The sequence below is a fragment of the Candidatus Brocadia sinica JPN1 genome (assembly GCF_000949635.1).
Lineage (GTDB): Bacteria > Planctomycetota > Brocadiia > Brocadiales > Brocadiaceae > Brocadia > Brocadia sinica.
On sequence record NZ_BAFN01000001.1, the window covers coordinates 2,363,877 to 2,479,219 of the forward strand.

A 115,343-nucleotide genomic window follows, 5' to 3' on the forward strand; every position below is an offset into this window, starting at 1 on the left:
CAGGGGAATTGCCTTGTGCCCCTTTGAGGTTTTTCTTGAGTTCCACTCCGGATTTTCCCCAACAGTAGCCAGGAGGGTTAAACACTTTGTCTCCGGTAAAAAAGAGTCGTTCTTTAATAAACCCCAGGAAAAAATCCGAAGTTCATCATCGAGCTCTTCATAGGGATGGGTTTTGAAAAAGCGAACCAAAGAACATACCTGATTGCCACTTTCCCCATCGATCAGGTTGTCGTACAAATGGTGAACAATTCTGTTGGCTGTTTCTTCCATGCTTTTGGCGCCTTTTCCTATATTGCGCAGGATTTTCCCGAATTCAGTCATATCACGAATAGTAAAATTTACTAAGTCATAGGTCGTAGACTTTTCTTCTTGAGTATTCATACTTTTCTCACCCATGCATCATAACAATTTAGTTTTTTGAAAAAAAATATCACTACATTGTATCAGTGTAGAAGCAATTTTCAAAAAAATTAAACTAATACAAGACATCCTAGCAAACAAAATACCCCTTAATTTGGCGTTTCCTTTAAAGAGTAAAGCAATGGTGAAAGCTAATTTATCTATTTTACAAAGGATATATAATTGATAATTTCGCTTAAACTTACAAAAATGTCCACTTCAGAGAATTTAGGCGTTATTTTTGCGCAAATGTTTGCCACATAATAGGAAATTATGCCTTATTGTGTAAGTTTTAAACAATTTTGTATAACATTTGTATAAAAAAAGAACAATATAAATTGAAAAAGGGACAAATAAAGTATCAGGTGGTTATCGTCTTCATGTTGGGCGTTTATCTTTATTACCTTGTATATCGGTTTCGCTATACGATCAATCCGAATGCGTTGTTTTTTTCTCTGCTTTTTTTTTATGCCGATGTTCATGGCTTCATTTCTCTTTCCCTTTTTGCCTTTCAGTTGTGGGGGCAAAGAGCGAGAAAACCTCGTCCACCGCTTCCCGGTTTATCGGTAGACATATACATTCCTACGTACAATGAAGACGTCTCTATTGTTAAGAAGACAGCGCTTGGCTGTATGAACATAAGGTATCCTCATAAAACGTATATCCTGGATGATGGGAATCGCCCTGAGTTAGCTCAGAATGCAGCCGAATGGGGTTGTGGATATATTACCAGAAAGGAAAGGTCGCATGCAAAAGCAGGGAATCTGAACCATGCGCTTTCACTTACCGGAGGGGATTTTGTGGTTATATTTGATACCGACTGTGTCCCTCAGCCAGATTTTCTGGATAAGACGCTCGGATACTTTCATGACCCAAAGGTTGCCTTCGTCCAAACGCCGCATAATTATTATAACGTCGACTCGTTTCAGTTCAGAGTCAACATGAAAAGGGAAAGATATTGGAATGAACAGAATCTTTTTTACCGGTTGATTATGCCGGGGAGAGATTATTGGAATTCGGCCTTTTTTGCGGGAACCGCTGCTATATTCCGGAAAAAACCCCTGGAAGATATCGGGGGATTTGCCACAGGAAGCATTACAGAAGATCTTCATACGACAATTTGCCTCTATTCCCGTGGCTGGAGTGGTGTCTATCATAACGAGATCCTCTCGAACGAACTTGCAGCCAAAGACCTGAAGAACTACCACGTCCAGCAACTTCGCTGGGCCGAGGGAAATATCGGTATGTTTTTAAAGTGTAATCCACTCATTATAAGGGGATTAACCATTCCTCAAAGGATCTGTTTTTTTTCAACGATCTTCGGCTGGCTTTTTGGATTTCCAAAATGTATCTACCTTGTTATACCACCGGTTGCGGCTTTTACTGGAATGAATCCCATACGGTCATTTGATTTCTCTTTTATATGGAGATGTGTATTTTTTCTTTGTGTACTTGTATTCGGTTTCGAATTTGTGACCCGCGGATATGGCAAAATTATATACTGTGAGTGTTTCAATACAACGAATTTTTTTGTTGTCATAAAGGCTGCATTTCGGAGTCTTTTTGGGCTTTTTGGCTTAAAATCTATTTTCAAGGTGACGGGGAAAGGCGGCCATGAATCTGCCAGCATCTCCGACATTATCCCTCAATTGATAATTTGCCTCTTTTGCTTTGCCGGGGCCGCGTGGGGAGGTTTAACGCTGTATTACGGTATATCTGCTGCTTTTATGGGTGTTGGGGCAGTCATTTTCTGGAATTGTGTGAATGGATTTTTTGCCGTGTCCGTAATCGAAAAAGTGACGAAACCACACCATAAGCGTAATAATTTTAGATTCATGGGCACAGTGCCGGTGCGATATTCCGTTGGTGAAGGCGTTGGTTCTGTGCATGGTCTGGGGGTTACGAAAGATATTAATGAAGACGGTATTTCCCTGGTTACCTTTGTTCCGTTGCCGATTGGTAAAAAAATCACTCTTTATATCTACTTAAACCAAAGAATTTTACCGTGCAGGGCAAGTATCCTTTATGTGGCAAGCGCCGATCTTATTCAGGAGAAAGCGTTTGTTCATGGCGTTAAATTCGAGGAATTAAGCGATGAAGACAAAGACATCATCAGTCTCTATTGCTTTAACACCATCCTGCCCAGGTTTCAACATCGGTTTGGTAAAAAACCTTCCACCTTGGTGAAACTCATTTTCAAATTTTATAATCAAGAACGATTCAGGCGACACGTTCGGAGAAAGATACCGCTTCCCCTTGTTGTTCAAACCAAGAGGAATACTTCTCTTGCCGCAGTCACCAATGATATCAGCGCGTCAGGACTCTCTTTCATCAGTTATCTTCCATTAGAAATAGGAGAAATCCTGAACATGGAGGTTATTACACCGTCGAAAACGTTGATTGTCAGGGGAGAGGTAAGGCAGGTGCGCGAAATTACGATTGGACATTCTTATTTTATTGGCGTTAAATTTATCGAATTTTTGCAATTAAGAAAACAGATCCGCAGGAAGATAACTCTCCCTCTTGTAATTCAAAACGAGCGAAATGGTTCCCTTGCTGCTGTAACCAATGATATGAGTGTCTCCGGACTCTCTTTCACCAGTTATGCTCCGTTAGAATTGGGAACCATACTGGATATAGAGGTCTTTACCCCATTGGGAACATTGATTCTTAAAGGGGAGGTGCGACATACGAGAGAAGTTGATAGGGGGTACTCTTATATTATAGGTGTCAAGTTTGTCGAAGTTCTTAATTGCTCAGAGAATGCTCTTTTGCACCGCTACAAAATAGTGTCCCGGTGCAAAAAAGGCTGTCACCTATCTTTTTCAAACAAACGTTCTTAGGTAAATAAGTATGAACTCAATCAATCTGATACGGAATAAATGGTTTCTCTCGATCGTTTTTCCCCTTTTTTTGGGCATAGTCTGGGTTTCCTTTCAAATGGTGTATAAGACGGAACTCATTCTGCGGGAAATATACAAGGATGATAGCCCTCCTGATACAGCAAAGATCATGATGGTCTATAATAAAATGATGAAATCTAAGCCTGGTCGGAAAGAATGTAATTCATATTATTATCTCGTTAAAATTTTATCAAGGGCAGAAAAGAAGAATGAAATGATACATGTCTTAAGAAGGTTAGTAAAAACCGTTCCTGAAGATCGTCATGTAAGGTTTTGGCTTGCACTGGAGCTCCATAATCAAAAAAAATACCGTGAAGCAGAAAAACATTTTGTTATTCTGTTGAAGAAAGAATCTAAAGATAAGGCATTTCCCTTTCGAAAAACATGAATACCAGACTAATTCTGAATGAAAGAAAAAATGGCTATGAAACCAAGCCAACGAAAATATCAGATTGTTATTGTGATAACGTTGGGTGTATATCTTTATTACCTTGTATACCGATTTCGTTACACCATTAACCCAGACTCGTTTGTTCTCTCAATCGGTTTCTTTTATGCAGAGGTTCATGGTTTTATCGCGCTGTTTTTTTATTTTTTTCAGATATGGAAAATCACGGAGAGAAAGGCGTCTTTGCCAACTTCAGGGTTAACTGTCGATGTGTACATTCCAACGTACAACGAAGATATTTTTGTTTTGAAAAAAACGGCGCTTGGTTGTATTAACATAAAGTATCCACATAAGACCTATATCCTGGATGATGGGAATCGTCCTGAATTAGCAAAGAGAGCGGCAGAATGGGGATGCGGATATATTGCCAGAAAGGAAAGGATGCATGCAAAGGCAGGGAATTTAAACAACGCATTCCAACTAACGCAGGGTGAGTTTGTGGCAATATTTGACGCAGATTTCGTACCCCAAACGGATTTTTTAGATAAAACACTTGGTTACTTTCGGGATCAAAAAGTTGCCTTTGTCCAGACACCGCATAACTATTATAATATTGATTCCTTTCAATTCAGGATAAATAAGAAAAAAGAGAAGTCATGGAATGAGCAGGATATCTTTTACCGGCTGATGATGCCCGGGAGAGATTACTGGAATTCTACTTTTTTTGCAGGAACTGCTGCCGTGCTCCGGAAAAAAGCCCTGGAAGACATCGGAGGATTTGCTACGGGAACTATTACCGAAGACCTTCAGACTTCAATCCTTCTCTATGCGCATGGTTGGAAGGGAGTGTATCATAATGAAGTTTTGTCGAATGGACTCGCCGCCAAAGATTTTAAAAATTACCATATTCAGTTACTACGCTGGGCGGAAGGGAATATCGGTCTTTTCTTTCGAAATAATCCTTTCGTTGTTAGGGGATTGACGATTCCCCAGAAAATTTGTTTCTTTGCGGTAATTTTTGGCTGGCTGATTGGGTTTCCGAAACTTATCTATTTTGTTATGCCGTCAGTCATGATCCTGACAGGAGGATATCCTATTGGGTCATTTGACTTCCCCTTTATATGGCGGTACGTGATGTTCCTTGCCGTAATTATAGGGGGATTCAAATTTGCCAGTCGCGGATATGGAAAAATCAGATATGCTGAAAGCTATGTGATGATGAATTTCTTCATCCTTATTAAAGCCGCTTTCAAAAATATTTTTCGGATGAAATCGATTTTCAAAGTAACGGGAAAGAGCGGTCGTGAATCGATCGGTGTGTTGAATGTAGTTCCGCAATTATTGATGTGTTTTCTATGCCTTGCCGGAATTACGTGGGGAGGTTTGAAATGGTATTATGGAATATCGTCGGACTTTATAGGCATTGGTGTAGCCATTTTTTGGAGTATCGTTAATGGATTTTTAGCCTTGTCGACCATTGAGCTTGTAACAAGGCCATATCAGAAGCGCAGAGATTTCAGATTCCTTGGTGCAGTGCCTGTACAATATTCAATTGACGAAGATCTTGGTACGATACACGGTGTGGGAGTTACGAAAGATATTAATGAATATGGTATTGCCCTGGTCGCATTTTCACCGTTGCCGGTTGACAAAAAAATCACTCTTTCCCTGCATTTAAACCAGAGAATATTGCATTGCAAAGCGGACGTGCTTTATGTTACTCCTGCAAACGGCATTCGGGATACTACATTTGTTTACGGAATTAAATTTGATGGGTTAAGCGAAGAAGAAAAGAGTATCATAATCCAGTATTGCTTTACTACAACCCTTCCCAGATTTCTCCATAAATTCAGCAAACGACCCTCTTTCGTTTCGAAAATGTTTTTCAAATATTATAATCAAGAGCGGTTCAGAAAGCATGTTCGCAGGAGAGTCGATCTGCCTCTCATTGTCCGGAATAACGGGAATCCTTCTTTTATAGCCGTTACAAATGATATTAGCATGTCCGGGCTCTCTTTTATCAGCCATGTTCCCTTCGAATTGGGTGAAATACTGAAAATCGAGGTTTTCACACCATTTGGGACGTTGGTTGCAGATGGTGAAATACGACGAACAAAGGATATTGCGTCTGGACAATCATATTTCATAGGCGTTAAATTTACTCAATTTTATGAAAATTTGAAGAGTGATTTTACAAATCAACATGGTACATCAAGGCGCATGGCGAAGGAAATAATTTCGGCGTATGAAGATTTAACGGGGTAGTTTAATTTTTATGTCTTTGGTATGTAATTTGGTTGTATGAAGAAATAGCAAATAAAAAGAGGGGCTGAGGTGTTGCTGTTTTTGGCATAACTTGGTACACCTCATAGTACGAACCAGGTAATTTGGGGGTAGAGAGTATGCAAAAAAATAAAAAACTTGATAAATCACTCCATGATTCTGAAGAAAAATATCGGAAACTCTTTGATGCTTTTCATGAAGCCATTTTTATTGTAGATACAAAGTCAGGAACAATCATCGATACAAATAAAAGGACTGAATATTTGTTCGGTTATACCCGAAAAGAAATTATTGGTATGAATGAAACAGATATTTACCGTAAGAGCGAATTGCCTCCTTACTTCGGTAACACCGAAGAAACCTCAAATGAAGGAGAATGCGCTGGTCATGATACCTACATTGAACACAAAAATGGATTTAGAATACCTGTCGAAATAAATGTTCGTTTTGCCATGTTGTATGACAGGGAGGTTAAATATGTCTTTTTGAGGAATATTGCAGAACGTAAAATATATGAAACAAAAATCAAGCAGTGGGCACTGCAGCAAGAAGTTGTTGCATTCATAGGCCAAAAAGCTTTGGGGGAATATGACGTCTCTACTTTATTGAATGTGATAATTAAAAAAACTTCTCAAACCCTTGATGTGGAGTATGGCAAAATATTAGAACTCCTTCCGGATGGAAAGGGGCTACTATTACGTGCAGGAGTCGGGTGGAAGAAAGGATTAATTGGCAAAGCAATTGTTGGTACAGGATTTAACTCGCAGGCTGGTTACACCCTGATTTCCAAAGAACCAGTGATTGTCGAAGACCTTCGAACGGAAACGCGATTCAGTGGTCCGTCATTGCTTCATGAACACGGGGTAATTAGTGGCATGAGTGCCGTTATTTATGGTAAGGATAAACCATTTGGAGTTATTGGCGTACATACGACCAGAATACGGGAATTTGATATAAATGAAACCAACTTTTTACAATCAATAGCGAATATAATCGCTTCTATCATTGAGCAAAAGCGACAGGACGAGCAAGTTCGCCTGTTGTTTCATGCCGTAGAACAGAGCCCGGCTTCTATTGTTATTACCGATACGAAAGGCAATATTGAATATGTTAATAAAAAATTTACGACGATAACCAAATACACTTCTGAAGAGGCTATAGGAAAGAATCCCAGGATACTAAAATCAGATAAAAAAAACCCTGAAGAATACAAAGAACTTTGGGAAACTATTACATCTGGCAAAGAATGGGCCGGAGAATTTGTTAACAAGAAAAAGGATGGGCAAACGTTTTGGGAGTATGCTTTCATTTCACCAATAAAGAATCAGGATGGAGTGATTACGCATTTTGTTGCAATTAAAGAAGACATTACCGAGCGTAAAAAAGCAGAGGAAGAGCTACAGGAGTATAGTAATTTTAATAAAAGTCTTATTGATTCCCTTCCCTTTGGCATGAATGTTGTGGACGAAGAAGGTAATATCCTCTATGTGAGCGAAAAATTTGAAACCCTTCTGGGTAAAAAGCTAATAGGAGAAAAATGTTGGAATATTTACCGTGACAACAAAAAGCAGTGCGAGAATTGCTGCCTGAAAGAAGGCATGAGAACAAAAGAAACAGAAACTATTGAATTAGAAGGTATCTTAGGTGGGAAAGTATTTCAGATAACTCATGTTGGCTTAGTATATAAAGGTAAAAAGGCGGTTTTGGAGATTTTCAATGATATTACCGGTCTAAAGCGAGCCGAGGAGGAACTGCAGCTACGACATAAAGAGTTATTACAATACTATGAAGAACTTGAAATACAAAAAAAGAATGTTGAAGAAAAGAATAATGAGTTGGAAAATGCAAAGAAGTTGGCGGATGAGGCCAGCCGTGCCAAGGGTGAATTTCTTGCCAACATGAGTCACGAGATACGCACGCCAATGAACGGTATCATAGGTATGACTGATCTGTTGCTAGATACGAAATTGACTCAGGAACAGCATGATTATGCAGAGACGATTCGCAATTGTGCCAATTCCTTGCTGTCCATTATCAATGATATCCTGGATTTTTCCAAGATAGAGTCTGGCAAACTGGAGATGGAGAACATCGATTTTGATCTACGTATTGCTGTGGAAGGTGCCATCGACATCCTGGTCATAGGGGCAGAGAAGAAAGGTCTGGAATTTTCTTATTTTATCGATCCGGAAGTTCCTTCGCTTTTGCGTGGAGACCCTGGCCGATTGCGGCAAGTGTTAATTAACCTTGGTAATAACGCCATAAAATTTACGAAAGACGGCGAGGTAGCCGTCAGCGTGACCCTGGACAAAGAAACTGATTCGCAGGTAACCTTGCGGTTTGCTGTTAGAGACACCGGCATCGGCATTCCTGCCGATCGTATGAAGCGTTTGTTCCAGTCATTTTCCCAGGTAGATTCTTCTACCACCAGGATGTACGGCGGTACCGGGCTGGGGTTGGCGATTTCCAAACAGCTTGCTGGGATGATGGGTGGTCAAATAGGTGTGGAAAGCGAAGAGGGTAAGGGATCAACGTTCTGGTTTACGGCAATACTGGAAAAACAACCTTCTGTCCGGCAACGGATGCCATATGAACCTGGCGTTATCGAAAACATGCGTGTGCTGGTTGTTGATGACAATCATACGAACCGACGTATCTTTAGGGCATATCTCGAATCGTGGCGTTGCAGGGTTGAAGAGGCAGCCTCGGCTGAGGAGGCGATGAAAAAGCTTCATGTGGCTGTCAACGAAGGTAATCCGTTTCAGATTGCCTTGCTTGACCGTTGTATGCCGAAGGTGGATGGAGAATCACTTTGCAAGGAAATCAAGGCAGATCAGCAACTCAAAGGCCTGATCCTGTTGATACTGACTTCAATTGGCATGCGTGGCGATGCTGAGTATTTTAAAAGGCTGGGATTTGCGGCGTATCTGCTCAAACCGGTAAAACAGTCACAGTTGCTTGAATGTCTCAGAATTATTACTGGGAAAACTGCGAGTGTCGGGAAAGATACTCCAAGTCAGATCGTCACGCGTTATTCCATATCCGAGGATCACAAGCGAAGTCTTCGCATCCTCGTGGCAGAGGACAACGTTGTCAATCAGAAGATTATTTTGCGTATTTTGAAGAAGAAATTCGGATATATGGCTGATGTAGTTATGAATGGGAAGGAGGCCATAGAGTCGCTAGAGAGATCAGATTACAATCTTGTTCTGATGGATTGCCAGATGCCCGAGTTGGACGGTTATGAGGCTACCCATATCATACGTAATGAAAATTCATCTGTTAGGAATCATAATATCCCAATAATAGCCATGACTGCCAGCGCTATGAAGGGTGACCGCGAGAAGTGTCTTGAGGCAGGCATGAACGATTATGTTACCAAACCGGTTAACATGCAGGTACTTGCCGATGCAATCAAGCGGAACCTCCATGATGGTATAGAGCATCAACCCTCGTCGGCTTCGCTTTCAAGGTAAGATGGTTTTAGTACCTTACAAAATATATTTTAACATTTACAGCAAAAATATTTTTGTAGTGGCAAGGCGCGCCTTGCCACTACGGTCTTTTCCGATTCATTCGGGTTAGGGTGGCACGGACAAACTTGTTTGTCCGTGTTAAATGAATGTAAGGAGGAATTTTAGAATGAAAGCAAATTCAAATGATATCGCTGATTGCAGTAGAGAAAAGGGACAAAATAACGAGATCGTCTTTGACAAGGATGAAGCCCTCGGAATAATTGGTGATGAAGAGGAATTTCTCAAAGAACTGGCGGAAATGTTCCTTGATGACTTTCCAGAGCAAATCTCAAAAATAAAGGAGGCGATTAATAGCCACGACAGTAAAGCCCTTGAGAAATCAGCCCATAAACTGAAGGGGGCAGTTGCCAATTTTGGGAAAAATACCGTGTTTAAGGCAGCATTGAGCCTGGAGATGATAGGAAGAGAAAACAGATGGGACGATGTTGAAGAAACATATGGGGCTTTGACACGAGAAGCAGAGCGTCTTGTGTGTACGTTAAAAGAGTTTGTTAAGCCAAAATAATAATGATTGCATTTTAACAATAATTATGCTATGAAGATACAGGCAATTGACAAAGGGCAATAGGCAGTGAAATGAAGGTTTTCGGTGGTATATGAAAATATTAATAGCAGAAGACGAAAATATTGCACGGCACAGGTTAGAGAAGTTTTTGGAAGGCATGGACTATGAGGTTATATCGTGCAAGGATGGTCTTGATGCATGGAATGTCATTCAGTCTGAAAATGCCCCAAACCTTCTAATCCTCGATTGGATGATGCCGGGTATGGATGGTGTAGAGATATGCCGCAAGGTTCGGGAGCAGGGTAGAGAACCCTATACGTACATCCTGTTGCTTACTGTGAAAGACAAGCAGGAGAATATTATCCATGGAATGGAAGCGGGTGCGGACGACTATATCACCAAACCATTCAATCAAAATGAACTCAGGGTGCGCCTGAAAGCTGGAAGGCGTATTGTCGAATTGAATAAAGAGCTTTTTGACACACGCAATGCCTTGCGTAAAAAGGCCACCTATGATGAGCTGACCGGTTTATATAATCGTCACTCTATGGGAGAAATCCTTGAGAAGGAGTATACACGTGCATTAAGATATCAAACCGATTTATCCTGTCTGCTGGTTGATATCGATTATTTTAAAGTTATTAACGATACTTTTGGTCACATTTTCGGTGATTCAATATTACGCAAATTTTCTGCTTGTTTAAAACGAAAAGCAAGAAAACATGACTTTGTTTTTCGATATGGCGGGGAAGAGTTCATGGCACTTCTTCCCAATACAGGTATTGACGGGGCACGGAGTGTAGCTGAAAAAATTCGTTCTGCCTGCGAGTCAAAAACGTATAAGAATGAAAACAATGTAATAATTGCAACCGTGAGCATAGGCGTGGCATCCATGAAACATCATCAACCATCTGAAAGTAAAGAACTTATAGCATTTGCTGACAAGGCTCTTTACCGCGCCAAGTCAGAAGGGAGAAATAGAGTCTGTGTTTACTTGAAAGATTCTTCAATGAAATCTATAGAAGATAAGATTAGCGAAACCAAGGATTTCAGTTACCTGAAAGAAAATATTTCATCTATTTTGGAAAAAACAAAAAAGGCGTCTATCCAATCTTTGTGTCTCATGGTTCAAAATTTAGGAGCCTCTCAATACCAGAAGCACAACCATCAGGTTATACAATACATTGGACTCATAGGGGAAAGGTTTAATCTTCCGCCTTCTATTATAGAGTCTTTTAAAAATGCGGCGTTGCTTCATGACAACTTTAAAATCTTGCAGAAAAAGACGTTGAAAAAGAAAAGCAAAGGGCTGAAAACAAGGGATAAAATAGAGATTGAAAGCCATCCTGATATGATGGCAGAACTGACAGAACTGTTCAACTTTTTTGCCAATGAAAGATCGCTTCTTCAGCATCATCATGAAAATTTTGATGGCTCTGGTTATCCCGTGGGGCTTAAAGGTAATGAAATACCTCTGGGCGCCAGGATATTTGCCGTAGTCGATTCAATGGTTGCCATGTTATCTGAACGGCCTTTTAGGAAAGGCCTTCCACCTGAAAAGGTCATTGAAGAATTCGCTGATAATGCTGGAACGCAGTTTGATCCCAAACTTGTTTTTATGTTATTTGATATCATTGAGAAGCAAGGACTACTCTCTGTGCCAGAAGCAGTTTTAATGAAGGTAAAGGAAAGAGCACAAGAAGCCATGGGAAAATGTTATTCTTAAATCCATAACATTTAGACCCTCACGCATGAAAAAGAGAAGTAGTTAATATGAGTTTTGATAAGATTTCTGTACTTATTTCTAAGATAAATTCTATTCCCACGTTGCCAACCATAGCGTGCCGGGTTATGGAAATTACTGCCGATCCGAACAGCTCGGCAAACGACCTTATGAAAGTTATTATTCCCGATATATCTCTTAGCACGAAGCTACTTAAAATGGCCAACTCCCCTTTTTTTGGCGCCACAAGGGGGGTTACCTCTCTGCAACACGCTATAACAGTTTTGGGTTTTAAAGAGGTGAGAAACCTGGTTATATCCGCAGTTGTATTTGAGAGTTTCATGAAAATTGAGAAAAATGAAAATTATGACATTGGAAAATTTTGGAAGCATTCATTTGTTTGCGGTCTTGCAGCAAAGATTATTGCGGCCGAGCTTAAAAAAACGAGTAATGAATTTTTTGTGGCCGGTCTCCTTCACGATATAGGAAAGCTGGTTATATACATTACTTTACCTAATGAGTTTTTTAAACTGGTTGACACTGCAAAGCATTTGAAATTGAAATTCACGGCCTTTGAGACAGAGAAAGGAATCATTGGAATGACTCATGACGAAGTTGGAATGAGGCTTTTGAAAAAGTGGATGTTTCCGGAAAGTTTACTGACAGCCATTGGGTTTCATCATCGTATTCAGGAAACGGATACAAAATCTCTTTTACCAGTAGTTGTACATATTGCTGATATATTTGCCCATATATATGAAATGCAAACAGTGGTTGAAGAGGATGACCCTCTTAAGACAGAAACACTTTTTCCTGATATTATCAAACTGGCTCAATTGTATGGAATAGAATGGGATGAGTCCGATCTGAACAGGCTTCAACTGGCGTTGGCAGAGGGTATTGAAAAAGAGGCGGTTACATTTAGACTGTTCTTTGGGAATTAATGTAGTTGTCAAGAAATGATAAAAGAAAGTTGCCATTGCGAAGTTTCTTGGAATAACTCAGGTCATGCTCTGCCTGAAATAATCTCAAACAACCCCCTGAATCCCCCTTTATTAACCAGGGGGACTAGAGAAAATCCCTCTTAGAAAAGGGGGCAAGGGGGTTGTAACCGCGCGCAATGACAATTGTAATGTCAACTTATTTAAGACGTTTACTATAGTACCTTCAATAGATTGCATCCTTGCCTTCTATACTGTGAAGAGCCAAAAAGTAGGAAAATGAAAAGAACGTTGATAGCAGTTATCCTGGGAATTTCTATTTTTTTGGGTCTCATGGTATCCCTTCATGCACAAGAAAAGAAAGAGGATGAATCGTTCATTCTTTTAATGGCCGCTAGAAATGCTGCCAAGGGTGGTTTGACCCATAAAGCCATCCAAAGGTACAAGAGGTATCTTAAAGAAAAACCAGAAGAGAGGGCTGTTGAACTGGAATTTGCTGATTATTTACAAGATATCGGACATTATGAAGAGGCAGGGACACATTATGAAAACTTGGTACAAAAGATGGGAACTGTGCCCGATGGGAAGGATAATTTTACAAAAAAACTTTTCCTGAATGCAGCAAGGAATGCAATCCGAAACAAAAATGAAGACCTCGCAATCAGGTATTACCAACACGTACTGCTGCTTGACAAGGATGATGTAAGGGTTGCAGGGGAACTGGCAGATGTTTTTGCCAATTTGGGAAGGATTGAAGAGGCGCTGGCGCTGTGCGAAAAGGTTTTATTAAATGACCCGCAAAACCTTGAAATAGCAACTTTAAAAGTCAACCTTCTCATACATTCAGGAAAATATACCGAGGCAAAAGAAACCCTGAAAAAAATCCCTCATGAAAAAAAGGATACTCTGAAGTTATTGCAGCTGGAAGCAAATGTTGATGCATGGTCAGGAAATTATGCGAGTGCAATCGAAGAATATCAACATCTGGTGAGCAGATTTCCGGAAAATCGTGACATTTGGACACAATACCTTAGGATCTTATCGTGGGCCAAGAAGTGGTCTCTTGTCCTGGATGCTCTGAAAACAGCGGGGGACAAGGTTGAGTTTACCGATGAGATTCGTGCCATCGTAACCGATGCATACCTTTCGTCAGGTGACGAAGAAAAGGCAATCGGGATATGGAATACCATGAACAAAGAATCCGATGCCTGGCGCACAGCTTCTTTGCGGGTTATCGATAATTTTCTTTCCCGTAGAAAATTGGTGGAGGCATCCAGTATCCTTGAAGAAATCTTGCCAGTCAGTAAATCCGCTCCTGAAGTTCACCTCCTGGCAAAATTGGCAATTGTTTATACTTATCGGGAAATGCCAGGCAAGGGATTTGAAATCCTGAATCAATTTCCCGTCTCTCCCCAATCAAAATCCGTTATTGACATTACAAAAGCCGAAATATTGGCTCTTACCGAACGGTATGAGGATGCATTGTCAATACTCTATACACTGGAAGGAACTAAGGAAGTTGGCTTACGTCCACGAATTATAGAGTTGGAATGCTACTACGCTTTAGAGAAAGACGAAATGCTTCTTGAAAAATCATTGCCGGTATTGCAAAAACTGTCTCACGAAGAACAGCTTGATAAGTCTAAGATTTTAACGCTCCGTATTCTTTCTCAAATACGCATGGGACTCTATAAAGAAGCCGAAAAAGAGATTGAATTATTATCAAAGGTAGACGAAAAGGATTTTGGACCGGCAATTTTGACGGTTTTGTTACATGAAGCGAAAAGGGAGCTAGAAGAATATGAGAAGTCAATTCATGCCTTAGGCAGGTTGTTATCGGGGTATTCAGCGGAAACAGAAATGGTCAGACCTCAACTCCTTGATGACGCGCCACGTTCCGCCTGGAAGGCTGCTGATGAGGTCGCCATGCATCACAATCGAGAGGTAACAGCCCAATATGCAAGAGCGGAATTTAAAGCCGGTAATTTTCAGCAATCGTTAATTCTTTTCAAAGAACTGTATGAAAAAAATAATGCCCTGGAATATAAACTTGGGATGGTGGAATGTTACCTGAATCTGAATGAGGAGGTAGAAGCGAACAAGGTATTTGATGAGATTCAAATACCCAGTTTGCCCGAGAAAGAAATAGCACATTACTTTGAGGCATTGGTAAAATTAAAGGGAAACAAACAGATTCTTTATGCTGGGTTGTCTCAATTTTCAAAGGATATTTCACAAAAGACTGATATTAAGGCGATTATGGTAATTGCAAATATTCAATCCGGGGATGACGATGTCGCGCATGGGATGATAAAAAAATATCTTTCCGATCAGCCAGAAAATATTCTTGTCTTCCAAACAGTCATGGAACGGGTTGGATACTTCGACAGGGGCAGACAAAGCAAGAACTATGTATTTGCAAAAGACTGGTTACGTCATGCGGTTGAACAATTTCCCCGTGATATAGGGCTTCGGTATCAATATGCTAAACTCCTGGCTACCCACAATGATTATGATTTAGCAAGCGAACAATTCTCTGTGCTTCAAAAGGACGATTCAGAGGATGTGAGACTCATCCGATGGCTGGCGCAAGTAAATAGCTGGAGATATGAATATGAGGAATCGTTAAAATGGTATAGTTCCTATTTGAAAGAACGGCCTGCTGATTTTAAACGACGTCGCGAAGTTGCCAGGGTATATGGTTGGGCTTTGCGTTTGCGAGAGGCTAATGAAGCTTACAAAAATCTTTGTCTGGATTACCCGGAAGATCCTGAAATATATTGGGAATGGGAGGCAAAGAGGAATAATTGGTTGGGGCGGAAAAGGACTGCAATATCTTTTTACAATAATCTGGTCGAACGCCATCCTGAAGATGCTGAAATGCTCTTTGATTTGGGTCAAATGTACTCCCTGCTCAATGTTAGTTCAAAGGCGGAAAATGCTTACAAAAAATTACTTGTTTATGCACCGGAACATAATCGTGCCTTATTCGCTGAAGAATCAGAACAATGGAGGCGCAGGCAATCAGTAGGGTTGAAACAGTCGTATATCCACCAGAAAGGCAGCGGTGATGATTTTGGAAATTTTGAGATCACCATGTTCAGAACAGATGTTGAATATTCGCCGGCAAGGCTTTCTGAGGCAATGGATCTTTCGGTGGGTGTAGGGACCACAGTTTTTAAATTTACGAAGTACGGGGGTTCAACAGCCGAACATCTTGCCGTAAATCTGAATAAGTATTTTGAAAATGGTATTGCGGCGTATCTGGATGGAGAATTGTCTACCTATTCTGAAAACCACCATGAAACGGCACAGTTTGATACGGGTGTTTGGTATAGAATTTTCGATATTTTTGATGTTACGTTATCAGGAGGCAGAGAGGATATTTTGCAAAATTTTAATACCCTGGCGAACAGCAGGTCGCGTTATTTTACGGGAGTACACCTTGCATGTGATATTTCTCACCGCGCGGATATTTTCAGTCAGGTCAGAAAGCATTGGTATGATGACGGTAACAACGGCACGGAAGATTACACCGCTATAGGTTATAAACTGTCTTTATATCCCAGAATTCTGAAAATTATCATAGATACCTATGGTTACGATGTCCATTCCCGAAAAACCGGATATTGGTCGCCGGACAATTACCGGAAATATATGGCTGGCCTTTCCTGGAGGCACCATCTCGGAAAGGAGCATTATAACGGGGCGCAAAAGCTTTACTATGAAATTGCTATAAAACAGGGTATGGACAATGATAGTGTTGATTTTACCGAGCCAAAGTTTGAGTTTGGATGGGACAATCAGCGCCGCTGGAATGTAGGCCTCGAACTGAAGCCCATGCGATCGGCTGTCTATGATGAAGAGGTCGCGAATATCTATCTCAATGTTCGCTTTTAAAAGCGAAATGGGAAAAAAATATGAATTATAAGAATATATTTTTTGTAATAACCATCCTTTGCTTACCCTTTATTGGTTGTACTGCCATGAAAAGACCCCCTGAAACACAATTACAAACCTGGTGGAGATCATACAAAAAAAACTTTATCCTTCCTGACGGACGTGTACAGCGACCGGAACACGATTTTGATACGGTAAGTGAAGGGCAGGCCTATGCCATGCTTTTTTCCGTCTTCATGAAGGACAAAAATACGTTTGATTTGATCTTTGATTGGACGGAAAAACACCTGAGCAGAAGCCGTAAACACGGTGACAGCCTCCTTGCCTGGTATTGGAAGGATGGTGGCGTAAATGATTGGATGGCGGCTTCGGATGCCGATTGTGATTATGCATTTGCCCTATTGCTGGCTTCAAACCGATGGAGGGAAAATGCCTATCGAGAGAAGGCCGTACAGGTGATTAATGACATTTTGAAGCTTGAGACGGCACGTGGGGCCGATAATCGTATTTTTTTGTTACCCGGTTTATGGGGTACTGAAAAAGATGGATACCTAGTACAAAACCCATCTTATTACAGTCCGGTGGCATTTCGCTTGTTTTCCGAAATAACTCAAGACCGCCGATGGCTGGATTTAACTGAGACTGGTTATTGGATTTTACATCAATCCGGCATTCATCTGGGTAGTGTAAGTGGGTGTGGTTTGGTTCCAGACTGGTGCGTTGTAGATCTTCATGGAAATATTTTAACGATGGAAGGTAAATCAAATGACTACGGATGGGAAGCGGTTAGAATTCCAATGCGAGTAGGACTTGATCTCCTCTGGCACAAGTCTGAAGAAGGGTATAAGGTTTCAGAAAAAATGTTTCATGTCTTACAGAAATACAACTCAGATTCAGGAGAGATAAAGGCTGTATATCGATATACGGGAGAGTCAGCGGTTGAATACGGCGGTTTACCATCAAGCGCAATGGCTTATTTTACGGCACTGGTATTAAATACTAAAGCGGATAAATTTGAAGTCTCATTCAGGAATAAACTGAGCGAGAAATCTTTGATTCTAAACTATTACGGACAAAGTCTGGCATTTTTCCCCCTGGCATTCGAAGATGGAATTTTACAAAAACCGTGATTCTCGGGAGTCGGCATTTTTGACAGTGAAAATTTACAACGTAAATATCTGACCTCTATTTTAACGTTACAAAGCCTTTATTCTTTACATAAACACTTACCGTCATGTCTTTCTCCAGGAACTCGTCCATGAGGGCCATGAACTCCGGAACAGAATTTACCTCTTTTGTGCCGACTTTTGTGATCAAATCACCGGGACTTATACCAGCACGCTCGGCCGGGCTACCTACTTCGACATCGACAACCAAAACGCCGCTCTCACCTTCAAAACCCAGTGATTTTGCAATCGCAGGATTTAAATCATTGACCACCAATCCTAAAGAAAATTTGGTAGGTTCATCTACTTTCCGAATAGCAAGGTAAGTTTTCCCTGCAAGGTCTTCCGGCTGTCGCTCCACTGTAACCTCTAATGCACTTTCTACCCCGTTTCGTACGATCTTTACAATAATCTTTTCATCCACTTTTGCTCGACGAATGGCCTGCTGCAGATCCGTTGTGCCACCGATTTTCTTCCCGCCTATCTCAGAAATAACGTCGCCGGGGGAGATGCCTGCCTTTGATGCAGGGGTATCACTCCATACTTCTAAAACAAATGCCCCTTTTTCTGATAATAAGCCAAAATGATGGATAATTTCTTTTTTATCTTCTAAGCCAAGCGTCATAGCCAACTCATCGTTAATATCATGGGTTCCTACCCCTAAATATCCTCTCACAACACTCCCGGTAGCTACGATATTTTCAACAGTTTCTTTTGCAATACTGGCAGAAATTGCGAATCCTACGCCCTGGAATCCGCCTGACCTGGTAGCAATGGCGGTATTTACCCCAATTAATTCTCCCCTGAGATTGACGAGCGGCCCACCGCTATTACCCGGGTTAATGGCTGCATCGGTTTGGAAAAAATCTTCGTAAATAAAAGGCAGTTCGAACGGGATGACGTGAGTTCTCCCTTTGGCACTGATGATACCCGCAGAAACTGTTTGCTGATATCCGAAGGGGCTACCAATGGCAATAACCCAGTCGCCTACTTGCACATCTTCAGAATTACCAAATTCGAGAGGCAGGAAATCCTCTCCTTCTATTTTAATAACCGCAATGTCTGTGTTCGGATCGACTCCAACAATCTTGGCATTCTTATATTGTTCTCCATCGTGTGTAACCACAGTGATTTCATCTTCAGAAAAACCGCTGATAACATGATTGTTCGTTAAAATGTAACCACGTTCATCGATAATAATTCCCGAACCCAGCCCTTTTTTGGGTAGATTTTCCACGTGCGGGTCATGTTTCGGTGAAAAATTTTGGTAGGGTGGTAATGTCTCTGTTTCTTTGCCATTCTTCGAATGGTCCTTTTTCTCTGTACTGAGACTGACAACCGATGGGCTGACGAGTTGTGCAACTTTTCTGAACGTTTGTATAAGCGGATTGGTGACCTTCTCAAGTTCCAGGAGATCTTTCTTTAATCTGTCAGTTTCAGTCTTCTGACCGGCAAAGATAGAAACACTATAAAAGAAAAAGAAACAGCTTGCCATCCACCAGAAAATGAATATTTTTATACTTTTCATGGTTTGTTTGTTGGAACTTTTAATTTATAAACTAAATATCCGCTTCCTGCAAAAATACATAAATCCATAAAGAAAGTTAAAATAACTACCTTTTTTGCGAGTGCAGGATTTTTTGTTCTATGTACTCTTGCAACAGCGTAAAAAGTCACATATACAATTAAAATATATGCCAGGAATAAGCCTATAATCAAGGGTATTTTCTTTGATGGTTTCATTGATGAGCACAACAAATGTAAGCGTCTCTTTTTATGGAAGCAGTGGAGGCGTGGTCTTCTCTTTTCCCTCCCCTTTCATGTCTAACTTCATTGTTTCCAATCGATTAGACAACTCAATTTCGGCCTTTTCAATGTCGTCTATCCGTTTGTTAATTTTTTCTCCTGTAGTTTTGTGATTAGTTTCCAGACTTTCAATGCGACCATCTAAATTTTTGATCACTATTCCTACATCTTCTGTCTTTTGCTGGATATTCTTACTGTAGGTCTTCAGATCATCCATTTCGTTATGGAGTCCATTCCCATCAAGTACGAGTAATGAAATAGACCTGGACAGATCGTCTATCTTTTTTCCCAATGTCTGAGTTGTTTGGGAAAGCTTAACTATTCTGCGGTCAATATCCCTACACTTCTCCTGAGAAATGGTACTGCACCCGACTAAGAATATCAGTAACAGCCAAGCATAATTTAGTAAGTATCTTCTCATTTTCTATAGTCAAACAATTATAATTTAATTATGTATAAACACAAAAACAAATTTCTTGTCCTTGGGAACTTTTTTTTCATCAAATATGTTATTAATGGCATAATTGTTCTCCTTTTAGCAAGCTGATTTTTCGCTTTCCTCCTTTTCTTCGAAAATCAGCTTGCTATTCCTTTCTCTATAGGTAGATATCCAAAAAAGAACCCACAGGTTCTCTGCGATGGTTCTTTCCTGTATTTACCGGTTTAAACTGCTCTATTGTTCGAATATCTTTACCTGGCGGTTGCCTTTTGCTATCTTCGACTACAGGAATAGATATATTGTTTTTTTTCTGGATCTTTTCCAGATTCGGCAAATTTGTACCCTTGAATATGTTGATATTGGTAGCCCGATTGTTCAATACATCTTTTCTAAAATCAAGACGATTCTTTTCTTTTTGCGTTGTATCCCCTGATAATCTTTTAATTTGTTCGAGAAGTTTGGATGCCGAAGGGTTTACATTATTTACCATAATACTTTCCTTTTGAATGAGATTATGAAATTAATAGCGTATCTATAATATGTTTAACAAGCGATTTTTATACCTAAATTGGGATTCAGTCATAAGAAAATATGAAATTTATTATCATGGTCATTATGGCTTCAGTTTTCTGGGAAATAGTTGTTTTTTAGATAGTATTTTTATAACTATTTTAATATCATAATATTACAATTTTATCAATTTTTGCCCACACGTCTTCATTTCAAGGGAAGTGTGATTGGGCTATGGCATTGCGTTAGAGAAAAGGTATAGATTTATTGTAATTTGTTTAATAAATAATGATCCTTAATTATAGTTCATACAAATGCGTTGTGAAATTCAACTGATAGAAAGGATTTGTTGAGTTGTATTTTTGCGTTTAAAATGATATAATATAGTAGAAAATGAATGGATATAATCTCAAATGAGAAGTAGATTAAATTGTTACCAAAATTGATAATACAGTGATTTTAGATGATTTGAATTCATAAACCTTTAATTAAAAGAGGGGGCGAAAGGATTCGACCGGACAAGTTGAGGTATAGGTGGCGTATTGAGGTTGTCAGGCGGCCTCATTAAAAACCTGGCAAAATGATTTAAATGCCGAATATCCAATGGCAATGGCTGCTTAATTAACAGCCACGTTTCATTAGTCTTACCTGCGAGGTTAATGAAACGACGACTAGCAGGTTAGTTCAGTCTCTTTGGTAGGTGGGGACCGAATGAACCCTTAAACCTAGCTGGTTATCGGAAACCCTGTCTATTGGGGCTCTGGATGACGAGATTTAAAAAATAGACTATGTACGTAGAAGCCTATGTTGAAATGTCTAGGGACGCGGGTTCAATTCCCGCCGCCTCCACCATAACATATTGATATTGCTAGACTTACAAAACCACTTTTTCTGCTGGTGACGGTTTGGTGACGGTTTGATCTTTTAGCGATAGGTTTATGATGTCTGCTTTCAGTCTTCCAACATCGGTATGAATGTAGTATTTTTCGGCCATTTTTGTTGATGAATGCCCTAATAACTTCGCCACGTTAAGAAGTGGTATGCCTTTATTAGCCAACTGAGACGCTACGGAATGCCTTGTTGCATCGTAGAGACGGATTGACTGGCTTAATCCAACTTTCTCCCTTATATCATCCCATATTCTTCTGAGACTATTTTCTGAATAATGCTTACCGGTTTTAGAATTTACAAACACGTAGGCATTAGGAAGATTGTTTTTTATACGGTCTGTGATATATGGAAGCAATTCTGGATGAAGTGGAATTGTAGAATCCTTTGAATTTCTTCCTTTCCTTCTTTCCAGAAACACCCTACCGGAAAAGGTTGATGATATAGTAATCACACCATGTTCTAAATCAATGTCCTTACACTTTAAAGCCCGTGCTTCCGATGGACGGCATCCATGCAACATTAAAAAGGCAAAGATAGGTTTGTGATCATCCGGAACGACCTCAAAGACTTTCTGTTGTAACTCCTGGGTAAGCCAGGTAATCTTTGGTTGTGGCACACCAATAACAGGGAATGACGGAACAACGTCTAGTATTTCAAGGTCAGATTTTAAGTAGTTCAAGAAGGTTTTAAAATTGTCCAGAATGTTTTTAACAGTCTTTTCGCTGAAGTCAAAATTTTTAGCAAGATGTTCCCGGTAGTTTATTACATCTATCTTCCGAAGCTCTCTTGCATCCGTACCGCCAAAGTAATCTTTTGCAATCTGTACAAACCTTCGATAATCCTTTTTATAGCTTGGCGCAATAGAATCAATTTTGAATGTCAGAAACTTATCTAGTAAAGTTGAAACATAAAATTTTTCAAGGTCTTGCTTAACGTATCTTGTGGGATCGAAAGTGCGGTTCTGGATTTCGTAATTGATGTGGCTAAGTAAGCTTGATGCTCTCTGATAAGTATCAATGGCCTGTCCATGTTTATCTGAGAATAAACGAATCCGTTGGCCTTTGTGGAATAGGTCGATGTAAAAACGGTTAGGTACCGTCTTATGTTCTGCACAAATAAACCCAAGTTTTTTAACTTCGGTAAAACTACCCTGACAAACGGGACAATGCCCCTTTGCTCTTATAGCCCCTTTCATGGCATCTTCTCCTTTCTCCTGGAGAAGATACGCTATCAATTCGTTATTTGTCAAGGTCATAAAAAAATATTTTTTATCGCTCGTTGTCCAGCAAACTATTTTTTCTTAACTCAGTGTGAGATAAACACACTTTTGAGCCTTTCGTATCGTTTTGACGTGCCTTAAACCACGTTGAAGACATTCTGAAACGTTTTTAGAAGGCGAAACTATACGATTGTGGCATGCCTTTTAGAAAATTTAAACCGTTCCAAGTGTGAAGTTACGCCCGCCTTTATTTTAGGATTACGTCCAAGTCTGTACGGATGCAAATAACAAAGCCTGTCTTCAAAAAGTAGTTTCCCTGTGCACTCCTTAACCTCTTGTCGTGTCTCAACACAATCAAGGCAATGGGATTTGATACGCTTCAGAGGGGATAAGGTTACGTCTTTTAACCCCACTGCACCATTTACATTCAAGTCTGATTGCTGTCGCTGGTGTCATGGATGCATCGGCCATATCCAGCAACCCCAGTTCATTCCCCGTAGGAGTCTGCGTTAACTTTAATTCTGCCATTCTTTACCCTCCATAAGCTCAATTTGTGCCTTCACTGCAATGGCTTCATTTATCAACAACTTCATTTTGCACATTAATTCAAAATACTTCAGCCATAAAACGGTTAATTGCTCGGTCTTGCTTTCTTCAATTTTTATCATCGTTTTCAACCTCCGGTTGATTAAGATTGTTTGATAAATTTTCCAACGCCTGGCGAAGTTCTTTGCCCAAAATTTCATGCACCCTGGTTTTATCAATCTTGCCCGATGTACTGATTTCGCCGGCCAAGAGAGAAGCCACCCTATCGGGAACAGCAAGGATAGCATCCCTGGTCATCCTGGCCGCTTGAAAGGCTGCCTTCTTTACTTCAGCTGCACTAACAAGCGAACCGCCCAGGCGCTCATAATTGAGTTTAACCGTCTTTGCCCTCCATAACTCTTTTTCAGCACGTGCAGACTCATAATCACTGCTTGTTGCTTTGGAATCTTTTAAAATCTTTTCCCTCCATTGAACGCATTCAGATAAATTGAATGTGTAGCCTTTATGTGTCCGCTCATGCGGAAGGCCTTTGTCCAGCCAATTGCGGACTGACACCTGAGAAATTCCAAATGCCCTAGCTAACTGTTTCAAATTCAACCTTTTTTCCGACATTTTCCACTCCTATAAAAATTGCATTTTTGGGGTCACAATCTGTGAATGTTTCGAGGTCGTCTTGCCCCCGTACAAAAACGCTTTCTGGAAGTACCTTAGCCTTTGCCCCGCAACAACTTACAACACGCTTCCTATTTCATGTGAAGTAATGGCTGCCCGCTATGAAACAGTAACCGGGAGAACGAGCAGCCGTGGAGGACTCCCGTTTTATCTTACGACCTTCCCGCCTACGATCTTTGCCTTGCCCCCCTTTGTGCTTTCATGCATGCCTGATAAGAGCTAAGTGATACAAACTCCGCCCTGATGCTTGAATTCGTTTCCCAGTTATGGAGAATTTCTTGCTCAAAGGTCACGATCTTTGGTTGCCTAGGTATCACGGCTTGTGGATAGCTCCGAGTAAACGGGACACCCGCCCGCAATTGTGCAATGGCATTCATCGCCTCTTGCTGTGTGGGTGTAATCGTTGGAGCTTCGGCCTTGCTTGGTGTCTGTGCTTCAGCTAATTGGGTTTTAGGACGTTCACCCTTGCAACCACCCCTGATAAATTGCAGTGTAGCCCAATGCTCCCGTCTCCAGGGTTCGTTACTGATATCAGCTTCCGTTTTACCCTCAAATTTTCTTTCAAGATAAGACTTTATTTTCGTCAAAGGTTCATGATTCTTAGGATCATCCGGGCAATAATGTTGAAAACTATCTAATCCAACCGGACATCGTTTCGTTTTTTCCATGATTCGTATCCTTTTGAAAAAAAGTGTTTTAGAATTTAAGGAGCATGGGTGCTGGTTGATGGACGGACACCCATGCCCCGGCCTGTGGAGGAATAGGCTTACTGATTCGTTAATTGACATTTTTTAGCCCTCCAAAAAAAAGACTGATAAAGTTAAAACCCATAAAAAAAAGAAAGTTTTAAGAATTAAACGCCTTGTGCGCTTGAACAATTAAATCCGATAGCTCTTTCACCAAATTGGCCTCGACAAAATCACCGCAAAAAACAGCCTCAATCCAGGCCTTTGAAAAACCACGATTGTTGTATAGCCTGAACGTCTGATTGTTAAAATGGCCTTTCACACATCTTGCAACTCCATTACGATAATCAATTCTTCCCTTTTTCCGCTCCCCGGACACGATAGGAATTTTTATCTTCATTGAGTTTTACCTGCTCCCTTTTGGAGTATTTTTATCATGGCTTCAATGAATTTTGGCGAAAAGGTAATGCCTTTCTTCGTTGGCAGATAGTTTCCATCATCGCCCTGGAAGAAAGTTCGCATGTCAACATATTTGTGTCCTCTGTATTCTTTGAGGCCGATTACGATTTTGTCGGTTTCCGACTTAACAATTTCGCCTAATACTGTGTCTAGTTGTTCCATTTTTGCCCTCCAAAAAAAAGTTAAATCATGCACGCACACCCTTTACAATCAGGTAATGCATCGTAAAGTTTTTGATACACAACGTCGTAAGCCTTTTCAGTTTTTAAAATTTCAGGAGCGTAATTTGGCGCAAAATAGCCCACCCGCCTTAAAATGATGGGTTTGTACTCTTTGTACCAGGTTTCGTTTGCACAAAATTTTTCACCTGGCTTAATGGTTTTAATCCCGTGCAATAGGTCATCAAAGTAAGGGTCGATTGCAATAATAGTTTCCCATGTGAGACTTCCCTTTATGGCCGTCTGCCTTGCCTCTCTTTCTTTACAAAAAGAGACAAAATCACTGTCGATAAGTTCCATTCCGTATACCTCCATTAAAATTAATTCGGTCGTCTCCAGCCACTCGTCTGGATAAATTTAATCCCGCCTACTAATTTGAATTCACATTCCATGCGATTTGGGTTAACATCGGGTTTTACCCAATTTTTTGCCTTTACAATCTTCAACCTTCCCGGCGACATACTCAGGTATAGCCGCGCCTTTTCTGCAGAGAAATCGCCGCCCCGCCCAAATTCCTGACCAGCCTTCTTTTGCAGGGCAATTAGCACAAAGCCCGTTTTTAGTCGGTCGAAAATCTCTTTTATATCCCTGGCGATTTCGTAGAAATTTTCGGACTTTTCCACATAGTCAACAATGGTGAGGCCATCAGGCAGGATCAGGTCTTGGAAATTACAAGAACGTTCGATGAACTCAATTTTTTTCCATTCGGATTCAGGGACGCCTAAAGGCAATGTTCGACTTTTTATCTCTTCGCCGCTCATTTCTGAAGTCAAAAAGCGGACTTTCATACGCTCCCTGTTCATGCATGCAAAATTAAGGCAGAGAGCAGTTTTCCCAGCATCAGTCTCTCCAGCGACTACAGCGACAGATTTGGGCAACACGTAGACTTTTTCGTGAATTCCGAACGGCCATACAATTGGAAGAGGATTTATGGAAACACTTGACAAGTCTATAACTTCATAATCTTTTTTAATTTTACGAAAGCAACCGTTTTTTTCCCCGTGACGCTCAATAACGCCTTCCTCGCAAAGGCGTGACAGAATTTTTGACAAATTCTTTTGTTCGTCCCTTGACGACACTTGTAGACATTTGACGACGTCTGACGACAAAAAAACGCCGTTTGACGACAAAATCCACTCTTTTACTTCGTCTGAAAACTTCCCATCCCGCTTTTCTTGCCGTTTTAGTGCACTCTCAATTTTGTCATTTACCCATTTTTCATCAACTTCCTCGCCCCAGCTAAGTATCAGTCTTCTAAGCACTTCGGATGCAAGGTTAATATCAATGCCAGATTTTACTAAACCGTTTGCAACCGCAAAAAGGTCATTATCACGACGCCCGTTTGCAAAAGGTGTCGTCAGATTTGTCGTCACACCCTCTATATATAATGTATTTTTATTTAATGGTGCACTCCCGTGAGGTCGTGCACACTTGCCAGGGGGTTGAGACAGAGTCTCAATTACATTTGAGGGCATAGGCTGTAAGGCATCTCGTGTAAGTCCGGAAACATTTAGCCAACTATATTTTTTACCTTGTGAATTAATAGAGGGGGGAGCAATAATTACGCCGCCATTTGCCCTAACATCAACTTTGGAAAAAACAGCTGTCTTAGTTTGAAGGTCTTCAGGGCATTGGAAATAATAATGGCGCCCCCCTCGTGGACTCACGGCGATTGGACTTTCAAACATTTCGGGAAGTATGAAATCAATCTTTTCACAGGCCTCGGACGAATCGCAATCAATAACACAAATCCCACTAATTTTGCCGGTAACAAGACCAATCATCGCCTTTGAATATTTCGAAAACATCTCTTTGGTTTCCTGCTCAGAAGGCATTCGGGTTTGAAATTCAGCCCATTTCACCAATGGCTTTTTATCGGTCGGACTCATTGGAATTACCGGGAAGCCTTGCTCCAAATACATAAGAGCTGCATCAAGCGTTTTCATTTGTGGGATACCTCAAATAATGCCTTTTTGATTTTTTCAAGGTCGGACTGCCTGAAAACACGATGACCATTGTCTAACGTTAAAAAATCTTCGGCTTTTAATCTTTTGGATTCAAACAGGTAAATTAGTCGATGTCGTGGGATGTTAAGGATTCTCAATACCGCTGAGACACTGAGTAGCCTTTCTGTGTCGTGTGGATGCGAAAGATTTTGCATCGTGTATACCTCTTAAAATTGTTTAGAATAAAAGGCTTTTCTATAGGAGGTATATACGACTTTTGGAGTCGTATAAAATTTTTTGTAGGATTTTTTAAAACTGTGGGATATTATTCAAATTCCCAGAAGGTAGGTTCTTTCGGCTTGTAGGAAAAGGGAGTGCTTTTGTAGTTTAATGCATTCTCTAAATGTTTCCAAACAGGGTTTGATTTAGATTGAATATTTTTCAAAACTCTTGTAATTGCCCGATAAACTGCATCATACTTCTTTTTGTATTGAGGGTTTGAAATTTTATTTGGTGTTTTGAGTTCCTTTTCAATTTGCTCCTTTTCGTACAATAAATTTGCTATATCGATATCGCCTTGGGTTTTTTTGACAATCTCTAATTTATCGGCGATCTCATTTTCTATTGCACCAAGTCTTGATTTTAGTGTTAAAATATATTCTCCATCTCTCTTTTTTTCCTGCGGTGAATATTCACAAACAGTTAAATCTTCCTCAATTGCTTCGGTTGTCTCTTTTTGCCCAGCCCTAATTCCGTTTATCGCCTGATACAGCGCATCCAATGAGAATTCAACGGACTGATTTTTTATTAGATGTCGGATATACTCCAAACCTTTGAGATTTGGAAGCGTAAAATCATATTCCCCCAATTTAATAAACCATGATGCACCTTCTTTTTTGAAAAAATTTCTTTTTGAATAATCAAGGGTTTCTTCTCCAATTTTAGCCAGCGGTTTTATATCCTCAACGGTTTTAGTCAATCCCTCTACAACCCCGAAAGATGCTATTTCTTGCGCCTTTGCTAATAGCTGGACAGCTATTAGCACCTGCTTTAATATACCGGAATCGTCTTCTTTCTCTCGATAATACAAAATATCTTCCAGGATGCTCCAAGCTGTCTCTATTGTCAAAACAGCCAATATTTCTACGTCAGTAATTCTTTCGTCTAGCGATGTGCTCTCACTTCTGGTTATATCAATAGCCTCTTTCCATGCTATATCGGGTGTTGCATCGTATCTATACGGGGAGTACCGATAAAGATATTTTTGCACTGAATAACAGGTTCTTGCGATAGTTCGGGCTGCTTTTAATTTCCAGTCAGGATATTTACTACATTCTTTTGGAGAGACTTCAAGAAGGATTAAAGGGGATATCTTTGGTGAGTTTTCCGGTGGTAGGTCTTCTGCTTCAGGCCATGACGTATCGGTTACGTGGAAAAAGGGATTGATACCCCATAAACTTCTTGCCTCTGTTATTATGCCGATACATCGGCTTGCCGGTGTGTTTGGTGTGTTATCCTCAATCTCTGGCAAATGCCCAAATAAGGGACACCAGGGATTTTTAAATAAATCATCAACATCGTTTCCTATCTGTCATTTCTCCTGAATGACTCTCCAAGATAAAAATTAAGGGAAACCGTTGGAGATACGGCTTTTCGCTGATCAGGCTATCCCTTAATTGCATTTAATGTTGAAATTCAATATGAAAAAATCCAAGCTTTCCCTTAACTGGAAATGCTTTTATTTTGCGTATATTTGCCAGTTCCCATGCGTATAATCCTGGTTCATATCCGCAACAAGCAAGCTTAGCATCTTTTTTCATGAAGGGTCGACAACCTACTATTTCAGCAATAGCTACGGCATGACCAAGTGGCAATTCGCCGATCTTCGGAAATTTGGAAGAGCAAAGGAGTATATCTCCTCGTATTTTCGTCTGCCATGAGCGGATTTCGAGTGTTTTTTTGCCCTCTAAAATCCAGCCGATAAAAGGTTGTTTTATTGAAATTGCTTTCACTGTATCATCCACTCAGGAATGTGACCTTTTTGGGAGCTACCGTATCCCTTTTTTTACCACGTAAACATCAATCGAAACGCTTCCAGTGCCTTCCTATTGCGTTCTATCGCTAATTTTACCGTATCCCTTCGACTTCCAATCCCGGTCGTAGATCGTAATATATCCGTTTTCAATAATCACATGCTCTTTAACGCGCCCCTGGGTGTCGTAAACATCGATTACTCTGCGCTCCTGTCGGAATTCGGTGACGGTTCCACAACCGGCTATCAAAAGACACAGGATTATTGCAAATCTCATGATAAATCCTCAGCTACATAACCGTTACAAAAGACTCAATCTTTATGCACCAGTTCTTTTTCAATTGCCTTTTGGATAAGCCTATTTAATGTCGTACCCATAGACTTAGCCCTTTCTACGGCCATTCTATGAAGCTCCGGGGATATACGAACATTAAAGCCACCTTTGTATGATTTCAAAGGTTCTTTATTCATTTTTTTGCAAAGGTCAAGGTAGTCGTCCACTTCCTCGTGGAATGCTTTTATCAATTCCTCTACACTATGGCCTTCAAAGGTCACTAAGTCGTCTATCCCCTCTATTTTCCCATGAAATACCTTGTCCTCTGCACTAAAACGAACGGAACCTATAAAACCCTTGTATGTTAAAACATCTTTTCCCATTTAAATAACCCCCTTATGTTTAAGTATTCTCTCAATATCGTCCAACTGATACCGCTTAAGCTCAGGTCTCGGATGTGGCTTATGAAGTTTAATAATATGCCCAGTCTCAGGATTCATAAAAGCCACCCTTGACCCCGCCGTCTTGCCTGTACTTATATTCTCATACCCAAAACCAGCCAAAAGCCTTGTAAGCTCATCGTAGGTAAAATCCTTCGGCTTAGACAAGAAACGTTTCAGTAACTTTTCAAACCTACTCATTTACTTATGATAACATTAAAACATTTTAATGCAACTATATTCTAGTTATATTAAATAGCAAAAGGCATTAACCCTGAAAATGAACGAAAGGTATGTTTTCGAGGTAAGAAAAAAGGCCATTAATCCTTGATAGAGTTAACAGCCTTTTTTAATTCTGGTGACGGTCTGGTGACGGTGTTTTTGAGGTTCAAAAAGTCATAAGTAGTTACATATACCACACTTAATTTTTTTTGGCGGCGGGTTCAATTCCCGCCGCCTCCACCAATTAAGTTATTTAAAAGTAATAACTTGCAAATTTTAAGTTGTAAAAAATAACGTTTCCGATGTGTCCCCAAATTCATGTAAGGTAAAGGTTTTTGTTGAAATAAAAATGGTCGTAGTTGGAAAGAGATAATAGGGGTAATGAACTATTCTAAAGGGCAACACTTATGCGATATTGCCCTTTATTTTTGGTAAGTATAAGAAATAGGGGTTCTGTGTCCTTAAGCAGATAGGGGGTATCCCCAGAAGTATCACATCAAACATTCAACATAGGAATCGGCTTCTGCAAACGTGCTTCTCAGATGAAGATTATAGGGATACCTATGGCGATCTCCATGTTCGTGCTGTTTGTACAAACCTTTGAGAATATCATCGGTAACCTGCTATATAAAATTGGGTAGGATGGGTTAAATGAAATGAACCCGTCGGCACAATAATCATGCCGGGGGGGCGCTTCCAGAGTGGGTTAAATGAACTTTTTTTGCTTCAAAAGTGGGTAAGAACTGTTATAAATTGCCATTTTTTGCACGTGTTTTGTCGCTTTTTAGCCCATAAAGTGGGGAATAAATCTCACGAAATAGGGTGAAATTGCCTATTTGACCCAGTCTGTTCGCTTCTCCCAACCCACAAAACTTCTTAATTTTTACCAACAATTCCATTCATCTGTGATAATTTCTTTGCCTATTATTTTTTCTACTTTTTGTATCATCATTCGAAGCTGAAGAATAGAGCATTCAGTATCTCCAATTATGGCAATATAATATCAACTTTTTAATGTCGTTCACTATAGTTGCCTGATGCCTTCAATCGGTAATTGGCAGATCGGTTGAATGAACCTGCTGAATTTCCGGATTCTTTGTCTCTTGACATCATTCATTTGTATATATATTATATGAGTATTAATTGTATGTCTGTTATGGAGGTAATAGATGGGCTTACTAAAAAAATTGAATTTTTTTATAGAAGAAGATGTTCGCAAGGATCTGGATGAATTAGTGCCAGCCGGACAGAAAAGCAAGACAATCAATGAGGCGTTGCGGAAGGAGTTGCTCAGAATACGGCGAGAAAAGGTTACGGAAAAGCTTGTATTGTTAAAATCCAGGGGGCCAAAAGTTTCACAAAAAGAAATCGTTAAGCTTTTGAAGCAGAACAGGAACCGGAAAAGATGAAAATATTTGTGCCGGATGCCTCTATAATCCTGAAATGGGTGCTTGAAGATGGAGAAAGCAACCGTGATAATGCAACGGCGCTTCTTAGGGGATGGGTAGAACAAGAGCACGAGTTTGTCGTTCCGTCTCTTTGGCTTTACGAAGTTGGAAACGTTTTGGGTATAAAAAGATCAAAAGATGCTGAAAAGATAGTGGGAATTCTGCTTGAATATGAGTTTAAGGAAATGAAAATTACAAAAGATGTTACCAGCATTGCATTTGCATTGATGAAAGAATATAGAGGAGCTACCTTTTACGATACAATATACCACGCAGTAGCTATACGGAATAAAGGAGCCATGGTCACTGCAGATAAAACCTATTATGATATGGCAAAGGATAAAGGTTCGATACTATTGCTCTGAACCAACTCATATTAATGAAGGATAACCACCCTGCACTACCCATTCCGACTCTTTAAATTAGAGGAATAATGGGGGATAGACACTATCAATTTGTGTTTTGTTTCTTCGTCTTGCACTCTGGCAAGGCGCTTACTATTCTCTCATCAATCCGGAAAAAATAGCGTAAGGCGATCTTTGTGATATTGAAAAAACATTTTGACGATAATTCCTTCTTTGGGTAATATGGTGAACAAAGTTTGGAACAACTACCATTGCAGTACGCGACAGATTCAAACATTTATCCCTCTTTGTCCTGACATTAAATTTTCCGGTAAAAATGATCCACAAAACTTATAAAGAACAATTACAAACCTGGGACAAGCAGTATCTTTGGCATCCCTTCACCCAGATGCAGGATTACGTCAAAGAAATACCCCTGATCATTGAAGAAGGAAGCGGTGTTTTTCTTAAGGACGTTGATGGAAATGAGTACATTGACGGGATTTCTTCCATGTGGTGCAATCTGCACGGCCACCGCAGGAAGGAAATAGACGATGCGATAAAACGACAACTCGATAAGATTGCGCATACCACACTCCTCGGCCCATCCAATATACCGGCCATTGAACTAGCGAGAAAACTTGCAGAAATCGCACCGAAAGAACTAACGAAGGTTTTTTATTCAGATAACGGTTCCACCGCGAATGAGGTTGCACTCAAGATGGCCTTCCAATACTGGCAGCATAGAGGATTGAAAGATAAAACGCAGTTTGTAGCCTTACAATACGGATATCACGGAGATACCATCGGAACTATGGGTGTTGGCGGTATCGACATATACCATAAGGTCTTCCGACCGCTCTATTTTCAAACTCACTTTGCGCCTTCACCCTATTGTTACCGCTGTCCGCTTGGAAAACAATCCCAAAATTGTTCACTGGCATGTCTTGAAGGATTAGAAAATATCTTGAAAGGCAGTTCCGACCACATTGCTGCTATGATTATGGAACCCCTGGTGCAAGGAGCCGGGGGGATAATCACCCATCCAAAAGGTTATCTGTCAGGTGCGCGTGCCTTGTGCAAAAAATATAACGTGCTTTTTATTTTAGACGAGGTACTTACCGGATTTGGACGGACAGGTGAAATGTTTGCCTGTTTCCATGAAGATATTGTCCCTGATATCATGACGGTGTCCAAAGGCATCAATGGGGGATATATGCCACTGGCCGCCACACTTGCCACCGAAGAAATTTACCATGCCTTTTTAGGAGAATATTCTCAGCTTAAGACATTTTTTCACGGGCATACCTACACAGGAAATCCTTTAGGTTGTGCAGCCGGGCTGGCCAGTCTGGAATTATTTGAGCAGGAGCAGATACTGGAAAATTTAGCGCCAAAGATTCAGTATTTACGTGACGGTCTCAGACGTTTCGGAGCATTAGATCACGCTGGAGATGTCAGACAATGCGGCCTTATCGCAGCTATTGAACTGGTGAAGGACAAATCCACGAAAGAACCCTATCCCTGGGAAGAACGGGTCGGGATTAAGGTATGTATCGAGGCAAGACAACGTGGCTTGCTTCTGCGACCGCTTGGACATATTCTTGTTCTTATGCCGCCCTTAAGTATCAAGATGAACGAATTGGACAGATTTCTCAATATTGTTTACGAATCTATACAACATGCAGTATGAATTTAAAAAGAAAAAGATCACCGTTATGGGATTAGGCTTGTTCGGAGGCGGGGTAGGCGTTGCCCAATTTCTTGCAAAGCAAGGCGCTCACGTTACCATAACTGACCTGAGAAATGCAACGGAACTCGCCCCATCCATAAAACAACTTGAAGGACTTCCTGTTACATACAAACTCGGTGGACACTGCGACGAAGATTTTGTCAATGCGGACATGATTATCGTGAATCCTGCGGTGCCAAAGGAATCAAGATTCATACAAATCGCAAGAGATAATCACGTCCCCCTGGATACAGAAATAAACATCTTTTTTCAATTATGTCAGGCCCCTATCATTGGCATTACCGGAAGCAACGGGAAATCAACTACCACTACCCTTACTGGTAAAGTCTTGCAACAGACACAACGTACGACGTGGGTTGGCGGGAATATCGGGAAATCACTCCTGTTACACCTTGAAGAAATAAAGCCTTCCGACATTGCGGTCATCGAGCTTTCCAGTTTCCAGCTGGAAGAGCTCCGTACTGCAAAAAAAAGTCCAGACATCGGCATCGTAACCAATATATCACCCAATCATTTAGACCGGTACTCAAGTATGGACGATTATATTCAAGCAAAGAAAAGCATCATCTTACACCAAAAACCAGGCGATTATGCGATCCTCAATTATGATGATCCAGAACTGAGAACATGGGAAAAAGAGTGTAAAAGCGCTGTTTTGTGGTACAGCACAAAAGACACGTTAACTGAAGGCGCCTTTGTAAAAAATGATACTATCGTCCTCTCTGTGAAGGGTGAGGCGATAGCAATATCATGCTTATCCAGGATCAGGATACCGGGCATCCATAATCTTCAAAACATTCTTGCTGCCTCCCTGGCAGCCTATCTGACCGGCGCCGGTAAACAATGCGTTGAGGAGGTTGTAACCACCTTTTCTGGATTAGAACACCGTCTGGAATTTGTGAGGGAGATAAACGGCGTACGATATTACAACGATTCTAAGGCCACTACGCCAGAATCGGCCATGGCTGCCATCACGGCATTCCAGACACCGGTAATACTTATTGCCGGTGGATATGACAAAGGCAGTAGTTTCGAGAAATTTGCTGAGACATGTGCAAGACACACCAGGGCTGTTATTCTTATCGGGAAAACAGCAAAGAGAATAAAAGAACTCATCCTGCAGAAAAAGACGCAAAAAGAGACCCCGTCAATACTCACACCAAATACCTTCCAGGAGGCATTTCAGCAGGCACATGTCCTGGCGAAGGCGGGGGATGTTGTATTACTTTCTCCTGCCTGCGCCAGCTACGACATGTTCCTTAACTACGAAGAGCGTGGAAGGCAATTTAAGGACATGGTGCAATCCTTATGAACACAGTAGTCCCGCAGAACAAAAAATAAAATCGAATACAGGATAAGCAACGAAATGACAACAAGACAATCTTTCCAAATTAGTGATTGACAAAAATCGTTCTGAAGCTAATATAGCTCGATATTTTATAGCAGCGTTGTTTATGAATGAATATCATTCGCAGAGTTTAAAAATTTGTTATCGAGGTAAAACTGTTTTGCCAGAAATGTTTGTCCTGTGTCTCAAAATTCTTTTATGGTAAAGGAACATCATGTTATTACAGATTATGTTGTTTTTTGTAGGGCTTGGGGGACTCTATTTTGGGGCTGAATGGCTCGTCAGGGGAGCATCAAGATTTGCCCGTTCCTTCAATATCAAACCTGTGGTCATAGGACTCACGATAGTAGCTTTTGGCACGTCAACTCCGGAACTTGTTACTAGTGTAATGGCGGGTATTAAGCATTTAAGCGATATTGCCATGGGAAATATTATCGGAAGCAACATTGCCAACATAGGTCTTATATTGGGGCTATCGGCGCTCGTTCGACCCCTTAGTATCGATATGAAACTCCTCTATCGTGAAATGCCAATTGTAGTTGGCATCTCCTGGCTTTTATATTTTATGGGATGGGATGGCACGCTCAGCCGTATGGAAGGTGGTATACTTCTTGGCGGTATTTTGGCTTATACCTGTTATGTATATCGTGTAGCCCTGACGGAGTCTGCCTCTATTGAGCAGGAATATGAAGAGTTTGTTGGAACAGCATACGATAGCATCAAAAAGGATATATTCTTAATCGTAATTGGACTCACAGCGCTCATAGCCGGGGCCCACTTCCTGGTTCATTCAGCAATATATATCGCAAGGGTCGTAGGAATCAGTGAGCTTGTTATCGGGCTTACAGTTATTGCAGTGGGAACGTCTCTCCCTGAACTGGCTACTTCAATGATCGCTGCTGTCCGGAAGGAATCCGATATCAGTGTAGGTAACGTGCTGGGTAGCAATATCTTTAACATCCTTGCAGTTCTTGGCATTGCCGCCATAATTCAACCTTTGCAGGTTAATGCAGCTTCCCTGATCGTTGATATACCTGCTATGCTCCTGTTCTGCATATTTCTGATTCCACTGATTACGTGGAAGTTTGTGCTTACCCGTGGACAGGGGCTGCTTTTATTGATTGGGTACGGTATCTATGTACTTTGGTTATTTAAGTAATTCCAGGCTCGTTATGGCAACCCTTTCAGGCTTTATCTGTGTCATGCACCGGTGGTCCTTCGGACATACTTTCAAGTGACAGGCAAGACAATCTACTTCTGCCCGGATCACCTGCCCTATCTCCGCCGGGGTGCCGGTATAGCGTGGATCATTCGGTCCCATCAAGGTAACAACAGGCCTTTTAAAGGCAACAGCGATATGTCTCGGGCCTGAGTCAACGGTAATTAATAAAGCGCATTTTTTTATCAGCGCCTTAAGGACATCCAGAGATATGACCTGACTTGCTAAATTTATCAGTTTGACGTTAGCCGCACGCTCAATATCCAGGGCCAGCTTTGTTTCGTTGGGAGCACAGACTATGACTATATTACAATCAAATTGTTCCCTGATAAGTTCTGCCGTCCAGGCGAAACCTTCTGCAGTCCAGCATTTTGAAGAGCCATATGCCGCCCCGGGATTTAACAGGATGAGTGGGCGGCCATTGTTCAGGTGGTAGTTTTCGAAGATTTCAGCTACACGCCGCTGGCTTTCCTCAGTAATAAATAATTCTAAGTCTTTCGATTGCACTTCACAGCCAACCGCCGTACACAAACGCAGATAATAGTCCCCCATATAGGTTGGGAGGAAACGCCCTTTTTCAGACAACCGATTTACTCCATCGGTAAGCAGCCATGAACGGGCATCCCTTTTATATCCTATGCGCCGTTTCACGCCACCCAGCCAAAACATGAGTGCAGAGCTGAAGGAATTAGGAAATAGAAAACCAAGGTCGTATCCTTTAGCCCGCATTTGCTTTATGAGGGAAATACCGTGTAGACTTCTCAGGCGCTGGTTACCTGTCCCTGTATATTTTGAATGGGAATTTCGATCTAAAATAAGTACTTCGTCAAACCATGGAGCACCTTCGATAAGTTTCAGGACGTAGGATTTAAGGGCTATGGTGATTTCTGCATGGGGAAAGTTTTCCCTGATACAGCGGAAGGCCGGTGTGGCCATAACGACATCACCTACCCAATTGGGCGAACGGATAATGATTTTGCTTATATTTGTTGGTTTTTTCAATTGGACTCCATAGCGGAAAGATAAATATCAAAGTCCATTCCTGACAGGTGCAGGAACACCAGCTGAATTCTACTGGAATACTTCATAAATTGTCAAGGTGCGTGTTATTACCGAAGAGTCACCTTTCATGCTTTTTCTATTGACAGTGGCTTTTTTCACCAATATTATAAAATATCAGGTAACAGTTTACCGGGATCATCTGTCAGCTATCATGGCTTTCCTGATCCCTGCAAACGGTTACATTGAGCAATGAGAATATGTCCGCAACAACATTTGTATGTAAGTTAATTAAGACATCTATCATACTGACCAGATTATGCCGCTTTACGAAATTATTTCACTCATAGGCTTTATCCTCGGTACCATCCTGCATATAGTCCTTTCTATTCTTATTGTTCAGAGAAAACACAAAACGAGGAGTGAACTCATTTTTCTCTTTCTCGTTATCAGTGTGGCTCTGTGGCACTTTGGAAATACTATTTCTCTATCCAGTTTTATCCTGTTCGGCAGGAATATCCAATCCGTAGACCTTGTTGCTGATGCAATTTCTTATGGTGGGATAGGTTTCATGCCCAGCCTGCTGCTGCACACTGCGGTTTTGTTTTTTTTTGAAAGCAAACCTCGCATGAAAAAAGTTTTACAGCGGATCATTGTCACTGCCATTTATCTCCCGGTTATTCCCTTTTTGGTGGTTATAAAAAATTTCATTTTGTCAGAAGACACCCATTTGCTAATAACTGCAGCGCCTTACGTTAAGCCTTTTGTGGTGTGGCTGATAATCTCTTTGTTTATTGCGGCAAATATTTCCCGATGGCTTGCAAAAACGGTGGAAGAAAAAGAAGAGAGAAAGTTTCATCTGGCCATTTACTGGGTAGTGATTTCTATTGCTGCCTTTATTGGATTTACCGTGCTCCTGGAGGGAAATAAGATTGCCTACATTGGAGACTATCTTGTACTGGTTTCCATGCTCTCGTCAATCTTCCCGAGCATAATCTTCTCCTATTACGTCTACCGATATAATTACATGGAATTTGTGCTTCGGCGTAGCGTCTTTTATTCGTTCCTTACCCTTATCCTGATTTGTCTCTATTATTTCGGGATCAAAAAATTGACGAAATCCCTGGAACATCATTATTTTGTAAATTCCAAGATGCTGGAGTCTGTCTTTGTTATAAGCCTGGTGTTCTGGTTTCCAACACTTAAGGAAAGGATACAGAAGCTTTTCAGAAAACTGATATTCTATCGCACCGGCGACAGTGAATATTTATTAAATGAATTGAGCCACGTTATTAGCACTGATCCCCTCGTTAACTTCACGAAACTGCTCCAATATGTAGTTGACTCTATTAAGAAGGCCACTGCGATCAAATCTGCTAACCTCCTTCTTTTCAAGAGTGAACGCGTTCAAATTATTGGGGATAAAAAACATGAACCTATAACCCAGTTACATACACAGCATATAGTACGGTTCTTTGCAAACGGAGAATTTGTTGTACTAAACCGATATGAGGTAAAAGATGTTGCCATTATAAACGAAATGAGACTGCTGGATGCTGTTTTTATCTTCCCGATTTTTGTAAATCGTAAACTTACAGGCATTTTAACCCTTGGACGCGCAAGAAGAGGCCTGCCGATTGCTTCTGACAATCTCGACCAACTGATGATTATTGCCAATGAAATTGGTTCTGCGGTGGAAAAATCAAAAATTATCGAGGAGAAGCTTGCCCTGGAAAGGAAGATGTATGAAAATGAAAAACTGTCCAGCCTTGGTCGTCTCTCTACCAGCGTAGCGCATGAGGTAAAAAACCCACTGAGTTCAATAAAGGCCATTGTTCAGGTCATGCGGGAAGATATAAGGAAAAACGACCCTCTCCAGGAAGATCTCGCTATCATTGTTGATGAAATAGACCGGCTGACAAAGGTTGTTAATCAACTACTCCAATTTGCAAAACCAAGCAGCGAAATAAAAACCAGTGTCAGGATTAGCGATATCATTAATTCTACGCTGGTTGTGTTGAACCACGAGGGAAAACAGAATAAGATTACAACCTTTTGTCAGGTTCCCAATGACCTTCCGGAAATTATTGCCGATGAAGGGGCGTTAAAGGAGGTGTTTTTTAATTTACTTCATAATGCTATCCAGGCGATGCCATCCGGTGGGGAGATACATATTCATGCTCATTATCAGCCTGACAACCACATAATTCGGGTAACGATTGCCGATACCGGACCTGGCATACCACAAGAGTTTTTCCAAAAAATATTCGAGCCTTTTTATACTACGAAACAAACGGGAACAGGATTGGGGCTCTCCATTGTAAAAAAGAAACTGGAAGATATGGAAGCAACCATCCATGCCGAGAGCAACGGGAATGGCGCGTCATTTGTGATTAACTTTCCTTTAAATGAACCTATATTCATGCAGACCTAGGGCTATGATTAAACCGTCAGTATTAATTGTAGATGATGAAAAAGCTGCGCGTTACGGAATGAAGAAGATTCTTCAGAAAGATAACTACACGGTATATGAGGCAAAAGATGGTACCGATGCGCTACAAATTATAAAGAGTATGCATCCTGCATTGGTATTTTTAGACATCAACATGCCACAACTTGATGGTATGAAGACACTGGAAACGATCACCGATATGAAGAATCCGCCTCTTGTGGTTATTGTTACTGCTTATGGTTCCGAAAAGATCGCCGTTACAGCCATGAAAAAAGGTGCTTGCGATTATATTACAAAACCTTATGAAATTGACGAACTCCGGATTATCGCAAAAAATGCCTTCGAACGACTTGCATTACAGGAAGAAAACGCCAGGCTTCGGTTAGAAATCGGCCGACTGGAAGGTATGGGAGAACTCATTGGTCAAAGCGAGGGCATGAAGTATGTCTTTGACAAGATTGAAAAAGTTGTTACGACGGATGTTACGGTACTGATACAGGGTGAAAGCGGCAGCGGCAAAGAGCTTGTGGCCCGGGAAATTCATAAACGCAGTAAACGCAGGAACGAGCCTCTTATTGTTATGAATTGTGCAGCAGTGCCGGAGACGCTGATTGAAAGTGAACTCTTTGGACATGAAAAAGGGGCATTTACAGGTGCGGCAGAAAGGCGATTGGGTAAATTTGAGTTGGCCAATAAGGGAACAATATTTCTTGATGAAATCGGAGACATGAGCGTCAGCACACAGTCAAAACTCCTGCGTGTGTTACAGGAACAAAAGTTTGAACGTTTAGGTGGCGCCGAAACGCTCGCGGTGGACGTACGAATTATCAGCGCTACCCATCGTGACCTAGAAGAAGAAATTGAGGAAGGCAGGTTCCGTGAAGACCTGTACTACAGGATCAATGTGGTAACCATAAAACTCCCTCCCTTAAGAAACAGAAAGGAAGACATTCCTCTGCTGGTGAATAGATTTATTCAATATTTTTCCGAAAAACATCAAAAAAGTATTGTATCAATCTCCAATGAAGCGACAAAGCTTTTGGTATCGTATAATTGGCCAGGGAACGTTCGTCAGCTCAAGAATGTTATTGAGAGCGCCGTGGTACTTTCCAACAATGAAATTCTTGATACCACAGACCTGCCAGAAGAGGTAAGACATCCGGAAAACCATGCGGTAACGTTAAAAAATATTGATTATCGCCTTTCATTCCGTGATGCGAAGAAGATACTGATAGAAAATTTTGAACGTGATTTTATAAAAAAGAAACTGGAGGAGTTTTCGGGAAACATCAGCCGTACTGCTGAGGCGCTTGATATGCATCGTCAAAACCTCCAGCAAAAGATACGCGAACTCCGCATAAATAAAGAAAGGAATTAACATGCGTAAGCTCATTGTATCTCTGGTATGTTTGGTTTTAACGTTGTTTCAGCCAGACGCATTTTCTGCAGAAAAAGAGCAATCCAGCGATATTATTGCCACGGTAAACGGTAAAAATATAACGCAAGAGATGCTGGTTATTCGGCTCAAAAATTTTACAGACACAGCCCCTGAAACACTGAACGCTATCAGACAGGAAATCATTGATCAACTGATTACTGATATATTGCTGGAAGAATTCATTGATAAGCAGGGATTGATTGTTACCCCGGAAGAGATTGAAAGAGAGGTCGTTCAGATAAGAAACAACATCTCCGGCAGTCAGAAGAATGCATTCCAATCATTGGAACAAATTCTCGTATCCATAGGCTCTAATATAGACGAATTCAAAAAAAGTGTAAAATATTCTATTGCCCTCGAAAAATATTTTCGTAACAAGTTTGATGATAAGACCCTGAAGAACTATTTTAAAGAAAACAAGGACATCTTTGGTGGCGGTTCTGTCAAGGTTAGCCACATCCTCATCGACACGAGAAATATGAAAACTCAGGAAGAAATTTCGCATGCGCTGGAACAGATCAAAAATATCAAAAGTGAGATTGACCGGGGAGCCGCTTTTGATGAAATTGCAAAAAAGTATTCTAACTGCCCATCGGCTCAAAATGGAGGGAATTTAGGATTCATTCAAAGAAAGGGTAACTTTGCAAAGTCATTTTTAGACACTGCATTTTCATTAAAGGTAGATCAGGTAAGCGAACCAGTTCAGACCGAATATGGATATCATCTTATAAAAGTCACGGAAAAGAAAGAAGGTACGAATATTCAATTTGAGGACGTCAGGGAAAAAGTACGCATAGAAATGCTGGATGCAGAAATACTCAAGCTGCTTGATCGGCTTCGAAAAGAGGCCAAAATAGTGATGAACCACTAATCTTTATTGCTTTTCTTTGTAAATATAATCAGATATCTCCTTCGAAGTGGTAATTTTTTGTGCAAGTTCGTAGGTGAGATTTTGGATAGCATCGTCAACAGCAGGTCCAAATTTGGGGCCTGAGGTAATCCACCATTCTTGTTCAACCTGAGAAGTAACAACGTCTAAACTTTTGCCTTCCACCGCAACTACTGATTCCCAGATTTTATTCAATTTTGGGTCTAAAAATGATGCAGTGACCGAAAGATTGTGCCGCCCTATGGCTCTCCATACGGAAGGTTCAATATAAAGTTCAATTTCCGAATTTTTTAAATTAACTGATAAAATTCCATCCAATGCCTCTTTACTCTGTACATTATCTATTACTATCACCTGCTTGAATACCATTTTTGCCATTTCCTCGATCTTCGAAGAAAGAGGTTTGCCGATGGGAAAAACAAAATTTGGAAAGACATACGTTGGTGTACCTGCCTCATATTGTTTCAGCGATGCTTCTTGGACGTAATTACGTAAATGGGGTTCGATGTAAAGGCCCATGGTAACGGGCAATGGAGTTATTTGGGAAACCCGTTTGTCAAGTTTTGGCGAGACTCTCACTGGCGGTCTTTCCCCGCTTAAGCACCCCGCAAAGAAGACACAAGAGAGCAAAATGAGCCAAAATTTGTATGGTACAGGTTTCAAGAGATGCATAGAATGACCTGAAAACCCCACTTTATTTAAACTGATATTTTCTTTCTACAAATCTATACGTTACCAACGATATACTAAACATGAGGCCTTTGTCAATATTCTTTTTTTCTCTTCCACTTCATTGGAACATCGCCGCTTTCCCTACCGATTAGCACAACCCCTTTCACTTTTTTTTGTTTATTGTAAATAGGATATGTCTTCAAAAGAAGAGGGGTACTGGTTTTGGGGCTTAGGATCTCACTGGTCATTATTGATCCAGTCTTCAATGTTTGCCATGTTGGGCAATTTTTACAAGCCAATGCAAATTTATGTTCGGTAAAAAAACATTTTTTCCCAATAGGGTATCCCGTAAAATAGTACTTGGCTGCTTTGTTTATTTTGATTAAGTTAAACTCCGCATCGAATACAATTATGGGATCTGTTATTGCATCAAAAATGAGATCGACTCCGCCCCATTTTTTATCATACCTTCTTGCACGATTTGTATGTCCTTTGCCGGCATTCGTGCGAATTTGCGATGGGGTGTTCATATGTGGCGAACCAGATTTTGGATGAGTTTTCTTGTAAACAAACTTTACGCTCTCTTCTAAAACAATTTTAACTTGCTTCTCTGTCATTCTCTAATTAGCCTGATCCAACGAGTCGGAAGAACAATGAAGGACGAGATTTTAGCCTTGCGTTTATTGCAGGAAAACAAACCGAAAGGTTTGCCCTACATCGTACCGGCAAAAATATCTTTCCGGAAAATACCACATTTCGAGAAGTAGCAATTAACATACCGTAAAATATATTAGAGCCCACGTCCTGTAATTAATGTGTGCACAAGTATTGAAAAAAGTACTATATAAGTAAATAATGCGTTAAATAATAATTTGTTTTATACGGAGCGGTGGTATTACAAAATGGCAGGTTTTTGGTGGTTATCAGCCAATACTGATCGTAGGTAATCGGGCTGAACTTCCCTATGGCATTGAAAATACCTGTTTTGGAAGCCTTATGCTTAATACAGGACACGGTGCCTTTTGTATGACCCTTTCAGCAACACTCCCAATCAATATGTGTTCCAGGCCGGTCCTGCCATGTGTGCCCATAACGATTAAATCTATCCGCTTCTCTTTGGCAGTCTTCATTATCTCCATAAATGGAATACCCTTTTCCACGATGGATTCGGCGTGAATAGTTGCCCGTATATCGTGAGGTATCAAATTAAGAAGTTTCACCCTGAGACTCTCTATCTGTTCACCATCCAATAGTAAGTCAATTTGCTTCATTATATCTCCAATATCGCTTATGTGGGTTTCTATAACGTGTATTAAACATAATGAAGCATGTTCTTTGACTGAGAGATCAATTGCATAGCTTAATGCATATAAAGAACATTCTGAAAAATCAATAGGACAAAGTATTTTCTTTAATTTAATCATTTCATGAATAAAAAAGGCAGTTGTTAAGAGAGATAACTAACAACTGCCTTTAAGATATAAAATTGGTTAAAAACTTCGGCACGTTACTTAAATAATTAGTGATGCCCGCTTGGATGAAGCGCTGCAGCACCCAAGTCCAATGAAATGAACCGAATGTCTTTTTCCTCAAGATTGACACTGGTATGAGCACTTGCACCACCATGTTCGTGTACTGAAATTTCGTACATCCCTGGTTTCAACTCGAATACACAGGTGCCATTCTTGCCGGTTGTACACGTGTTGTCGCCTACCTTAATTTCTGCTCCTTCAATTGGTGTACCAATGGCAATTGCGGTAACCCATAATTTTGCAGGTTTAACCTGATACGCGTGAGCACTTGTCATTCCAATTCCTGCGATCATTGCTACACCCACAAACCCTGCAAGTATCTTCTTAAACATAACCCCCAATCTCCTTTCTTGTATTGATTTGATATTAAAGTCTTCTATAAATACCGTAATGCATATTCTCAATCAAGTAATGTTCCCCTTTATGTTCCACCCCCTTTCACCACACGAATTTATTATCCTTTAGCTAATAAATACCGATTCATTATACATGTTAAAATTTCTTCGTCAAGATATATATTTGTAAGGTTTTGTTCCTAGTCCAATGCCTGTCTGCATAGGTCTCTCAACTGGCAAGTTAACCAAAACGGAAGGGCTATTTTTCTCTCAATTGACTCATTTTCACAATAAGTTCTCCTTCGTTATCCTTAAATCCTTTACCGTATAAACCAAGGATGTCATCGTTCATGGTGAGATATAAAAATTCACCATCTTCACTTGGAAGGATATGAATGGATCCGGAAGTACCCATCGTGAACATCCTGCCACAATCACCAATTCTACCCACAAGCATACCAATAGGCTGGCCCGGATATATATAACCTTTCAGTGCCTCGACTGGAATACCATCGCCACTATGCCCATCCGGAAATATCTGTGGATTAAAACTCCACAAATCATTTTCTGCTACTTTCCAATTCAAAGTTGTATTTTCCTGTGCCACGATGTCCGTCATTTCCCATGCTACGTTCGCATGGACTATTACCGTCTCAGCCCTTATTGCAGAAAATGCTGCTACTATAGTGCTCGTGGTGAATAAAGCGCAAATAAGCGCCTTCCATTTTAACTGCATCGGCAATATCCATAACCGAAAAGCTTACAGGAATAAAGACAAAATGGAAATGCAATTTGTACCGCTGTATTCCCATGGTTTACCATCTCTGGTTTCATTTTAATTCCTTGATTACAAACATTCCCTTTGGTGGATTCATCAAGACCGCCTTAACTCTTTCATGCCAAAGTTCTCCAAATTCTTTTATCTCTGCATCAGTTCCCTTGCCCGTTACCGCCAATGGCATCAAATCACCCATTCTGGGATTTGCAGGAAGCATATAATTGCTGTAAGAAATTTCGATTTTTTTGTTATTGTCCATCCTTTCAAATACCACAGTGCACACAGCGTCTTCTTCTGCATTCTCCGTTTCAGCAAAAGACAGCAGATTTTGCCTGTTATATCGACCTCCACCTAACCCCTTAAAACCACTTTCACCTGCGGCGCCGGTAATCAAGGTGACAACTTGTGATATCGGGCCATTTACTTTGTAGTCAACACCTCCCTTAAATGTTACCCTGATTTGCCCACGTACCGGAGTTTCATTACCGTATAAACTTTTCAGAGCCAGTTGGGTTAGTTTATATGCGCCGGAAACCGCCGGACATGAATGGCCGGCAAATTTTACCGCATCCGTATAAGTAAAAACGAAGGCTTCGTTTTTATCCATAGCGCCCAGTGCAATGGCAAGCTGGTCTTTGATTTTGATCGGTTCTACAGCATCAAAAAAAGATTTATTGAATTTTGTTTGTTCCATTGATATCTATTTCTCCTCATAGAAAAATTCGTTTTGCTGGTTACAATCCACTAACACGACAAGGGGCAAACCGCTGTTTGTTTGGCATACATCGCCTTGATCGGGCTAATCTTCGAGTGTAGAAATATCACCTGTGGGCAACCCCAGGTCTCTAGCCTTCAGGAGCCGGCGCATAATCTTACCACTGCGGGTTTTTGGCAAATTGGCGCAAAATTCGATTTCTCTTGGGTACGCATGCGCTGCCAGACGATGTTTTATAAATATTTTTATTTCCTCTTCTAATTCCTTTGAATTCCGAAAACCTTCCCGCAACACCACAAATGCCTTGATAATCTCTCCCCTTTCTGCATCTGGTTTACCAATCACACCTGCCTCTGCTATGGCCCTATGTTCGAGTAAAGCGCTTTCTACCTCGAACGGGCCTACTCTATGGCCTGATGTATTGATTACATCATCGGCCCTTCCTACGAACCAGAAATAGCCATCCTCGTCCTTAAAGGCCGTATCGCCAGTAGTGTACCAGCCATCGATGGAGAAATATTCTCTAAACCGTTTCTCATCTCCCCACACCGCCCTGAGCATCGATGGCCAGCCTGGTTTTAATGCCAAAAGGCCATGCTGTCCTGCAGGTAATTCATTGCCTTTGCCATCAACAATAGCTGCCTTAGTGCCCGGAAACGGCTTGCCCATAGAACCCGGTTTTATCGGTAAACACGGATAATTTGCAATCATAATGGAACCCGTTTCCGTCTGCCACCAGGTATCGTGAATTGGTAAACCGTAAACTTTTAGGCCCCACCGAATTACCTCAGGATTAAGGGGCTCTCCTACACTGCAAATATACCTCAAACTGCTCAAATCATAGTTTTTTACAAGATCATCACCAGCCTTCATCAGCATCCGCAAGGCCGTAGGAGCGGTATACCATACGGTAATTTTATACGTTTGAATAATCTCATACCACTTTGCGGCATCAAAACGACCGTCAAAAACATAAGAAGAGATGCCGTTCAGCCACGGCCCCCATAACCCATACACTGTTCCCGTTACCCAACCGGGGTCTGCCGTACACCAGTAAACATCGTCGTCCCTCAAGTCCAGTACCCACTTGGTGGTAATATAATGCGAAATCATATCATTATGAACATGGGTTATCCCCTTGGATTTTCCTGTTGTGCCCGATGTATACAGGATATAAAAAGGATCTTCCAATTCCATCCATTCCATTTCAAACTTATCGGGGGCATCTTTCATCAATGTGGTATAACACACGTCTCTCTCGTCTAGCTCATGTTCTTCCTTGTTATTGACTAATACGATACGCTCCAACCTTGGTAATTCCCAAAGTACCGTATCGACTCGCTCTTTCAGTTCAGGTGTGGTGATCAATACTTTGGCCTCGCTATTCTGTAAACGGTCACGAACGGCGTCAGGACCAAATGCTGAAAACATTGGCCCGGCAACGGCGCCAAGTTTCGCAATAGCTATCAGACTAACATAGAGTTCCGGTAAACGAGGCAGGAATATGAAGACCCGGTCGCCTTTTTTTACACCGATCGAACGAAGCATATTTGCACACTTATCAGAGAGGTTTTTTAACTCCAGGAATGTATACTTCAGGCAGGTGCCATCGGGCCCCTCCCAGTATAATGCCACCTTATTTTTTCGCCAGGTCTGGGCATGCTTATCAATGGACTCGTAGGCAATGTTTATTTTATTCGTGGGATTATCAGTTAATGATAATTCTTTCTTAACAGTTTCCCACGAAAATTCTTTATAGATCTTTTCATAGTCCACAAGACCAGCTACTACAGGTTTTTTGCTAATTATTTCTCCGTTTTTCATAGATAATTCCCTCAGGCTGCAGGAATTTTGGTTAAAGAGATCATAATCTTATATCACTTATGTTTATAAGTCAATGAGAAAGGTTTTGGCAATGGATTAAGCTGGTTATGAATCATCTGTCTGAATTAACAACCAGTATCATTCTCATTGAATTTGAGAATAAATGACGTTAAAATGACCAATGTGACCACTATATAAAGGAGCAATCGTAATGTTAAAAAAGGGTGTTAAGGAAATAAGGGATCATTTTACGCGGTATCTAAAGAGGGTAAAGCAGGACGAAGAAATTGTGGTTACGGAAAGGGGTAAACCAGTGGCGCTGCTCGTCCCAATACCTGAAGCAACTGGTTTTCAGGAAAAATGAGAATTGGCTGCCATGAAGGGCATTATCCGACTTCCCCAAAAGGAGGGGAAGATACCTATTTATAAAAAGATCAAGCTACCCGGAAAGTCTCTTACAGAGATCGTTTTGGAGGATAAGGAATTGTTTGGGGTAATTGGAGTGGGTATATAAAAATTTGAATTTGTAATTTTTATCATGAATCTAAAATTTAACGATCATTTACTTCCTACACTTCCCATCATGGAAGACCTCCCGTTGGATAAGATTGTTGGGATTACATCAACCATTCCCATTGAAATCGTCTTTGCCGCCGGGTATATACCCATAGATCTGAATAATATTTTTATCTGCGACAGGTATGCTTACAGAATGGTTGAAGACGCCGAATCCTCCGGCCTTCCAAGAAATACCTGTGCCTGGATTAAGGGTATCTATTCGGCTGTCAGAAAATACCACATAAAAAAAATCGTTAGTGTAATCCAGGGTGATTGTAGTAATAACCAGGCACTCATGGAGATATTCCAGTCAGAGGGTATTGAAACCGTCCCTTTTGCCTATCCACATAGTAAAACAGATAAGAGATTTTTGCATGATCAGTTGATGATGCTTGCTGATAATCTGGGAGTAGATTATACAAAGGCAGAAGAGATGAAACAACGTCTGGATGCAATTCGGGCAAAAGTGCATGAAATTGATAGAATCACCTGGGTAGAGAATACAGTAACGGGCGAGGAAAACCACATCTGGACGGTATCCACCAGTGACCTGATGGGGGATTATACCGTCTTTGAGGAACGCGCCATAAGGTTTTTAAAATTGGTGCAGGAGCGTGAACCCGCTCAACATAACCTTCGTATTGGTGTTATTGGTATACCACCGATATGTGAAGACCTCTATCCTTTCCTTTCCTCCATTGGGGCACACGTCGTATTTAACGAGATTCAAAGACAGTTCAGCATGCCATATCCCACAAAAACCCTGGTTGAGCAGTACAGTCAATATACCTATCCTTATGATATTTTTTCGCGTTTGGAGGATATGCAGGAAGCAATTAAGGAAAGGAATATCAAGGGGTTCATTCATTACGTCCAGAGCTTCTGTCATCGGCATATCCATGACAGCATTATTAGGAAACACGTCCAATTGCCGATTCTCACCCTGGATTGCGACCGCCCCGGACCGTTGGATGGGGCCATGAAGACCCGCATCGAGGCATTTGTTGAGATGCTGAAATACCACGAATCGGAAACTCCTGTTGAATCAGGGAGGCGTTGAAATAATCCTGGAATCACTCTTCCGGAATCAATACACTTGCTAACGTATGGTTAATCAGCACTCGCGCGGCAAGCATCCAAGTCAGATTCTGATTGTGACCAAATAGTTATGAAATAACTTCTAATTTCTCTGTTTTTTCGTCAAGTAATCGCATGACTTCCTGGATCGTATCCACCTCAGTTTCTTCAAAGTATACTTCTCCGCATTGGGTGCACACACATACAGGGACCGCATCCAGCATCAGATGGTAACCTTTCCGATCGATATGAAAAGGTGTACTTCCACGCTTCATTTCTCCTTGACAATAGATGCACTTCATAATTCTTTCCTCTTTCTAAAACCCGTATGCCATTGGCGCAGGTCTGGCAGATAGGCCGTTATGATCGCCAAGTAGTCTTCTTTTGGAGAGCAAACGACATGAATCGCTCTACCCGTTTTGTCCACGTTTTTTCTACTTTGCAGTTAACCTGCGAGCAACAAGCGATGGTAAGGAGCGAGTCAAATCGAGGCGTGGTAAAAGAAATGTTCACAACCTGGCATAAAGAAAACCTGGCAATACCCTCAACAGCCAACCAACAAGAAACCACCGCTTTGTGATATAGGCATGTTTTGCCTTCCTTTGAATTATTCCATAAATCTGTCGTGCAGCTTTTTGCGGTGGAGCTACCCAAAAGAGTCCTTCACCTTTGGCCATCGCGGTATCAACAAAGCCAGCCTTTATATCAGTTACGGTAAGGGGAAGACCCGCCTTTAAAGCTCTGATCCTGAGACCTTCCAGGTAGTTTGAGATAAATGACTTTGAGGCATTGTAGGCCGGAGCTTCTCCGCTGCCACGGATTGCAGCTACAGAGGATATGCCAACCAAATGTCCCCGACCAACCTGCTCGAAATGACGGTATGCAATGTTCGCCATGGCTACAAAGCCAGAGACATTGACGTCAATCGTCTTTTTCTCATCCAGCCACTTAAGATCAGAATTAATGAACCCGATGCCAGCGGAAATGATAATGAGATCAACACCTCCCATCTCCTCAATCAAATCCTTGAGGAGATCCATTGCTTTCAGATTATCAGAAACATCGACCTGCTTTGAAAAAGCGGGGTTGAAAAGATGGGTCTTCAGTTCTTCCAGAAGATAAAGGCGCCTTCCAATAAGGCCAACCATATAGCCATTCTGGGAAAGAAATATCGCAAGTTCCTTGCCTATTCCTGAGCTTGCCCCAATCACAATGGCTTTTTTCATAAGAACTGCATCCCCGTGTGTTCCGAAGCTTTTATCTTTGCATTAGATTTCTCAGTTATTACATACTTTTCCATCATTCGGGATATCTCGCATCCAGTATATACCCTAAATTAAGCAAAATTCTATGTCTTTTAGGTGATATAATCAATCTTTTTTTGCTATAAAACTAAATTGCAGTATACTATAAAACCGTTTCTCACATCAAGCGGTATCCCGTAAATTATGGCAAAGCATTGGACAGAACAATATACGTGATACTACTTTTAAAAAATGAGATGTTTCGGTGAGTTCTCTCGCCGAAACAAAAAGCAGACGATTAATTTTTGTTTATAAACTGACAAGTTCTTATTAGAATACTGAAGCTGCCTTACACTATACTTTATGAATCAGACCTTGCGAAATCTATTGTAAGAGGTTTTTAATTTAGCCCTTCGGCAATTTTTCAGAAAGTTAACGTAGAGCGCGTGCCACTTTGCTCTGTATGAAATCCTTTGTATAATGAGGCCTTTCATTTCCATGAATTATCCAAAAGGAGACGTGATGAAGCATACAAAACATAATCGGTATCACAGAAGATGTCTGTTTCCTCTGTTTGCTGGTGTATTATTGTCCTGTCTTGTTTTGATTATCAGTAGAGGGGATGTCTTGGCTGAAGGAAAAGCAACGTCAAAGAATATAACCAAGACTGAGAAAAAATCTATTGATAGGCCGTGGACCTGTCACGAAAATGCCGTAAATAGCGTTGTCTTCAGTCCGGATGCCAAGATGTTGGCCTCGGGCAATGATAATGGGATTGTGATATGGGATTTGATGAGTATGAAATCCGCCGGTAACCCTCTTATTGGCCATAGTGGGGTGGTGTGGAGCGTTGCCTTCAGTCCCGATGGGAAAACGCTGGCGTCGGGTGGTGCAGATGGTACCGTTATCCTGTGGGATATGGCGAGTATGAAGTCCAAAGGTGAGCCGATGACTGGACATGAAGGATGGGTGGAAGGTGTCTCATTCAGCCCGGACGGTAAAATATTGGCCTCATGTGGTGCTGATGGACTCATTATGTTATGGGATATCGCGGGCATGAAAGCAATCGGTGAGCCTTGCATGGGGCACAGCGAACCGGTGGAAAGCATAGCCTTCAGCCCGAATGGTAAGATGTTGGCTTCATGCGGAGTGGATGGAAACGTTATTCTGTGGGATATTGCGAACATGAAACAAATTGACGAACCGCTTACAGGTCATACGATGTGGGTGGAAAGCGTTGCCTTTAGCCCAAATGGCACGTTGCTGGCGTCAGGCAGTGATGACGGAACGATTATCTTGTGGGACGTGGCAGGAAGAAAGCCCATTGATAAACCCTTGACAGGCCATAAGGGAGCAGTGGAGAGCGTTGTATTCAGTCCGGATGGTAAGATGCTGGCCTCATGCAGTATGGACAAGTCCGTTATCCTGTGGAATATAGCAGACAGAAGGCCTATCGGTGAAGCTTTAACTGGGCATACAGAATCAGTGCAGAGCGTTGCCTTTAGCCATGATGGCACGTTAGTAGCATCGGGCAGTGAGGATGGAACCATTATTCTCTGGGATGTGGCAAGTCAGAAGCCAATCGGTATACCCCTGACTATCAGCAAAGAGGATTAAAGGCAAAATTAATACAAATGGATGCTGGAGTTTTATTCATAGTTTCCGATAAAGCTTATCCGAATTTGCTGAATATTTGCCGGAAGTTCCTGTAATTTTTGTAACCAATGGCCCGAACTGCTATCCCCAAAGGTAAATCCATCAAGGTCACGAGAATAAACGAGTCCACCCAGGGCATCGTAACCGAGGACTTCGATGCGAAGTACCAATAACGCGAAAGTGATCTCTCCTGACCTGACATTCCGCCATACCTTTAAAGAAAGGCGACTGGAGTTATCTTTAGTGTTAAATGCTACACGGGCTTTTGCTGTTCCACCTCCAAAAAATTTGTCAAATAGATCGGCTTTCACGTTTTCTATTTCAGGCAAAATCCATAAACCAGAAAACTGAAATTTCAACACTTACAGGCTTATTCCTTAGCAAGCATTGATACAATGGCCTTTTTGCAATCCATGAGGTTGGAGAGAGTCAGGCCGAAGATGCGTTGTCCAAAATTAGGAACCCATGCCCTCAGAGATAGCCGGCAATGTCGTTTCCCACCTTCTGGCGCATGGGATGGATAAATTGCCACGTCGTATCCCGAGGCCTCCCGACAGATATCTTCATGTTCTCGTTGCCAGACTTGCTCATTAACCTCCAAATCCAGTCCAAACCTGATAAAGTGCTCACCCAGCGGTGCCTCACAATATAATTTATCCTCCTCTGGATTATCCCGGAATTGTATAAGAAACACCCCGTTCCAATTTCCATCAAAGGGAAAGTCCTCTGATTCCAGTTTAAAGTCGTGTTTGGCGCAGGCAAAATCCAGTATCTGATTTCTGATGGCCTCTAAATCTGATCTATCTGGTTTTCTTTTTTCCTTCATACAGTTTCCATCCTTTCTCTCATAAATTTGTAAACTTCCCTTTATTTCTACAAAAAGTATGTGTTTTTGTCCATAGAGTAGTTATAATATTTTGGTCTTTGAGTATTGAGCAAAATTTCATAGGCTGAATCATTGTGTAAATTGGGGGTAGAAGGAGCGTATGAAAATTCAATTTGTTGGTGCTGCCAGGACTGTTACCGGGTCATGTTGTCATATCCGGACGAAAGATGCCAATATCCTTGTGGATTGTGGCGCCTTCCAGGGTACCAGGAAGAACGAAAAAAGGAATGTTACACCCTTTCCATTCAAGGCGTCAGAGGTTCAATATCTTTTATTAACCCATGCCCATCTGGACCATTCAGGTCTCATTCCAAAACTTGTCAAAGGCGGCTTTCAAGGCAAGATCTTTACTACAAAAGCAACGGTGGATTTATGCGGTGTTCTGTTGCTTGATTCCGCACACATACAGGAACGTGATGCGGAATGGGAAAATAAGAGACGAATCAGGGCAGGAAAATCCCTGATTAAGCCCGTGTATACCATCCAGGAAGCTGTCGATAGTATTGCCTATTTCCAAGGGGTCAACTACAACGAAACAATAGACCTGGGTAACGGGATTACAGTCAGGTTTCGGGATGCCGGTCACATCTTGGGTTCCGCTATAGTTGAATTATGGGTAACAGAAGATGACAGGGGGAAAAAACTCATTTTCTCCGGTGATATTGGCCAGAAGAATTTACCCTTAGTCAAAGACTTTACTCCTATTGAAGAAGGAGATTTTGTCTTTATGGAGTCTACGTATGGCAACCGAAAACATAAAGGTGTGAATGAAACCATTGATGAATTTGCCAGGGCTGTAACAGAATCCTTAAAAAGGGGCGGCAATGTAATCATTCCTTCCTTTGCTGTAGGCCGGACACAAGATATTCTTTATATCCTGAACCAGTTGTCCAGGGAAGGGAAATTAAACAAACTTAAGGTCTTTGTAGATAGTCCTATGGCGCAGCAGGCTACGCGTATTACCGTAAAACATCCCGAGTGTTTGGATAAAGAGACCTTAGCGCTTATAAAAGAGGAGAATTTTTTCAAAAATACCTCCATTGTGAAGTTTACAGAGTCCATGGCCGACTCTATGGAAATCAATAAGATTAAGAGTGGGGCTGTCATCATATCCGCAAGCGGGATGTGCGAGGCCGGTCGCATTCGTCATCATCTGAAGCATAACCTGTGGCGTCCGGAATGCAGCATCATTTTTGTTGGATTCCAGGCACAGGGCACGTTAGGTCGCATGATCGTGGACGGGGCTAAAAAGGTAAGGATCTTTGGCGAAGAAATTGCCGTGAAGTCCAGGATTTATACCATCGGTGGTCTTTCGGCTCATGCCGATCGGGACGAACTCCTTGACTGGCTCAGTAAATTCAAAAGGAAACCACAGCGTGTTTTTGTAATGCACGGTGAAGAGGATACCTCCATTGGCTTTGCCGAAACCATTCGAAACCAGTTAAACCTTGATGCCTATGTACCCAGCAGTTTGGAAGAGATAGAGATGCTATAAATGCAGAGACGTGTTCAAATTTTTAATCCTTGGTCTTTAATTTTGCAGGGAGCTTCGTAGTCTGAAATGAAGTACTTGGTGTAGGTGTGTCTTACGCGCCAAAGCAATTATTTATTTACCAAAATCCGTACTATCTTTCACACCCATTCCATCTCCGCCCCAATCTGGCGGATAAAGCCCGTTTTTCACATACCGGTGAAACGCCGAATACGGCCAATCCAGCGTTTTCCCAAACATGACCATGCTTTGCCGGATTCCCGGAGATGTGTAGTCAGTATGCCGTCTTTTGTTTTTGCTCTGCGATATTCTGGCATCACCCTTTACGTTCCTTATGGATTGGTGCGTGGAACGGACCCTACTCTTTCTTGTACATTGCAGTCTCGACATTATGAATCAGTTTCCGGCTCATTTCTCTGATTTCATCAGGACTATAAGGAATTGCATTCGTTTCAAAATGAGAAAGGGTTCTGTCAAAAAGGGTGATCAATGTATTGTTTAATACATCCAATGAGGCTGAATTAGTACCCGCATTAAGTGTATCAAGTTTACAAATGAAGGTATTTGGGAGTTGGGATAAGGTAGTTCTGCAAATATTGGTAATAACCTCTGAGAATGCCTCGACCTTTTGGTCTCTTATCGTATAGGGAGCTTCGTAGCCTGTAAATGAAGCCGCGGTAGATCTGTCTGTTCCGCCAACAATCAATTGATAGTCTGACGTTCCTTCGAAGAGGGTCTGCCGGTGATAGAGCAGGTGGGCAGTTACGGCGGGGGTAGTCATGATACCCATTTCTTTCAGGAATTCAAAATTGTTCCGTACGCTTTCCATCGTGGAATTTGGTTCAAACATAATAAAACCGAAGGTGGGTTCAATTCCGTACTCTCGTAACAATTGAATAGCCTTTTTGTTTTCATCAACGGTCGCATGTTTTTTGAATCGCTTCAATGACGCAGGGTCTCCACTCTCCAAACCCAGGAATACATTGGTAAGACCGGCCATCACAAGCCTGGAAAGGGAGTATTCTTCAATATCGTTTGCACGGCACTCAAAACCGAAGTTAATGTCCAGATTGTTGGCAAGGATGAGTTCTGCCAGGGTAATTGTCCGTTCCTTTCCGGGTTTTCCAGGTCCAAAGAAATTGGCATCTGAAAAATAAAAATTCGTTATGGAGTATTCTGTGTATAATTTGAAGATCTCGTCAAAGATATTTTTTGCGCTTCTGCCTCGCCATTGGTTTGTTTGTCCATAAAAGGGATTTAAATAACAAAAGGTGCAATTCCCATAACATCCGCGACTTCCCTGTATGTACGTGACAATTCCCTTTTTCTGATAAAGGTTCATATCCTGCCGGGCAGGGTAAGGAAGTTTGTCCAAATCCTGGACAGGAGGACGCTGATGAAATATGACCTTTCCATTCCTATTCCTGATGGCCAGTCCCGGGATATTCACTTCAACTGAAATATTCTTTTCCGATAAGATGCGCCGCGCAAGATCAAGGATCGTAAATTCTGGTTCGCCAACAGTCACAGAGTCAATAAATGGAAAATCCATAAGGATTTTTTTATAAGCAAAGGTGGGATAATATCCGTAGAGATTGATATATGCGGTTAACCCATCCGATTTGAGAATTGAAAGCATGTCAAAGATTTCCTGTGTCTTTTCCCACAGATACACTGCATGAACACACAAGAGCCGAAAAGATTTTTTTGAAAGGCGCGTAATTGTTTGCCCTATCGACCAATCATAGAGATGGGCATTGATAATTTCGACCGATATCTTGTTTTCTCGTAATATTGAGGCAATATAATCGGTGAATAGACAGGCTGAGAGGGGTGCATTGACTACGTCTTCAAACCGTTTCGGGTTTTTGGGGCGTGGAGGTTCGAGTAATACGATTGACAAAGCAACATATCCTTTGAAGATTTACAATAATTCTTTCGCTCATGAATTTAATAAATACTAATTCACTATAATAATTCAACGGACTGTTTTAAAGAAAAATATTGTGATAATCTAAGAGCAACTCAAGGGGGATGTTAACCATGGAGTGAACAAAGTGAATCTTTACTGAAATACCGTATGGCTTAGAAAGGTGCATGGTATTCGTGTATATAGGTGACAATTGGTGTTTGGAGGTAACGCCTTTCTGCTTTACAAGCTTGTCCTTATAGGTTCTTAGTTGCGCATTGATTTTTCATAATTTCTTAAAATTTGACGCTAGACTTTTGTTAGAAATAAGTATTTCTTTCTCAAGTTTCTTCTTTATCCGTCATTTTAGACTTACCTGGAAATGGCATCCCCTGTAATGCTGTTTTTCCAGTTTTTTAGGCTGCCTTTCGCAACTTCTTTTCCTCGTTTTATCTGCCTTTGGCTGGTTTCCGTTCAAACACTAAGTATACCTTTGCAAGCAGACGTTTATTCGGGATCGGGACGCTCTGTGCACGGTTTGTCGCCAGGTCCGGACAGCGGGGCCTTGGCTCCCCCCTTCGATTCTCCTTCAATAAGTGCTTCTATGCTAGAGTATGGATATATTGTTGGCGCATTATTTATCATCAAGCCGCCGGTATCTGCAGAAGGACCATAGGTGCTGTAAATTTCGCGTCCCAGCATACGTAGCATCACCGTCAATTGCCCGCGATGATGCGCTGAATGGGCTATTCTTCTGGTCATGATCCAGGCTCTCGATCGTTTCATGTCAAAAAATGGCACTATCTTTTCCCACCAGACCTTGTCCGTCCTTTGTAAGGCTGCAAGTCGCTTCCCAGAATCCTCGGCATAGCGCTTTATGAATTCCAAACGGATTTCCTGCTTTGGTAAAGGTGGGGCGCCAACATCGATTTCCAGCATGTTGCGAAACCAAAGATTCTCACTCACGCACTGATGTACCATATGCTCAAGGGCATTTCTTCCCCGCCTGTCGTTGGGACGTGGACGCACACGCATATCCTCGTCTTTCAACATACTCCAGACGCTGAGTGTCTTCATTCGTTCAGTCTCATAGGTATCGATTAAAAACTGGTATTCCATAAAAGTGCCTCCTTATTTATCACAGATAAATAGAGAAACTCAATGCACCGTATCCTCCTAAGGTATATACCCACATATCACAATATGTCGGTCACTTGCTACTTTTACTGATAAATTGTTTAGTTTCGCTTCTTTCAGTTGTTCAAGGACTTCCCTCTCTTCAAAAGCAGCCAGGAGCGAGTTGTAAAAATCCCGTTTAAGCACCTCTGGTTCATTGGCTACATGTGTTTCTACCAGTACACGAGCCTCATCGATGGTTTTTGGCCTTTTTAAATCCATAATGAATACAGGCGCACCTGAAATGGTATATCGTTGAATCACCTGATAAAGCACCTGGGGATTGGGAAGGTGATGGAGCAGGCTATTACTGATAATGATATCATATTTTATACGCGGGAGAACAGCTTCCGGTAACCTTCCATGAATGAGTTCTACACGATCCTGAATATCATGGGCCTCTCTGAGAATCCCCTTCCCGTAATGGATCATGGCCTCTGAACCATCAATACCATGGACAATGCATCTTGGATAGGCACGGGCAAAACGCATGGCTATGTCCCCATAACCACAACCCAAATCAAGAACATAACCATTTATTCCCTTGTGACCAACCATATCCTGAAATAAGGCGATAAATCTGCTGTGGGCATCCTCAAAATCCGCTTCGGCATAAGCACATACTTGCCCCTCTTCTTCCATCAGTTCTGATTCGAGTATCCTTTCCATGAAACAACTCTCTTACTTTGTAAAAAAACCTCTTTCTTTATTGGCCCTGAACTTGATTCAGGTTGAATTTGTTAAAAACAACAATGATGTTTTTGTTATGAAATAACAACAACTCTTGCGTTGGGGCTACACCACGCTAAGAAACGTCCACAAACAGCTTCCCTTCTTCAACTATCACCTTATAAGTCTTGAGGGTCTTTTCTTTGCGAACATTATACCTATCAAAAAGTCCATAACCTAGCTATTATTTTGGGGGAAATTCTTTTGAGTATGCAGATTGGTGTAGTATACAGGAATAGCGTGTGACGGGATGACGCCACGTTATGGCGTTATACTTACCAACGTGAACCCAGTAGTACGTGTGCATACAGTAATTTAGACAATGCGTACTTTAAATTTTAATTTGTCATTTTGTATTTTGATTTTTTATCGTTGATATTTCAAATCTTTCTTTGCGACTTTGCGGTTATAGATTCACACTTATAAGATTACCATATTATCCCGGTGAATGACCTCATCATATAACTTATAACCAAGCACTTTGGCAATATGAGAGGTACTGCATCCTTTAATCTTCTCAATCTCTGCGGAAGAATAATTGGTTAGGCCGCGCGCCACAATCACACCATTTCCCTTTCCACAAATTGAAATAATATCCCCTTTATTAAAGGTACCCTCCACAGACACAATACCTGAGGCAAGTAAACTCTTTCCCTTATCTCTCAAGGCATGCATGGCACCATCGTCAATGTAAATCTTCCCTTTTGGTTTTATGGTGTAGCCTATCCACCGCTTGCGGCTTGCCAGCTTTTCTTCCTTTGGTAAAAACAATGTACCAACGTCCTCACCCTGCACAATCTTTTTTAATATACCGTTTGTTCTCCCGTTGGCAATAATGACGGCTTCTCCTGCATTTGTCACCACAGCTGCAGCCTCTAACTTGGTCTGCATGCCCCCCACGCCTCTTTTGGTTTTTAAATCAAATGCCAATTGCCTTATTTCATCAGAGACATTCTCTACCATAGGGATAACCGCTGCCTTACCCTTCCCCGTTGGATACTTATCATACAGACCATCAACGGAAGAAAGGATAATCAGTAACTCTGCATTCAGGAGGTTCGTTACCAGCGCAGAAAGCGCATCATTATCACCGAACTTGATTTCATCCACGGAAATCGTATCGTTTTCGTTCACCACGGGGATGGCATTGAGTTGAAAGAGTGCATGTATCGTATTGCAGGTATTCAGGTATCTTTGTCGTTCCTCAAAGTCCTCGCGGGTAAGAAGTATCTGCGCAGCATGGTAACCGTGTATTTTAAAACAATCATCATACATACTGATTAATTTGCTTTGACCTACTGCTGCAACCGCCTGCAGATCGGGCAACGTAGCGGGTCTTTTCTCAATTCCAAGCTCCCCCATTCCAGAACCAATAGCCCCTGAACTCACAACGACAACATGGTACCCCATCTTGTTTAATTCTACGGCCTGTCCGGCCAGGTTCTTTATCTGTTCTTTATCCAGATACCCATCATCGGTTGTCAGAACGCCGGTACCTATCTTAACAACGATCTTTTTAACCTTAGAGAGAATTTGATTCCGAATATCTTCTTTGTATTTCATAAAGCAGCAAGGCCTCAACTAAATCCCTCCTATCGTTCGACTGAGCTCACGACGAAGTCAAGGGGGGGCGAAGGGGGGTGTAAAAAACTTGCTAAAAAAGAAAGATTTTATACAGTAATACTATAAACATGATGCCGTCCCATTTCACCGGTTCTCGGGTCTTTGGATAAGCCCTTTGCAGGAAACACATATTGCCATCCCCCTCCCATAGATAAGCTTCGCCATCCGTTAAAAATCACCCGAAAGGGCGTCAATGACTTTCATGGTATCTTCTTTTGTCATAACCGAAGGTCTTGAACTCATTCGGTTTATCGCTCATCGTTTTCTATTGACTAAAACAAATTAAGTCATTATAGTAAGAAAAATTTTATATAGAGTCAAGGAACATTGCGATATACAGAATTTTTCTGCATACTTAAATTGTTGGGCGATAACTTAATGTATGGATGAGAATAATCTCTTTGCGTTTGTCTTGATGCCGTTCGATTCCAGATTCGACGACATCTACAGGTTCGGTATCAAAGAACCTGCGGGACAGATGGGCATTCTTGCTGAACGTGTGGACGAATAGATCTATAGTGAGGGAATACTCGACCGTATATACCGGCAAATAGAACTCGCCGACATTATTATTGCGGACATGACCGGGCAAAATCCAAACGTGTTTTATGAAGTGGGATACGCTCACGCAAAAGAAAAACTATCGCTAATTCCCAATTCCGGTCCCAATTCCAATTCCGGGGACACCATATTTAATTATTGACACTGTTTTTAAAATAGTTAAGATGTGGCTATGTCCAGGATTGCTCGTGTAGTAAAGCGCCAGAAGTACCACATCATATTACTCAGTGAGGAAATCGGCGTTTGCAGACATTTTTCTGCAATGAAGATTATGCGGCATACATAGACTTGATGGCCAGTGGTGTACGCGCTGGGCCGTTAAAGTATGGGCATATTGCCTGATGCCAGATCATGTACACCTGATTACGGTTCCGCCTTCTGAGAAGGCACTTAGTCAGTCGATTGGCGAAGCGCATCGACGCTACATGCGTCGCGTGAACTTCCGGGAAGGTTGGAGAGGACACCCGTGGCAAGGCGTTTTGCCTCTTTTCCCATCGATAAAACCCATCTGTAATTGGCCGCACGCTATGTTGAACCGAATCCTGTGAGAGCAAAGTTAGTTAAGAAACCACAGGGATACCGATGGAGCAGTGCACACGCACACATTTCTGGGCGAGACGATCGGCTTGTGCATTAGTTTCGTCGCTTGAGATGTTTGCAGTTTTATAGCTCGGCTTGAAAACATCCTTGGGAGAATACTCCATAAACAGAAACCTGGCCCAAAGGGGCATCAAAAAAAATAGGAATCTCCAAAATTAAGTATAGTGTCTCCTGAATAATCTTTAGAAATTTCTCCGTTGCGGTTCTCCTTTATCGGCTATGTTTCCTGTGGTGAGGATTCCACTTAAAAAAATCAAATATGCCCTATTGGAGGACGGCTTTAAATCTCTGATTGCGGCGTAGCCGCGCTAGGAATTAGGTCAGATACAGAAACATCTTCGCTGCTTAGCCAGCTTCTCTAAAGCCGCCCTTGTTCTTCTGTTAATTGGATTTATGCTTGAACCATTGTATTTCTCTTCTCTATACATTGTATAAAAATCGTTACTTTTCTGAATGTTTATTTTTCCAATAAGAAAGATTTTTAAAAATGCCTATGAGTTTTTGTGCATTAAAAGTTTAAAATTTCTCGGGACCGTTTAAAAATATTGACAAACAGATGCCCGATAGGTAACATTTGCATTTCTTTTTACACATTAAATTATTATGATTAGGGCGATTGAAATGCAATTCGGAACCGTCTGTATCATTGGACCGGGACTCATTGGTGGCTCCATTGGCCTGGGGTTGAAAAAGAGAAATTTGGCAAAGACCATTATTGGCGTCGGTTACAGGGTTTCTTCCATCGAAAATGCCTTGAGGATGCATGCCATTGACAGTGGAACCTTGGACATTAACGCGGCGGTGAAAGACGCTGATATTGTAATACTTGCCACATCGGTAGACAAAATCATTGATACGGCAAAGAGTGTTATCCCTCTCATGAAATGCAACGCCATCCTCACTGATGTGGGAAGCACAAAAAATCACATTGTTCAACAAATTACTCATCATATGAGAAAAGACATCGCCTTTATTGGTGCGCATCCCATTGCAGGGTCAGAGCAAAGAGGCGTTGAATTTGCTTCGCCAGACCTTTTCGTAGGTTGCAACTGCATCATAATGCCTTCAAACAAAAATTCGACGGAATTGGAAACAATTTCCTCTTTGTGGCAACTTTTGGGAGCTAAAATAATATATTTAGACCCACAACAACACGATGAAATATTAGCATGCGTAAGTCACTTGCCCCACCTGATCGCCTCTTGTTTGGTAAATTCAATTAAACAAGAATACCTCGTTTATGGCGCTAGTGGATTAAGGGATACCACAAGAATTGCATCAGGCGACCCGGAGCTATGGATAAATATCTTTGATCAAAATCGCGAAAATGTTATAAAATCAATTGACCAATTTATGGGTGAGCTTGCTGGGTTTAGAAACGATCTTTTAAAGAAAAACGATACGTTGCTGCTTGACAGGTTAAAAAAGGCAAAGTTGTCACGTGATAGGGTGTTTCACAACAATTCAAAAAACAAGGCATAAACAAATAAATCCTATGTACTCAAGAATTGAAGTATTTTTTAAGGATGAGATTCCTGATCCTTTAGGAAACAATATACGATCAGAGATCGAGGCATTCAATTTCTCTGGAGTTACAAACGTCAGGGTCCGCCAAGTTTATATCATATTTGGGAATGCAGATAAAAACGTTCTGGACGCTATTGCCCAGAAACTCCTGGTGGATGCGATTACACAAGACTATCAGATTTTGGACTTCGGACATCTGATTTCGGATTTTGGACACCATATTGTCGAAATTAGCCGTAAACCTGGCGTCATGGACCCTATCGAGCAATCGGTTTTGAAGGCACTTCGTGACATAGGAATAAACATAGATGGCGTTAAAACCGCTCAAAAGTATCTAATCGATGGGAATATATCAAATGAAGCAATCCGCAGCATAGCAACTAAAGTCCTTGCAAACACAAAGATAGAAGATATCTTTATTTACCCGGAAACACCCAGTTACGATCATGGCAATATTCAGTATTCCTTTAAAAAACAAATCATTCCTTTATTACATGCAGACAATAAACAGTTGGAAGAAATAAGTGCCCGTGGCCAGTTATCCTTAAATTTACAAGAGATGCTATCTATCCAAAAATATTTCAGATCTATTAAACGTGAACCTACCGACGTCGAACTCGAGACAATTGCACAAACATGGTCTGAACACTGCGTCCATAAAACCTTCAAAGGTATTATCGATTTCGGCGGGAAGAAAATCGATAATTTATTAAAAAACACCATTATGAAGGCAACCAGTGAACTGAACAAACCCTGGTGTGTTTCTGTATTTAAAGACAACGCAGGTATCGTACATTTTGACAATAATTATAACATTTGCTTCAAAGTAGAAACCCATAACCACCCCTCCGCCATAGAGCCTTATGGAGGCGCCAACACCGGCGTTGGGGGTGTAATCAGGGACGTAATGGGCACAGGGTTGGGAGGAAAGCCCATCCTTAATACGGATGTATTTTGTTTCGGTATACCGGACACCCCACTGGATAACGTCCCCAAAGGCGCCTTACATCCAAAAAGGATTTTTAAAGGTGTTGTTGCCGGCGTAAGAGATTATGGCAACCGCATGGGCATCCCCACTGCTAACGGCGCTATCTTCTTTGATGAGCGATATATTGGCAATCCCTTGGTCTTTTGCGGAACTGTGGGTCTTATACCCAAGAATAAATGTCAAAAAGATGCCCATCCCAATGACCTCATCGTTGTTGCCGGTGGCAGAACAGGACGAGACGGCATCCACGGAGCCACGTTCTCTTCCGCAGAATTACATGAACAATCTGAACAGATGTCCGGTGGCGCTGTACAGATCGGCAATGCAATAACAGAAAAGGCATTGTTAGACGTGCTTTTACAGGCCCGTGATAAAGGGCTGTACAATTGCATCACCGATTGTGGCGCCGGGGGTTTATCCTCTGCAATTGGAGAAATGGGGCAAGACCTGGGAGCCCTGGTAAATTTAGAAAAGGTGCCCCTTAAATACGAAGGGCTTTCCTACACCGAAATCTGGATTTCAGAGGCGCAGGAACGCATGGTACTCGCCGTTCCACCAGAAAAAGAAAATGATATCCTTGACCTATTTAAGGCAGAAAACGTTGAGGCAACGGTCATCGGAAGATTCACAAACGATAAAATATTGCGCCTGTTTTATAATTTCCATCTGGTTGGCGAAATAGAAATGGATTTTCTCCACAAAGGTATACCAAGACTGGAACGCAAAGCTACATGGCATAGACCTGTCTTTGAGGAACCTGCCCTACCTGAAAAAGAAGATTTTGGAACTGATTTAAAAAAGATACTTTCTTCATGGAATGTCTGTAGCAAAGAATGGGTCATACGCCAATACGACCATGAGGTACAGGGTGGCAGCGTGCTGAAACCCCTTCAAGGTATACATAATGATGGACCAGGTGACGCATGTATTGTTACCCCTGTACTGGGGTCTAAAAAAGGTATTATCGTATCCAATGGCATGAACCCACGATACGGCGACATAGATCCCTACCACATGGCCTCATCCGCCATTGATGAGGCACTCAGGCAGATCATCGCCGTTGGTGGAAGCTTAGAACAGGTCGCGCTCTTGGACAATTTCTGCTGGGGCAACACCAACAAGCACGACCGTCTCGGTAGCCTTGTGAGGGCTGCACAGGCTTGCTATGACATTGCTGTCGCATATGGAACTCCCTTTATCTCCGGAAAAGACAGCCTGAATAACGAATTCGTCACGGATAAAGAAACAATTGTAATACCTCCAACTTTACTCATTTCTGCCATTTCGGTAATGGAAGACGTTCGGAATGCCGTATCAATGGATATCAAAGCGCCTGGCAATCTGGTCTATATTGTAGGACTCACTCGTCCAGAGTTAGGTGGTTCGCATTATTACTACATCCACGGCTATAAAGGAAATAATGTCCCAAAGGTAGACCCTGTCTTAGGGAAAAAGGTTATGAATGCCTTATCACAGGCAACAAAATGCAGGATTGTAATGTCTTGTCATGACTGCTCAGAAGGCGGTCTTGCCGTTGCTGCCGCAGAAATGGCTTTTGCCGGCGGCTATGGCATGTCGCTTAACCTTTCTGGCGTAATCACAGAAGGCCCTATTCATAGAAATGACACCATTCTTTTTTCTGAATCAAACAGCCGCTTTATTGTTGAGGTGCGACCTGAGCATCAGAAGGAATTTGAAATGATTACAAAAGATGTTCCTTGTGGCTTAATCGGAAAGGTTACATCAGAACCCTTTCTCAAAATCCATGGCTTAAACAACAAACTCGTTGTTCGTGAAAACATTTACGACTTGAAAGAGTCGTGGCAATCACCGCTGAGGTGGTAAATAGTTAATTTTCATTTAAAAATATCACTACTCTGTCATTCCGTGCCTGACACGGAATCCAGTGTTATATCCATTAAATCCAGTTTTGTAAGGAGAACTTCGTCGTGAGCGCTTAGTCGAACAATTAAGCGTAAAACGAATCCACATGTTGCCCGCAAAATACCCGAAAGAACACGAAATTATTTTCTGGATGAATTCAAAAACATATCGTTAGTGCTTTTTTTGCGCATTTCATGGTTCTTAAAGGAAGAGTATAGAAAGGGTTGTAAATCAAAATTATGCTTGCTATACTAACTTTATGAAAAACGGGAGAATTAAAAAGTATGCGGAATTAAGTGAAAAATACTTACATGACGCTGAAATCCTCTTGAAGAAGGGTGACCCATCACAGGCATCTGAAAAACTCTGGGGCGCAACGGCCACGATTGTTAAAGCAATTGCTGCACAACGCAAAAAAACGCTGAAAACTCATGAGGGTATAAAGTTCTTCCTGGCCCAGATTGCACGGGAACTCAATGACGAAAGCGTCAACAATGTATCCCTCGTAGCAGAAGGGCTGCATCAAAACTTCTATGAAAACGCAGAACACCCCGACTCCGTAAAAAAAGGCGCAAAGACGATAAAACAATTTGTTACAAGAATGCGCAACCGGTTTAGCCTCAATTAAAATATATGTAACAATTTAGTTTTTTGAATAAAATATGAAGTTTTTATCAAAAATTGAAAGAATAGCAGTACTGCTTTTCATAGCAATTGGTAATACGCTTTTAATCAGTCACATGATAACAGCAGTTTTCAGAATTTTTGGCTTGAGTAGATTGTCGCAATTCCTTTACCTCCTAAACTTCGTTGTTCTATTTTTAATTCTTGGATATTTCTGGAAAAAATGGGCGCACTCAAAATTGGTTATAGTAACCGGGATTTTCATTATGCTGATCGGTCTAAGCTTAATTGCCCTCTCACCAGCGCGACTCCCGTTTCCTGCTAATATTGCAGCATTTCAGTTTTTTATATTATTTGCACCATTTGTATTGATTTCACCCATTTTAGGACCGATCGCTTTAATCTACGCTCATTTCCGGGGATTGTTGAAAGACCAAAGCCAATTACAAATTAGCCAGTCGCAATCATCATTTCGACAAGCACCTGAACCTCCGGAGGTTTTGGCGGCAAACAATCGAAAGATCAAAGATTAGAAACCACATCAGCTTAGCCGTAGGAATTGTAGCTTTATTGATAATTGCTTTGCCAATTTACTTTGTCTTCCACAGCGGACAAAGAGACACTATTTTAAAAGATGATCCGCATGTTGGGCGGATAGTAAGTTTCAATCTTCCTTTGGCATACTCCAGCGATTGCGTTGGTTGCGGTGGATCAGAAAGAGCTTTGAAAATCAATCGCGATTTAGCATGCATTGAGGACATTGATTCGGTGAGTGCTCAGTACTATAAAGACAAATTTTACAATGTGAGTTACGTTCCGTCTGATATGAAGTTTGAAGTAATAGAAGTTATTGATGTCGAAAGTTACGGCATACGGCAGATCGGCGGATCGGGATATAGCCTTGCAGTTTTGAAGGATGAGAATGGGTTGCTTTCCACCGAGTTGCTTAGTTCTATTGATGACGATGGTCCTTGCTGCAATCGGATGACACCGCATTTAGAAAAATTATTCAGGTACATTGAGAAGAATGGCAAGGCAAGGGTACTAGCAACTGTCTATGACTTAAATTCAAATAAGTCTGATACAGTAACCCAGCAATTTGTACTTAATGCTCTCAATACAGCGCCATCAAAATATAGATTTTCTAATCCTGAAGTGATGGCGAGTTCAATTCCAGGGATGTTGGGAATTGCCGTTGATGTAGACGCAGATTCATTGGTATATTTGGTTGCTTCAAGGTTGGATTATAAGATTTGGGAAATTACCGGACTTGACGCCGATTACCTGAGCACACTGACACAATCTGAAATTTCTGGGATGAAGCGATCTCCAATTAATTCGAGATAGGCTGCAGCTTCCAAAAATTTTTTAGCCTCCCACGAGGGCACGGCGGAAGGGGGAGGTGAAGGGTGGAATTCCGCCGCACTGGAGCAAGGCGGATGCGGTCGTTGAGATGAATGTTTATCAGACAATAGCATTATTTCATTCAATCAGGCAAAAATCTGCGATTTTTTTGTAAGAGCAGAAATATTTTACTTGGCGAGAATCTTCTAATGAACCGGCAAAAAAACCTTTATATTAACCTGTTTTATTCTTGCATATTCTATATTCAAGGTCAGACCCCAGAAGATTCCCTTTGAAATCATGAAGAACGGGGCGATGGTCTGCAATTCAGGTCATTTTAACGTAGAGATCGATATCGGTGCTTTAGAATTCATAGCTGCAAAGGTTAACAAATCAGTCCGTAATTTTGTAGACCAATATGTGCTAAAGAACGGAAAGGCTATTTATCTCCTCGGGGAAGGTTGCCTCATTAATCTTGCTGCAGCGGAAGGTCATCCGGCTTGTGTGATGGATATGAGTTTTGCTACCCAGGCGCTGGCTACGGAACATGTCGTAAAAAATAAAGGTAAATTAGTATCCAGAGTCTATGAAGTGCCCAAAGAGATCGATCAGTGGGTTGCCAGTCTGAAGTTAAAATCTATGGGTATTGCTATTGATACGCTTACAAAAGAGCAAGAGAAATATCTTGCCTCCTGGGAGGAAGGTACTTAAGTGGATAGGTCAGAATCAAAGTATTTCAGATTTACGATTTTGGACTTCGTCGTGAGCGCTCAGTCGAACAATCTGGGATTTAAAATCGTAAATCGTAAATCGTAAATCGCAAATCGCAAATTTACCATGGCCATTCTAAAACCGTTTCGGGGGTTACGGTACAATCAGGATATTATTACGGACATTTCGGCCGTTGTGACGCCTCCGTACGATGTAATCTCGCCTCAGGATCAAGAGCGGTATTATCAGATTCATCCCAATAATATCATTCGTTTGGATTTAGGAAAGGACTTTCCCGGTGATACGGCAGAGGTCAACAAGTATACCCGCGCTGCTGACTTTCTCGCGAGCTGGAGGGAAAAGGGCATCCTGAAACAGGAAGACGCCCCGGCGATCTATATTTACGATCAGGAATTTTTGTCTGGCAATAGATGGTTGGTCCGAAGGGGCTTTATTTCATTAGTGAAGCTGGAGCCCTTTGATAAAGGATACATCTATCCTCATGAGCAAACACTCCCTGGTCCAAAGGCAGACCGCCTGAAACTTGCCCAATCGTGCAGGGCCAACCTCAGTTCCATATTTGCCCTTTTTCCGGACGAGAATAATGTGATCGATGGGTATTTGTCAACATTAGCACATACAAAACCTGATATGGATTTCATAGACGATACGGGGGTGAAAAACAGGCTTTGGGTAATCAAGGAAAAGCAGACCATCGACAGGTTGGTTACCCTCATGAAGGAGAAACCGCTTTTCATTGCAGATGGACACCATCGGTATGAAACTGCATTGGTTTATAAAGAACAAATGTACAAAGAAAATGGCAGACCTGGGGATGATTTGCCTTCAAATTATGTGATGATGGTGTGCGTATCGATGAATAATAACGGGCTGAAGATACTGCCGGCCCATCGGCTCGTACGGAATATAAAGGATTATCGCTTTGGCCGGATTCTACAATCAATACAAGAGTCATTTAAGGTCGAACTATTAGGCAAGGGGTGCAGCGTGGAGGATTTTATGTCAAGCCTCAACAACGAGACCAAAGGCCACACTTTTATCATGTATGTCGGTCAGGACGATACCTGTTATAAATTGCGACTGAGCAATGAAAAACTCCTTGATGCGGTATTCGCCAAAGACCATCCTGAATGGAGGCATCTGGACGCGGGTATTCTTCACGGCGTGATTATCAACAAAATACTGGGTATAAATTCCACCGATGTGACCTTGAAAGATTATGTGAAATATGTGAAGGACGAAGCGGAGGCCGTATCGCTCGTGCGCTCTGGTCAGTATCAATTGGCGTTCTTTCTCAAGCCCACGCGCATTGAACAGGTAAGGGAAATTGCCATGGCGCGCAAGGTCATGCCCCCCAAATCGACGTACTTTTATCCTAAGTTAATCACGGGTATTGTGATAAATAGCTTTAATTAGACCTTTATCCAATTTTTACCAAATGGCTGTACATAAAATCTTATTTCTACAACATCGCTTTAGCCAATTACTTTTTAGATAATTCCCGCTCAAAAGAATTAAGCAAGGTATCTCCAGAACCCGCGCCTTACGGCATAATTATTTCAACCAATGCGACGGAATACGGTTGTAAGAACAATGTTTCTTGACATGAACCATTAATTATATTAATTTGCTTCGTTTGTTTTGAACCTTCTAGAGAGATATTGGGATCGTTGTTTATCTTGTCGATCCACATCGGGACATTAATTGCTTGACCAGAAAAACTTGTATGATTACCGGAGAAAAAGAGATTATCATAGGTATTGTGGTACACATTATTGCATTCGATAACATCCTGTTCAAATACAGTGCAGTCTGGAGGATAACTTCCTAGACTCATAATCTGAGAACAGATTGACTCAATTGAGGGACTAATACAGTCTTTAAAAATAGATCCTCTACTTATTTGAAAACAATTTCGAAGTTGCTCTGCAATTATATCTATCTGACTTTGTAGATATCCCTTATATTTTAAGTATGTAACGGCTTCAAACAATGCTTTTTCTTGAGTTTCGCTTTTAGCCTGCATGACCAACTTATCTACTATTCCATTATTTCCGCAAGGGGTGTCTGTTTGTATCTCTTCTGTTTTTTTATTATACCCGCAAGAATTTGAATGATTCTTATCTATGAGATACGTTATCATGAGTGTGTTTCCTGAGAAAGGAATATTTTTAAGATTCAAGGTTATTTTTCTTGGTTTTTTTCTATATTTTAAAGCGCATGGATAGGTTTTTCAAGGAAACGCGTTCTTTAGCATTCGTTTGGAAGGAACATAATTAGAGATCAGTATTCTTACTTTACGACTATCTTTCGTTTGAGATGCAATGGCAGCAAGAAAGCCATCCTTGCTCGTGATATCTGCTTTAAGTCTGTTATTGATCCCGTTTTCTTGTTTGCCTTGCAGGATGGAAAGTGCCTTGAATGCATTATAAACCGATTTGATAATGCCGTCGTTACTCATAATACCAGGACAGCCCGAAAATAACGGATTATGTTCAAAATCGACGAAATTAAAGAAGGCTTGTTTATTAATGCCAGTATCAAGTATCTGAAAGATGGCAAAAATGGCATATGCACTGGTTCGTTCTGTAGTATGGTCTTCTAAATCATTGAGACTTGCGTCATAGTTCCACTCATCAATAATAAGGGGTGTGTTTTCATCGTACCCATACTGTTTCAGCCATTGTTTAATAGAACTTGCCATTTCTCTGTATTCTGCTTTTGTCCCCCAAAAATTATTCCATCCAACATACATATGCCAGGTTATAAAATCGATCGGCAGGTTATTTGTCGCTGCATATTTTATAAACTCCTCGATTACCCCTTTATCCCATATAGAAGCGCCAGGGCCTCCTATCTTTACATGAGGGTCTGCTTCAAGAGCACCTTTAACGCTGTATTTATATAGGGTAAAGTATTCTTCCTGACTTCCGAACCAGAAATCAGTATTAGAAAAGAGATAGCCCTGGTCTGGCTCATTCCATATTTCATACCATAAATCCAGGCCTAATTTATATTTATAATAACCCACGATTCCCTTAACATGTTCTGCCCAAGCATCGTAATCAGTCGGAGGTGTTGCGCCCCAATTTGGTCCACAGACATATTTTCCATCTTTATTTTTTACACATCTTTTACTTAGCCATTTAGGCATACCGTAAATAGTTAGGATAAGATCCACCCCCTGTTTCTTATATGACAATGTTGTATTATTAAAATCATTGAGGCGATCCATATATTTTTCAATATCATTGGACAGATCAGAAACATGATATCTCAGATTCAATCCTGTTCGATAGATACTACCGACGTTTTCGATATCATCTTCGTATTTCTTTCTGAAATAAAATTTATAAAAATCATCCCCCCATTGAGAAAGCTCTATTCCCACTGCTGCAATACCTGGCATTTGGCCGAGGTTCTGTGAAACATCCACAGTTATTTCCGTTGTGTTCGATGCCATTGTTTTTCCTGGAAAGAGAAAGGTCACTCCGACAACTAAAACAACAATTATTAGATATCTTAAAAACAGTTGTATAAATTCGTTTATAAATACAGTAGCCATACTTATATCCTCATTTGTATCCTGGTGATGATCTGAAATTCCTCAACACACGATCTGCCACGCAGAATACGAGGATACACTTACAGATGGCATACAGATGCTCCAGTGGTACGGCTACAAATATCGAACACAATGAAAGTTAAAAATTATTTTACAGGTGTATTTTTGTTGTATTTTGTGCAGGATTTGAGGGAGATGCGATGATTGAGGGGAAAAAAATGCAGATAACTAACACAGGATAGCTACATTCAGAAAGATTTTAGCCACGAAGAGCGCGAAGAAAAATTTTTGAAGCAAAAATTTGCTAAAAAGGTGTTTATATGCGGTGCTACTATTAGGGGATTCATTTTTTACCGCGTCATCATGCCGCTTTTGTGGCACCCTGAAACCATGAAAATATTTCAGATATTTCGGTGAGTCCTCCCACCGAAACGTCACGGCATCGCTTAAGAGGAAATTTTCGAACCAGGGGATGATATGTTACAAAGATATTCACATAGCAGCTAAGAGAAGTCGGAAAGAATTATTATGGTAAATAGTTACCAAAGGCATGAAGAAAGGAATATTTCTCTTCCAGAGTGTCTTTTTCGAAACGAAGTTTCAAGGACAATTACGTTTCCAATAGAGTTTTGAAACGAGCCGGGAAGTAGCCGCAGACTTTTTGCGCGTAACTCGCAACGGATGTTGAATGGAGATTGCACGGTGAGTAAGGTGGATCAAGGTACCATCTCTGGCACCGACCCGCCTGCATCGTTTTGACGTGGTGGATTCGCTACCGCTCAATCTACCCCGACTGTCTCTTTTGTAGATCCGCATAAATTTCTTCTGTCCTGGATGACGGCTTCACTCCCAGCGCCGATAGCAGAACAGAGCGGCAGCGGCGGTATAACTTGACGGCCTCTGCCTCCTGGCCAAGCCGCTGATAACACACCATGAGGTGCTGGTAAAACTCCTCGGCAAGGTTATCCACCGCAAGCCCCTTCCTTGAGTACTTCCAGCGCTTTCCCATAGTTCCCCGCTTCTTCCCAGTACCTGCCCAGACCAATAACGAGACGGTGAAATTTGCTCCGCAAAACTTCACGATACGTTACGGCCCATGAATACGCAGCATCTGTTTGCAAAAAGTGTCCCTTGTATATACCCATCGCCTTTTCTGCCAGAGAAGTGTAAGATGAATTAATTCTGCCCTGAGCTTGTCGAATGGACGAAGCAAACCCATCTTCATGAAAATCCACCTTATCTGAGGGGAAACGACCCCCTGAATCCCCCTTTGTTAAGGGGGGCCATGGCTTAAGCCCCGTTGAATGATTCAGGGATCGTTGGGTGCGCTCCGCTTCATCCAACCTATGGGATTTCCAAAGAGTATCCACCTCTTCCACTATCCGTTCAAATGCCCACGCATCCACCCACCAATAGCGAGGATCCAGGCTTAACCGCCCCTCCTGGCACTGAATCGCCAGGACATTACCTACCATCTGGCGCAGGCGGTGCAGGGTGGTTTCAAACGATATATGCGCCACATCGCCCTCCGCCTCAGGCCAGAGGATATCGTTCAATTGTTCTTCCCTCACGTCCTTCCCGCCCAGGGCTATGAGTGCCTTCAGCATTTCTAAAGGCCTTTTCTGGACCTTTCCTGATGATATTAAAGGCTTTTCATCCTTCTGCAGACTGAATTGCCCGAGGGTAAATACTCTCAACGGCCAGGGCCAGTCATCAATCTCAAGCGGAGGAACATCAGGAACAAGATTGCGTTTGCGGATAAGGTTCCGTACGTAGGCAACTTCGATTCCTGCTTCTAATGCCTTTACACACAGCCGGGGCATGATGTCAAAACGCCAAAGAAAACAACTGATAAAGTTCTGTTCACGTCCCAGCGTCATGGCCTTGCGAAGTATCTCCAGTCCGTATCCACCGTACACCTTAGCAAAAGGGGATCGAAAAAGTTGTGACTCTCCATCAGATTCTTTGCATTCATCATGTGTGGGAGAAAAGGGCAAATGTTTGTTTGTCTCTGCATTGTGCAATTCATCTACCCCCTTAATTCCCAACTCCAGGGCAAAGTACGCCTCCGTCAAAAGACACATATACTCAATATGTTTGCTCTTCATCCAATTGCCGATTTGCCGGGCGAGTGCAAGCTGCATTACTGCCTCAGGGTATTTTCCCATAGCAGCGTAAATCTGGGACATGGTAATCTTTCCAATGGCCATTGGGAAAGGGGCGTTTATTTCAGAATGCATCCGCACTTCCATTTGTACATGTTCTGAGGCAGATATTAAATTTCCCATAATGAGATCTTTTACTGCAATAATATGGTGATAGAAACATATGTCAATTTTACGCGCTGTAGGCAGGTTCGGTTCTATTTGTTCTAATAACCTAATGGCGGTTTTAATATCACCATCATTTAAAGCAGCACATGCCCCGCTTGATAATAGATGGAGGTTCCAAACATGTACACCTGTTCTATAGGTATACTCTATTACCTCAGAAATATGTTGAAGACATAAGCCAGTGGAACCTGTATTCCATTCATAAAATATCATAGCCGCTTTCCCCAAAAGACGGATTAATGGGGGGGCTGTTTGTAAATGTACCTGTTTACAAAGAATATCTACTAAAATGCCTGCATTGGTAAAATCACCTATCCACACGTAATAAACTGTCAGATAAAATCCGCACTGTAAACGCAAATTCATGTTACTACACTTTTGCAAGAGAGAAAATACCCGTTTCGCCCATATTTTGATCTCAGGGTGATCTGGCTGCCTCAGCATCATAGAAATGAACCGGCAGAAAATGACACGTGATTCCACCTCAGAAGAAGGAAATACAGAATTCTTCTGAATGAGGTCTTCAAATACCCGAATGTATGCATCAAGGGAAGAAAAATTTTCAAATTCATGAAAAAAGGTATCTACTGCATATGTCCAGGCCAACCACGCTCCGGTAACGTCACCCTGCACATGAAAATGCTTAAATGCCTTATCAAAATACGTGCGGCCCGCTGCGGGATTGTTATACAAAAAGCGGCACACGCCAAACCAAAAGAGAAGCCAGGGGGTAACCTCTCTTATATCTTCCGGCACACTGGAAATCCATTCTTCCAGGGTCTTGCTTCTGCCCTGTAATATTAGGGATTCAGCATGTTTGAGAATTAATTGCATAAGGCCATCCCACTCCTTTGCTTTGCAGAAGAGGCTGGCGGCATCTTCTATCTGCCCGGATTCTTCCAGTATTATGGCAGCACTTATTTTTACGTTATTGAGTTCCTCTGTGTCAAACGTATCTGAGGCCTTCGTTACAAGATATTCCCGAAAGAGTGAGTGGTATTGGTAAGCAACCTCTGGCTGAGGGTGCGCTACAGTGAAATAATTCTCACGGATTAACCGAGACAGGATATGCCCTGAGGTATGAATACCGGTTAGTTTTTCCGCCATCTGCACCGTTATCATTGGTAAAAACGCCGTCTTGAGGAGAAATATACGGGTCTCTTCACCGGCCTTCTCAAATATCTCATTTGCAAAATAGTCAAAGACCCTCCCGTGTGTCAGTTCGGCCGGAAGTGCACCATCGAAATATCCTGATTTTGCATGTTCCATCATAAGCACCAGACCAGCTACCCATCCTTCCATCCGGGCATATAACAGGTCCACCTTTTCATTTGTCAGCTTTTTCGGCATCTTCATCCGAGTGATCTCTTTGAATTCATCAAGGGTGCACCTGATTTCATCCCATCCGATAATATTACACCGGTTGTTTGCACACAGACGGGCGAAGTGATGCGGTGGGTCAGCCCTGCTTATTACCACAACGTGGATACCATCAGGGATGATGTCGAGCCCCTGCACAATCATGTCATGAAAACTTGCATCAGCGGGTACATCCTGGTAATTGTCAAAGATAATGAAAAAGGGTTGTGGCAGCCTGCCATACAATGTCTCGAAATACCTTCTGATAAAGGTTGAGATATTGGGAAGATATTCAGAGGTTAGCAAGGGCAGAGGACGCTTTCTGGGAACCGCCTTTTTTGCTGCCATGCCCATGTAGTAAAAAAATGTGGCTATATCAGCATCACTCGCATCTGCCTGATACCAGAGAAAGGGAAGCTTATGGGTGTCGAGATAACTTGCTATGAATGTGGTCTTTCCTGAGCCTGCAGGCGCCGATATCCATGTGACGGGATAATCCAACCCGGCATCCATCAAACGAAATAACCTCTTTCGGGGATAAATGCCAGTTATCCTCGGACGACTAATCTTGGATATAGAGGTACTTTCTCTTGTCATGGCAATACCCTAAGTTAGGCTGCCTTTGGCAACAACATTTGGGGGATATCAGAATATCAGGGTCAGACCTTGAAAATAGAATATAAAATCTGGCTAGTCTCTTTTTAAAGTCTTCTTTGTTTTTTCAATTGTTCACTTATCCGCAGGGCAGCTTTTGTTACCACATTTAATTATAGACCTTGTTTCTTAAAATGTAGTGGTTGGGGTAAGCCAACAATGTTATGCATACATTAAACGGCCCTTAGGGACTGGTATTTGAATACCATCTTCTTTTGCCGTTTTTAACCAAAACTCTACTGCTCTTTCTGCATTTTCAAGTGCCTCTTTTTTTGACTTACCATGCGCTATGCACCCTGGTAGTTCTGGTACTTCAACAACATAAATATTGTCTGTTTTATCCCAATAAATAATCATTTCATATTGTGATTCACTCATTGTTTTTCCCTATATTAAATTTATAAGTTGTTAATATTTTCCTTATTTGCCCTGATAAAATTCGTCTTAATAATTTCTCCCCTTTGCCCATTAAAATAGTTAAGATATCCAGAATCGCTTACGCCTGCCTGTGCGTGTCCGCACGCAGACCTACAGAGAAGATTGCCTTTTACCGCAAGTTTGCCTCAAGATTTAATATCTATCCTTTGTTAAATAAAACTATAAAATAGCTACCTCGATTCCCTCTATATCCCTGAAATGTTTTTTATCAAAGGTATATATTGTCTTAATACCTCTTTCCTTAGCAAACTCTATAATCCATGCATCAATAAAATCTATGTTCCTATTTTTGTAAAGTCTTAAGGCGGAAATTACGGTTAATTTATCTGTAACATCAAGTCCCGTTGTATTCACTATAGCCTCAACAAGTTCAAGGATTGTATCTGCTTTCATTTGATAAAAACTCTCTAAAACCCACACAAGTTCTGCAATTACAACAGATGGGACAACAATCCTTACCTCGCCCTTCATAGCTTTGTCTAAAAGGTTATCAACGGCTTCCGCTTTTTTCTGATCGTCATTGATGAGATACCGAACAAGTAAATTGGTATCTATAACAACCTTCTCAGTTCTTTCCACCTTGAATAACCCTCTTTCCCACATACTTTTTGACTTTTTTCCTTACCTCGTCAAAGTTTTCTCCCGTATTTATATTTTTTAATAAACCTTTAAAGTCACGAAGGGTTCTGGCTGGTTTGATTACAATTTTATCGTCTTCCTTTTCAAAGACGATAACATTTCCTTCCTGTACATTTAAAAGTTTCCTCACTTCTTTTGGTAAAGTAATTTGACCTTTCGAGGTAATCTTTGCTGTCAGTATCATAATATGATTCTCCTTACTAAAACATTTATTCTTACAAATATTGTAGAGCTTACAATTTTATTAGTCAAGGAATTTCAGGGAATATCTTGTTATTATTAATTTTATTTTCATAAAAGTTTTGATATTATCAATATTTAAAGCATATTATATTTAGTAATAGCTCACAACAGTGGACACGAAGAACACCAGGTACTACAGGGTAAGGGGGAATCTTGCATAATTTATCTGTTTATCCTCTGGTATCTTAGCGGTATCAAAATGGATATGCTATCCAATGAATGACAAAGAAAGGCGCAACGCCATAATATCAGCCATTTCACATAAAGAATCCCGTCTCGCCAAACTTGACAAAGAACGGCACAAGATACTAGCCGAATTAAAGTCCCTTAATGCCGAACTCTTAATACTTACCAACCATTCCCCTGATATCACAAGCAACGCAACCAATTCTCCACACAAAAATATCAAGCCCTGAGGAAAAGATTGCCTTATTTAGAAGCCTCTTTCGAGGTCGTGTTGACGTCTATCCCCGTTTGTGGATAAGTAGAAAGACTGGCAAGAAAGGGTTTAGCCCGGTCTGTAACAACGAGTGGGTCGATGGGATATGCGAAAAACCAAAGATAAAATGTAATGAGTGCTCACACCGGTCTTTTGCTCATGTAACAGATAGCGTCATCAGGGAACATCTTGAAGGCAAGCATACCATCGGCGTCTACCTGTTACTAAACGATGAGACCTGCTGGTTTCTTGCTATAGACTTTGATAAGGAGTCTTGGGCTAATGATGTCAATGCCTTTATGGAGACATGCAAAAGCCTAAAGATTCCTGCAGCTTTAAAAAGGTCGCGTTCTGGTAAAGGCGCTCATGTTTGGATATTTTTTTCTGCCCCTATATTGGCTTTAAAGGCAAGAAAATTTGGCAGTTATCTCCTGACAGAAACCATGTCGCGTCATCACCAACTGGGAATGGATTCTTACGATCGCCTCTTTCCTAACCAGGATACTTTGCCAAAGGGAGGTTTTGGCAACCTGATAGCCCTTCCTCTTCAAAAGGAGGTTTGCAAAAAAGGCAACACCCTTTTCTTCGGCCAACATTTTCAACCATACGAAGACCAGTGGGCTTTTCTTTCCAGCATTTCAAGAATGCAACCACCAGAGGTAGATGTAATCGTTAATGAAGCCGAACGGAGTGGGCAAGTTATCGGTGTGGGCATTAGTTCAACTGGTGAAGACGAAGAACCATGGACAAAAACACTATACCGAAAACAGTCAGAAAAAACCATTAACTGCCCGTTACCGGAAAGAAACAAGGTTGTCATGTCTAATTTGATATACGTTGAAAAGGAAGGGCTTCCATCACAGTTACTGAACCAGATAAAACGAATCGCAGCTTTTCAGAACGCAGAAGTAGATTTGTCTTTTCACGGACAACTAACCCCATTGCAGCAAGAGGCATCCAATATCCTTATGTACTATGAAATTGGAGTCTTTGTCGCCCCACCGGGAATTGGTAAAACCACGGTCGGAATCTATCTGATCTCAGGAAGAAGAAGGAATACCCTTGTACTTGTACACCGCAGACAACTCATTGAGCAGTGGCGCGCCCAATTAGCAAGTCTTCTTGATATTGACTTAAGAGAGATAGGCATGATTGGCAGTGGAAGGGATAGACAAACTGGTTTCATCGATGTTGCCATGTTTCAGAGCCTAATTCAAAAAGGCGAGGTAAAGAATATCGTCTCACACTATGGTCATATTATTGTGGATGAATGCCATCATGTATCAGCATTTACATTTGAGCAGGTTTTACGGAAAGCCAGAGCACGATTTATCCTTGGACTCACAGCAACTCCCTATCGCAGAGACGGCCACCAGCCTATAATCCTCATGCAGTGCGGACCCATAAGGTATAAAGTAAGTCACACAGAGGAATCTGCCAAACATCCTTTCCAACGGAGGCTTATTTGTCAGCATACCAATTTTACAATGCCTTCACTTGAAGCTGATCTGGATATTCACAATATCTATGCATGGCTCATTGCAGATGAAGAACGCAATCAGATGATTTTGAATGACGTGCTTCACGTACTTGAAGAAGGCCGCTCTCCGATTCTGCTTACCGAAAGAAGAGCGCATCTGGAACTCCTTGTCGAGAAGTTGCGCCCTTTTGTGAAAAACATTATTGTCCTGAAGGGTGGCATGCGGATTAAGAAACGTAATACAATTATGGAAAATCTTGCTTCAATCCCCGATGGAGAAACGCGTCTCCTCCTTGCCACTGGCAGATATGCAGGCGAAGGATTTGATGACGCCCGTCTTGACACCCTTTTTCTCGCCATGCCGGTTTCCTGGAAAGGAACCCTTGTCCAATATGCAGGCCGCATTCATCGTTTATATGATGGAAAGAAGGAAGTGAGAATTTACGACTACATAGACAGCAATGTGCCCATGCTATTGAACATGTTTAAGAAAAGGCTCAAAGGTTACCGGGCTTTAGGATATGAGATAGGCGGAGAAGGGATGGGCTAATTTCCTGAGTTAGCAAAGCATTCTTGACTTCTTTCTAATATTGTTACTCCTTGTTTTCTCAAAGAGGATCTTTTCCAACCCAGCAGGGAGTAATCTTTTTACTGCGAATTAGTTTGCGGAGAGGTGAAAGATCGTGTTTGGACACAAAGGTAAAAGCCTTCCCCTTTCTCCCCATACGGCCGGTACGGCCGGTACGATGGGTATACTGCTCCCCATCTCTCGGAAAATCCCAATTAATCACATGCGAGACATGCGAAAAATCAAGCCCCCTCGCGGCGACATCGCTCGCAATAAGATAGCGGAGCTTCTGACTCCTGAACTTCCTGATAATCGAAGAACGCGTATCCTGGCCAAGTCCTGCATGCATGAAGTCAATATCTCGAAAATCTTTCCGGAGAGAGCGAAACAACGTATCAACCATGTGGCGGGCATTACAAAAAATGAGAGCCTGATTAACATCCTCACCCTCAAGATACTTCATAAATTCTATATGTTTTTGTTTTGGATGGGTATAGGCGAAATAATGCTCAATGCTTTCCGGCGCTACCCGTTCTGTAATAAGGGAAATATGCTGAGGATTACACAAACAGTCGTGTGCGAGTTTTTTGATATCATCAGGCATCGTTGCAGAGAAAAGGAGCGTCTGATGTTTATGCAGGATGCATGACATAATAAATTCAATATCTTCGAGGAACCCTACCTTTAACAGTTCGTCCGCCTCATCAAGGATAGCGCATTTCACCTGCGCGAAAGAAAGTACCCCGTCGTACAAAAGATCAATAAGACGTCCCGGCGTTGCAACCAAAATATGCACCCCCTGTTTAATCCTGGCGATCTGTGTCTGTTTGTCAAAACCACCATACACCGCATAAGGAATCACTGCTGTCTGTGCCGCGATCTTTTGGATCTCCGCCACATACTGCATACACAATTCACGTGTCGGGACGAGCACAAGCCCCTGAATGGCATTAAGGGCGGGATCGACTTTCTGAATAAGGGGGATCGCACAGGCGGCCGTCTTTCCTGATCCTGTCTCGGCGAGAGCACAAAGATCCTGTCCCGTAAAAATTACCGGATACGTAGCCTCCTGAATAGGGGTCATTTCATCATACCCCATCTTCTTAAGCGCTTTGAGGATGTTTGAGGGAAGGTCAATTTCGCTAAATTTCATATGTTTTTATCTTTCTTTTTTAAAGTTTATTCTTTACGTCCTTTGCGCTTCTGCGGTAAGTTGAACTGTTACGAAAATGGTAATGGACGATTTACAAAATTACCTTTCTGCTATAGATATTAGCATAAAACTTCATGGAATGTTAGAAATTTCCCAGGACTTACTGTGGTCTGACCCAAATTACTGGCATTGAATTAACATAGTGGATTCAACAGGTGTTCCAGTCTGTTCAGCTTGATTTCATAGAGACACTCAAGCATATTGCCTAATTCATCTTTTGGAAATCCCTGTTGGACAAACTACAGAATATACGTCTCAGGCAAATCATCATCAGTCGCCCTTTATATTTGCCAAAAGGCATGCGCGTCCGCACAACCGTCAAAAGATACTCTTTATCCGGAAACATATCGTTCAGTTTTTCTTGACAGAGAATACAAACTGATATGCCTTTTGTCAAACTATCCAATCCTGAATTTCTTTTCGTTCTGTCTTCTGCCCACCCTGCATCCTTCCGTTATCTGCTTATTAAGCAAGGCATCTAAAAAACAGTAATAAGCGGTCATGACAAAGCCGTCCATCTTACTAGGGGATATTCTTTGATAACCCTTTCCTTCTCTGGTAAAATGGTTTATGTTATACAACAATCGTTAATCTATCGTTAGTGGGAGAGAAAAAAATGTCTTTAAAAGAAGGAAATATCCATGTCTGAATGGATTCACATAGAGAAAGATCAGAAGCATATTGCCAGGGAAAAGCTGAAAGCACAGGAGATGAGAAAATCCCAGTGGTGGAAGAACAAGATTTCCCAGGGGATATGTTATTACTGCCAAGAAACCTTCCTCCCGGATGAACTTACCATGGATCACATGGTACCGCTAGCGAGGGGAGGCAGAAGTACAAAGGGAAATGTCGTACCATGTTGTAAGGAGTGCAACAATAAGAAAAAATATTTAACCCCGGCAGAAATCGTATTAAACAAATTGAAGGGGCAGGGCACAGCAGAACATTTTGGGAAATGAAACACTGAGCCGCTAAACAGTTAATACAAAATGATCTGCTTTTTTGCAGGAAATCACTTCCTAAAATGCTCTCATGAGTTATCCTTTTCTACGAAATCTTACTCCCGGACACCTGCTGCTTTTATGCCACCAGCCTCCTGTCAGTGCAAACATGGTGTGTCTACCTCTGCCTAATTTACGATTTTTGTTTTATTTCAATCAGGTTGCCGGAAAAATCCTTGAGGAAGTAGACGGTCTTATCCTTATGTCTTCCCATAATAATATTCACGTTGAACCGCCGGGCCTTTTCTGTGACCTCTGAAAAATTATCCAGCATGATACCGAAATGGGTGAAATTGGGGTTGGTGTGATGAAAATCAGATATAAATACCTCGATCTTTATCCCGGTTTTTTCAAAAACGAGCACTTTGACCTCCCGGGAAAGAGAAAACAATTGTTCCGAAAGTTCCGGGGCCAGGAGAATTTCTCGTGTTTTTTCAAGACCTAAAAAATCACGATAAAACTGTAACGCCTGTTCTTCGCTCTTATTTGTGATACCAATGTGATTTAATTCCATGCCATATTTTAATAGTTAATCGTTCAATATGCAAGTATAAGATGTCTTGGAAACTTTTCCCCAAGTAACTCTCTGCGGTATTATCCAACAGTAACATTGAAAAGAGGATATTCCATAAAACCAGTTAAAGCTTTGGCAGTTTCCCACCAGCATACATCTGCTACTTTTTACAAAGTTAGCCCGACTTTCGCAATTCGCACCCCAAAAAGGTCATTTTTGGGTATTTGTCTCCTGGAAACCATTGATTTTACTGGGGTCGATTTCAAAAACGGCTTGTAGTGCCGACCTACCCTCTTGACGACTTCACGGTGGCGTGAGAAAATGTCCGCATGTTTTTACGAGAAAAGACACGGACAAAAGACGGGAAAACCCACCGGTATTGGAGCGTAGTAGAGAACCGTCGGATCAGCGGAGGCAGAGTGGTACAGCGACAAGTGCTCTACCTGGGAGAACTCAATGACAACCAGCGAGCGGGGTGGGTTCGGACGATAGAGGCGGTCGCGGGTGAAAAGCCCACAGCAAGACAAGTGGCATTATTTCCGGACGACCGGGAAGCCTTGCCCATACCGGATTGTGAGACCGTCCAGGTGAGGTTGGACAAAATAGAATTGCGCTGTCCCCGGCAATGGGGAGCAAGTTGGTTGGGATTATATTTGTGGGATATGTTGGAACTGGACATCTTTTGGAGGAGTCGTCTGCCATCAAGCCGGAAGGGGACAAGCTGGCTGAATATGCTCAAGGCGCTTGTCTGTTACCGGCTGATCGATCCGGGAAGCGAATTTCGTTTTCACCGTGAGTGGTATGTGCGTAGCGCAATGGGAGATTTGTTGGGGGAAGATGATTCGCTGGCACAGAAGGATAAGCCATATCGTTGTTTGGATTTGCTGCTTGAGCACCGCGACGAGCTGTTTGGTTTTTTAAAAGGGCAATGGGGCAAGCTGTTTGGTGCGAAGTATGATGTGCTGCTGTATGATTTGACGAGTACGTATTTTGAAAGTGATCCACCGCCGACGGGATCGGGTAGTAAAAAACGTTTTGGGTACAGCCGGGACAAACGTTCGGATTGCGTTCAAGTGGTAGTGGCGTTGGTATTGACGCCGGAAGGTTTTCCCGTGGCCTACGAAGTATATCCCGGCAATACAAGAGACACTGCGACATTAGAGGAGTTTCTGGATCGGATAGAAAAGCAGTATGGGAAATTTCGGCGCACCTGGCTCATGGATAGAGGTATTCCAACGGAGGAGGTGTTGGAAAAGATGCGTGAGCGGGGGATTGATTATTTGGTTGGTACTCCGAAGGGGCATTTGACGCGGGTAGAAAAACAGTTGCTCGAACAGACCTGGATGCAGGCGCGGGAAAGCGTCCGTGTGAAAATTCTTCAGCAAGAGTCGGAGTTTTACGTTTACGTGGAAAGCCAGGACCGGGTGGCCAAGGAACGTTCCATGCGTCGGCGCAGACTCAGACGTTTGTGGGCGGGTTTGCGCGAACTTCGCAATCGAAAGGTCCTCACGCGCGATGATCTGCTCATGCATATTGGCGCGTTAAAGAAAGAAGCCGGACGAGACTTTGGGCTGGTTCGTATCTCTATCCCAAATCCGCAAGAACCGGTGAATGAGAACACTTTCCATTTCAGCCTGGATCGTGAACGCCTGCGGCGAACGTTGCGGCGTGAGGGACGCTATCTGCTTCGTTCAAATATGCAGGCCGCCTCGCCTGAAACCGTCTGGGAATCGTATCTGCTTTTGACCCGTATAGAACAGGCATTCAAGGATTTAAAGGGATCGCTTTCCATCCGCCCCATATGGCACCAATTGGAAAGGAGGATTGAAGCCCATATTTTTGTCTCCTTTTTGGCATTCTGTCTCCACACGACGCTGCGAAATCTTGCGCGGGGACGAGCCGCAGGGCTTACATCCGAAGCAATTTTGGAAAAACTATCGAGCATTCAAATGATTGACGTTCATTTACCGACAACGGATGGTCGCCACATTGTCATGAGCCGCTATACACAGCCGGAAAAGGATGTTGTTCTCCTTTTGGCACAATTGGGATTGACGCTTCCTGAACAACCTCTGCCCAAGATTTATGCATCAGGATAGGTCGGTCTGTAGTGCCGACCTTTTTACATGACCCCTTGATTTTCATGGCTTAGCGGTTTGCCTACCCCTCGAATTGCGAAGGTCGGGTTAGTCCACCGACGTATTCATTTGCCGGCAAACTTACGAGCAGTCCACGCATTCCTATTGAGATGCTGGCAAAAATGTTTAGAGACACGTACGATCAGAGCTATGATCAACGAGTTGCCCGTATCAGGCAAATCTCCGGCATTATCCAAAGTGAGCGGAAGAAGGTCTCGTCAGGAGGTAGTTCGGAATTGATTGATATATTAGTTTCGCGTTTAGAAACAGACCGGTTTCAATTATGAACAGGAGGCTGCTTTAACCATGGCCATCCACGATCTCAGTGGTGCCTCGAGAGCCATTACGGCCGTATTTGTACCGGGGCTCATAACCCTCAATCCGGCAGACCCAGCATGGGCTCAAGCCCAGGAAATGAAGGTTAAGATTAAGAAGTTAAAGGAACAAGAGAAGCCACAGGGGTTCGTTGGTATGTAGTAATTGTTTCTTTAATGAAACTGGAGAAGGCAGTTGAAAAACTGCTTTCCCCAGATAATGAATACCTAACTTGATTGTATAGAATTTCCAGTTTGTTTATGCTGTATTCAGGGTGGCATGGACAAACTTCGATTTTTTCTTAAGGCGCTTAGATTTGATTTTATGAATTCTGGGAATACCATACTTAATTTTGGAGGTTTCCATTTTTCTTTTGCGGCCCTTTTTGTCCGTGTTTATGCCTATGTAATATGTGACCAAGGGTCTTTTCAAGACGAGCAATAAAACCCCAGGGTCGCAAATCTTTAATCTTGCTATTGAAGTCGATTTTAACAGTCTGCTTATGGTCGAATAATGCAGTCAAAGATAATCTGCTATTTCATTTAAAAGCTTACTGGAGTAGCGCTTTTTTTTGCGGCTTTTCTTGAGGTCTTGTTCGTAGTATTTCATAACACCCTTGAGTGAACACAGACTGCCACACATGGTACACGTATCTTCATCCATGGGCGGTCGGCTATTACGAATTTCCTGTGCGCGTTCTTTGGTAATGGCTGTCTCATACTGGGTCTTCCAGTCCAAATCCCTGCGAGCAATGCCCATCTTGAGGTCTAAATTTTTTGCCTTGTCCTTTAGCTTTACCATATCACCTACATGAGCAGCGATACGGGCTGCCATGACACCTTCTCGGACGTCGTCTGGTCCTGGGAGGGCCAGGTGCTCTGGGGGTGTGACATAGCAGATGAAATCGGCTCCGTAACACGACGATAAGGCGGCACCGATGGCCGATGAAATGTGGTCATATCCAGGGGCCACATCGGTGGTAATTGGTCCGAGCATGTAAAATGGGGCATTGTTGCTGAGTCGTTTTTGGATAAGCACGTTGGCCTCAATCTCATCAATGGGTATGTGGCCAGGACCCTCTACAATAATCTGCACACCCTTGCTTTGTGCATATTCGGCAATCTCAGAATTTATAATGAGTTCCTGGATCTGTGCACGGTCGGTGCTGTCGTGGATAGCGCCTGCCCTCAGGCCATTTCCAAGACTCAGGATGACATCGTGCTTTTTCATAATGTCAATGAGTCGATCGATCTGTTCATAGAGTGGATTTTCTTTTTTGTTATGGTTCATCCATGCCGTCAGGAAAGAACCGCCACGACTTACCAGTCCGCCGTAACGGTAGCCTTGTTTTTTAAGCCGTTCTAACGTTATGAGGTTTATCCCACAGTGAATTGCCATAAAGCCAATCCCCTCTTCCGCTTGCTGTTCAATGACATCAAAGAGAAAATCGGCCTCCATGTGGACGACAGAGCCTTTTTTCTTATTGGTTTCAATGGCAGCCTGATAAAGGGGCACAGTGCCTACGGTAAGAGAAATTGAGTCCAAAATCCGTTTTCTGATTTTTGTCAAGTCTCCACCTGTGGAAAGCTCCATCAGGGTATCGGCGCCATATTTTTCGGCGGTTTGCGCCTTTTTTACCTCCATATCGATATCAACGATATCAGGCGAGGTGCCAATACTTGCGTTTACCTTTGTCTTGAGTCCTTTTCCAATACCGACTACACGGGCCTTTCTATTTGGATTTCCATAGATAACGATCTGTCCTTTTGCAATACCCTCGCGGATAAATTCCGGGGAAACATCATCGTATGCAGATGCCTCTTTCATGGCTTCCGTTATAATACCTTCCCGTGCAAGTTCTAACTGTGTTTTCATTATACTTTACTCCAACGATTAATACCTTGCAGATTATTTAAACATTATCACAGTAGCCGCACTCTTTAGATGCATACAGTACGCAGACTAAAGTCTGCGGCTACGCAATCCATAAACTTATAAATTCCATTTACCAGGAGAAGCACAAAGCAACGAAAATCATATTATAATGTCTTTGTCTATTTTATCACTAAAAATTTTTACCAATATCTCTTTGTTATACTTGTTTATATCCAGCCTTTTATCAAAGGAGATTGTGCCCAATATGGGAAGATCGGTGAGTCTTTTTATTTCTTCGGCATTTGTCTTTTTCATGACATCGTCACGGTTTTCAACGGATTCATTGATGACGATTCCTTTGACATCGAGTCCGTGTTGACGCGCATAGGATACTGTTAGTAATGTATGGTTTATCGTGCCAAGGGTGGGCCGGCAAACAACGATTAACGGTAATTCCATTTCGTTGGCCATATCCACAACAAAATAGTATTCGTCGAGGGGTACCAGCAAACCTCCGATACCTTCGACAATGATGTATTCGTGTCTTTCGCATAAGCTGTCGAAGGCAGTGTTTATTTTATCCTTATCTATTTTTGTTTTACTTAACCGTGCTGCTACCGTTGGGGCAAGGGGCTGTTCGAGGCTAACGGGGTTAATTAGTTCGTATTCGTCATCTACTTCTGCCGCACATTTTAAAAAAACGGCATCGTCGGATATCAGATTATTATTTACCCGTTTACAGCCTGTAGCAACTGGTTTCATAACGCCGACATCCAGACCTTTGTTTTTGTACAGGGCGGCCAACCCACCTGCGACAATGGTCTTTCCCACACCTGTGTCCGTCCCGGTGATAAAATATCCTCTTCCCATAATGCCTTCTCCTGTTTCTATTGATAAATTTTTTTGAAAATAATAAAAATTAGCCTTGTTTTATTCGTTACATCAATCTTATCCTGGATTGGGGGTTTTTCAAATTTATTTTTGACAATGAAGACCAAAGATAACAAGACAAATAAATTGAGAATGATTATAATGAATTTGATTAGCATCCTTACAATAAACTATGAAATAAATTACAAGAAAAAAACTACGCTATGGCCTACAAGATCATTACGATTAGAGTTTGTAAATTATGAAGATGCCCCCATGCTCCCTATGGTACTAAAGAAAAAAATCATAATGGGCATAAAATCTTATATTGATTGATAAAAAAACAATAGATGAAGAAGCTTCATCCTTTAGATATCAGTTGGGATGTTTTTGTCATACTGGCATGCATTGCAATCCCTACGGTTTGCTCATGGTTATTTTTTGACGAGTTTCCAGTTCAAGGTGCCAAATCCGATACCATCGATCGACATTCGATTGGTTGGCTCGGCGCTGGTACTATTGGGTATCCGGTTTCATATATTTCTCTCCTTGTCGGTTATCCTGACAGCAAGAAAGAGTATTTGCCATCTTGGTGGGGGGACGCCAAATTCGTATGTTATCCATTCTTTATCAGAAGTAAGTTCGATAAGAACAGGAGTCAGCATAACGGCAACATCACAAAACAAAATACAGGTGCCGGAATACAGAAGTCAGAACGGGGATAAAAGCAGTATTCAGAAGACAGAAGCAAATATACGAACTATTGCCGTATATTTCCTTTCCCTAATTCCATGCCGTCCTTTTTGTTTTCCCTTCTTTTAGGTGTTCAGTGTGGCTGAAAAGAATGAAAAAGCTTGCAATCTTCTCCGTTTTTCTTTAATATTGCCTCAGAGATGAAAAAGGTAATTTCCTATCATCAACGCCAGGTAGTCGATCTCTCCTGGAGAGGAAAGTGATTGTCTGAGGCACGGGTCCATGCAAGAATACCGCTATGGCAGCAAATAGCAGCGAGCCCGTCGATCTTGATGCATTAGAAGTCAAGTTTCGCCAATGGCGGGCTCAGCACAAAACACCGGGCACGGTTATCGCTGCTCACCGAGAAGTCCTGCTGGAACGAGTGGCCCAATCAATGACATTCGAAGGTGAACCGATTACGGTGGCTCGTCTTAAAATCCTGTTAGAGCAATTAGACCAATGGGCGAAGAAGCAGGACAGCTAGGATCAACCCGGTCATTTGAGACGACTGAGGGCGCGCTTACCTATACGGAAGTCTCGGAAAGGCTTGCCGTCTCGCTTGCCCGGATTCTCGCTCGGCTTTTACAAACTCCATCCCACGAGATTAGCATCACGCCCGAGTGGCTCTGCCAGAGACACCGGGAACTCGCTGGGCATCTCTTCCCCGAATGGGCTGGCCGGTTTCGCACAACGGACGTGAAAGTCGGGACACTGGAGCCGCCGGCTTATTACAAAGTGCCGCTTCTCGTGCAGTCTTTCTGCGACGATTTAGCCGAGCGGTTGCGACATGTAGACTATGACAATCTGCCCGAGATAGCGGCGTTTCTCACCTGGGTGGACTGGCGATTTCAGTGGATTCATCCCTTCAAAGATTTCAACGGCCGCGTTGGTCGCTTGGTGCTGGCCGCCCTTCTTTACAAGCTTGCCCTGCCCCCTGTCGAAACCGCACCGACGGACCCTGAGAGGCGTCGTGAATATCTCGAAGCCCTGCGAGCCGGTGATGCGGGAAATCTCGACCCGCTTCAAAAATTATGGATCCGGCGATTCGGAGAAGCGATCTAGCCAAAGCCGTTTATCCGGGAACATACCCTCTTCAGAAATGTTGAGATAAATAGAGCCGGGTATTGCCGGTCTCGTCTATCAAGTCAATCTTCAATTCTATAATTTCATGCCGTTCCTGCCATTTTCACTCATCTCTCTTGATCAATGTAACTGAAAAGAATGAAAATAGCTTGCAATCTTCTTCCTTTTTGCTACAGTATTTTTCTCGTGGGAAAATAGTTAACCTACTAATTGCAATCGGGCACGGATAAACGCTGATTTACACAGATTTATTTTTTAATTTTATAGGGGAATCGTTATGCAAAAAATATATCTATTAGCATCATTCCTTACGATGTCAATCACCATTCTCACAGGTTGTGCGCAGCTTAAGCCTCATAAGAAACCTATCGAGCCCCTTGAAACCTTCGTTCCTCAAAATTTAGGTGCAGAATTTCAGGATGTGGAATATATACCAAAAATTAAAAGTTTTGTAATTATTTTAGATGCATCGGCATCTATGGAGGATGTATATACCGGTGCCGTTAATAAAGGGCATCCCAAATTTGCCGTTGCTAAAGATATTTTGACGAGAATGAATACTACCCTGCCTGAGATCGATATCAACAGCGCCCTGGTAACCTTTGGACATGGATTTTTTAAGCCATTGGACAAGACATTTGTTGTTTATGAACTCACGAAGCATTCACGAGGTCTTCTAGAAAACGCGTTAAACGGGGTAACGATTCCCGAGGGCAGCAGTCCGGCTGGTAATGCCATTAAAGATGCTACGAACCTGTTACTGACGTCAGGCGGTCAAAATGCAGTAATACTTGTCAGTGACGGTGAACAGTTAATCGGAAGTCCCCTGGCAAGGGCACAGGATTTAAAAGAAATATATGGAGACAAGGTATGTCTTTACACCATTTTTGTAGGGAATACTGCCGAAGGAGCAAAAGCGCTCAGAGAGCTTGCACGGGAGGTTCAATGTGGTTTTTCGGTGACTGCTGATGAAATTGCGTCCAGTGACGATATGGCAGACTTTGTCAAAAAGGTATTTTTGACAGCGATACCAAAACAAGTTAGTGATATTGATAGTGATGGTGATGGTGTTTATGACAAGGACGACGAATGCCCGGACACACCGAAAGGGGCCATTGTTGATTCCAGGGGATGCTGGGTGGTAAAAGGGATTACTTTTGATTATAAGAAATGGGCTATTAAAGAAGAGTTTAACTCAAATCTCAGCAACATTGTCGATATTTTGCAAAAAAATCCGGATATGCACATAAGAATAGAAGGACATACGGACAATATCGGCTCAATGGAATACAATATCGATCTTTCCCAAAAAAGAGCCCAGGCGGTAAAGAATTATTTGGTCGGGAAAGGCATTCAAGAATCGCGCGTCTCTACCGTGGGTTTTGGATATAAAAAGCCTATTGCTCCTAATGATACCGAAGAAGGCCGCTCCCTGAACAGAAGGGCCGAAATTGTTCCCATAAAGTAGTTTTTGTAAAAACTATTTTGACATTTTTTAGCAGAAAATCAGTGAAAACTGCAAAATACTAATTGAAACCTGAATTACATCTGATTAATACCTTGCCACCCTGGTCCACCTTAAAATATTTCTGGGCGTTTCCCTGATTGATAGAGATTTCCAGAAAATCTGTGCTTCCAAAGAGGACGAGTGGTTCCCCTGGCTTTACATCCATGTAAGTCTTGCTTAACCCCATGATTTTCTTCTTTCCAAGGGTGGTCTCTATGACATATTTCCGGGCCGTCTCTTTTTCTCCAAACAAAAGATGGAAAAGAAAAGATTGTTTGGCATGCTTTCCCTTCATCGCCTTCTTGCGAGAGTGGAGAATAGGGGAGGTGATCTTGTCTCTGCATGTTATGGACTGGGATTGGTTGATGATGTGCTGCTCTATATGCGATTGCGTAATATTGGTAATAAGATTTCCAAATCGGTCGATGTAAATAACCCGACCCTCCATTTGTCCTGTTTTTTTCTGTTCAGGCTGGGGCAGATCCAGGTGTTCCAGTTGGTTGATTTTGGCATCTAATTGTTGTGGTTTTATGCCTAATGAGAGATGTGCTGCAACAGGCGCAAAGATGTCCCGTCCGTGAAAGGTATTGCCGGGCGATGGTAAGAAAAATTTAGTATTTGTTACACGAATGATGTTTTTCGGTTTCTCTTCAGGAACAATGAAGCTGAGAATACCGTTGTTGGGCACAAGAAAGAGATAGTCCCGTATGGCCACACAGATAATGTCTCTCCGACTTCCAACGCCAGGGTCAACAACTGCTACATGGATAGTTCCTTTAGGAAAGTATTGATACGATGCAGAGAGAAGGTAAGCGCCATTCAATAAGTCATATGGAGGAATAGTATGGCAGATGTCGATAATATTTGCTGAAGGATTGATGCCCCCTATCACACCTTTCATGATACCCACGTATGCGTCCTGATTGCCAAAGTCTGTTAACAGGGTGATTATGTGCGATCGGCGCATCGATAGGCGGTCTCCTGCAAGGTTTGTTTTTCATCTTTTTTCGGACTGACAGAGGTCTGTTCCTCAAAAAAGAACGGACAGTAGGTCCGGCAATATATATACACAAGATTTGAATTATCGTAATGACAAAATATTTTAAATTCAAGATGAAAAATTTATTTTAATTTTCCTTTGCATTCATGCATACTCTCTGGTAGTATTTTGAATATAATGTTTGGTTGTATTATAAAGTCATACGATAATGTTGGTGTTATATTAAGGCTACAAGGTTTACAACCTCGTAGCCTTTTTGTTTTTACAAAGCTAAAAGGTGAGAGGGGGTGATTGAAGAATGGCAAATGGAACAGTGAAGTGGTTCAATGACAAGAAGGGATTTGGCTTTATTTCCCAGGATAACGGTCAGGATGTGTTTGTGCATCAAACATCGATCCAAACTGAGGGTTTTAGAACCCTTGCAGAGGGAGACAAGGTCGAGTTCGAAGTCATGAAGGACCAGAAGGGCTACAAAGCCACAAAAGTCGTCAAATTATAAGTTTATTAAAAAGCACGCTCTTATATTTAAAGGATAATCAATTGCAATAGTTATGGTGTATAAAAATATGGAGTAGCCGTTTAAAGTATCGTTATAATTACGACATGAAAGCCCCAATATCGGTAAAAGGATATTGGGGCTTTTTGTTTGGTGTCCTAGAAAGTCTTCTTGGTAAAGTGTTCCTTATTTTTTAAGCCATCGTGCGGCATCCTTTGCCCAATACGTGAGGATCATGTCAGCGCCGGCACGTTTGATACCTGTCAAAATTTCCAGGGCAACACGTTTTTCATCAATCCAACCCTTTTCTGCCGCTGCCTTCACGACAGAAAATTCACCGCTAACGTTATAGGCTGCAACAGGATAATCGAAATTGTCCTTTATGATCCGGATGATGTCGAGATAGGCCAACGCCGGCTTTACCATTACGATGTCGGCGCCCTCTTCTATATCTAATGAAACCTCACGTAATGCCTCGATAGCATTGTGGGTATCCATTTGATAAGAAGTGCGATCTCCAAATCCTGGCGTGGACTCAGCGGCCTCACGGAAGGGGCCGTAAAACCCAGAAGCATATTTGGCGGAATATGCCATGATGGGGACATGATTAAATCCTTCTTCGTCAAGCGCATCCCGAATTACCCCGACGCGGCCATCCATCATATCACTCGGCGCTACGATGTCAGCGCCTGCCTTTGCATGAGAAACGGACTCTTTTGCCAGGAGTTCTAAGGTCATGTCATTATCCACGTCGAATTGGCCTGTCTTGTCGTCTCTTCTTACAAATCCACAATGTCCGTGGTCGGTATACTCACACATGCAGACGTCTGTAATTACGAGGATGTTTTTTGCCACTTTTTTAATGGCGATGATGGCCTGTTGAATTATGCCTTCATCAGCATAGGCATCGGAACCCATCTCGTCCTTTTTGTCGGGTATTCCAAAGAGGATGATGCCAGGGATTCCCAGCCCTTCCAATTCCTTTACTTCTTCAATAATCTTGTCAATGGACATCTGGTAATTTCCCGGCATGGAGGGTATCGGTTGTTTAATGCCTTTTCCTGGTCGGACAAAGAGGGGCATAATCAGGTCATCTACAGAAAGATGCGTTTCTCTCACTAACCTTCTGATATTTTCATTTTGACGCAATCGGCGTAGCCGCTGTTTTGGAAAGCCCATAGTATTTTCCCTTATAAATTATGATAGTTCACCGCTACCTTTTTATACTGCTAAAAGGAAGTATGAACCGTTACAAAAATTATATTCAATGCACGCCGATATATTACCACAAAAAACAGATTTTTACATATTTTTTATATTTCACCTTATTTTCTCTGCATCCTCGTGTTCCCGACGATAAACCATTACCTTTTATACAGGTATCTCTAAGTTTTGCATTTGAAATGAGATCGTAGAGGAATTTTCGTGGAAGGGGCGTGATTACTGTTTATTAAGTTGTGTAGGGTGGATTAAGGTGCTTGCTTTTTAGCGCCGAATCCACCAACACTATTCCAAGCGAAGGTGGATTCGCCTTCGCTTAATGTTTACTCAACTAATTTGGTTTGTCGTCCTTCTTGTTGAATTAATTTATGGGAAATATTTGTATATATCTTTTCTGTGTAAAAATCTTGTGAGAATAACTTTGCCTTCCACAAACTCGATACCAACTCTAAAATCTCCCGTCCTTATACGATAGTATGTCTCATACCCTTTTAATTTCTCTAGATTTTTAATATCTTTTAAAGTTTTTGCGCTCTTTATTTGACCAATAATTTAGGTTCATTCGTAAAAAAGTTGAAGACAGGAAAATATAAGTAGGGAAGATAGGGTAAAAGATGAGAGTAAAAGGATAGCATCGAATTTCATCCGTATGTAATATGGTTTTATGAGAGATAAGATCATACTACACGAGGAGAAATTCGATGCGGTTAGATACTATCACAGAATTATTACGAATTCCAGGATTTAAAGTAACGCATATGATATCCAGCACGGAAAGCAGTATAGAGTTTTTATTGGAGCAAGAGGAAGAAAGAGCGAGTGTATGTTCAGGTTGCGGTAAAGTGCACAATACGGCAGTGCATAGTGTGGGAAGAATAACAGTAGAAGACCTACCGATGAGTGGTAGGAGGGTATATTTGCACGTACCGAAGAGGAAATCGATGTGCCTTGAAGATGGGAGTATTCGGGTAGAGGAGCACGAGTGGATAAGGGGGAGATTTACGAGGCGTTTTGTGGAACAGGTGTATCGACTGACCTCAATAACGACAAATAAGGAAGCAGGATGGTTTCTTGGAATAGACGATGAGACGGTGTACCGGATAGATAAGGAGATGTTAGAGGAGTTATCACTGGAGAGAATTGAGAAAGTGAAGGCGCCGCGTCATATGAGTGTGGATGAGGTTGCATGGCAGAAGTGGCACAAGTATGTTACCAATGTTGTTGATGTGGAAAAGCGCAAGGTGATTTGGAATCACGATGGACGGGGCAAGACAACGCTGGATAAATTTTATCGTAAGATAGGCAAGGAAGGTTGTAAGAGGATAAAGGCAGTGGCAAGCGATGGAGCAAAGGGTTTTCTTACGTCTACGAAAGAGCATTTGAAGAATGCCTTGATAGTATTGGATCATTTTCATGTAAAGAAGTATCTCAATGAGGCAGTAGATGCGGTAAGGAAGGAAGAACTCAGAAAAGCCAGGCAACAAAACCAGGAAGACTTGAGTCGAATTCTTCATTGCAACAAGAGGTTTATATTGATGCAAAATAAGGTTACAAATAAGCAGAAGGACATTTTAGATAAACTCTCAACGCTCAATGAGAAGGTATATAAGGCAATGCTTTTAAAGGAGCAGTTTCTTTCTCTTTATGTAGCAAGTAATCGAAGGGTAGCATATGCAAATCTGAGGGCGTGGATAGGGACAGCAATAAGGTCTGGGATAGCATCATTTGTAGAGCTAGGATACAAATTTTTCCGGAAGAGGCATTATGTTCTGAACTATTTTGTTTGCAAAATAACGTCCGCTATATCAGAAGGAATCAATAACAAAATAAAGAGGTTCAAGCGCATGGCATACGGTTATCGAGACGTCAAATACTTCTTACTCAAGATTCATCAACATTGCGGACTTCTTGACCCTAAGCTTTCAACTTAAATATGAAAGACACAAAAATATTTTGACAAATTTAGCAAAAAATGAATTACCCTTGAGTAGCGAGCTGAGGGATAATAAAAAGTTCTTTCAATTTAAGCCCAGTAGCAATGACCTGTCGCCCAAGAGTGGTAAGATAATATCTGTACGAGTGAGTAATTTTTTTAATAAGTCCGTGAAGGCGAAGTCGTTTTAAGACGCGGCAAATGGTATGGGTAGTATTTTCCCGGAGCCTGGTTCTTAAATCTTTGTTTCGAAAGCCACGGAGGTTGTATTCGCCGCGGGCGATCGTAAGAAATATGCGGTTGTCATAGTCACTGAAAAAGTTGAATCCCTTATACGTGTGATTCTTTTCAACCACGTTCTTTGAAATTCTGTTAAGATTGAGTATTCCAACTCGTTTATCATCGATGGTTGAGATAAATTCCAGATATCGGTGGTTTACAAGACGGAATACCTCTGATAAGGAAGAAAGGCTATAGATACCCTTCTTTACATGAGCAACCTTCATCTCCCGTGTTCCGTCACGATGTACTACCTCTCGGTAGTGTTCAAATGAAGAGACATTGTTTGTGGTTGTTTCTATTCTCAGGATGGTACCGAATTTATCATACATTTTGAGAGAGGAATCACCCATGGTATGTTTGATCCGTGTGCCCTGGATACGTGTATCAAAACGATTCCCCATTTCGTCTTGATAATTTCCGTGAAGCTTTTTCCCCAGGAATGTGGCAATGTGCTCTGGTTTCACGGTATGAATGGCAGTCCTCGTGAGGGTGTCATACATGTCCTGCAAATACTCTTTCTGGAAGAAAACTATGTCAGTTGCATATTCCAGTTGCATGATAGTCCAGTGATAGTTGAGTTGAAGGGTGTCAATAACAGGGCAGTACTTTTTTGCAAGGTCATCAAGTATCTGGTGTAGACGCTCGACATCGAACTGATTGGCAATTTCTTGTGCCTTTTCGAAATTATCGATATCGACAAAAGTGTTATCCAGAAGTTGATAGTTTATCTTCCGCTTTCTGAGGTGGGTGGCTAAGTAATTATGACCGTTGAAATATATCTGGAGCCGAAAGGGTATCCATGTCGGAACACGAACATAACATAATCCCAGGACATCGTGGATGAAATAGAAGTAGTAATGGAGACATTTACCCGTGCCAGGACGGAGAAAGCTGCGTTTGGCTTCTTTATCGTGCCAGGGTTCGTATGCGGTACAGAGTTCGGGAGCAGAGAAGATATGTACAAGACCGGGATGGTTCCCGCGTTTTTTGATAATCTCTGCAATACGATCTTCTTTGCGAAAGTTTTTCTTTCGAATGTACTCAATCTCCAGGTTATTCTCACGTGCAATTTGTTGAGCGTTTTGAATGAGTGTATCACGGAATGGTTGGGCAAATTGTTTGAAATCGAAGATACGTATCTCCCGTTTGTTAAGAAACGAGGTCATCCCCTGCGCATAACACAAGGGATGTAAACTCCCCTGAATAACAATACGATCGAAGCAAGAGAGAATACCGCGAATATGTTCTGAATGTGTCTCTGTTAAGAGTTTCATGAGATATCTCGCAATAACATTTAAAATACTGTATCAGTACTAACCCGAACGTCTCGGAATGGAATATAATGTAAAAATAGTATACAAACAGGGGAAACGTTACTAAAGTAAAAACTCTTCCGACTCGTTCGGGTTAGGCTATACCCAGATAGGGAAGATATACCTGGATGGAACAAAGATAAAAGGCAATGCCTCAGCAAAGCGGACAAAAGATAAAGCAGGGTTTGAGAAATGGTTGTCAGAAATAACCGGAGAGATAGCCAGCATATTGAAGGAGGCGGAGAACATTGACAATCAGGAAGACGACCGCTGCAAAATAGATCCAGGGCAAGAGGTATTGCAAAAGAGGCTTTCAGACCGCACCCACCTGAAGAGTAAGATCGAAGAGGCATTAGAGATTATGAAGGAAGAGAACCGGGAGAAGATCAATCTCACCGACACGGACGCCAATCACATGAAATCAGGAGGGAGCAAAGACATTCGTCCTGGATACAATTGTCAGGCAGCAGTAACCGAATCAGGGATTATCGTAGCAGGGGAAGCAGTAACAGAGGCGAATGACCGGAACCAGATGAAACCGGTAATAGAGCAGACAGAGTTGAACACGCAGGAAAAAGTTAAAGAAGTAGCGGCAGATTGTGGATACGGGAGCTATGCAAATTATGAGTATTTAGAGCAAAGAGAAATAGATGGATATGTACCTGACAGTAATTTTCAGCAATACAAGTCAGGAGAATACGAAAAAGAGGAGAACCGGTATCACTACAGTAATTTTAAATATGATTCGGCAAGTGATAGTTATGTATGTCCGGTTTTACAAAGGATGAGAGAGAAGCTGGTGTCTGATCATGGGAAACGAAAATATTTTATGCGTCAATATATCATTGAACCAATCTTTGGGCATTTGAAATTTAATGTAGGATATCGAAACTTTCTCTTACGCGGTCTGGAAAAAGTACGCGCAGAGTTTAACCTGATGTGTATTGGTTGGAATTTAAAAAAGATGCTGAAACTGGGAATAAAACCCGCAACGGTATAAGATGATGTAAGGAAAACAATCTCTCATTGGGCAGTTTCGTGTACTTTTTCATACGAATATACAAAAGTATGCTTTGAATCAGCATTGTCCGGTTAAGTTTTTGCGTGGTCATAATTTTTAGCATGTTCTTTGAAATTGTAGTTACCCAAAAGGAGAAAAGTTTAAGTTTCTGGCTTCATTATTTATTTTGATTCTCAACTCTCTGGCTTGAGAGGATTGGTTTTTATAACGGATTTATTTGTATTCTCTTTGATACGGCAGACAAAATGCTTTCCTTCTGTCTGCCATAGGTCAAAGTCTTTATGGCACTGATAATAACGGTCCATGATTCCCGTCTGACCAGGGGAGAGTATTTTGTTTACGAAAGGGCGTTCGTCGCCTTTACCATCGGTAAGGTAAATTTTGTGTCTTTCGTATTTAAGTTGAAAGCTTAGGGTCAAGAAGTCCGCAATGTTGATGAATCTTGAGTAAGAAGTATTTGACGTCTCGATAACCGTATGCCATGCGCTTTAACCTCTTTATTTTGTTATTGATTCCTTCTGATATAGCGGACGTTATTTTGCAAACAAAATAGTTCAGAACATAATGCCTCTTCCGGAAAAATTTGTATCCTAGCTCTACAAATGATGCTATCCCAGACCTTATTGCTGTCCCTATCCACGCCCTCAGATTTGCATATGCTACCCTTCGATTACTTGCTACATAAAGAGAAAGAAACTGCTCCTTTAAAAGCATTGCCTTATATACCTTCTCATTGAGCGTTGAGAGTTTATCTAAAATGTCCTTCTGCTTATTTGTAACCTTATTTTGCATCAATATAAACCTCTTGTTGCAATGAAGAATTCGACTCAAGTCTTCCTGGTTTTGTTGCCTGGCTTTTCTGAGTTCTTCCTTCCTTACCGCATCTACTGCCTCATTGAGATACTTCTTTACATGAAAATGATCCAATACTATCAAGGCATTCTTCAAATGCTCTTTCGTAGACGTAAGAAAACCCTTTGCTCCATCACTTGCCACTGCCTTTATCCTCTTACAACCTTCCTTGCCTATCTTACGATAAAATTTATCCAGCGTTGTCTTGCCCCGTCCATCGTGATTCCAAATCACCTTGCGCTTTTCCACATCAACAACATTGGTAACATACTTGTGCCACTTCTGCCATGCAACCTCATCCACACTCATATGACGCGGCGCCTTCACTTTCTCAATTCTCTCCAGTGATAACTCCTCTAACATCTCCTTATCTATCCGGTACACCGTCTCATCGTCTATTCCAAGAAACCATCCTGCTTCCTTATTTGTCGTTATTGAGGTCAGTCGATACACCTGTTCCACAAAACGCCTCGTAAATCTCCCCCTTATCCACTCGTGCTCCTCTACCCGAATACTCCCATCTTCAAGGCACATCGATTTCCTCTTCGGTACGTGCAAATATACCCTCCTACCACTCATCGGTAGGTCTTCTACTGTTATTCTTCCCACACTATGCACTGCCGTATTGTGCACTTTACCGCAACCTGAACATACACTCGCTCTTTCTTCCTCTTGCTCCAATAAAAACTCTATACTGCTTTCCGTGCTGGATATCATATGCGTTACTTTAAATCCTGGAATTCGTAATAATTCTGTGATAGTATCTAACCGCATCGAATTTCTCCTCGTGTAGTATGATCTTATCTCTCATAAAACCATATTACATACGGATGAAATTCGATGCTATCCTTTTACTCTCATCTTTTACCCTATCTTCCCTACTTATATTTTCCTGTCTTCAACTTTTTTACGAATGAACCGAAATTTCAATTGCTTTAGAACCCGTTTGCAATACACTGGATCGAGACTTTTTTCCCCCATTTGAACGGGAACAGAGTATCTCTGCCCTCAAGAACCCTCGAATAAACTGCGTGGTCTGTCGACCCCTACCTAACAAAAATCGCCCCTCCTTTTCCATCAATCGCGTTAAATCTCGGCTTGACGTGGAAGGTACTTTAGGCATATGTCGGTACCTCGTGTACCTCCAACGGCCGCAGGATAAACCCCCTTTTAGTGTTTTGTACCATTCCGGTTCTGTATCTTTCAGGAATTCTATAAATTCCTCTGTAGAAATGGGAGATGAAACAGTCTCAGGGTATTTCTTTATATCCTCCAGATATAACTCTATTGTCGTTCTTAACGGAAAAGGTTTTAACATGGTTATATAATGTACCCCAAAAACTGGACAGTATGTTAAGATAGAAAATCATGCCTGGCTAAAGGCAGGCATGGAAGAGAAAAAGGTTTGGAAAGGGGGTATAAAATAAGAGGTGGAGAGGAAGCAATATAATGGGGAATTTAAGGCGAGAGTAGCGATAGAAGCGATAAAGGGGGAGAAGACTGCAAACGAGCTAGCAGGGCAATATGGGGTACACCCAACGCAGATAGCACAGTGGAAGAAGCAGGTAATAGAAGAGATACCGAGGATATTTTCGCTGAAGAAGGTGCAAGATGCCAGAAAGGAGGATGAATTGCGTGCGTCGTTGTACCAGCAGATAGGGCAATTGAAGGTTGAACTGGATTGGCTGAAAAAAAAGTTGGGATCAACGGTTGAGGAAAGGAAGAGGTTAATAGAGCCAGAAAATGAGGAGATAAGTGTAAGTCGGCAGTGTGAGTTACTGGGGATATCCCGTTCAGTCTTTTATTATAAGGCGATTGGTGAGAGTGCATATAATCTTCAATTGATGAACCTGATAGATGAGTATTATACGGGGTATCCGTTTTATGGGGTAAGGCGGTTGACGGCATGGTTAAGAAAGGAAGGGCATGAGGTAAACCCTAAGAGGGTAAAACGGTTAATGAGGAAGATGGGATTATATGCGATCTATCCGAAGCCTTGGCTAAGTAAAGGAGGTGAAGGACACAAGAAATACCCATATTTACTCAGAGGATTGAGTATAGAGTATCCAGATCACGTGTGGTGTGCGGATATAACGTACATACGGCTCAATCAGGGGTATGTATATCTCATGGCAATAATGGACTGGTATAGTCGGTATGTGCTGTCGTGGGAGACATCAATAACCCTGGATGTGGGATTTTGTCTGGAAGCATTAGACAGGGCAATAAGGAAGGGATGCCCTGAGATATTTAACACGGACCAGGGATCGCAGTTTACGAGCAATGCGTTTACTGGGAAATTAGAGGGAGCCGGGGTAAAGATCAGCATGGATGGAAGGGGACGAGTGTTTGATAACATTTTTATAGAGCGTTTGTGGAGGTCGATAAAATACGAGGAGGTGTATTTAAAAGACTATAAGACGGTAAGAGAGGCAGTGGATGGTTTAAGGAGGTATTTTGATTTTTATAACAACGAGAGATTACATCAGTCGCTTGAATACAGAGCGCCAGCAACGCTGTATTGTAGTAACAAAAAGGCACGGAAAGGAGAGATGGTAAATACTCTTGAACTGACCGGGTAAAAATGGCAAGAAAGCAAGAACGGAGAAATGCACAGCGGATGAGCAGAAAAACTCCATTCCGCTCCGCTCCATTCCGTTTTCCTGCTCATCAAATAATTAAAAGATACTTCGCATAAACAATACTAAAATTCTATCTTATTTTTATTAAATAATTGTCTAGACAATGGGGTACACCTTAATTTGTGCTAACAGACCAAAAGGCATAGAGAGGAAGCGAGGAACTTGAATCCTTGTTGATTAATTTCATCGTGTAAAATCCTTTGTGCTAAGATGCGTCTCACCGGACGATCATTTTCATTAACCATCATAATGAGGAGTCCGTTTATGCACACCATCAAAGGTAGTCTCGTTGTTCTTTTGTTTTACAGAGGGAAAGGACAGTTGTTCCTTTGATGTAGACAATGCAGGAGATAACCAATGAACATCCGATGGATGGATACTATAGTATCACCTTATAAAAACTTTTTTTTAGCACGTTTTTGACCGTTTATTTCAATGAATATCCTGACAGGAGCAAAGTATGAGAAAGTTTATTTTGTACGCGAATATCATGGTTCTTCTTTTTTTTCTGGCAACAGACCTGATGGCAGATGTAGTTACGGTTTTTGAACACACCTATGTGCGCGAGACCGGATCACCCAAAGCGCGGACAAACACATTCTCCGGCATTAAAGGTCCCGCTACTATACGGGTGACCAATGGCGGTCTTGAGGGAGCAGACAACAAGAAGGTAAGCAATGCAGATATTGTATTAAATGGAGAGACCATCATCGACTCATCCAATTTTCATCAAAATGTAGAAATAGTAGACGTAGAGAAGACCCTTGACGGCAGAATAAATACGATTGAAGTTACCGTAAAAGGCAAACCGGGAGGGGCATTAACCGTCCAGGTACTTGCAGAAGATGGGGATGTCGACTTTGACGGCGATGGTTTTACGAGAGTCGATGGGGATTGTGATGATAACAACTCCTCCGTAAATCCGGGAGCTACAGAGATCAAGAAGAACGGCATTGATGATGACTGTAACGCATTGACACCGGATGATGATACAGGAGTAAACCTCCCGCCCGATCCCGGTGAGGAAGGAAAGAAAACACTGCTTGGGATAGATACGGATGGCGATGGGGTACGTGATGACATTCAAAGGTACATATACTTTACCTACCCCGATGACAAGAAACTTCGATTAGGTCTTACATATTATGCTATTGAGTTCCAGGGCGTGCTCAAAGATGCTAACGACCGAGAGGCTTCCTACGATCATGCAACAAAGATGCATCGCAATGTTGAATGTCTTTTTTACCTTAAAGATGAGGAAGCTATAGACATTTGTAATGCACTGCGCGCAAAAATACTGAATACCAGGGAACGGAGCATGGCATACATCACGTACAGTGACAATCTGGGCGGCAGAGTAATTTCAGGAGCTCCGCTGAAAGAATGGAAGGGCAGTTGTTCTTTTGATGTAGATGATACAGGAGGTGACCAATGAACATCCGACGGATATCCAATAGAGTACTTCTTGTTAGCTTCCTTGCTCTGTCAGGTGTGGTTTATGGTGAGGGTGAGCAACAATGTCAACCAGAGGTCGTTGTCTTTTTTGGCAACGGTGTGTGGAATGATGTGGAAAATGCCAACTTGAGTAAAATAGTATTACAAAAACGGCTAGAAAAACATATAATAGGAACAAACTTGGAAGGTATGATAACATACAAATTAGCTTACAATCCCTCCAATGGTTATTTGGAAGACCTGCTGGAGACATTTGAACAAGATTTACAAACGAACTACAGTCTGTTCTGGAACTATCTTGCCGAATGGGATATCATGCCAGACTTCCTTCAAGATAAAATACTTACGATAGCAAAGGAGGTTGACGCTGCTGTAGTAAGCGCCAACCCATCGGTACAAGAGCATATTGCTTTGTATAATACCTATCTAAGTGAAGGCAAAATGATTGTGCTTGTCGCGCATTCTCAGGGTAATCTGTATGGCAACATTGCATATCTTGGCATAGACCCGCAATATATCGATGGATTTGGCATGGTATCGGTGGCAAATCCAGACAGTTACGTTGCCGGTGGAGGTCCCTACACGACAATTAACGAAGATTTTATCATCAACAGCATTCTATCTGCATTACCACCGAATCTTGACAATTTCTTCGGCCCTCTCAATTGGGGCGATATCTGGGGTGGCCATAATTTTATAAAGTCTTATATGGCTCCCGGCCATAAGGCAGAAGCGAAAATCCTTAATGACGTTGTCTCTATGGTCAACGAACTCATACCATCGAACACAGAAGCCGTAGAAATAGTGCTACGTATAATATTTTCGAGGTGGTCTGCGGTAATCCTGGTACAACATTTATAACTATACCGCAGGATGCATATATCACGGAAATCCGTACCTATCACTGGTGTGATGAAGGCCAGCCAGCAGGAACACATGCTTTATACAATTGCAACTCATTTCTCATGTATGGGCCATTTCCAGGAACGACCGACTTTCGTTCCTGGGTATCGCATCCCAATACCTATGTGCCCGCAGGAAGCTATGAAGTCATCGATTCTGAACCAAGTACCTGGTTACACACGTATGGCGGGGGATTTGTAATAATCAAGGGTATATTGTGTTACTAACGTGCATTCATTGTGGGTGGCAGATTTATTAAAGGCGCTCCACAGAAAGAATGAAAGAACAGTTGTTCTTTTGATGTAGACGGCACGGGAGGCGAACAATGAAAGTTCTATAGATGAGGCACTCTTGTAATTATCGTTACGATTATTATTGTGTCAATTGTGCTTTATCGTACAGGATGCATAACTCGTTTAGATACCTGCTCCCGTTTATTTCAATGAATGTCCCGACAGCATATCTTTTGTATGGTGCAAGACGTGTTTTGAATTAGATTGATTTAAAACAAATTCAAACATTTGGTTGCAGCTTGTTGCGTTATGCATATGGCACAAGAAATCATGTCCGGACTATAATAAATTGTTTATTATTTTATCATAACGGCTTCCGTAGCCACATATCTCCATTTTCCTTTCACTTTCGGAAACGGCTGTTAACGTTATTTTCAGATACTCTCTGGGTAAACATCCGGACACTTTATCCGCCCATTCCACAATAGCCACACCATTTCCATAGATCATTTCATCACTCCCAATGTCCAGCATCTCCTGCGTATCTTCCAGCCTGTATGCATCGAAATGATAAACCGAAATACGCCCTTTATATTTATGCACTAATGAAAACGTAGGACTTTTCACCACTCTCCTGTCTGTAATGCCCAGTCCCTGAACAATACCTTTTACCAGGGTAGTCTTTCCGGCGCCAAGTTCACCTTCCAGGGCAATAACGTCCCCTGGTGATAATAGCATACCGAGCTTTTTGCCAAACCTCACTGTTTCCTCCACACTCACACTTTTCACAATCAATTCTTTTTTTTTCATGGTTAACAAACATCTTTACCAAATAGTAATACTGGTATAAAAACTTTCCTTTTAGGTAAGTTTTTTCCCTTCCCTCGCTGAGGTGGAGAAACACGGGTGTTAATTTGCAGTGGCTATGCTCGCTATGATTTCAGATGTTCGTACCCACGTGGCTTTATACGGCGGATATTGCCACTGGAAGATTTCATCTGAATGCCGCGTAGTCSTGGTGTCACAATTTCTCCAATGCAACTTACCTTTACATCGGCAAGCAAACCGGATGATAAGACCCTTTTTGCCTGCGCCTTCGATAACGTCATCAACAATTCATAATCTTCACCGTCTGATAAAGCATGATACAGTGGTGTATGCCCAGTTTTTCTTGATAATTCCACTGCTGCATGAGAGACAGGAATATGATCTTCGTATAAAATGGCGCCAACGCCACTCTCTTCCAGGATGTGATTTAAATCTGCCGTCAATCCGTCACTGATATCAATCATGGCATGTATCGTAAAGTTCTTATTCAAAGCAAGCGCCTCTTTCAGTCGAGGTTCGAAAGAAAGATGCTTACCAAGAATCGATCCTCCGAGTGCCCCCGTTACCAGTATCTTGTCTCCTGCCTTTGCACCCGAACGCCTGATGGGTTTTAATCCATCATCCCTCCCCAACATGGTAACGCTGATACAGAAGGGGCTGCTGCCGCTAATGATATCACCTCCTACGATTTCGATATTATACTTATCTGCAACATCCCATATACCTTTATAGAGTTCCCTCGCAAATTTTTCGGTGGTATGCTGAGGGAAACAAATTGAGATCACGGCAATCGTTGGTTGACACCCCATTGCAGCTATGTCACTGATATTACAGGCAATTGCCTTCCTGCCAGCATCTCTGACGGTACATTTTTTCAAATCAAAATGTGTGCCATCCACCAGCATGTCCGTTGTAATCAGGGTTAATTTATCAGAAGCAACGTTTATAACCGCACAATCATCCCCTATACCCAGCATTACATCTTTACGCCGTTTCTGCCGCTTACGAATCCATTCTATAAATGAAAATTCACCCATAAAGGTCATCTGTTGGTGTTAAACATGTAAAAAGAATTTTGCAGAGAGATACTATAGCATCTTTAACTTGCTTGGCTCAACATTTTAAATTTATTAGTATGTGTTCTTTTGCTTTGGATGCAGATGAACACGGACCATCAGGATTAAAAAAATATCTTAATACAGCACAGCCGCAACCAAAAGACCACCTCTTTTTCCCCGAGATTTTATTTTTTTTGTTTTGCCTCTTAATATCTCGTAGATTGCGAAATATCGTTGAAACCGCATCAATCATTGTTTACACTTGAAGTCATGAATATCGAATTCTTTCAATCCATCGCCCTGTCAGTAGCCAATGAACGGTCAGTGGATGTTGTTTTTTGTAATATCGTGAATGGGTTGGCTGACGATCCTAATGTTGTTCTTGCCAGAATCTGGATCATAGGACCTGGCGACCTATGCAATGTCTGCCCCTGGTTAAAAAATTGTCCTGATCAGACGAAATGCTTACATCTGGTGGCAAGCAATGGTCTATCGCTTCACAGTAAACAACGCTACACCTGGCTTAAAGGTCATTATAAACGCTTCCCTCTTTATACTGAAGAACCGGACAACATCACTGCCACAGGGAAAATAGGTTATATTGGAGGGACCGGTAAGGCTATTTTACGCAACGATATCATCGAAAATCCCAACTGGTTGCTGGATACTGAATGGGCAAAACGGGAAAAGATAGCCAGTTTCGCCGGCCAACCATTAGTGTTTCGGGATGAGATTCTTGGCGTGCTCGCTCTTTTCAGCAGAAAAGTACTGGATCAATCACACCTGATCATGCTTCGAACCTTTGCTTACAACGCTGCATCAGCTATTGCCAATGCCAGGGCATTTGAGGAAATCGAACAATTACGCCGCCAGTTGGAACTAGAAAATGAATATCTTCGCGACAAAGTCCGGGATGTGGCTACCTTTGGAAACATTGTAGGACAGAGTCCGGCATTGCAAAAGACCCTTCAGCAAATAGAGCTGGTAGCGCCTACAGACGCAACGGTTCTTATTCATGGAGAGTCTGGAACGGGAAAAGAACTGATCGCCCTGGCAATTCATCAACGAAGCAGAAGAAAAAATCACCCTCTCATTAAAGTCAACTGTGCTTCCATCCCACGTGAACTCTTTGAGAGCGAGTTTTTTGGACACGTAAAAGGAGCATTTACGGGAGCGCTTAGGGATCGGACAGGGAGATTTCAGCTTGCAGACGGGGGGACTCTTTTTCTTGATGAGGTGGGAGATATACCCCTGGAACTACAAAGCAAGTTACTGCGCGTGCTTCAGGAAGGCGAATATGAAAGGATTGGAGAGGAAAGGACCCGCCGGGTAAATGTGAGGGTAATTGCCGCTACCAATCGGGATCTGAAAAAGGAGATGGAAGCAAAACGGTTTCGGCAGGACCTTTACTTTCGATTAAGCGCTTTTCCCCTGGAAATTGTTCCTCTCCGAAACAGGAAGGAAGACATACCTCTTTTAGCAAAAGAATTTTTAAAACAGATTTGTCAGAGCATGGGATTAAAAGAATTGCCTTTGAAGGAAAAGCACATTCTTCAACTCTGGAACTATGACTGGCCTGGAAATATACGAGAACTGCGAAATGTGATTGAGCGCGCAGTAATTGTATCGAAAGGAAGGGAGTTGCGGATAGATTTGCCGGAAACGTCTACCGAAAAGGCCTTACCGATTGTGCCTTATTACGTCAAGGGCGTAGAACGATCCGGAGAAATCCTAACGTATGAGGATTTAAAAAAGCTGGAAAAAGAAAATATTCTGGCTGCACTCCACCAAACAAACTGGAAGGTGTCCGGCCCTGGTGGAGCAGCAGAACTTCTCGGCATGAAACCTACCACCCTTGCATCTCAAATGAAGGCCTTTGGAATTCAGAAACGATCTTAGTCGGGAAAACCTTACCCTACGTATTTTTCATATAACAAAAGGGAGTTGTGCAAACATCGCACAGCTCCCTTTCATTCATCACTACATACGGGAAAACGGATATTACAAATTAATGCGTCTTCCCCATTGATCTTGCGCCTTCGTCAATTTTTCCTTCACCATGATGAGGTTTACCATCCTTCATGCCTAACTCCAGCAATTTTCTGTTGATGTACTCAACTTCCTCAGCAGGCGCATGGTGCGTATCTAACCAACCTGGATCCGGACACAGATCGAAGATCGTCTTTCCAGGGTGATTCTTCACAATGTAAGGACCTGTCAACTGATCAAGCCATTCGCCCGTCTTCCAGAAACTCTCCGGAACCCAGGTAATGCCAACCTTCTTCTCGATGGCTGCAAGTCTCCTTGCCTGAGAAGCATCCTGCTTCACATTGACCAACCAACGATCCATACCGAACGAACCATCCGAGTACGTAGCATCGTTCCATGAACCGTGTGCCATACCCTTGTAGATGTATGTCTGGAAGTATCCTACACTTTCAAAGCACAGCCTTTCAATATCTGAGCAGTTCGACATCCTGAACTCACCTGACTCACCAGTCTTTCCACCGTATTCAGGACCATCATGATATGCGCCGATCTTCAAACTCCAGATATGCTGACCTGACCAGTCAGGACACAGATCTTTTGGCATTGGATCAGCAACACCATCCTTGACAAGGTCTTCAGCTACCTTGAATGTCTCACGATACTTTAAACCTGCATCCTTAACGGATTCATCCAAGGCCTGTAAGTTTTCCTTTGCAAACCTGGGTGAGTGACAATCGTCGCACACTGATGCCCAACGATCCCTCTTCTCTTTCCAGATCGGAGCGCCACGGTCAGCCATGGACATACCCATACTGGTATATACCGTGCTGAATCTCTGTACGTTGTGGTGACCACCCCTCATATGGCAATACTGGCAGGTTGGACCAACATAATCTGCATCAGCCAACTTCTTTGAGAAGTCGAACTGCTTTGGATCCCACTTGTTCACCTGATATACGGTACCATGGAGACCAATATCATAAGCCTCCCAGTCCCTGTGATCCTTACCCCAGTGGCATGTCTTGCATTGCTCTGCCTTCCTTGCAACCTTCGGATCAAACTGATGCCTCTGGTGGCAGGTGCTGCACCTTTCTTCTGAGCTGGTGTGACAAAATGTGCAACCTGCCGTATCCCCTGGCGGTCTCTCAATTGACCATGCGCATTCCACCTGGGCAAAGCTCGAACAGGAAGCATGCGAACCAATACCACCCTGGCCAGACTCGCTGTACTGCGTCTCGTGGCATTCACTGGTGCCGCAAGCCTTGGATGACGGCATGGTCAGCTTCTGGTGGTTATTGCCATGACAGGTGTCACAACCCGTTGGGCTCGGTTCTGCCCTCGAATGAGCGCTCTTCTTATAATCCCTTACAATTCCCGGAGTCATAACCGAGTGGCATGCAATACACTGCTCTAACTGAAACGTACCTTTGATTGGGTTTGAAGGCCTTACCTCATCCCTGTTGTACATATAATCAGGAATGTAATAACGATATGCAGGTAATGTCTTCCAGAACTTGCTGTATTTTCCAGGATAAGGCGGAGCATTCTCATGCTTCGGATATCCCATGTATTTTGCACCTAAACCAGAAAAGAACACCTTACCGTTGTTATCAGGCTCACCGGGCACACCATACACTTCATGAGGCACCCAGTGGGTGATGATTTCTACGGCCTTTGCTTCTTTTGTCATCAGATTGGCTACTACACCCATCGTCCCACAACCTATTAATGCTGACGTCAAAGTCCATTTCCAAAATCTACACATTATATCCTCCTTTCTCACATCTTTATCGTGGCGTAAAATAACCATCACTCAACCATTCAACAATTTTTCTATAAAACAAGATTTTCTGTAAGCATATTAATCACCTCCCTTTCCTGACGAATGTTTACACAGCCATACATATTTTTCTCATAAGAAGAAGAGAATTACGAGTTGCAATGAGTTTTGTATCGAAAATAATATATGCAGTTGAACAGATACAATATTTTCCCCAAACTGAGTACGATGATGACATAAAGAAAAGATGGCAAAAGAAAAATTGCAAATGGTACCAAAATGAGAACCGCAAATCTTTTCAATAGAGAGAGTGCTGCTAACATTTTTCCCCCTTTCTCTTGCCATAAAGACACAATTAGATGAAGTTTTTGTGTCTTTGTGGCATAATCGTTTACAACCTTAAACCTTGAATGAACAACCTTATTTTCCCGATAGTAATATATTACCTTTGCCATCTGCTATATCTTTAGATTTCAGGTCTTTTCCCACCAAACAAGTGTCCAGGTAGATCTTGCCATTGCTGAATTTGCTATATCTGGATTTAACCATGTCTCCAACATTGAAGTTATTTAACCCTCGATTAAGGCATAACGGTAATTCTTTGGTTCAAAACCCCAGTCACCTTTGTTTCCGTTCACTGCGAAAACGCCAGTTAATATACATGCGATAAGAAACAGGGCTATGGTTCCTAAAAGAGAGTCCTCATAGCAATTCTTCCTGAAAAATGTTTGTTGTGTAACGGTATGTACTGTCATGGCCTTCTGACAACCTTGTAAGCCTTTCTCCACATCATCGCCTCCCTTCTCAATAACCGTGAAATATACAATGATGTTATATTCGCTTCTTTTTGTTCTGTATTTTTCAAAAACAAACTATATACCAACATATTCAAGTAAAACTCAACAACCATGATATCAACGGGTTGTGACTTACAAAGAACCAATAAATATGCTTACGAAATTTAAAAAAATTACGAAAATCTGGGTTTTTATCTACGATATTTCGTAGCGAGGACATAATGAAAGGGGGTTGTCTTGAACAGGGAAGATTCTTGGCAATGTTACGTTGGGTGAGGTGGGTTGAGCAGAGTGAAAGTACAACAAATTACAATACTGCCAGTGGATTCAGATGTGTAGTTTCAGTAGATTATGATTATATACGATAAATTTCTCCTTATAAACAGCGAATGAATGACCGTGGTTCAAGAGAGCTAACCCGACCTTCGCAATTCGAGGGGTAGGCAAACCGCTAAGCCATGAAAATCAAGGGGTCATGTAAAAAGGTCGGCACTACAGACCGACCTATCCTGATGCATAAATCTTGGGCGGAGGTTGTTCAGGAAGCATCAATCCCAATTGTGCCAAAAGGAGAACAACATCCTTTTCCGGCTGTGTATAGCGGCTCATGACAATGTGACGGCCATCTGTGGTTGGTAAATGAACGTCAATCATTTGAATGCTCGATAGTTTTTCCAAAATTGCTTCGGATGTAAGCCCTGCGGCTCGTCCCCGCGCAAGATTTCGCAGCGTCGTGTGGAGACAGAATGCCAAAAAGGAGACAAAAATATGGGCTTCAATCCTCCTTTCCAATTGGTGCCATATGGGGCGGATGGAAAGCGATCCCTTTAAATCCTTGAATGCCTGTTCAATCCGCGTCAACAGCAAATAATTTTCCCACACGGTTTCTGGTGCGGTGGCTTGCATGTTGGAACGAAACAAATAACGCCCCTCGCGCCGATACGCCTGCCTCAGGCGTTCCCGATCCAAACTGAACCGGAACGTATTTTCATTGACCGGCTCCTGCGGTTTGGGAATGGAAATATTGACCAATCTGAAGTCTCGTCCGGCTTCTTTCTTTAACGCGCCAATATGCATGAGCAGATCATCGCGCGTGAGGACCTTTCGATTGCGAAGTTCGCGCAAACCCGCCCACAAACGTCTGAGTCTGCGCCAACGCATGGAACGTTCCTTGGCCACCCGGTCCTGGCTTTCCACGTAAACGTAAAACTCCGACTCTTGCTGAAGAATTTTCACACGGACGCTTTCCCGCGCCTGCATCCACGTCTGTTCAAGCAACGGTTTTTCTACCCGCGTCAAATGCCCCTTCGGAGTACCAACCAAATAATCAATCCCCCGCTCACGCATCTTTTCCAACACCTCCTCCGTTGGAATACCTCTATCCATGAGCCAGGTGCGCCGAAATTTCCCATACCGCTTTTCTATCCGATCCAGAAACTCCTCTAATGTCGCAGTGTCTCTTGTATTACCGGGATATACTTCGTAGGCGACGGGAAACCCTTCCGGCGTCAATACCAACGCCACTACCACCTGCACACAATCCGAACGTTTGTCACGACTGTACCCAAAACGTTTTTTACTCACAGCATCCGCCGCCGGCGGTTCACTCTCGAAATACGTACTCGTCAAATCATACAGCAGCACATCATACTTCCTTCGCGCCAAACAGCTTGCCCCATTGCCCTTTTAAAAAACCAAACAGCTCGTCGCGGTGCTCAAGCAGCAAATCCAAACAACGATACGGCTTGTCCTTCTGTGCCAGCGAATCATCTTCCCCCAACAAATCTCCCATTGCGCTACGCACATACCACTCACGGTGAAAACGAAATTCGCTTCCCGGATCGATCAGCCAGTAACAGACAAGCGCCTTGAGCATATTCAGCCAGCTTGTCCCCTTCCGGCTTGATGGCAGACGACTCCTCCAAAAGATGTCCAGTTCCAACATATCCCACAAATATAATCCCAACCAACTTGCTCCCCATTGCCGGGGACAGCGCAATTCTATTTTGTCCAACCTCACCTGGACGGTCTCACAATCCGGTATGGGCAAGGCTTCCCGGTCGTCCGGAAATAATGCCACTTGTCTTGCTGTGGGCTTTTCACCCGCGACTGCCTCTATCGTCCGAACCCACCCCGCTCGTTGGTTGTCATTGAGTTCTCCCAGGTAGAGCACTTGTCGCTGTATCACTCTGCCTCCGCTGATCCGACGGTTCTCTACTACGCTCCAATACCGGTGGGTTTTCCCGTCTTTTGTCCGTGTCTTTTCTCGTAAAAACATGCGGACATTTTCTCACGCCACCGTGAAGTCGTCAAGAGGGTAGGTCGGCACTACAAGCCGTTTTTGAAATCGACCCCAGTAAAATCAATGGTTTCCAGGAGACAAATACCCAAAAATGGTTATTTTTGGGCATGTATAGCTGGGAAACCCTTGATATTAAAGGGATGAATCTTCAAAACGGCTTGTAGTGCCGACCTTTTTCCACGATCCCTTGAATTTACTGGCTTAGCGGCTTATACACCCCTCGAATTGCGAAGGTCGGGCTAACTCCACCATGCGTTGCTCCAGTGGTGCATGCTCGGGGCCAAAGCAAACTAATACCCGTTTTGGTTCCTCCCCCTTACCCCCTCCAGAGGGGGACAGTTTCGTTTCAGCCTCTGCCTGTAAATATCGTGTGCCGCTGAGCGGTTCTACTCTTGTAAATTCAATCAGCTTGCCGCCTTTTGCCCTTACGCCTGTACGAAGCAGTTCATCCCACCAATTGCTTTGGCGCAGGGTTTCGCCGCTGCGGGCAATGGATGTATCGGCAGTAAGTTCTCCTCCTGTATCCCCCGCTGGTGGAAGATTTGTTCCCCTTTGGAGGGGGTGGGGGGAGGACTCGAATTCTTCGAACGATTTTGCCACTGGCGTTGGAACGGCTTCAACCGTGAAGGGGCCGGTTACCCGTAATCGTTTGCTGTCTATAAACGGCTGGTCATATAATGTTTCCTGTGCGGGTGGCTCGTTGTTGGCAATGCTTTTGAGGGTAATGTGCGGAACGGTCTTGTATTTAAAACCGCTGCCAACGCCTTCATTGGGATGCGCCAGTTCGTAGTAATTAAAACTTGCAGTCAATAAGCGCTGTTTGGCAAGGGTAATGGCAACCCTTGAGGTATCACAGGTGATCCATCGTCTACCCCAATTTTCAGCCACATAAGCCGTTGTGCCACTGCCGCAGGTAATGTCCAGGACAAGATCACCTGGGTCAGTGGACATGAGAAGGCAGCGTTGAATTACTTTTGTGTTTGTTTCAACTACATACTTAATTCCAACAGGAGCAGATGTATCTGCCCAAAGAGATGTAATAGGTGTGATTGAATAATCGCTAAGTTTTAAAACATAATTTATTGTTTCACCATCTTCATAAGGCTCTATTCTTTTTGCTTTAATCAATCTTTCAAATCCCTGTTCATCGGTTTTCCAACTTTTTCCTTTCGGTGGTAAATATTCCTTGCCTTTAATTTTAACTGGGAAAACCCTATTTGCATCGTAACCTATAGGATGCATTGCTACATATCATAAAATGTCAACGCCCTTAGGTAAAAGTTTGTGATTGTTGATTTCGTCAATGTTTATTTTGATTCTCTTTCCTTCTTTAGTTTCATAATAATTCCAATGACTATTTCCCTCAACATTTGTTTCTCCAAACAATTGACGATACTTTAATTTGTCTTTACTCATTGAATAGTAAATTATGAAATCACAAACTTCCTCTAAATATTTTGTACCTAAAGGTATTGTTTCCTTTCTGAATTTTATAAGCGACACAAAATTTTCACTCCCAAAAACCTCCGACATCAATTCCCTCACGTGATGCACATTCTCATCGCTGATCTGCACAAACACACTGCCGCTTTCGTGCAGAAGTTCTCTTGCAAGCAGGAGTCGGTCACGCAAATAGGCGAGGTAGCTGTGGATGCCCAGTTCCCATGTATCTCTAAAGGCTTTTATCATTTCCGGCTCGGCGGTCAGGTCTTTGTCTTTGCCGTCTTTCACATCCCGCTTGTTTACAAAGGGCTGGAAGTTGCTGCCGTATTTAATGCCATAGGGCGGATCGAAATAGACCATCTGCAC

General features: G+C 42.0%; 108 protein-coding genes, 1 other RNA gene and 3 pseudogenes (2 of these 112 cut by a window edge). 48 read left to right on the plus strand and 64 right to left on the minus strand.

Going from position 1 to position 115,343, the window contains the following annotated elements; genetic code table 11:
- A protein-coding gene (locus BROSI_RS10715) for a hypothetical protein (protein ID WP_052563795.1) crosses the window boundary here: on the minus strand, window positions 1–381 show its 5' portion. 369 nt of this gene lie to the left of the window's left edge; the window shows 381 of its 750 coding nt (coding positions 1–381); its start codon is at window positions 379–381; its stop codon lies off the left edge, out of view.
- 356 nt (window positions 382–737) lie between these two features.
- Between BROSI_RS10715 and BROSI_RS10720 the strand changes: the two genes are divergently transcribed.
- From BROSI_RS10720 to BROSI_RS10760, 9 genes are all read left to right on the plus strand, one after another.
- The gene (locus tag BROSI_RS10720) at window positions 738–3,242 is read left to right on the plus strand and encodes a PilZ domain-containing protein (protein WP_157842482.1); all 2,505 of its coding nucleotides are present in this window, start codon (window positions 738–740) and stop codon (window positions 3,240–3,242) included.
- A gap of 10 nt (window positions 3,243–3,252) precedes the next feature.
- Entirely contained in the window at window positions 3,253–3,690 is a 438-nt protein-coding gene (locus tag BROSI_RS10725; protein WP_052563797.1) for a tetratricopeptide repeat protein, read from the plus strand.
- A 36-nt stretch (window positions 3,691–3,726) separates the two neighbouring features.
- Entirely contained in the window at window positions 3,727–5,955 is a 2,229-nt protein-coding gene (locus BROSI_RS10730) for a PilZ domain-containing protein (protein WP_052563798.1), read from the plus strand.
- 137 nt (window positions 5,956–6,092) lie between these two features.
- A complete protein-coding gene (locus BROSI_RS10735) occupies window positions 6,093–9,449 on the plus strand; it encodes a PAS domain S-box protein (RefSeq protein WP_052563799.1) in 3,357 nt (1,118 codons plus the stop codon).
- Between the two features lie 166 nt (window positions 9,450–9,615).
- A complete protein-coding gene (locus tag BROSI_RS10740; RefSeq protein ID WP_052563800.1) occupies window positions 9,616–10,014 on the plus strand; it encodes an Hpt domain-containing protein in 399 nt (132 codons plus the stop codon).
- Window positions 10,015–10,105: 91 nt separating this feature from the next.
- Window positions 10,106–11,740 (plus strand): diguanylate cyclase, encoded by a 1,635-nt coding sequence (locus tag BROSI_RS10745; protein ID WP_052563801.1) that lies wholly within the window; start codon window positions 10,106–10,108, stop codon window positions 11,738–11,740.
- 47 nt (window positions 11,741–11,787) lie between these two features.
- The gene (locus BROSI_RS10750; RefSeq protein WP_052563802.1) at window positions 11,788–12,681 is read left to right on the plus strand and encodes an HDOD domain-containing protein; all 894 of its coding nucleotides are present in this window, start codon (window positions 11,788–11,790) and stop codon (window positions 12,679–12,681) included.
- 276 nt (window positions 12,682–12,957) lie between these two features.
- Complete coding sequence (locus BROSI_RS10755; RefSeq protein ID WP_052563803.1) at window positions 12,958–16,578, plus strand: tetratricopeptide repeat protein; 3,621 nt, start codon at window positions 12,958–12,960, stop codon at window positions 16,576–16,578.
- Between the two features lie 20 nt (window positions 16,579–16,598).
- Window positions 16,599–17,708, plus strand: a complete 1,110-nt coding sequence (locus tag BROSI_RS10760) for a family 8 glycosyl hydrolase (RefSeq protein ID WP_052563804.1) — start codon at window positions 16,599–16,601, stop codon at window positions 17,706–17,708.
- A gap of 55 nt (window positions 17,709–17,763) precedes the next feature.
- On the opposite strand, the gene BROSI_RS10765 is transcribed toward BROSI_RS10760, so the two are convergent.
- The 4 genes from BROSI_RS10765 to BROSI_RS10780 form a co-directional block, all read right to left on the minus strand.
- The gene (locus BROSI_RS10765; protein WP_052563805.1) at window positions 17,764–19,272 is read right to left on the minus strand and encodes a trypsin-like peptidase domain-containing protein; all 1,509 of its coding nucleotides are present in this window, start codon (window positions 19,270–19,272) and stop codon (window positions 17,764–17,766) included.
- Complete coding sequence (locus BROSI_RS10770) at window positions 19,269–19,487, minus strand: hypothetical protein (protein WP_052563806.1); 219 nt, start codon at window positions 19,485–19,487, stop codon at window positions 19,269–19,271. The genes BROSI_RS10765 and BROSI_RS10770 overlap by 4 nt, the downstream gene beginning before the upstream one ends.
- A 31-nt stretch (window positions 19,488–19,518) precedes the next feature.
- On the minus strand, window positions 19,519–19,971 hold the full coding sequence (locus BROSI_RS10775; RefSeq protein ID WP_052563807.1) for a DUF3450 domain-containing protein: 453 nt from the start codon (window positions 19,969–19,971) through the stop codon (window positions 19,519–19,521).
- Between the two features lie 175 nt (window positions 19,972–20,146).
- Window positions 20,147–20,479, minus strand: a complete 333-nt coding sequence (locus BROSI_RS10780) for a hypothetical protein (RefSeq protein ID WP_052563808.1) — start codon at window positions 20,477–20,479, stop codon at window positions 20,147–20,149.
- A gap of 516 nt (window positions 20,480–20,995) precedes the next feature.
- Here BROSI_RS10780 and ssrA point away from each other — a divergent pair.
- Window positions 20,996–21,351, plus strand: a transfer-messenger RNA (tmRNA) gene (gene ssrA, locus BROSI_RS19135).
- Between the two features lie 22 nt (window positions 21,352–21,373).
- On the opposite strand, the gene BROSI_RS10785 is transcribed toward ssrA, so the two are convergent.
- The 15 genes from BROSI_RS10785 to BROSI_RS10845 all read right to left on the minus strand — a co-directional run bounded on the left by BROSI_RS10785 (window position 21,374) and on the right by BROSI_RS10845 (window position 30,083).
- On the minus strand, window positions 21,374–22,645 hold the full coding sequence (locus BROSI_RS10785) for a tyrosine-type recombinase/integrase (protein WP_052563809.1): 1,272 nt from the start codon (window positions 22,643–22,645) through the stop codon (window positions 21,374–21,376).
- 318 nt (window positions 22,646–22,963) lie between these two features.
- Window positions 22,964–23,137 (minus strand): hypothetical protein, encoded by a 174-nt coding sequence (locus BROSI_RS19860; RefSeq protein WP_157842483.1) that lies wholly within the window; start codon window positions 23,135–23,137, stop codon window positions 22,964–22,966.
- Window positions 23,125–23,277, minus strand: coding sequence for a hypothetical protein (locus tag BROSI_RS19865; RefSeq protein ID WP_157842484.1), 153 nt, complete (start codon window positions 23,275–23,277; stop codon window positions 23,125–23,127). The genes BROSI_RS19860 and BROSI_RS19865 overlap by 13 nt, the downstream gene beginning before the upstream one ends.
- The gene (locus BROSI_RS10790; protein ID WP_052563810.1) at window positions 23,264–23,767 is read right to left on the minus strand and encodes a MerR family transcriptional regulator; all 504 of its coding nucleotides are present in this window, start codon (window positions 23,765–23,767) and stop codon (window positions 23,264–23,266) included. Before BROSI_RS10790 ends, BROSI_RS19865 begins: the two co-directional genes overlap by 14 nt.
- 227 nt (window positions 23,768–23,994) lie before the next feature.
- Window positions 23,995–24,495 carry a hypothetical protein gene (locus BROSI_RS10795; protein WP_052563811.1) on the minus strand — a complete coding sequence of 167 codons (501 nt, stop codon included), beginning with the start codon at window positions 24,493–24,495 and terminating at the stop codon, window positions 23,995–23,997.
- Between the two features lie 178 nt (window positions 24,496–24,673).
- A complete protein-coding gene (locus BROSI_RS10800) occupies window positions 24,674–24,913 on the minus strand; it encodes a hypothetical protein (protein ID WP_052563812.1) in 240 nt (79 codons plus the stop codon).
- Complete coding sequence (locus BROSI_RS10805; RefSeq protein WP_052563813.1) at window positions 24,910–25,134, minus strand: transcriptional coactivator p15/PC4 family protein; 225 nt, start codon at window positions 25,132–25,134, stop codon at window positions 24,910–24,912. The genes BROSI_RS10800 and BROSI_RS10805 overlap by 4 nt, the downstream gene beginning before the upstream one ends.
- Window positions 25,135–25,154: 20 nt before the next feature.
- Window positions 25,155–25,490, minus strand: a complete 336-nt coding sequence (locus BROSI_RS10810; protein ID WP_052563814.1) for a hypothetical protein — start codon at window positions 25,488–25,490, stop codon at window positions 25,155–25,157.
- 20 nt (window positions 25,491–25,510) lie between these two features.
- Window positions 25,511–27,136, minus strand: a complete 1,626-nt coding sequence (locus BROSI_RS10815) for a bifunctional DNA primase/polymerase (protein WP_052563815.1) — start codon at window positions 27,134–27,136, stop codon at window positions 25,511–25,513.
- The gene (locus tag BROSI_RS10820) at window positions 27,133–27,351 is read right to left on the minus strand and encodes a hypothetical protein (protein WP_052563816.1); all 219 of its coding nucleotides are present in this window, start codon (window positions 27,349–27,351) and stop codon (window positions 27,133–27,135) included. The genes BROSI_RS10815 and BROSI_RS10820 overlap by 4 nt, the downstream gene beginning before the upstream one ends.
- Window positions 27,352–27,461: 110 nt before the next feature.
- Window positions 27,462–28,667: a hypothetical protein gene (locus BROSI_RS10825; protein ID WP_052563817.1), complete on the minus strand. Its 1,206-nt coding sequence runs from the start codon at window positions 28,665–28,667 to the stop codon at window positions 27,462–27,464.
- A gap of 151 nt (window positions 28,668–28,818) precedes the next feature.
- The gene (locus BROSI_RS10830; RefSeq protein WP_157842486.1) at window positions 28,819–29,148 is read right to left on the minus strand and encodes an ASCH domain-containing protein; all 330 of its coding nucleotides are present in this window, start codon (window positions 29,146–29,148) and stop codon (window positions 28,819–28,821) included.
- Window positions 29,149–29,241: 93 nt separating this feature from the next.
- Window positions 29,242–29,445, minus strand: a complete 204-nt coding sequence (locus BROSI_RS10835) for a hypothetical protein (protein ID WP_052563819.1) — start codon at window positions 29,443–29,445, stop codon at window positions 29,242–29,244.
- Window positions 29,446–29,480: 35 nt separating this feature from the next.
- Entirely contained in the window at window positions 29,481–29,825 is a 345-nt protein-coding gene (locus tag BROSI_RS10840; RefSeq protein ID WP_052563820.1) for a type II toxin-antitoxin system HicB family antitoxin, read from the minus strand.
- The gene (locus BROSI_RS10845; protein WP_052563821.1) at window positions 29,826–30,083 is read right to left on the minus strand and encodes a type II toxin-antitoxin system HicA family toxin; all 258 of its coding nucleotides are present in this window, start codon (window positions 30,081–30,083) and stop codon (window positions 29,826–29,828) included.
- 1,190 nt (window positions 30,084–31,273) lie between these two features.
- On the opposite strand from BROSI_RS10845, the gene BROSI_RS10850 reads away from it, so the two are divergent.
- The 5 genes from BROSI_RS10850 (at window position 31,274) to BROSI_RS10870 (ending at window position 36,156) form a co-directional block, all read left to right on the plus strand.
- Window positions 31,274–31,513, plus strand: coding sequence for a hypothetical protein (locus tag BROSI_RS10850; RefSeq protein WP_052563822.1), 240 nt, complete (start codon window positions 31,274–31,276; stop codon window positions 31,511–31,513).
- Window positions 31,510–31,917, plus strand: a complete 408-nt coding sequence (locus BROSI_RS10855) for a type II toxin-antitoxin system VapC family toxin (RefSeq protein ID WP_052563823.1) — start codon at window positions 31,510–31,512, stop codon at window positions 31,915–31,917. The genes BROSI_RS10850 and BROSI_RS10855 overlap by 4 nt, the downstream gene beginning before the upstream one ends.
- 316 nt (window positions 31,918–32,233) lie before the next feature.
- Window positions 32,234–33,589, plus strand: a complete 1,356-nt coding sequence (bioA, locus tag BROSI_RS10860) for an adenosylmethionine--8-amino-7-oxononanoate transaminase (RefSeq protein ID WP_052563824.1) — start codon at window positions 32,234–32,236, stop codon at window positions 33,587–33,589.
- Window positions 33,579–34,961: a UDP-N-acetylmuramoyl-L-alanine--D-glutamate ligase gene (murD, locus tag BROSI_RS10865; protein WP_052563825.1), complete on the plus strand. Its 1,383-nt coding sequence runs from the start codon at window positions 33,579–33,581 to the stop codon at window positions 34,959–34,961. Before bioA ends, murD begins: the two co-directional genes overlap by 11 nt.
- 250 nt (window positions 34,962–35,211) lie before the next feature.
- Window positions 35,212–36,156, plus strand: coding sequence for a calcium/sodium antiporter (locus BROSI_RS10870; protein ID WP_052563826.1), 945 nt, complete (start codon window positions 35,212–35,214; stop codon window positions 36,154–36,156).
- On the opposite strand, the gene waaF is transcribed toward BROSI_RS10870, so the two are convergent.
- Window positions 36,145–37,218, minus strand: a complete 1,074-nt coding sequence (gene waaF, locus BROSI_RS10875) for a lipopolysaccharide heptosyltransferase II (RefSeq protein ID WP_052563827.1) — start codon at window positions 37,216–37,218, stop codon at window positions 36,145–36,147. The two genes, BROSI_RS10870 and waaF, sit on opposite strands and share 12 nt — an antisense overlap.
- A 316-nt stretch (window positions 37,219–37,534) precedes the next feature.
- On the opposite strand from waaF, the gene BROSI_RS10880 reads away from it, so the two are divergent.
- The 3 genes from BROSI_RS10880 to BROSI_RS10890 are packed head-to-tail and all read left to right on the plus strand — an operon-like array spanning window position 37,535 to window position 41,976.
- A complete protein-coding gene (locus tag BROSI_RS10880; protein ID WP_052563828.1) occupies window positions 37,535–39,649 on the plus strand; it encodes an ATP-binding protein in 2,115 nt (704 codons plus the stop codon).
- 4 nt (window positions 39,650–39,653) lie between these two features.
- The gene (locus BROSI_RS10885) at window positions 39,654–41,045 is read left to right on the plus strand and encodes a sigma-54-dependent transcriptional regulator (protein ID WP_052563829.1); all 1,392 of its coding nucleotides are present in this window, start codon (window positions 39,654–39,656) and stop codon (window positions 41,043–41,045) included.
- A gap of 1 nt (window position 41,046) precedes the next feature.
- The gene (locus BROSI_RS10890; protein ID WP_052563830.1) at window positions 41,047–41,976 is read left to right on the plus strand and encodes a peptidylprolyl isomerase; all 930 of its coding nucleotides are present in this window, start codon (window positions 41,047–41,049) and stop codon (window positions 41,974–41,976) included.
- Window positions 41,977–41,979: 3 nt separating this feature from the next.
- Here BROSI_RS10890 and BROSI_RS10895 read toward each other — a convergent pair whose 3' ends face one another.
- The 7 genes from BROSI_RS10895 to acsA all read right to left on the minus strand — a co-directional run bounded on the left by BROSI_RS10895 (window position 41,980) and on the right by acsA (window position 47,850).
- Entirely contained in the window at window positions 41,980–42,573 is a 594-nt protein-coding gene (locus BROSI_RS10895) for a hypothetical protein (protein WP_157842487.1), read from the minus strand.
- 185 nt (window positions 42,574–42,758) lie between these two features.
- Complete coding sequence (locus BROSI_RS10900; RefSeq protein ID WP_052563832.1) at window positions 42,759–43,283, minus strand: transcriptional regulator; 525 nt, start codon at window positions 43,281–43,283, stop codon at window positions 42,759–42,761.
- 345 nt (window positions 43,284–43,628) lie between these two features.
- Complete coding sequence (locus BROSI_RS10905) at window positions 43,629–44,090, minus strand: universal stress protein (RefSeq protein WP_052563833.1); 462 nt, start codon at window positions 44,088–44,090, stop codon at window positions 43,629–43,631.
- Window positions 44,091–44,185: 95 nt separating this feature from the next.
- A complete protein-coding gene (locus BROSI_RS10910) occupies window positions 44,186–44,530 on the minus strand; it encodes a hypothetical protein (protein WP_052563834.1) in 345 nt (114 codons plus the stop codon).
- A gap of 262 nt (window positions 44,531–44,792) precedes the next feature.
- The gene (locus BROSI_RS10915) at window positions 44,793–45,269 is read right to left on the minus strand and encodes a hypothetical protein (protein WP_052563835.1); all 477 of its coding nucleotides are present in this window, start codon (window positions 45,267–45,269) and stop codon (window positions 44,793–44,795) included.
- 94 nt (window positions 45,270–45,363) lie between these two features.
- The gene (locus BROSI_RS10920) at window positions 45,364–46,005 is read right to left on the minus strand and encodes a hypothetical protein (protein WP_052563836.1); all 642 of its coding nucleotides are present in this window, start codon (window positions 46,003–46,005) and stop codon (window positions 45,364–45,366) included.
- A 105-nt stretch (window positions 46,006–46,110) separates the two neighbouring features.
- Window positions 46,111–47,850 (minus strand): acetate--CoA ligase, encoded by a 1,740-nt coding sequence (gene acsA / locus BROSI_RS10925; protein ID WP_052563837.1) that lies wholly within the window; start codon window positions 47,848–47,850, stop codon window positions 46,111–46,113.
- A 211-nt stretch (window positions 47,851–48,061) separates the two neighbouring features.
- Between acsA and BROSI_RS19140 the strand changes: the two genes are divergently transcribed.
- Genes BROSI_RS19140 through BROSI_RS10930 form a run of 3 tightly spaced genes read left to right on the plus strand, consistent with a single transcriptional unit; the run spans window position 48,062 to window position 49,468 of the window.
- The gene (locus tag BROSI_RS19140; protein ID WP_082059174.1) at window positions 48,062–48,214 is read left to right on the plus strand and encodes a type II toxin-antitoxin system Phd/YefM family antitoxin; all 153 of its coding nucleotides are present in this window, start codon (window positions 48,062–48,064) and stop codon (window positions 48,212–48,214) included.
- 3 nt (window positions 48,215–48,217) lie between these two features.
- Window positions 48,218–48,364 (plus strand): hypothetical protein, encoded by a 147-nt coding sequence (locus BROSI_RS19870; protein WP_162183238.1) that lies wholly within the window; start codon window positions 48,218–48,220, stop codon window positions 48,362–48,364.
- Between the two features lie 24 nt (window positions 48,365–48,388).
- The gene (locus BROSI_RS10930; RefSeq protein ID WP_102046797.1) at window positions 48,389–49,468 is read left to right on the plus strand and encodes a 2-hydroxyacyl-CoA dehydratase family protein; all 1,080 of its coding nucleotides are present in this window, start codon (window positions 48,389–48,391) and stop codon (window positions 49,466–49,468) included.
- 106 nt (window positions 49,469–49,574) lie between these two features.
- On the opposite strand, the gene BROSI_RS10935 is transcribed toward BROSI_RS10930, so the two are convergent.
- Both BROSI_RS10935 and BROSI_RS10940 read right to left on the minus strand, forming a co-directional pair.
- The gene (locus BROSI_RS10935; RefSeq protein ID WP_052563838.1) at window positions 49,575–49,787 is read right to left on the minus strand and encodes a YgiT-type zinc finger protein; all 213 of its coding nucleotides are present in this window, start codon (window positions 49,785–49,787) and stop codon (window positions 49,575–49,577) included.
- Between the two features lie 207 nt (window positions 49,788–49,994).
- On the minus strand, window positions 49,995–50,711 hold the full coding sequence (locus BROSI_RS10940; protein ID WP_052563839.1) for an SDR family NAD(P)-dependent oxidoreductase: 717 nt from the start codon (window positions 50,709–50,711) through the stop codon (window positions 49,995–49,997).
- Between the two features lie 540 nt (window positions 50,712–51,251).
- On the opposite strand from BROSI_RS10940, the gene BROSI_RS10945 reads away from it, so the two are divergent.
- The gene (locus tag BROSI_RS10945; RefSeq protein ID WP_052563840.1) at window positions 51,252–52,346 is read left to right on the plus strand and encodes a WD40 repeat domain-containing protein; all 1,095 of its coding nucleotides are present in this window, start codon (window positions 51,252–51,254) and stop codon (window positions 52,344–52,346) included.
- A 32-nt stretch (window positions 52,347–52,378) separates the two neighbouring features.
- Here BROSI_RS10945 and BROSI_RS10950 read toward each other — a convergent pair whose 3' ends face one another.
- Complete coding sequence (locus BROSI_RS10950; protein WP_052563841.1) at window positions 52,379–52,747, minus strand: hypothetical protein; 369 nt, start codon at window positions 52,745–52,747, stop codon at window positions 52,379–52,381.
- An 8-nt stretch (window positions 52,748–52,755) separates the two neighbouring features.
- Complete coding sequence (locus BROSI_RS10955) at window positions 52,756–53,211, minus strand: hypothetical protein (protein WP_052563842.1); 456 nt, start codon at window positions 53,209–53,211, stop codon at window positions 52,756–52,758.
- Between the two features lie 160 nt (window positions 53,212–53,371).
- On the opposite strand from BROSI_RS10955, the gene BROSI_RS10960 reads away from it, so the two are divergent.
- Window positions 53,372–54,766 carry an MBL fold metallo-hydrolase RNA specificity domain-containing protein gene (locus BROSI_RS10960; protein WP_052563843.1) on the plus strand — a complete coding sequence of 465 codons (1,395 nt, stop codon included), beginning with the start codon at window positions 53,372–53,374 and terminating at the stop codon, window positions 54,764–54,766.
- Window positions 54,767–54,877: 111 nt separating this feature from the next.
- On the opposite strand, the gene BROSI_RS20495 is transcribed toward BROSI_RS10960, so the two are convergent.
- The 6 genes from BROSI_RS20495 to BROSI_RS19875 form a co-directional block, all read right to left on the minus strand.
- The gene (locus tag BROSI_RS20495; protein ID WP_052563844.1) at window positions 54,878–55,153 is read right to left on the minus strand and encodes a hypothetical protein; all 276 of its coding nucleotides are present in this window, start codon (window positions 55,151–55,153) and stop codon (window positions 54,878–54,880) included.
- Window positions 55,122–56,666 carry a B12-binding domain-containing radical SAM protein gene (locus BROSI_RS10970; protein ID WP_052563845.1) on the minus strand — a complete coding sequence of 515 codons (1,545 nt, stop codon included), beginning with the start codon at window positions 56,664–56,666 and terminating at the stop codon, window positions 55,122–55,124. Before BROSI_RS10970 ends, BROSI_RS20495 begins: the two co-directional genes overlap by 32 nt.
- Before the next feature lie 513 nt (window positions 56,667–57,179).
- Window positions 57,180–57,791: a DinB family protein gene (locus BROSI_RS10975; RefSeq protein WP_052563846.1), complete on the minus strand. Its 612-nt coding sequence runs from the start codon at window positions 57,789–57,791 to the stop codon at window positions 57,180–57,182.
- 57 nt (window positions 57,792–57,848) lie between these two features.
- Window positions 57,849–58,517, minus strand: coding sequence for a class I SAM-dependent methyltransferase (locus tag BROSI_RS10980; RefSeq protein ID WP_052563847.1), 669 nt, complete (start codon window positions 58,515–58,517; stop codon window positions 57,849–57,851).
- Window positions 58,518–58,997: 480 nt separating this feature from the next.
- Window positions 58,998–60,140 (minus strand): glutamate 5-kinase, encoded by a 1,143-nt coding sequence (proB, locus tag BROSI_RS10985; protein WP_052563848.1) that lies wholly within the window; start codon window positions 60,138–60,140, stop codon window positions 58,998–59,000.
- Window positions 60,141–60,555: 415 nt separating this feature from the next.
- Complete coding sequence (locus tag BROSI_RS19875; RefSeq protein WP_162183239.1) at window positions 60,556–60,828, minus strand: hypothetical protein; 273 nt, start codon at window positions 60,826–60,828, stop codon at window positions 60,556–60,558.
- Window positions 60,829–61,102: 274 nt separating this feature from the next.
- Here BROSI_RS19875 and BROSI_RS21390 point away from each other — a divergent pair, with 274 nt between their 5' ends.
- From BROSI_RS21390 to BROSI_RS11025, 8 genes and pseudogenes are all read left to right on the plus strand, one after another.
- On the plus strand, window positions 61,103–61,309 hold the full coding sequence (locus BROSI_RS21390) for a hypothetical protein (protein WP_200891812.1): 207 nt from the start codon (window positions 61,103–61,105) through the stop codon (window positions 61,307–61,309).
- 673 nt (window positions 61,310–61,982) lie between these two features.
- The gene (locus tag BROSI_RS10995; RefSeq protein WP_157842490.1) at window positions 61,983–62,843 is read left to right on the plus strand and encodes a prephenate dehydrogenase; all 861 of its coding nucleotides are present in this window, start codon (window positions 61,983–61,985) and stop codon (window positions 62,841–62,843) included.
- A gap of 13 nt (window positions 62,844–62,856) precedes the next feature.
- Window positions 62,857–65,721 carry a phosphoribosylformylglycinamidine synthase subunit PurL gene (purL, locus tag BROSI_RS11000; RefSeq protein ID WP_052563850.1) on the plus strand — a complete coding sequence of 955 codons (2,865 nt, stop codon included), beginning with the start codon at window positions 62,857–62,859 and terminating at the stop codon, window positions 65,719–65,721.
- Between the two features lie 298 nt (window positions 65,722–66,019).
- The gene (locus BROSI_RS11005) at window positions 66,020–66,388 is read left to right on the plus strand and encodes a PaREP1 family protein (protein WP_052563851.1); all 369 of its coding nucleotides are present in this window, start codon (window positions 66,020–66,022) and stop codon (window positions 66,386–66,388) included.
- 34 nt (window positions 66,389–66,422) lie between these two features.
- Complete coding sequence (locus BROSI_RS11010; protein WP_052563852.1) at window positions 66,423–66,917, plus strand: hypothetical protein; 495 nt, start codon at window positions 66,423–66,425, stop codon at window positions 66,915–66,917.
- 37 nt (window positions 66,918–66,954) lie between these two features.
- A complete protein-coding gene (locus tag BROSI_RS11015) occupies window positions 66,955–67,731 on the plus strand; it encodes a hypothetical protein (RefSeq protein WP_052563853.1) in 777 nt (258 codons plus the stop codon).
- A 288-nt stretch (window positions 67,732–68,019) separates the two neighbouring features.
- Window positions 68,020–68,439 (plus strand): annotated as a pseudogene (locus tag BROSI_RS11020) (adenosylhomocysteinase); the annotation flags it as partial.
- Between the two features lie 126 nt (window positions 68,440–68,565).
- Entirely contained in the window at window positions 68,566–69,876 is a 1,311-nt protein-coding gene (locus tag BROSI_RS11025; RefSeq protein ID WP_052563855.1) for a DUF1015 domain-containing protein, read from the plus strand.
- A gap of 127 nt (window positions 69,877–70,003) precedes the next feature.
- Here BROSI_RS11025 and BROSI_RS11030 read toward each other — a convergent pair whose 3' ends face one another.
- From BROSI_RS11030 to BROSI_RS11060, 8 genes are all read right to left on the minus strand, one after another.
- Window positions 70,004–70,603, minus strand: a complete 600-nt coding sequence (locus tag BROSI_RS11030; RefSeq protein ID WP_052563856.1) for a hypothetical protein — start codon at window positions 70,601–70,603, stop codon at window positions 70,004–70,006.
- Window positions 70,604–70,693: 90 nt separating this feature from the next.
- Complete coding sequence (locus tag BROSI_RS11035; protein WP_162183240.1) at window positions 70,694–71,923, minus strand: GH39 family glycosyl hydrolase; 1,230 nt, start codon at window positions 71,921–71,923, stop codon at window positions 70,694–70,696.
- 702 nt (window positions 71,924–72,625) lie between these two features.
- The gene (locus tag BROSI_RS19880; RefSeq protein WP_157842491.1) at window positions 72,626–72,841 is read right to left on the minus strand and encodes a hypothetical protein; all 216 of its coding nucleotides are present in this window, start codon (window positions 72,839–72,841) and stop codon (window positions 72,626–72,628) included.
- Window positions 72,810–72,995, minus strand: coding sequence for a bacterial transcriptional activator domain-containing protein (locus BROSI_RS11040; protein WP_052563858.1), 186 nt, complete (start codon window positions 72,993–72,995; stop codon window positions 72,810–72,812). The genes BROSI_RS19880 and BROSI_RS11040 overlap by 32 nt, the downstream gene beginning before the upstream one ends.
- Complete coding sequence (locus BROSI_RS11045) at window positions 72,988–76,314, minus strand: winged helix-turn-helix domain-containing protein (RefSeq protein WP_157842492.1); 3,327 nt, start codon at window positions 76,312–76,314, stop codon at window positions 72,988–72,990. The genes BROSI_RS11040 and BROSI_RS11045 overlap by 8 nt, the downstream gene beginning before the upstream one ends.
- Window positions 76,315–76,533: 219 nt before the next feature.
- The gene (locus BROSI_RS11050) at window positions 76,534–76,749 is read right to left on the minus strand and encodes a type II toxin-antitoxin system HicB family antitoxin (protein ID WP_052563860.1); all 216 of its coding nucleotides are present in this window, start codon (window positions 76,747–76,749) and stop codon (window positions 76,534–76,536) included.
- Between the two features lie 219 nt (window positions 76,750–76,968).
- Window positions 76,969–77,388, minus strand: a complete 420-nt coding sequence (locus tag BROSI_RS11055; protein WP_052563861.1) for a PIN domain-containing protein — start codon at window positions 77,386–77,388, stop codon at window positions 76,969–76,971.
- Entirely contained in the window at window positions 77,375–77,632 is a 258-nt protein-coding gene (locus tag BROSI_RS11060; protein WP_052563862.1) for an AbrB/MazE/SpoVT family DNA-binding domain-containing protein, read from the minus strand. Before BROSI_RS11060 ends, BROSI_RS11055 begins: the two co-directional genes overlap by 14 nt.
- Window positions 77,633–77,906: 274 nt before the next feature.
- On the opposite strand from BROSI_RS11060, the gene BROSI_RS20505 reads away from it, so the two are divergent.
- A complete protein-coding gene (locus BROSI_RS20505) occupies window positions 77,907–78,107 on the plus strand; it encodes an uL4 family ribosomal protein (protein ID WP_052563863.1) in 201 nt (66 codons plus the stop codon).
- Window positions 78,108–78,165: 58 nt separating this feature from the next.
- Complete coding sequence (locus BROSI_RS11070; RefSeq protein ID WP_052563864.1) at window positions 78,166–80,160, plus strand: DEAD/DEAH box helicase; 1,995 nt, start codon at window positions 78,166–78,168, stop codon at window positions 80,158–80,160.
- Between the two features lie 58 nt (window positions 80,161–80,218).
- On the opposite strand, the gene BROSI_RS11075 is transcribed toward BROSI_RS11070, so the two are convergent.
- From BROSI_RS11075 to BROSI_RS21400, 3 genes are all read right to left on the minus strand, one after another.
- Window positions 80,219–81,331 carry a DEAD/DEAH box helicase gene (locus tag BROSI_RS11075; protein WP_082059178.1) on the minus strand — a complete coding sequence of 371 codons (1,113 nt, stop codon included), beginning with the start codon at window positions 81,329–81,331 and terminating at the stop codon, window positions 80,219–80,221.
- Window positions 81,332–81,525: 194 nt separating this feature from the next.
- Window positions 81,526–81,591, minus strand: a complete 66-nt coding sequence (locus tag BROSI_RS21395) for a hypothetical protein (RefSeq protein ID WP_285442680.1) — start codon at window positions 81,589–81,591, stop codon at window positions 81,526–81,528.
- A gap of 5 nt (window positions 81,592–81,596) precedes the next feature.
- A complete protein-coding gene (locus BROSI_RS21400; RefSeq protein ID WP_285442679.1) occupies window positions 81,597–81,737 on the minus strand; it encodes a putative quorum-sensing-regulated virulence factor in 141 nt (46 codons plus the stop codon).
- Between the two features lie 295 nt (window positions 81,738–82,032).
- On the opposite strand from BROSI_RS21400, the gene BROSI_RS11085 reads away from it, so the two are divergent.
- Window positions 82,033–82,350, plus strand: coding sequence for an HNH endonuclease (locus BROSI_RS11085; protein ID WP_052563866.1), 318 nt, complete (start codon window positions 82,033–82,035; stop codon window positions 82,348–82,350).
- 175 nt (window positions 82,351–82,525) lie between these two features.
- Here the strand turns inward: BROSI_RS11085 and BROSI_RS11090 are convergent, their stop codons facing one another.
- The gene (locus BROSI_RS11090; RefSeq protein ID WP_052563867.1) at window positions 82,526–82,906 is read right to left on the minus strand and encodes a VOC family protein; all 381 of its coding nucleotides are present in this window, start codon (window positions 82,904–82,906) and stop codon (window positions 82,526–82,528) included.
- Between the two features lie 329 nt (window positions 82,907–83,235).
- Between BROSI_RS11090 and BROSI_RS11095 the strand changes: the two genes are divergently transcribed.
- From BROSI_RS11095 to BROSI_RS19890, 3 genes are all read left to right on the plus strand, one after another.
- The gene (locus tag BROSI_RS11095; RefSeq protein WP_052563868.1) at window positions 83,236–85,005 is read left to right on the plus strand and encodes an IS1634 family transposase; all 1,770 of its coding nucleotides are present in this window, start codon (window positions 83,236–83,238) and stop codon (window positions 85,003–85,005) included.
- Window positions 85,006–85,166: 161 nt separating this feature from the next.
- Window positions 85,167–85,331: a hypothetical protein gene (locus BROSI_RS19885; protein ID WP_157842493.1), complete on the plus strand. Its 165-nt coding sequence runs from the start codon at window positions 85,167–85,169 to the stop codon at window positions 85,329–85,331.
- A gap of 19 nt (window positions 85,332–85,350) precedes the next feature.
- Window positions 85,351–85,521, plus strand: a complete 171-nt coding sequence (locus BROSI_RS19890) for a hypothetical protein (protein WP_157842494.1) — start codon at window positions 85,351–85,353, stop codon at window positions 85,519–85,521.
- A gap of 357 nt (window positions 85,522–85,878) precedes the next feature.
- Here the strand turns inward: BROSI_RS19890 and thiC are convergent, their stop codons facing one another.
- On the minus strand, window positions 85,879–87,234 hold the full coding sequence (gene thiC, locus BROSI_RS11105) for a phosphomethylpyrimidine synthase ThiC (protein ID WP_052563870.1): 1,356 nt from the start codon (window positions 87,232–87,234) through the stop codon (window positions 85,879–85,881).
- A 159-nt stretch (window positions 87,235–87,393) separates the two neighbouring features.
- Window positions 87,394–88,104 (minus strand): dethiobiotin synthase, encoded by a 711-nt coding sequence (bioD, locus tag BROSI_RS11110; RefSeq protein ID WP_052563871.1) that lies wholly within the window; start codon window positions 88,102–88,104, stop codon window positions 87,394–87,396.
- 350 nt (window positions 88,105–88,454) lie between these two features.
- Here bioD and BROSI_RS11120 point away from each other — a divergent pair, with 350 nt between their 5' ends.
- The 4 genes from BROSI_RS11120 to BROSI_RS11135 all read left to right on the plus strand — a co-directional run bounded on the left by BROSI_RS11120 (window position 88,455) and on the right by BROSI_RS11135 (window position 91,390).
- Window positions 88,455–88,829 (plus strand): hypothetical protein, encoded by a 375-nt coding sequence (locus tag BROSI_RS11120; RefSeq protein ID WP_052563873.1) that lies wholly within the window; start codon window positions 88,455–88,457, stop codon window positions 88,827–88,829.
- Between the two features lie 266 nt (window positions 88,830–89,095).
- Window positions 89,096–89,323: a hypothetical protein gene (locus tag BROSI_RS11125; protein WP_052563874.1), complete on the plus strand. Its 228-nt coding sequence runs from the start codon at window positions 89,096–89,098 to the stop codon at window positions 89,321–89,323.
- Window positions 89,299–89,901 carry a Fic family protein gene (locus BROSI_RS11130; RefSeq protein WP_052563875.1) on the plus strand — a complete coding sequence of 201 codons (603 nt, stop codon included), beginning with the start codon at window positions 89,299–89,301 and terminating at the stop codon, window positions 89,899–89,901. The genes BROSI_RS11125 and BROSI_RS11130 overlap by 25 nt, the downstream gene beginning before the upstream one ends.
- Window positions 89,902–90,199: 298 nt before the next feature.
- Window positions 90,200–91,390 (plus strand): OmpA family protein, encoded by a 1,191-nt coding sequence (locus tag BROSI_RS11135; protein ID WP_052563876.1) that lies wholly within the window; start codon window positions 90,200–90,202, stop codon window positions 91,388–91,390.
- A gap of 58 nt (window positions 91,391–91,448) precedes the next feature.
- On the opposite strand, the gene BROSI_RS11140 is transcribed toward BROSI_RS11135, so the two are convergent.
- A complete protein-coding gene (locus tag BROSI_RS11140) occupies window positions 91,449–92,396 on the minus strand; it encodes an SAM hydrolase/SAM-dependent halogenase family protein (protein WP_052563877.1) in 948 nt (315 codons plus the stop codon).
- A gap of 331 nt (window positions 92,397–92,727) precedes the next feature.
- Between BROSI_RS11140 and BROSI_RS11145 the strand changes: the two genes are divergently transcribed.
- A complete protein-coding gene (locus BROSI_RS11145; RefSeq protein WP_052563878.1) occupies window positions 92,728–92,928 on the plus strand; it encodes a cold-shock protein in 201 nt (66 codons plus the stop codon).
- A 183-nt stretch (window positions 92,929–93,111) separates the two neighbouring features.
- Here BROSI_RS11145 and hemB read toward each other — a convergent pair whose 3' ends face one another.
- On the minus strand, window positions 93,112–94,104 hold the full coding sequence (gene hemB / locus BROSI_RS11150; RefSeq protein ID WP_052563879.1) for a porphobilinogen synthase: 993 nt from the start codon (window positions 94,102–94,104) through the stop codon (window positions 93,112–93,114).
- Between the two features lie 743 nt (window positions 94,105–94,847).
- Here hemB and BROSI_RS11155 point away from each other — a divergent pair.
- The gene (locus tag BROSI_RS11155) at window positions 94,848–96,077 is read left to right on the plus strand and encodes an ISL3 family transposase (protein WP_052563880.1); all 1,230 of its coding nucleotides are present in this window, start codon (window positions 94,848–94,850) and stop codon (window positions 96,075–96,077) included.
- A 46-nt stretch (window positions 96,078–96,123) separates the two neighbouring features.
- Here the strand turns inward: BROSI_RS11155 and BROSI_RS11160 are convergent, their stop codons facing one another.
- On the minus strand, window positions 96,124–97,635 hold the full coding sequence (locus BROSI_RS11160; protein ID WP_052563881.1) for a hypothetical protein: 1,512 nt from the start codon (window positions 97,633–97,635) through the stop codon (window positions 96,124–96,126).
- A gap of 235 nt (window positions 97,636–97,870) precedes the next feature.
- Between BROSI_RS11160 and BROSI_RS11165 the strand changes: the two genes are divergently transcribed.
- Window positions 97,871–98,674, plus strand: coding sequence for a transposase (locus BROSI_RS11165; RefSeq protein ID WP_052563882.1), 804 nt, complete (start codon window positions 97,871–97,873; stop codon window positions 98,672–98,674).
- A gap of 197 nt (window positions 98,675–98,871) precedes the next feature.
- Here the strand turns inward: BROSI_RS11165 and BROSI_RS19895 are convergent.
- A pseudogene (locus BROSI_RS19895) lies at window positions 98,872–99,078 on the minus strand (IS4 family transposase); the annotation flags it as partial.
- Window positions 99,079–99,091: 13 nt separating this feature from the next.
- The gene (locus BROSI_RS11170) at window positions 99,092–100,321 is read right to left on the minus strand and encodes an ISL3 family transposase (RefSeq protein ID WP_052563883.1); all 1,230 of its coding nucleotides are present in this window, start codon (window positions 100,319–100,321) and stop codon (window positions 99,092–99,094) included.
- A 656-nt stretch (window positions 100,322–100,977) separates the two neighbouring features.
- On the opposite strand from BROSI_RS11170, the gene BROSI_RS11180 reads away from it, so the two are divergent.
- From BROSI_RS11180 to BROSI_RS11190, 3 genes are all read left to right on the plus strand, one after another.
- A complete protein-coding gene (locus BROSI_RS11180) occupies window positions 100,978–102,129 on the plus strand; it encodes an IS3 family transposase (protein ID WP_082059179.1) in 1,152 nt (383 codons plus the stop codon).
- 520 nt (window positions 102,130–102,649) lie between these two features.
- Window positions 102,650–103,624, plus strand: a complete 975-nt coding sequence (locus BROSI_RS11185; protein WP_052563885.1) for a putative metal-binding motif-containing protein — start codon at window positions 102,650–102,652, stop codon at window positions 103,622–103,624.
- Complete coding sequence (locus BROSI_RS11190; protein ID WP_052563886.1) at window positions 103,621–104,505, plus strand: hypothetical protein; 885 nt, start codon at window positions 103,621–103,623, stop codon at window positions 104,503–104,505. The genes BROSI_RS11185 and BROSI_RS11190 overlap by 4 nt, the downstream gene beginning before the upstream one ends.
- Before the next feature lie 614 nt (window positions 104,506–105,119).
- On the opposite strand, the gene tsaE is transcribed toward BROSI_RS11190, so the two are convergent.
- Both tsaE and thiL read right to left on the minus strand, forming a co-directional pair.
- Complete coding sequence (gene tsaE / locus BROSI_RS11195) at window positions 105,120–105,590, minus strand: tRNA (adenosine(37)-N6)-threonylcarbamoyltransferase complex ATPase subunit type 1 TsaE (protein ID WP_052563887.1); 471 nt, start codon at window positions 105,588–105,590, stop codon at window positions 105,120–105,122.
- A 122-nt stretch (window positions 105,591–105,712) separates the two neighbouring features.
- The gene (gene thiL, locus BROSI_RS11200) at window positions 105,713–106,645 is read right to left on the minus strand and encodes a thiamine-phosphate kinase (protein ID WP_052563888.1); all 933 of its coding nucleotides are present in this window, start codon (window positions 106,643–106,645) and stop codon (window positions 105,713–105,715) included.
- A gap of 291 nt (window positions 106,646–106,936) precedes the next feature.
- On the opposite strand from thiL, the gene BROSI_RS11210 reads away from it, so the two are divergent.
- Window positions 106,937–108,565: a sigma-54-dependent Fis family transcriptional regulator gene (locus BROSI_RS11210; protein WP_052565798.1), complete on the plus strand. Its 1,629-nt coding sequence runs from the start codon at window positions 106,937–106,939 to the stop codon at window positions 108,563–108,565.
- Between the two features lie 109 nt (window positions 108,566–108,674).
- Here the strand turns inward: BROSI_RS11210 and hdh are convergent, their stop codons facing one another.
- The 5 genes and pseudogenes from hdh to BROSI_RS20525 all read right to left on the minus strand — a co-directional run.
- Window positions 108,675–110,420: a hydrazine dehydrogenase gene (gene hdh, locus BROSI_RS11215; protein ID WP_052563890.1), complete on the minus strand. Its 1,746-nt coding sequence runs from the start codon at window positions 110,418–110,420 to the stop codon at window positions 108,675–108,677.
- A 584-nt stretch (window positions 110,421–111,004) separates the two neighbouring features.
- Window positions 111,005–111,223, minus strand: a complete 219-nt coding sequence (locus BROSI_RS11225) for a hypothetical protein (RefSeq protein WP_052563892.1) — start codon at window positions 111,221–111,223, stop codon at window positions 111,005–111,007.
- Between the two features lie 513 nt (window positions 111,224–111,736).
- Window positions 111,737–113,510: pseudogene (locus tag BROSI_RS11230) on the minus strand (IS1634 family transposase).
- Window positions 113,511–113,735: 225 nt separating this feature from the next.
- The gene (locus BROSI_RS20520) at window positions 113,736–114,776 is read right to left on the minus strand and encodes a DNA methyltransferase (protein WP_052563893.1); all 1,041 of its coding nucleotides are present in this window, start codon (window positions 114,774–114,776) and stop codon (window positions 113,736–113,738) included.
- A 9-nt stretch (window positions 114,777–114,785) separates the two neighbouring features.
- Window positions 114,786–115,343, minus strand: the 3' portion of a protein-coding gene (locus BROSI_RS20525; RefSeq protein WP_052563894.1) for a DNA methyltransferase. Its footprint extends 369 nt past the window's final position; 558 of the gene's 927 nt are visible here — the last part of the coding sequence; its start codon lies off the right edge, out of view; it ends in the stop codon at window positions 114,786–114,788.

Bases quoted from the DNA above. Each gene is read 5' to 3' on its own strand.
- BROSI_RS10725 (WP_052563797.1), top strand. From the start codon at position 3,253: ATGAACTCAATCAATCTGATACGGAATAAATGGTTTCTCTCGATCGTT.
- BROSI_RS10730 (WP_052563798.1), top strand. From the start codon at position 3,727: ATGAAACCAAGCCAACGAAAATATCAGATTGTTATTGTGATAACGTTG.
- BROSI_RS10735 (WP_052563799.1), top strand. From the start codon at position 6,093: ATGCAAAAAAATAAAAAACTTGATAAATCACTCCATGATTCTGAAGAA.
- BROSI_RS10740 (WP_052563800.1), top strand. From the start codon at position 9,616: ATGAAAGCAAATTCAAATGATATCGCTGATTGCAGTAGAGAAAAGGGA.
- BROSI_RS10745 (WP_052563801.1), top strand. From the start codon at position 10,106: ATGAAAATATTAATAGCAGAAGACGAAAATATTGCACGGCACAGGTTA.
- BROSI_RS10750 (WP_052563802.1), top strand. From the start codon at position 11,788: ATGAGTTTTGATAAGATTTCTGTACTTATTTCTAAGATAAATTCTATT.
- BROSI_RS10755 (WP_052563803.1), top strand. From the start codon at position 12,958: ATGAAAAGAACGTTGATAGCAGTTATCCTGGGAATTTCTATTTTTTTG.
- BROSI_RS10760 (WP_052563804.1), top strand. From the start codon at position 16,599: ATGAATTATAAGAATATATTTTTTGTAATAACCATCCTTTGCTTACCC.
- BROSI_RS10765 (WP_052563805.1), bottom strand. From the start codon at position 19,272: ATGAAAAGTATAAAAATATTCATTTTCTGGTGGATGGCAAGCTGTTTC.
- BROSI_RS10770 (WP_052563806.1), bottom strand. From the start codon at position 19,487: ATGAAACCATCAAAGAAAATACCCTTGATTATAGGCTTATTCCTGGCA.
- BROSI_RS10775 (WP_052563807.1), bottom strand. From the start codon at position 19,971: ATGAGAAGATACTTACTAAATTATGCTTGGCTGTTACTGATATTCTTA.
- BROSI_RS10780 (WP_052563808.1), bottom strand. From the start codon at position 20,479: ATGGTAAATAATGTAAACCCTTCGGCATCCAAACTTCTCGAACAAATT.
- BROSI_RS10785 (WP_052563809.1), bottom strand. From the start codon at position 22,645: ATGACCTTGACAAATAACGAATTGATAGCGTATCTTCTCCAGGAGAAA.
- BROSI_RS19860 (WP_157842483.1), bottom strand. From the start codon at position 23,137: ATGGCAGAATTAAAGTTAACGCAGACTCCTACGGGGAATGAACTGGGG.
- BROSI_RS19865 (WP_157842484.1), bottom strand. From the start codon at position 23,277: ATGATAAAAATTGAAGAAAGCAAGACCGAGCAATTAACCGTTTTATGG.
- BROSI_RS10790 (WP_052563810.1), bottom strand. From the start codon at position 23,767: ATGTCGGAAAAAAGGTTGAATTTGAAACAGTTAGCTAGGGCATTTGGA.
- BROSI_RS10795 (WP_052563811.1), bottom strand. From the start codon at position 24,495: ATGGAAAAAACGAAACGATGTCCGGTTGGATTAGATAGTTTTCAACAT.
- BROSI_RS10800 (WP_052563812.1), bottom strand. From the start codon at position 24,913: ATGAAGATAAAAATTCCTATCGTGTCCGGGGAGCGGAAAAAGGGAAGA.
- BROSI_RS10805 (WP_052563813.1), bottom strand. From the start codon at position 25,134: ATGGAACAACTAGACACAGTATTAGGCGAAATTGTTAAGTCGGAAACC.
- BROSI_RS10810 (WP_052563814.1), bottom strand. From the start codon at position 25,490: ATGGAACTTATCGACAGTGATTTTGTCTCTTTTTGTAAAGAAAGAGAG.
- BROSI_RS10815 (WP_052563815.1), bottom strand. From the start codon at position 27,136: ATGAAAACGCTTGATGCAGCTCTTATGTATTTGGAGCAAGGCTTCCCG.
- BROSI_RS10820 (WP_052563816.1), bottom strand. From the start codon at position 27,351: ATGCAAAATCTTTCGCATCCACACGACACAGAAAGGCTACTCAGTGTC.
- BROSI_RS10835 (WP_052563819.1), bottom strand. From the start codon at position 29,445: ATGAGATTTGCAATAATCCTGTGTCTTTTGATAGCCGGTTGTGGAACC.
- BROSI_RS10840 (WP_052563820.1), bottom strand. From the start codon at position 29,825: ATGGGAAAAGATGTTTTAACATACAAGGGTTTTATAGGTTCCGTTCGT.
- BROSI_RS10845 (WP_052563821.1), bottom strand. From the start codon at position 30,083: ATGAGTAGGTTTGAAAAGTTACTGAAACGTTTCTTGTCTAAGCCGAAG.
- BROSI_RS10850 (WP_052563822.1), top strand. From the start codon at position 31,274: ATGGGCTTACTAAAAAAATTGAATTTTTTTATAGAAGAAGATGTTCGC.
- BROSI_RS10855 (WP_052563823.1), top strand. From the start codon at position 31,510: ATGAAAATATTTGTGCCGGATGCCTCTATAATCCTGAAATGGGTGCTT.
- bioA (WP_052563824.1), top strand. From the start codon at position 32,234: ATGATCCACAAAACTTATAAAGAACAATTACAAACCTGGGACAAGCAG.
- murD (WP_052563825.1), top strand. From the start codon at position 33,579: ATGCAGTATGAATTTAAAAAGAAAAAGATCACCGTTATGGGATTAGGC.
- BROSI_RS10870 (WP_052563826.1), top strand. From the start codon at position 35,212: ATGTTATTACAGATTATGTTGTTTTTTGTAGGGCTTGGGGGACTCTAT.
- BROSI_RS10880 (WP_052563828.1), top strand. From the start codon at position 37,535: ATGCCGCTTTACGAAATTATTTCACTCATAGGCTTTATCCTCGGTACC.
- BROSI_RS10885 (WP_052563829.1), top strand. From the start codon at position 39,654: ATGATTAAACCGTCAGTATTAATTGTAGATGATGAAAAAGCTGCGCGT.
- BROSI_RS10890 (WP_052563830.1), top strand. From the start codon at position 41,047: ATGCGTAAGCTCATTGTATCTCTGGTATGTTTGGTTTTAACGTTGTTT.
- BROSI_RS10900 (WP_052563832.1), bottom strand. From the start codon at position 43,283: ATGACAGAGAAGCAAGTTAAAATTGTTTTAGAAGAGAGCGTAAAGTTT.
- BROSI_RS10905 (WP_052563833.1), bottom strand. From the start codon at position 44,090: ATGATTAAATTAAAGAAAATACTTTGTCCTATTGATTTTTCAGAATGT.
- BROSI_RS10910 (WP_052563834.1), bottom strand. From the start codon at position 44,530: ATGTTTAAGAAGATACTTGCAGGGTTTGTGGGTGTAGCAATGATCGCA.
- BROSI_RS10915 (WP_052563835.1), bottom strand. From the start codon at position 45,269: ATGCAGTTAAAATGGAAGGCGCTTATTTGCGCTTTATTCACCACGAGC.
- BROSI_RS10920 (WP_052563836.1), bottom strand. From the start codon at position 46,005: ATGGAACAAACAAAATTCAATAAATCTTTTTTTGATGCTGTAGAACCG.
- acsA (WP_052563837.1), bottom strand. From the start codon at position 47,850: ATGAAAAACGGAGAAATAATTAGCAAAAAACCTGTAGTAGCTGGTCTT.
- BROSI_RS19140 (WP_082059174.1), top strand. From the start codon at position 48,062: ATGTTAAAAAAGGGTGTTAAGGAAATAAGGGATCATTTTACGCGGTAT.
- BROSI_RS10930 (WP_102046797.1), top strand. From the start codon at position 48,389: ATGAATCTAAAATTTAACGATCATTTACTTCCTACACTTCCCATCATG.
- BROSI_RS10935 (WP_052563838.1), bottom strand. From the start codon at position 49,787: ATGAAGTGCATCTATTGTCAAGGAGAAATGAAGCGTGGAAGTACACCT.
- BROSI_RS10940 (WP_052563839.1), bottom strand. From the start codon at position 50,711: ATGAAAAAAGCCATTGTGATTGGGGCAAGCTCAGGAATAGGCAAGGAA.
- BROSI_RS10945 (WP_052563840.1), top strand. From the start codon at position 51,252: ATGAAGCATACAAAACATAATCGGTATCACAGAAGATGTCTGTTTCCT.
- BROSI_RS10955 (WP_052563842.1), bottom strand. From the start codon at position 53,211: ATGAAGGAAAAAAGAAAACCAGATAGATCAGATTTAGAGGCCATCAGA.
- BROSI_RS10960 (WP_052563843.1), top strand. From the start codon at position 53,372: ATGAAAATTCAATTTGTTGGTGCTGCCAGGACTGTTACCGGGTCATGT.
- BROSI_RS20495 (WP_052563844.1), bottom strand. From the start codon at position 55,153: ATGTCGAGACTGCAATGTACAAGAAAGAGTAGGGTCCGTTCCACGCAC.
- BROSI_RS10975 (WP_052563846.1), bottom strand. From the start codon at position 57,791: ATGGAATACCAGTTTTTAATCGATACCTATGAGACTGAACGAATGAAG.
- BROSI_RS10980 (WP_052563847.1), bottom strand. From the start codon at position 58,517: ATGGAAAGGATACTCGAATCAGAACTGATGGAAGAAGAGGGGCAAGTA.
- proB (WP_052563848.1), bottom strand. From the start codon at position 60,140: ATGAAATACAAAGAAGATATTCGGAATCAAATTCTCTCTAAGGTTAAA.
- BROSI_RS21390 (WP_200891812.1), top strand. From the start codon at position 61,103: ATGCCAGATCATGTACACCTGATTACGGTTCCGCCTTCTGAGAAGGCA.
- BROSI_RS10995 (WP_157842490.1), top strand. From the start codon at position 61,983: ATGCAATTCGGAACCGTCTGTATCATTGGACCGGGACTCATTGGTGGC.
- purL (WP_052563850.1), top strand. From the start codon at position 62,857: ATGTACTCAAGAATTGAAGTATTTTTTAAGGATGAGATTCCTGATCCT.
- BROSI_RS11005 (WP_052563851.1), top strand. From the start codon at position 66,020: ATGAAAAACGGGAGAATTAAAAAGTATGCGGAATTAAGTGAAAAATAC.
- BROSI_RS11010 (WP_052563852.1), top strand. From the start codon at position 66,423: ATGAAGTTTTTATCAAAAATTGAAAGAATAGCAGTACTGCTTTTCATA.
- BROSI_RS11025 (WP_052563855.1), top strand. From the start codon at position 68,566: ATGGCCATTCTAAAACCGTTTCGGGGGTTACGGTACAATCAGGATATT.
- BROSI_RS11030 (WP_052563856.1), bottom strand. From the start codon at position 70,603: ATGATAACGTATCTCATAGATAAGAATCATTCAAATTCTTGCGGGTAT.
- BROSI_RS11035 (WP_162183240.1), bottom strand. From the start codon at position 71,923: ATGGCATCGAACACAACGGAAATAACTGTGGATGTTTCACAGAACCTC.
- BROSI_RS19880 (WP_157842491.1), bottom strand. From the start codon at position 72,841: ATGCGGATCTACAAAAGAGACAGTCGGGGTAGATTGAGCGGTAGCGAA.
- BROSI_RS11045 (WP_157842492.1), bottom strand. From the start codon at position 76,314: ATGACAAGAGAAAGTACCTCTATATCCAAGATTAGTCGTCCGAGGATA.
- BROSI_RS11050 (WP_052563860.1), bottom strand. From the start codon at position 76,749: ATGAGTGAATCACAATATGAAATGATTATTTATTGGGATAAAACAGAC.
- BROSI_RS11060 (WP_052563862.1), bottom strand. From the start codon at position 77,632: ATGATACTGACAGCAAAGATTACCTCGAAAGGTCAAATTACTTTACCA.
- BROSI_RS20505 (WP_052563863.1), top strand. From the start codon at position 77,907: ATGAATGACAAAGAAAGGCGCAACGCCATAATATCAGCCATTTCACAT.
- BROSI_RS11075 (WP_082059178.1), bottom strand. From the start codon at position 81,331: ATGAAATTTAGCGAAATTGACCTTCCCTCAAACATCCTCAAAGCGCTT.
- BROSI_RS21400 (WP_285442679.1), bottom strand. From the start codon at position 81,737: ATGTTTCCGGATAAAGAGTATCTTTTGACGGTTGTGCGGACGCGCATG.
- BROSI_RS11085 (WP_052563866.1), top strand. From the start codon at position 82,033: ATGTCTGAATGGATTCACATAGAGAAAGATCAGAAGCATATTGCCAGG.
- BROSI_RS11090 (WP_052563867.1), bottom strand. From the start codon at position 82,906: ATGGAATTAAATCACATTGGTATCACAAATAAGAGCGAAGAACAGGCG.
- BROSI_RS11095 (WP_052563868.1), top strand. From the start codon at position 83,236: ATGTTTTTACGAGAAAAGACACGGACAAAAGACGGGAAAACCCACCGG.
- BROSI_RS19885 (WP_157842493.1), top strand. From the start codon at position 85,167: ATGTTTAGAGACACGTACGATCAGAGCTATGATCAACGAGTTGCCCGT.
- BROSI_RS19890 (WP_157842494.1), top strand. From the start codon at position 85,351: ATGGCCATCCACGATCTCAGTGGTGCCTCGAGAGCCATTACGGCCGTA.
- thiC (WP_052563870.1), bottom strand. From the start codon at position 87,234: ATGAAAACACAGTTAGAACTTGCACGGGAAGGTATTATAACGGAAGCC.
- bioD (WP_052563871.1), bottom strand. From the start codon at position 88,104: ATGGGAAGAGGATATTTTATCACCGGGACGGACACAGGTGTGGGAAAG.
- BROSI_RS11120 (WP_052563873.1), top strand. From the start codon at position 88,455: ATGAAGAAGCTTCATCCTTTAGATATCAGTTGGGATGTTTTTGTCATA.
- BROSI_RS11125 (WP_052563874.1), top strand. From the start codon at position 89,096: ATGGCAGCAAATAGCAGCGAGCCCGTCGATCTTGATGCATTAGAAGTC.
- BROSI_RS11130 (WP_052563875.1), top strand. From the start codon at position 89,299: ATGGGCGAAGAAGCAGGACAGCTAGGATCAACCCGGTCATTTGAGACG.
- BROSI_RS11135 (WP_052563876.1), top strand. From the start codon at position 90,200: ATGCAAAAAATATATCTATTAGCATCATTCCTTACGATGTCAATCACC.
- BROSI_RS11140 (WP_052563877.1), bottom strand. From the start codon at position 92,396: ATGCGCCGATCGCACATAATCACCCTGTTAACAGACTTTGGCAATCAG.
- BROSI_RS11145 (WP_052563878.1), top strand. From the start codon at position 92,728: ATGGCAAATGGAACAGTGAAGTGGTTCAATGACAAGAAGGGATTTGGC.
- hemB (WP_052563879.1), bottom strand. From the start codon at position 94,104: ATGGGCTTTCCAAAACAGCGGCTACGCCGATTGCGTCAAAATGAAAAT.
- BROSI_RS11155 (WP_052563880.1), top strand. From the start codon at position 94,848: ATGCGGTTAGATACTATCACAGAATTATTACGAATTCCAGGATTTAAA.
- BROSI_RS11160 (WP_052563881.1), bottom strand. From the start codon at position 97,635: ATGAAACTCTTAACAGAGACACATTCAGAACATATTCGCGGTATTCTC.
- BROSI_RS11170 (WP_052563883.1), bottom strand. From the start codon at position 100,321: ATGCGGTTAGATACTATCACAGAATTATTACGAATTCCAGGATTTAAA.
- BROSI_RS11185 (WP_052563885.1), top strand. From the start codon at position 102,650: ATGAGAAAGTTTATTTTGTACGCGAATATCATGGTTCTTCTTTTTTTT.
- BROSI_RS11190 (WP_052563886.1), top strand. From the start codon at position 103,621: ATGAACATCCGACGGATATCCAATAGAGTACTTCTTGTTAGCTTCCTT.
- tsaE (WP_052563887.1), bottom strand. From the start codon at position 105,590: ATGAAAAAAAAAGAATTGATTGTGAAAAGTGTGAGTGTGGAGGAAACA.
- BROSI_RS11210 (WP_052565798.1), top strand. From the start codon at position 106,937: ATGAATATCGAATTCTTTCAATCCATCGCCCTGTCAGTAGCCAATGAA.
- hdh (WP_052563890.1), bottom strand. From the start codon at position 110,420: ATGTGTAGATTTTGGAAATGGACTTTGACGTCAGCATTAATAGGTTGT.
- BROSI_RS20520 (WP_052563893.1), bottom strand. From the start codon at position 114,776: ATGCATCCTATAGGTTACGATGCAAATAGGGTTTTCCCAGTTAAAATT.